Origin of the sequence: Streptomyces sp. NPDC048504 (assembly GCF_043200035.1) — a bacterium.
Lineage (GTDB): Bacteria > Actinomycetota > Actinomycetes > Streptomycetales > Streptomycetaceae > Streptomyces.
This window is the reverse complement of record NZ_JBICXA010000005.1, coordinates 1-108,824: the sequence shown is the minus strand read 5'-3', so window position 1 is coordinate 108,824 and position 108,824 is coordinate 1. Positions and strand designations below refer to the sequence as shown.

The following is a 108,824-nucleotide window of genomic DNA, read 5'->3' as shown; positions in this document are numbered from 1 at the left end:
TGATGAACGTGATCGTGGCGATCGCCGCGAAGAAGTTCAGCGAGTTGGGCACGACGATCCGCCAGTACGCGCCCCAGTAGCCGAGCCCGTCCACGCGTGCCGCCTCCTCCAACTCCTTGGGGAACCCCAGGAAGTACTGCCGGAAGAGGAAGCACGTGAAACCACTGAAGAGGCCCGGGATGATGAGCCCCCGGTAGGTGTCGACCCAGCCGAGCGACGAGACGAGCACGAAACTCGGCACGAAGGTCACGGCTGTGGGGACCATCAGGGTCGCCAGAACGGCGTAGAAGACCTTGTTGGAGTGCTTGTAGGGGATGCGGGCCAGGCCGTAGCCGGCCAGCGAGCAGACCAGGAGCGTGCCCACGGTCATCAGGACGGCGACGACCGTGGAGTTCCACAAGGAGCGGCCGAACTGGACGGTGGGGTCGTCGAACAGCTCGGAGATGTTGCCCCATTGGAAGGAGGGGAGCAGCTTCCAGTTCTCGCCGGTGATCTCCGGGTCCGTGGAGAGGGCGTTGCGGACGATCAGGTAGAAGGGGAGCAGGAAGAGCAGGGCGGCGACACCGACGGCGAGATACAGGCCGGTGTTGCCGAGGATGCCGCCGCGCTTCTTGCGGTTCTTGCCCAAGTGCGGTGCGGTGGTGGTCACTTGGCCTCCTCCCCTCGTCCGAAGCCCATGATCTTGCCCTGGGCGAGGGTGACGATGCAGATCAGCAGGGACAGGATGACCGCGCCCGCGCTGCCGGCGCCGTAGTCCTGGCTGGTGCCGAGGGCCGTCTTGTACAGCTCCATGAGCGGGGTCTGGGCCCAAGTCGCCTTGGTTCCGATGATGTTGAAGAACTCGTCGAACGCCTGGTAGGCGGCGATGAGCAGCAGCAGGATCACCGCTGTTGACGTGGCCCGGAGTTGGGGCAGGGTGATGTGCCGGAAGGTCTGCCAGCCCGGCTTGGCTCCGTCGATGGCGGCGGCCTCGTACAGTTCGGCCGGGATGTTCTGCAGCGCGGCCAGGAACAGGATCATGTAGAAGCCGGCCTGGATCCACAGGCGCAGGGTCACGATGACCAGCCAGTACCAGGGCGGGCTCGGGTTCGCCAGATAGGCGATGTTGTCGACGCCGAACCAGCCGAGGACGGTGTTCATCAGGCCGAAGCGGACGCCGCTGAAGATGGACATCTTCCAGATCAGCGCGGCGGCGACGTACGAGACGGCGGTCGGCAGGAAGAACACCGACCGGAAGAACGCCCGCATGAACCGGAGTTGGTTCACCAGCAGGGCCAGACCCAGCGACAGCGCCCATGTGGTCGGCACGATGAACGCGGCGAACACCGTGAACGTCAGCAGTGATTCAGGGAAGTTGCTGTTGGTCAGGATCTGTTTGTAGTTGTCGAAGCCGATGAAATGGCTCGGTGTGACGGTGTAGCGGGCGTCGAAGAAGCTGAGCCAGATGCTCCATCCGATGGGGACGAAGACGAAGATCACCAGGCCGATGAGGAACGGGCCGGTGAAGAGCCAGAAGTTCAGGGTGGCGTTGCCACGCAGGCCCCGCCGCGGCCGGGCCTGGGAGGCCTTGGCCGTGGCGGGCTGCGCGACCCCGCGCGTGGTGGTGGTCGACATCTCGGGTTCCGTCCGCCGGCCTATCCGAACAGCTTCTTGAGCTCGACGTTGACCTTTTTGTCGCAGGCGTCGAGCGCGGCTTCCGGATTGCCGTTCTTGCGCACGGAGTTGGCGATCACGTCGCCGAACGCGGTGAGCATGGTCTGGTCGAAGCCGATGTTGTCGAAGTGGCCGTAGTCGGTGAAGAGCTTGACGCCCTCGGCGGGCAGACCGGACTTGAGCTTGGTGGCCTCGGCGGCGATCGAGGAGCGCGGCGGGATGTGGAAGCCGTAGGACAGCGCCCAGTCCTCCTGGTACTTCTTCTGGTCGATCCACAGCCACTTGACGTAGGCCTTGGCCGCCTCGACGTTCTCGCCCTTGGCGTTGACGAACATCGACCAACCGCCGTTGTACACCGACTGCTTGCCGCTGCTGCCGATGCTCGGGAAGGGGAAGATGCCCAGGTCGTCGCCGAGCGCCTTCTGCATCGCAGGCATGGACCACATGCCGCCCCACTGGATGGCGCACAGGCCCTGGTTGAGCGAGGACGGGTCCCAGAAGTCGGTCGGTGCGTCGAGCAGCACATGGCCGCTGGTGAACAACTGGCGGAGCTTCTTGAGGCCTTCGACGACCCCGTCCGTGTGGTAGGCGATCTGGTTGTTGGCGTCGAGTGTGTCGGCGCCGGCCGACCAGATGATCGGGTTCTGGACCGCGGTGAAGTCGTTGCCGAGGTAGGCGCCCTTGACCTTGCTCGTGGTCAGCTTGGCGGCGGCCTCCAGCAACTCGTCGAGCGTGGTGGGGACTTCGACCTTGGCCTTCTCCAGCATCGACTTGCGGTAGTAGAAGAACTGCGGGTCGTCGATCATCCGGATCCCGTAGATCTTCCCGTCGACCGTGTGCGACTTGATGTCGGCCGGGTTGAAGTCGTCCTTGACCGGATCGATGATGTCGCTCAGGTCGGCCACCTGTCCGCTCTTGACCAGCTGCAGCTGCGGGTGGAACTCGAAGACGTCGGGCGCCTGCTTGGTGAGCAGGGACGAGAAGAGCTTGGCCTCGAAGTTGTTGCCGGTGATCCAGTTCGTGGTCACGTCGGCCTTGGAGTACGCCTTCGCGTACCGCTTGATCGCCTGCTCGGTCCCGGCCTCGCCGTACGCGTGGAAGTACTGGACGAGCTGCTTGCCCGAACCGGAGCCCCCGCCCCGCCCGTTGTTGCTGCCGCAGGCAGCCAGGGTGCCGGCTGCGGCCATCCCCGCGGCCGCCCGGAATATAGATCGGCGGGACCAGTTGCTGTTGCTCATTGCCGACATGGTGACGTCCTTGTCTCTCGCGCGGCTGCGGCTCCACGGCTCAGCGGCACGTGGCCCAAATCGAGGTGCGGTGCGGGACGTTAACCTTCGCCTAAGCCTTCGGCAAGGGGTTGGACGAAGTCTGTTCGAAGCGTTGCGTGATGTTCGGGATACCGGACGTGACGAAGGCGCGGGCCGCCGCGGAGGCGACCCGCACCCTGCACTCAGGTGGTCATTACACCTTTGACCAGGCCTCGTTGGCCCCGCCGTTGCAGCTGTAGAGGATCACCTTGCTGCCGTCCGTGGTCGCCTGCCCGCTCACGTCGAGGCACTTCCCGGACGCCTCGCTGAGAATCTGGCCGTTGGCGTTCAGGAGCCATCGCTGGCCGGGATCACCCGTGAAGCCGGCGGCGGTCGTCAGCCCCGAACTCCCCACCGTCAGATACCCGTTGGCACTTTTCAGGCCGCCCTTCGCGTCGTACGACCACGCCTGCTCGGCCCCGCCCGTGCAGGTGCCGATCGCGGCTCCGGAAGTGTCCGCCGTCAGGCACTTGCCGGACTGCTTGCCCTGGAGAGCGCCCGTGACGGCGGTCGAACTCCCATGTCCCTTACCGCCTTTGCGGTCCCTTTGGTCGAAGACGTACGTCGTGATCGAGCGGGCAGCGAGGCTCGTGGACACCGTGGAGCCGCTCGCATCGGGCTTCGCGACCTTCGCCCAGTTCTCCGTTGCCGAGGTGCGGACCGCCTGCGTCGCCCGCACCGGAACCTTGCTGTTGAAGTGCAGATTCAGCGAAGTGTCCGTCGTGTTCTGGTTGTTGACCACGACGACCCACTTGCCGTCCCGGTCGTACGAGCTCACCTCGACACCGCTCGGCGCACCCGTCACGTTGTGCGCGACCGAGCCCGGGGTGACGAACTTGCTGTACTGGCCGAGCGCGTAGTACCGCTTGGTGAAGTACAGGGTCTGGTTGCCGTTCGTCGCGTAGTCGGGGTCGTAGTAGATCAGACCGTCGTTCCAGCCGACGTCGTTGCGCGCGGCCGGGTCCGTGCCGTAGCCGCTCGCGAGGGCCACCCACCACTGGAACGCCGAGTCGTGCGAGCTCGCGAAGTCCTTGTAGATGATCCGGGACATCAGGAGGGCGTTGTCGATGGTCGGGTCGTACTCCTGGTTCCAGCCCGTGCTGCCCTTGCCGAAGCAGCAGATCTCGGTGGCCCAGGAGTCCTTGCCGACAGTCTTCGCGGTCTCGTAGACGTTGCCCAACTGGCCGTCGTTCGGGTTGTTGTACGTGTGGTGCGCCAGCTTCGATACGTACTGCGCGGTGTCCGGCTGCGAGATCCACTGCGGGACCTCGGTCGAGAAGCTGACCGTGCTGCTCGACTCGTCGGCGATGATCGACGTCTTCTGGTGCCGGGCCTTCTGCTCGGCGCCCAACGCCCGCACGATGTCGTCGCGTTGGTCGACGGTGACCTGCATACCCTCCTGGCCGCAGTCGCCGAAATTGTTGTTCGGCTCGTTGAAGGGGCTGATGTAGTCGAACTTCGCGCCCTGTTTCGCGAAGTGGGCGGTGACGTCGGCGACGTACGTCGCGTAGTCGCGCTCGTTCTCCGGCTTCAACTGACCGCCACAGCTCTGCCCGTTGGTCGTCCACTGCGCGGGCGCGCTGTTGACGAAGCCGATCAGGTCCTGCACGCCGTACTGCGCGGCGTACTTGAGGAACGTCCGACCGCCCTTGTCCTTGCTCCAGTCGTAGGTGCCGTCGGCGTTGAGGAAGTCCTGCGCGGCGCGGGCCGGGGTGGTGACCGCGGTTCCGCCACCGCCGATGTTGTACCGGTAGGAGGACAGGTCCAACCCCTGCTTGGAGAACAGGAGTTGGGCCACCCTGGCCTGGACCGCGGGCGTGAAGTTCTGCAGGTCGTTGACCCACCAGGCGCCGGACGCGCCGATGTTGTCGATGGTCTGGGCCGCGTGGGGGGAGACTTCGGCCGGTGCGACGCCGTCGGCGGTCGCGGGCGGCGCGGAAAGCAGGGCCCCGGTGACAGCCAGCGCGGCTGCCGCTGTCGCGAGGATCGTTCTCCTGGGGTGGGGGTGAGTCACGTGCATCCCTTCCGTCGTCATGAAGGTGGTGCGATACGGCTCCTTGCGATCTTCTTGCCTGCCCTCTGCCCCACCGACTGAAGTGCCCCTTCGAGTGCGAACGTCGCCGCGCCCAGGCACGCCGGGTCGGTGAGAATGGGGGAGAGGACGATCTGGGTGGCGGCGAACGGCCGCCTGAGCGCGTGCCGTTGGACGGCCTCGCGCACCTCGTGCAGCAGGGGATCGCCGAGCCTGCGGGCGACCCAGCTGCTGAGCACGACGACTTCGGGGTTGAGGATGTTGACCAGGTTGGCGATGCCCGCACCGATGTAACGGGCCGTCTCCCGCACGACTTTGAGCGCCACGGGGTCGTTCGTGGTCACGGCGCGGGCCAGGGCGTCGATGGTGGCCGTCTGGTCGTCGGGGTGCAGCAGCGGGCTCTGCGGGCTCAACTCCCGTAGGTTCAGCATGATTCCGGGCGCGCCGACGTACGCCTCCACGCAGCCGTGGTTGCCGCAGCGGCACAACCGCCCGTCCAGCACGAGCGTCGTATGGCCCCACTCGCCCGCGCTGTTGCTCACCCCCCGGTACAGCGCCCCGCCGAGCGCGAGCCCCGCGCCGACCCCGGTCCCGAGGTTGACCACCACCGCGTCCCCGCGCCCGCGCGCCGCCCCGAACCACATCTCGGCGACCGCACAGGCGCGCAGCGGATTGTCCAGGTACAGGGGATAGGCGATCACTTCGGACAACAGGTCGAGCAACGGCACGTCGTGCCAGTCCCAGTTGGGCGCGTACTCCGAGACACCGGTGTCGCGGTCCACCTGTCCCGGCACGCTCACCCCGACGCCGAGCACCCGCGCGCCCTCGATGCCGGCCTGCGCGACCACCGAGCCGACGGCGGCGGCCACATGGCTGACCACCTGCTCGGGCAGGCTCTCGCCGGGGCGCATGTCCTCGTCGGCGCGGGCCAGCACGTTCAGTGCCAGGTCGAAGAGTTCGACATGGACGTACGTCTCCGCGATGTCGACGCCGATCAGCGCGGCCCCCGACGCGTTGACCGCCACGAGACCGCGCGGGCGGCCCCCCGCCGAGTCCTCGAAACCGACCTCGGTGATCATCCGGAGGTCGAGCAGCTCACCGACGAGCGTGGCCACCGTGGCCAGGCTCAGCCCGGTCGCGGCGGCCAACTCCTGCCGGGAGGTGGGCGATTCGGCGATGATCTGGCGCAGCACCTCGTAGCGGTTCGCGGTACGGATGTCGCGTGACGTGCGCTTGGCCGGAGCGGTCGCCATCCCTTCCCCCTTGCGTCATGCCGAGGCACGACGGCACCGGCGCGGCGCAAGGCTATGGGCAGCGGGCGACGTTCGACAAGGGGTTAGGAAAGGGGCCATACAAAGTCGCCGCCCAGCCGGTCACGCGATCAGTCGCCGAGGACGTCCCGGACGAAGGAGTTGGCGAACTTGCCCTCCGGGTCGAGGTCCCGCGCCAGCGCCGCGAAGTCGCCGAGCCGCGGATAGCGCCCGCGCAGCACCTCCGCCGGAGTGGTGAACACCTTGCCCCAGTGCGGCCGCGCGTCGAAGGCATCCAGTGCCTCCTCCAGTCGTCGCACCACGGGCAGCACCGTCTCCGTGTCCTCGATCCAGGTGAAGTGCAGGGCGACCGTGTCCCGCCCGTACGAGGGGCTCAGCCACTGCGCGTCGGCGGCGACCGTGCGCACCTCGCAGGTCTGCAGGACACCGGCGACCGTCTCCCGGATGCCGTCGACCGCGTGCAGCGCGTCGAGTGCGGCCGACCGCGGCAGCAGGTACTCCGACTGCAGCTCCGCCCCGCTGCTCGGCGTGAACTCCGCCCGGAAGTGCGGCAGTCGCTCGTGCCACGGCCCCGCCACCCCGAGCTGCTCGGTGGTGTTGACCGCGGGCATCCCCGGCACCGGGTGCAGTGCCACCGTCGCGGGCGCCGCCCACGGGAAGTCGGTCAGCGGCTGGTCGGTGCGCCGCTTCAGCCACACCTGCCGGAAGCCCGGCTCGCGCCAGTCGGTGAACAGACTCACGCTGTACGCCGATGCCGCCACCGTCTCGAAGTCCAGCCCGGCGAGCGGCAGTTCGGTGAAGACGTGCTGCTCGACCTCGAAGGCCGGCTCCAGGTCGAGGGTGAGCGAGGTGACGACGCCGAGCGCGCCGAGGGAGGTCACGGCACCGTCGAAGCGGTCGTCGCCGCGCGCGATCGTGACCGTGGAGCCGTCCGCCGTCACGATCTCGACCTCGCGGACGGCCGACGCGAGCGAGCCGTTGCGGACCCCCGAGCCATGTGTGCCGGTCGCCACCGAACCGGCCACCGAGATGTGCGGCAGGGACGCCATGTTGGGCAGCGCGAGCCCGTGCCCGGCCACCCGGCGGGCCAGCTCCGCGTACCGGACGCCGCCCGACACCCGTACCGTCCGGGCCGTCGTGTCCACGTCGAACTCGGGCGGCAGCACGGCGGTCGACAGCAGGGTGCCGTCGGGGCCCGGCTCGGCGATCTCGTTGAAGGAGTGGCCGCTGCCCAGCACCCGTACCCGCGCGCTCTCGGCCACGAGGGTCCTGAGCGCGTCGAGTGTGTGCGGGCGGTGGAGTTCCTTCGCCGCGTAGGTGATGTTGCCGGCCCAGTTGGTGACCGTCTCCGTCATGCCTGTCGTCCCTCCGGGAGCGTGCGTTCGCGTGTCCTGCCCCAGGGGTCGGTGCGCCACAGCCGGGCGTGGATCAGCCCGACGAGGAGGACTCCTGCTGCTGCCGCAGCATAAGTCGGCAGCGGATGTGCCTGCGTATCGGTGTAGTGCCAGCAGACGGCCGCGGCGACGATCAGCACCCAGCCGGAGAGGACGTTGGCGGTGGCGGAGGGACGGAACGGGCCGGGGCTGATCCCTTCACCCGTGCTGCCCATCACGTAGTACGGGAGGCCGTTCCCCGCGCAGAAGCCGGCGGCGAGACCGAGGACGAGCGTACCGATCATGGTGCTCAACTCCTTTGAGGCGATGGGGTGTTCCTCCGGGCCGGCCCGCTGCCTAGGCCGCTCATGACGAGGTCGACGAGTCGGCGCAGCCGGCCGCGGAGCAGCTCCGGGGTGCCGTCGGACTGGCCGATGCCGACGGTCGCGGCGAGCAGGAGTGCGGCGGTCTCGCGTGGTTCGGGAGCGTCGGCGAGCAGATCCACCAGCGCGTCGAGCAGTCCTTCCTCGGCCGAGGTCAGACCCATCGCGGCGGCCTCCGCGACCAGCTCCTGCCGGAATCGGGCCTCAGTGACACCGATCGCGGTCTCCAGCTTCACCGCGAGCACGCCGTAGACCTGGTCGGCCGGAGTGCCCTCGGCGTCGCGGGCGCGGTGGGCGGCGGCCGTCATGAGGTCGGTGACCCGGGCGGCGACGGCGGCGAAGACGTCCTGCTTGTTCGCGAAGTGCTGGTACAGCGCGGGCCGGGACACACCCGCGGCGCGCGCGAGGAGTTCCATCGAGGTCTGCCGGAACCCGTACCGGCTGAAGACGTCGACGGCCGCCGTGACGATGTCGTCCCGCTTGCTCACGCTGACAAGTCTGACGAGAAATGTCAGCCACGTCAATGCTTCGGATTTCGTTGCGATGTTGGCGCATGGGTGCGGTATTCGATGGAGGTATGGCCATCGACATACGGCATCGGTAGTCTCCGACGGTATGACCGACCGCCTCCCGCAGACCGACCTCACCCGACACCGCCGCCTCGCCGAACAGGGCAGCCTCGACCGTGCCGACCTGGAAGCGATCCTCGACGCCGGTTTCGTCTGTCACTTGGGGGTCGTGATCGAGGGGCGGCCCGTCGTAGTCCCCACGGTGTACGGGAGGTACGGGAGGGAGCTGTACGTCCACGGGTCCGTCGCGAGTCGTAGTCTCGCGGGTGGAGCCCCCGTGTGCGTCACCGTCACGCATGTCGACGGGCTGGTGCTGGCCCGCTCGGTGTTCGAGCACGGGGTGAACTACCGCAGCGCGATGATCCACGGGGTGCCCCGCAAGGTCACCGACCCGGAGGAGAAACTGGCCGGCCTGCGCCGCCTCACCGAACACGCCACGCCCGGGCAGTGGTCGTACGCCAGGCAGCCCAACCGCAAGGAACTCGCGGCCACCACCCTGCTCGCCCTCTCCTTGGAGGAGGCGTCGGTCAAGATCCGCACCGGCGGCCCCGACGACGGCGACGGCCCGGACGCGGACCTGGCGGTATGGGCGGGAACGCTCCCCCTGACCTCCACCTGGGGCACGCCCGTCCCGGACCCCGCACTGCCCCCGGGCATCCCGGTACCGCACCACATCACCCACCGCGAGGGAGCGGAACAGGGCTGACCTGATCGCCCCAACCCCGCCCACCCCCATGCCCTAGGGGCGCGGGGCTGTGTCGATATGCGGCTCCGCCGTGAGGGCGCGCCCAGCCGCAAAGCCCCCGCCCCGCCCGCGGCCGGCCCGACCTGCCCCACCCCGGCCCACCCCCATCCCCTAAGGGGCGCGGGGAACTGCGCACCCAGCCACGACGCACCCGCACCCCGCAAACAACCCGAGCCCCCACCCCCGTCCCGTCCGCCCAAGCCACGACGCCCCCGCACCCCGCAATCAACCCGAGCCCCCACCCCCGTCCCGTCCGCCCAAGCCACGACGCACCCGCACCCCGCAAACAACCCGCCCCCCCACCCTCGTCCCGTCCACCCCAGCCAAACCCACCCGAACCGCACCACACCGACCCCCCACTCCCCCCGCCCAACCGCCGGAGGCATACCGTGAGGAGTCGTACGCCTGAGCAGGGCCCCTGAGCCGGGAGGAGATACGGGATGGGCAGCCGCACCGCGCTGGTCGAGGATCTGATGGAGCGCTTTCCGCATGTGCCGCGGGAGGCCGTCTTCAAGGAGGACCTGCTGCGCGGGGGAGTCGCCTTCGACCCGTCCGCGCTCAGCGACAACGAGGGCGGTGAGGTGAAGCCGAAGTCGTACTTCATCTTCTCCTTCGACCACGGCACCCTGCCCGAGCTGGGCGAGGCCGCGTTGAGGCGTCCGCCCGAGGAGATCATCCTCACCGGTGGGCCGTACGACCTGCGGCGGACCGTCGTGTCCGTGCGGGTGAACCCGGCCTCGCCGTACCGCGTGGCCTCCGACGAGGACGGTGTCCTCGGGCTGTACCTCGACGGGAAGCGGATCGCGGACGTCGGGGTGCCGCCGATGCCGGAGTACTACCGGCACAAGCTCGCCAACGGGAAGTCCGTCATGGAGGTGGCCCCCACCATCCAGTGGGGCTATCTGATCTACCTGACCGTCTTCCGGGTCTGCCAGTACTTCGGCGCCAAGGAGGAGTGCCAGTACTGCGACATCAACCACAACTGGCGCCAGCACAAGGCCGCCGGCCGCCCGTACACGGGGGTCAAGGACGTCGAAGAGGTCCTCGAAGCCCTGGAGATCATCGACCGGTACGACACCGCGAAGGTGTCCACCGCCTACACCCTCACCGGCGGCGCGATCACCAAGACCGTCGCCGGGCGCGACGAGGCCGACTTCTACGGCCACTACGCCAAGGCCATCGAGGAGCGTTTCCCGGGGCGGTGGATCGGCAAGGTCGTAGCCCAGGCGCTGCCTAAGGACGACGTACAGCGGTTCAAGGACTACGGCGTGCAGATCTACCACCCCAACTACGAGGTGTGGGACGAGTATCTCTTCAAGCTGCACTGCCCGGGCAAGGAGCGTTACGTCGGCCGCGCCGAGTGGCACAAGCGGATCCTCGACTCCGCGGAGATCTTCGGCGCGCGCAATGTCATCCCCAACTTCGTTGCGGGCGTGGAGATGGCGGAGCCGTTCGGCTTCAAGACCGTCGACGAGGCGATCGCGTCGACCACCGAGGGCCTGCGTTTCTTCATGTCGCAGGGCATCACGCCCCGCTTCACGACATGGTGCCCGGAGCCAACTACCCCGCTGGGCAAGGCCAATCCGCAGGGCGCTCCGCTGGAGTACCACATCCGGCTGCTGGAGGCCTACCGCGCGACGATGGAGGACTTCGGCCTCAAGTCCCCGCCCGGATACGGCGAACCGGGTCCCGGCCGCGCGGTCTTCTCCGTCAGCTCCTTCATGGACAGTCTCCCCGCCCAGCCCGCAGAGGAGCCCGCGCCTTTGTAAGGTAACGGTGTGGCCAACTCCTGCGACGGGTGAGCCTGGAGGGGCTCGGACACGTACAACTGCACAGAGGCGACTGACAGTCACCGTAATTGAATACGTGGCTTGTCAGTTGTGTGGGATGCGTGAAAGGCTCTGGCCCTGTCACGAGGCAGCCCCCCTCCAACTCGCTTACTGTCAGAGCTAGTTGGCCGTCATTCGTGGATGCAGGAGACCCATGCCCGACCTGCCGACTCCTCAGGACGCCGCTGAGGCAGCGCTCTTCACCGAGAGCTGGGACGCCGTGCTGTCCTACGCCGACCTGTGCACGTCCGGCGCCGCCTCGGCCACCGAACTGGCCAGCGAGGCCTTCGCACTTGGCATCCAGGAGGCCCGCTCCGCCGGGTCCGGTCCGATGCGTGGTCCGGCCCGCCGGGTGCTGCCGGTGATACCGCTGCTGCTGACCGCCGTTCGGACTACGGCGGCCACCTGGGAGCTCGCCGGGCGGGGGCACCGGCTCGATCCGGACCTGCGGCTGTGGCTCAACTCCGAGAAGGCGGCGCGCTATCACGGCATGCCGTTGCAGCGCCCGATCGCGCTGCGCGGTCTGCGGGACCTGCAGGAGGCGGACGCGGCGCTGCTGTGGCTGGCCGAGGTGGAGGCGCTGCCGCTGCCCGTCGTGGCCCGCCGGCTCAGCCTCGACCCCGCCGTCGTCTCCAGTGAACTCGCCCAGGTACGGGCCCTGTTCAGGGACCGCTGCCACCGCAACCACCTCGACACCCCGATGGACGCGGAGTGCCGCAGCTACGCCCGGCTGCTGGACGCGGTGACCCGGTCACCGGCCGCCGACACCCCCGAGGACCTCTCCCGGCACCTCGCCACCTGTGTGCAGTGCGCGGAAGCGGCCGCATGTCTGCGGCTCGCGGGCGGCGGACTGCCCGCGGCCCTCGCCGGCGGGGTGATCGGCTGGGGCGGGCTCGCCTATCTGGAGCGCCGCCGCCGGGCCGCCGAGGTGCGGCTGGGCGCGGGGCGCCCCGCGGTCGAACTGGAGGCCGGGGAACCGAAGGAGGGCGCGAGCAAGGCGCGCCTCGTCCGCAACAGCCTGCTCGCCGCGGCCGTCCTGCTGTCGCTGGTGGCGCTCGGGGTGTCGATGATGCCGATGGGCGGCACCGGGCACGACAACGCGGCCAGCGACGACGCCGACAGCCGGCCGGTGGGGGATCCCGCGCCCACCCTGTCGTCCGTCGGCAACCACCCGTCGGGCAAGGCCTCGCCGACCGCCCGGCCCGCGACGAGCGGCACGGCGACCGACACCGGGGACAAGAACCCCGACACGGAACCGCAGGGCACCGCCTCGGCCACGGCGGGCAACTCGCCCGACCCGACGAGCAGTTCGGGCTCCGGTTCAGATTCCGGATCGGGTACGACCACGCCGGCGAGCTGCGACGTCACGTACGACCTCGTCAACCAGTGGCCCGACGGCTTCCAGGCCGCCATCACCGTCACCACCACCAAGGCCCTCGACACCTGGCGCGTCGCCTGGTCCTACCGCGACGGCCAGCAGGTCACCCAGATGTGGGACGCGAGCGTCGCCCAGGACGGCGCCCGGGTCACCGCCACCGCCGCCGACTACAACAAGAACGTCGCCGCGGACGGCAGCTTCACCTTCGGCTTCCTCGGGACGTGGAACAACAGCAAGAACTCGGCGCCGTACGGCTTCACGCTCAACGGCGCGGCCTGCGAGTAGTCCGGTCCGTCTTCGTCCCCGTCCCCGTCCTTCCGGAGGGGCTGTCACCCGCCCCGGCACGTTCTCCGGACGGGTGACGACCACAGTCGGCGAACTACGCGCTCACGAACCGGTGTTACCGCGCTTGCCGATCAAGTCCCGGTACAGGGCCGCGCGTTCCTTATCCGTCTTGGGCTTGGCGAATCCGGCCTTCCAGCCTTCTCCAGGTCCTTCAGCTGCTGCACCCAGTCGCCGAACTCCTTGAGGTCGACGTGCCGTTGGCTCGCGCCGAGCGGGGCATTGCCGCCGGGCCCGGCGGTCTCCAGACCGATCTGAAGTCCACCGTCGCGCTTGTCGGTCGGGGGCTTGTACCCCATGAACATGTGCCCGTACGACTCGTTCGGGAGGATGGTGTCGCCGTGGTAGTCGGTGTTGCCCATGCCCCCGGTGGCCACGGGAAGGCCGTAGAGGTGACTGTGGGGATCGAACCAGTTCTGCACGGTGGCCCCGATCTCGCCCTTCTCCACGAAGCCGCCGCGCGTTCCGTCCGCCTGGTTGTCGCCGATCTCCATGTGATGTGTGCCGAACCCGCGCCGGTACACCGGCTTCTCGGGCGCCGACCTGAGCTCCCAGGGCTTCCGGTTCTCCTTGGTGATGTGGAGCCACGGGGGCAGCTCGTATCCGTGCTGGCCGTCGGACAGTTGAGGGATACGGATGTTCACACGTCCGCCGTAGGCCAGCGCGTGGGCGACGTCGTCCTTGAAGTCGTCGTGGATGCCGGTCTCCGGGTTGAAGACCTTCAGCCCCTCCTTCAGGGCCGCGTCCGGTACCGCGTCACTGATGCCGGGCGGGAGCATGGTCGCGACGAAGGTCTGGAAGATCTGGTCGTTCCGTTCCCCCGGTAGCTGGTCCTTCTCGGACTGCGGGGTCCCCTCGGCGTGCATGGCCATGTGGCGGCCGAGCTGGTGGTCCGAGCGGCCGGGCTTGTCCGGTGACTTCCCCTGGCCGCGCTCCTCGATGTTCTGATGCCAGCGGAGGGTGGCCACGAGGAGACGTTTGCCCTCGGGCTGTTCGAGCCAGTTGTGGAAATTGCCCGCCTTGATGTAGGCCTCGGCTTCGGTGGCGGTGCACATCCCCACGGTCTTCAGCCGCTTGGGGTCCTCGGCCCCCACGGCCTTGATCGCTTCGAGTTCCGCGTCTGTGAAGCTCGGGCCACCGCGCACCCGCTGGTGGATGACCGCCCCACGTCCTTGTTCCTGATCGCCTCCTCACCGCCGACGAGCAGCCGCGCGAGCCGGGCGATGGCCGGGGGCGAGGCCGCGATCGGGGGTGACGGCGAGGCCTGGGGCGGAGTCGTGGTCGACGGTCCGGGCCGGTCCGCCCGCTGGACGGGGAGGCCGCCGTCCACGCTGCGCTGCACCGCTCCGCCAGGTAAGTCGGCCCCGGGGAGCGACAGTTCGGGGGCGGCACCCCGCGCCAGCTTCCGGCCGTTGGCGCCGGCGCTCCGCTCGAACGGGTCGTCCGGGTGGGAGACCTTCTCGCCTCGGCCGTTGTCGGTACCGGGCACGGGTCCCAGGGCCTGCTGGCGTACGTGGTCGACCTCTTCGTACATCACCTCGTCCTCGACACGATCGCCGCCGAGCACGATGTGCGAACCGGTGGTGTAGGCCAGGGCGCCGAGCTCGTCGGCGGAGCGCTGAGCGACGGGGTTGTCGTGCACGCGCACGTGGCCGAAGTCCATGCTGTACGCCTGCTCGGCGCGCTGGAGGATGCGGGGTTCCAGGGGGAGTCCCGGGGAGCCGACGGCGTCGACCACGGATGCCCGCTGCTGCACGGGAACGGCTCCCTCGGCGGTATGTGCCTCGGGCCCGCTGTGCTGCTCGTCGGCGCGCTGCTCGTCCCGGGCCCGCTGGATCGCGCGGGTCACCGCGGCGTTTCCGGCGGTCTGCTGGAGTGCTGTGAGTGGGGGAAGGGCGGCGGCGGGCCGGCCGCTGTCCGAGACGCGGGGCGTCCGCCGGTGCGGTCACCGTTCGGGCGGTTCTCTCCCTGGATGCGCATATGCGGTTCCCCTTTGGTCGGCGGGCGCCCTTGCCTGTTGCGGGTGCTCTTCCCTCTTACCTGATGGGTGGTCGGGGGTGGGGAGTCCGTAGGGGCAGAGTCGGGGCAGACTTGGCCGCCGGCTGACCAGGCCCTGGCCGTCGCGGTGAGTGCGGCCAGGGCCCCGGTGTCAGGCCCGGGTGCGGCGGCGCAGGGCGATGAAGCTCAGGGTGCCCGCTCCGCCCGTGATGAGGGCCGAGGCGGTCATGGTGGTCGCCGAGATTCCGTTGCTCCCGGTCTTGGCCAGTTGCGTGGTCGATCCGGAGGTTGTCCCGGAGATCGTTCCGGAGGATGTCGTGGTGGTGGCCGTGGGCGAGGTGGAGGGCGTGGACGAGGTGGTCGGGGTGGCCGAGGTGGAAGGCGTGGCCGAGGTCGTCGGGGTGGTGGTGCCGGAGGTGGCCGCCTTCACCGTGATCGACCCCGATGCTCCGCAGAACGTGGTGCCGGTGAAGGGCGTCGATCCCTCGTTGACGAACGCGCAGGGGTGCACGGTGGTCTTTCCGGCCGGGGTGTTCTTGAGGTAGGTCACGCGGAACTTGGCGGCCGTGTCGCCGTGGGCGGCCAGGGCGGAGTCCTTGCCGGTGATGGCGAAGCCGTACACGTCCGGTTCGGCGGGGGCGGTGATCGGCTTGAGGGTCGTCCAGGTGCCGGAGTGCAGCACCTGCACGGTGGCGTAGCGGCTGGTGAACAGCACGCCCGTCACGTTCTCGTACGCCGAGGCCGTGGGGTTGGACACCGTGGCGCCGAAGGTCACCCCGGGTCCGCCCGCGGTGGCGGTGGTGGGTACGCCGGACAGTCCGGCGGTGAGTCCGTCGACCTTGACGGTGTCCTCGTCGGTGTCGTTGGCGGCGCCCGAAGCGCCGTAGGAGATCAGGGTGTTGAGCTTCAGGTGGTCGGCGCCGCCGTTGCTGTCGCCGTGGTGCGGGGTGCCCATGGGGAGGCCGAGGCGCAGGTGTACGGTCCGCGACTGGGCGGCGGCCAGGGCGAAGGACTCGGGCAGTTCGCCGGAGAACCGCGTACCGGTCAGCGTCAGCGGCACGGTCTTCCATGTCGTTCCGCTGAGCCGGTACTGCAGGCTGACGGCGTTCGGCGGCAGGCCGGCGCCGCCGTCGATGTGGTAGATCAACCGCGCCGAACTGGTGTCGTCCGTACCGACGTTGGACGCCGTGGTGGTGAACTCGACCGGCTGGCCCCCCAGTCCGATCTCCTCCGGTGCCGCGGTCGAGACGGCCAGGGCGGGCGGCTGCGAGTCCGTCGTCGCGGCCGTGGCCGCCGGCGCCAGGACGGCTCCGGCTCCGGCCAGCAGCAGGCCGGCCCCCGCGACCGTCACGGACGAACGCAGTGTGCGTGCAGTGCTGTTCAACGTTTCCCCCAGGATGCGTGTACGGCGCGGTGGACTGCCCCGCCGGAGACGGCGAGCTGAACCGCCCTCCGTTCACGCCCAGTTGGACCTGCTGCCCCCGCATTCCGTTGTGGCGTCCTGTGCGACGGTTCTGTCACCGGAGGGTTGTGGTTTCGTGCGGCCGTGGTGCCGGGGGCCGTCCTGTCGGCCGGGTGCGGGGGCTGTCATGATCGGGTCGAGGAGACCGCCGTCGAGGTCGTGGCGGAGGACGCGCTTGGCTCCATGAGGGGAGCAGAAGGCCTCGCCCCAGTTCATCAGGACGTGCACGGCCGGCCACAGGGCGAGGCCCTTGTTCGTCAGCCGGTACTCGACACGGCCGGCCCCGTCGTCCTCGCGGGTGAGCACGCCCTCCCGCGTCAGCGACTTCAGCCGGTTGGTCAACACGGCTCGTGGGACGCCGAGTTGGGTCGCGAAGTCACCGAACCTCCGTACGCCACTGAACTGAACATGTCGACCTTGAGGAGAGTAACCGGCCCTTCTTGCCGGCCGAGATCAATGGGTAGGGGACACGTACAGCGGGCGCTTCATGGGCTCGCGTTAATTCGGTGGCGTCGCACCCCGCGCACCTTTTAAGCTCGGTCCCGTTGGAGCGGCGACCCCGGGTCGTCGTAGGTGACGCGAGCGTGTGGTGTGGGAGGTGTGACCGATGGCTGTCTCTGTGATGGGCTCTGCCCGCCCTCAGAAGTGCATCAAGTCCACCTCCGTGGCCACCGGCTGACCTTCCTCTTCCACCGCGCCCGAGTGCGCGCGCCGGGGCCGCCCTTGTGAAGGGTCTCCCTTGACTTCCAGCTCTGCTTTTCTCGCGCTCGCCCGCTACGGCTGGGACGACGCGTGGGCGGACGAGTTCGCCCGTTACGACGCCGAAGGACTGCTGGCCGGCCGGGTCGTCCGGGTCGACCGGGGGCAGTGCGACGTCGTCACCGCCGACGGCACGCTGCGCGCCGACACCGCGTTCGTTACCCCGAACGACCCGCTGCGCGTCGTGTGCACGGGCGACTGGGTCGCCGTCGAACCCGCCGGCAATCCGCGGTACGTACGGACGTATCTGCCGCGCCGTACCGCCTTCGTGCGCTCCACCTCCTCCAAGCGGTCCGAGGGGCAGATCCTCGCGGCCAACGTCGACCACGCGATCGTGGCCGTACCGCTGACCGGGGATCTCGACCTCGGCCGGATCGAACGGTTCCTCGCGCTCGCGTGGGAGTCCGGTGCCCGGCCCGTGGTCGTGCTGACCAAGGCCGATCTGGTGCCGGACGCGGTGACGTTGTCGTATCTCGTCCAGGACGTCGAGACGACGGCGCCGGGCGTGCCGGTGCTGGCTGTCAGCGCTGCCACCGGGGACGGGATCGATGTCCTCGCCGCGGTCGCCGCCGGCGGTACGTCCGTACTGCTCGGGCAGTCCGGCGCGGGCAAGTCGACGCTCGCGAACGCGCTGATCGGCGAGGACGTGATGGACGTCCAGGCGACCCGTGACGTCGACGGCAAGGGCCGTCATACGACCACCACGCGCAACCTGCTCGCCCTGCCGGGTGGTGGGGTGCTGATCGACACGCCGGGGCTGCGTGGTGTCGGGCTGTGGGACGCGCAGACCGGGGTCGGGCAGGTGTTCGCCGAGATCGAGGAACTGGCCGGGCGGTGCCGCTTCCACGACTGCGCCCACACCGCCGAACCTGGTTGCGCGGTGCTCGCCGCCCTCGACTCCGGTGACCTTCCCGAACGCCGGCTCGACAGTTACCGCAAGCTCATGCGCGAGAACCAGTGGATCGTCGCCAAGACCGACGCCCACGCCCGCGCCGAACTGCGCCGCGACTGGAAGCGGAAGGGGGCGGAGGGGAAGGCGGCGATGGAGGCGAAGCGCGGCCGCTGGGCCTAGCCACGCCGCCGGCCGGTGCTCCACCCAGCCCGGTGCCGCGTCAACACCCCGTCCGATTTCCGCCAGCCCCACCCCCGGGGATGGCGGAGACTGGACAGCGTGATGGACGAAGACACCAGGTACGAAGCCGTGCGGAGCCGGGATGCCCGGTTCGACGGGGAGTTCTTCTTCGGGGTCGCCACGACCGGGATCTACTGCCGGCCCAGTTGTCCGGCCGTGACGCCGAAGCGGCGCAACGTGCGGTTCTTCGCAACCGCCGCCGCCGCGCAGGGCTCGGGGTTCCGGGCCTGCCGGCGGTGCCGTCCGGACGCCGTGCCGGGGTCGGCCGAGTGGAACGCGCGCGCCGACGTCGTGGGCCGGGCCATGCGGCTGATCGGCGACGGCGTCGTGGACCGCGAGGGCGTCGCCGGGCTCGCCGTGCGGCTCGGCTACAGCGCACGGCAGGTCCAGCGGCAGCTCACCGCCGAACTCGGCGCCGGGCCGGTCGCCCTCGCCCGGGCCCAACGGGCGCACACCGCACGGGTGTTGGTGCAGACCACCGATCTGCCGATCACGGAGATCGCGTTCGCCGCCGGGTTCGCCAGTGTCCGCCAGTTCAACGACACGATCCGCGCCGTGTACGCGTCGACCCCGAGCGAGCTGCGGACGGCCAGGACGCCCCACGCGGCCAAGGCGCCGGCGAAGGGGACCGGACCGTCCGCGGGAATTCCGCTGCGGCTCGCCCATCGCGGCCCGTACCAGTCCGCCGCCGTCTTCGACCTGCTCGCACGCGAGGCCGTCCCCGGCATCGAGGAGATCACCGGTATCCCCGGCCGCCGCACCTACCGGCGCACCCTCCGCCTTCCCTACGGCACCGGAATCGTCGCCGTCGACGAACGACCCGGCGCCCTCAGGACCGCGCCCCCCGCCCACCCCGGCGGCTGGCTCGACGCCCGTCTGCACCTCACCGACCACCGCGACCTGACCACCGCCGTCCAGCGCCTACGGCGGCTCTTCGACCTCGACGCCGACCCGTACGCCGTCGACGAACGGCTCGGCGCCGATCCCCGGCTCGCCCCACTCGTCGCCGCCCGGCCCGGCCTGCGCTCACCGGGCACCGCGGACCCTGAGGAACTCGCCGTACGGGCCCTGGCCGGGCGGTCGGAGGCCGAGCGGCTGGTGCGGCGCCACGGCAAGACACTGGACGCCCCGTCCGGCGGCCTCACCCATCTCTTCCCCGAGCCGTCCGCGCTGGTGGACGCCGCCCCCGGCGAACCCCTGACCGCCCTCGCCACCGCCCTGGCCGACGGCACCGTAATACTCGACGCCGGCGTCGACCGGGACGACGCGGAGGAGGCCCTGCTCGCGCTGCCCGGCATGGACGCCGCGACCGTCGCCGTCATCCGCGCCCGCGCCCTCGGCGACCCCGACGTGGCACCGCCCGGCATCGAGATTCCGGATGCCTGGCGCCCCTGGCGTTCGTACGCCGTACAGCACCTACAACACCTGCGCACGGCAGGGGAGTTGGAGTCACGATGACCGTCCCGACGACCGGTCGGACGGTCACCCGCTGGACGAGTTTCGACAGCCCCCTGGGCCAACTCCTCCTCACCGCCGATGAGTTCGGCGCACTCACCTCCCTCTCCGTACCCGGCCAGAAGGGCGGCCGTACCGTCCAGCCGGAGTGGCGTCAGGACCCCGGCCCCTTCCGCGCCGCAGGCGAACAGCTCGCCGCCTACTTCGCCGGTGAACTCAAGGAATTCCAGCTGGAGTTCCGCACCTCCGGCACCGACTTCCGCGAGCGAGTCTGGACCGCCCTCGACTCCGTCCCGTACGGCGCGACGACGACGTACGGCGAGATCGCCGCACGGATCGGCGCGTCCCGGGCGGCTGTTCGGGCCGTGGGAGGGGCGATCGGCGCCAATCCGTTGCTGGTTGTCCGGCCCTGCCATCGGGTGATCGGCGCGGACGGGTCGATGACGGGGTATGCGGGCGGGCTCGAACGCAAGGTCCAACTCCTCACCCTGGAGGACGCGTTGGGGCTGAGCTAGTCCGTTCCCGGTTCCGTCTCCAGGCCCCAGCTGTGGATCCGCCGGGGATGGATACGGATCACTTCCTCGCTCATGTGCGGGCCCAACTCGTGCGGCCCGACCAGGAGTTCCGCCTCGCCGCGGATGTCGATGCCCCTTACCTTCCAGGGCCGGACGCTGACGATGTCGTCCACGACCAGCGCGACCTTCGGGTTCTTCCGCAGGTTGCGCCATTTCTTGGTCGTCCCGAAGAATGTTTTAGGACACCATTAAGCCCGCAGGTCAGAGGCCTGCGGGCTTTGGTGGTCTGTGGTTCGGCCTACCTGGCGGGCCAGTTCTGTACCCACCAGCCCTCGTTCACGATCCGCGAGAGCTGCTCCGTGAACTCGTCGACGGCCTGTTGGGTGAGGTGCTTCTTGGAGGCGAGCCACATGAACTCGCCCTCCTGTTCCACCCCGATGACCGCGCGGTCGCCTGGCAGGGTGTCGCGCAGTTCCATCTTGAATTCTGCTCGGTGCTCGGGCTCCGTGTTCCGCTCGTCCGCCATCGCATTGCCTCCCCAGGTACAACCACGCGGGCGCTCGATCTGACGTTCGAGCGCAGGTGTGGAGTGATCCGTTTGCGCCCCCCAGGCGGATCACCGACCCTGCCATACCGATCAGGGTGTGACCAGAGTGAATCGCAGGGTTATGGAAAGTCGTACTATTCGCCCGACTTGCCCTCTCCATCCTCGCTACGCAGCGCACGCCTCCGGGCAAAGGTCTCCGCGATCTCGGCCAGTTGCCGGCGCTCCTCGGCGGTCATCTCCTCGATGCGCGCCGCGAGAATCCGCGTCGACCGGTCGTGACTCCACACCGGCGCGGTCATCCCGAGGAACTGTGAGGCGACCGCCTCCTGAAGGACCGGCAGAGGCAGACGCAGGCCGATGCTGAGGGCTCGCAGCAGCGGCAGGGGTGGAGTGTCGATGGGCTTGCCGCGCTCGACCTTGCTGAGCCAGCCGAACTTCGCCTGAGTTGGCGGCGGTCCGGGGTCGATGGAGCGTTCTTCGAGGTCGCGGAGGCTGATGCCCAACTCAGCGCGCCGATCCCGCACAAGGTCGGTGAAGTCGCTCCGCTGCGTCTGGTCGGTCATGGCGTGCATTCTGCCCTCTCCGGTCCCCTATGTGGCGCCTGATGTCTACGTTACGCCTATTGATCATTGCGTAAATAGCAGGTCAGGCAACGCAACCGTTCACGCGCCCGCACGAAGTGTCTACGCGAACACCCGGTGCGCGCCATCCCCACGGGGTGTGATGACCGAATTTTGATGCACTGTGCGTCTGCGTAGACAAGATGTCTACGGGTGTGTACTGTCGGTCTTGTTCACGGAAACGCACAAAGCGTCTACGGAGGTGAATAAGTGCGCCCCCAGCAAAACCCCATGGTCCTCGTCAGCCCTGACCTCCTGCGTCAGCTCATGGAGAGGACCGGAGACGGCCGCGAAGTCAGCGTCCGCGACCTCGCCGACGCCGCCGGATGCCACCCCAGCAAGATCGGTCACCTGCGTACCGGAGAGCGCGAAACCGCCGGCGAAGACGAGGCCAAGGCAATTGCCAAACGGCTTGGAGTCGACCTCCTCGTCCTCTGGATTCCCACCGGCCGCGCTAACCCGGCCCCCGCCGAGCCTGAGCACCTCGCGGTTGCCGTATGAGCGCGGGCCCGCTGTTCGACCGCGCGGAGGTCGAGCGTCGTCTCGGTCCTGCTGCTGTCGCGGCGTCTCGTCGGAACGCGGCTGCGGCTCCTCCGCTTCGGCCGGAGCAGATCGAGTTTCTCCGGGGGCTGTTCGCGTCGGTCCGGTTCGCGAAGGACATCCCGCCGGCTGCTGAAGCTGCCTGACCCATCAACGCCGAAGGACCGCCCCCTAGCCCGGATGACGGTCCCTGATCGGCGACCCCACTCAATCCAGAAAGAGAGGCCTCGATGGCCACATCATTCCAGACCCCCGCTCCGGAGCTGACGTTCCGCGAGCAGCAGGACGCCCGTGAGCGGAACGAGCTCGACTACGAGGTCACCGTCAACGTCCTTGGCCTTCCGTCGGCCGAGCACCAGGCCGATGCGGACGCGGTGCGTGTCACCTCTGCGGACATCGGTGTGCTGGCCGCATGGCTGGACGAGAAGGGCGGCACCGTCAGCAGGCTCGCCACGACGCACGGCGTGACGGTGTGGACGCTGTCCACCGTGGCTGGCGCGGACGAGGGCTACGTGGGCTGCCGAGTGTTGGTGACGGTGCCGGTGCCTGAGTCGGGCTGGGTGCCGTGCGAGGTTGTCTCGGCGGTGGCGGCATGAGCGCCCCGACGACTCACGACCCGCTGGTCGTGAACACGAAGGATGGTGCTGTCTGGCAGCGGCGTGCGGTGACGGCTGATGGTCGTGGGCTGTACGCGGTGACCGGGTCGTGCAGCTGCCCGGAGTATCTGATGGCGACGTTGGCGGAGTTGGCGGCGCATGGGATTGCTGGGTCGGCGGATGTGCTGCCGATGCCGGTGGGCGTGCACGTGCCTCCGTGGCCGCCTGCGCCTCGGGACTTCGAGGAGAAGCTGCGGCAGGACGTTGCGCGTCTTCAGGGGCTGCACGCTGACGCGGTCCGTGACGTCCATCGGGCCAACCGCGAGCGGGACTTGATGCGGGAGCGGGTGTCGGAGCCGTTCGGCTGTGCGCACTGCGGCGAGGTGAAGCGTTCGCACGGTCGCCGGTACATCGGCGATGTGGGGATGCACTCGTGGGAGCGGCCGACCGACGAGCAGGTGAAGGCGCGGATGTTGGCGCGCCGTGCCGCTCGGCTGGCCGTCGACGTGATGCACGACGCGGGTCGTCGGGACCGGTATGCGAAGGCGCTGTACGAGTTCGTGAACGGCGCGTTTGTGTGGGAGGCGTGCGACGACGGGGCCTCGTGGCTGGAGGAGGCGGACGCGGCGATCGTCGTCGCGGATGCCGAGCAGGCCGAGTGGCGGGACCGGGTTGACGAGGTCGAGCGGAAGTACATCGTCGACACCGCCGAGCTGAAGCGTCGTATCGCCGAGTTGGAGTCGGAGCGGCACACCACGAACGAGGCCCTCGACGACGCCGTGCAGGCACTGCGGGCCCGAAGCGCCATGGTCTGCCGCACGTGCGGAGAGCCCGTGCGCTGGGTGGAAGCAAAGCTGAGCAATCAGGGCTGGTGGAACCACGCGTCTCCGGTCGCTGACGGACACAGCATCGTGCCCATGCCCGCGTCGCTGGCCAAGTCGGGCGGTGCCTGATGCCGCCCGAGATCGTCGACCTCCTCGCCGGGCTGACCCCTGCGTCCGCTGTGTGTCTCGCGGTGGCCTTGTTCTCGGGCTCCCTGGTGCCGTTCTTCCTGCTGCTGGACGCGGACTTCACCGCGCTGTGGCAGTGGCTGCGGGCTGGTGCTGGCACCGCGTTCGCCGTGCCGCGTGACGCGCTCCTCGACGCTGTCGCTCTCTTCCTCCTCCTCACGACCACCCCGAAGGGGGCCATGGCATGACCAGCTTCTTCGAGACCCACCACGTATATGCGGGCCGCGCTGGCTTGCCCGGCGGTCGCGAGCAGTTCCGCTTCTACTGCACCGAGGTCACCACCGACCCGGAGACGGGGAAGCCTCGCGCCTACGGCTGGCACGGGCGCCGTCGCGCCGCTGATGGCACGTGGCTCTGGGCGCCGAACCCCCGGACGCACGGCGAGTGGAGCGGCGGCGCCTGGACGGACGTCACCGACGAGCCGGGCTGCGACGAGGGCGTCTACCTGAACTCCAAGGGCCACATCCTCGACGACGACGAGGAGCTGCTGGACAACGGCGAGTACCTCGACCGGCACGGCGACACGTGGCGGTTCCTCGGCGGGATCAAGGAGTTCCAGCACGTCAAGCGGGGTGACGAGGAGACCCCGGAGACGGGCCCGAACATCGTCCGCCACTGCGAGTGCGCGGCGCTCATCATCCGCGACTTCGGCCCCATGACCAAGGTGACGGAGGTTGCCCGATGAACCGCATCCGCCTGGCCATCCACCGCCTGTTCTGCCGTCCCGTCATCACCGACCCGATGCCGATCTACACCCGGCGCCTTCCCGACGGCCTGCTGCTGGACTTCGAGGACTACTTCACGTACGTGGTCACCACGATCGCGGACGACGAGGAACTCCTCGCCCTGTTCCTGGAGTTGGCCGCCGACCGGGCCACGGCCCGTGAGCACGACGGGTGGGAGCCGGAGAAGCTGCTGATGGAGCAGCTCGCCGAGCGCGTCGGGCACGAGGTCCCGTTCCGGGGCAAGGCGTTGGCGGCTCTGGCTGCTCGTCTTGCGGCTGGGGTTCCGGCTCCGGCTGTGGTGATCCCGGCACAGCGCCAGGCAGGTGCCTGATGCCGGAGTTCACCACCCGCCGCCGTCTCCTCCTCGCCGCCATACACGACCACGGACGACCCCTCACCACCCAGCTCGCCGCGCAGATGCTCGCCGGTACCTGGGAGTCGTACGGCCGGAACACGGCACGCAAAGACCTCCGAGGCCTGACCCGAGCCGGGCTCCTCACCGCCGTCGACATCGACGGCCGCCGCGTGTACCACCCCACGATCCGAGAGGACTCCCGCCCGTGAGTACCACGACGGAGGCCGGGGCGAGCGCCCCGGCCGCCGGCCGCCGGGTCACACCGACCGGCCGCCTCATCCTCCCCGCCGACGCCGACCGCGCCAACTGGCTCACCGCTCGCCGCGACGGACTCGGCTCCAGCGACGTCGCCGCGATCCTCGGCATCAGCCGCTACGGCAACGCGTTGTCCGTCTGGCACGACAAGACCGGCGGCCTCCCTCTCGAGTCCGACGACTCCGAACCGGCCCTGTGGGGGCGCGCGTTCGAGGAGACGGTCGCCCGCGAGTGGGCCCGCCGCAACCGCTCCGTCGTACGACGGGTCGGCCTCGTCGCCAACACCGAACGCCCCTGGCAGATGTGCACCCTCGACCGCCGCGTCCTGAAGTGCCCGCTCGCCGACGCCGACGAACGCTGCGCCGTCGAGATCAAATGCCGCGACAAGATGAAGGCCTCCCAGTTCCGGGCCGGTGTCGCGGACGACGTCCTCGTGCAAACGCTGTGGCAGGCCGACGTGTGCGGCTTCGACCACGTCCACGCCGCCGTGCTGATCGGCGGGAACGACTACCGGCAGTACGTGATCCGCACCCGGGACCACGCTCAGTTGATCGACGACCTGCGGGCGGCGGGCGAGCGGGCGTGGGAGCAGATCCAGACCCGCCGGGCGCCGGTCCTCGCGCACGACGCAGACCCTGATGTCCTCCTCGACCTGTACGGCCGGCTCCACCCGGACCGTGCCGGGGTCGTCGACATCACCCGGGACATCGACACGCAGGAGGCGGTCGAGGAGTACCTCGACGCGCACGAGGTCTACGCCGCCGCAGAGAAGCGGAAGAAGGCGGCGAAGGCCCGCATCCTCGCCGGGCTCGCCGGAGCCGAGGCGGCCACCGTCCTGGACCGCGTGCATGTGTCCCTCGACGAGCGCACCAAGCGGGCCGCCGACCTGTCCCGGCTGGCCGAGCGCTGGCCGGACGCGTACGCGGACTGCGTCGAGGACCGCACCCACTACCAGCTGAACATTCCCCGCTCAGTCCGTGAGGAGCACAACGCATGAGCACGATCGCTGAGCGGGCCGCCGCCGCAGCTGGCCGCACCTACACCACCGCCGCAGGCCGCACCGTAGCCGAGGTCGAACCGGGCACCTTCGCCGAAGTCTCCGAGACATCGGGCGCCGAGGACCTCACCCCGGCGCCGGACCCGATGGCCGACTACGAGCCCGGCGACGACGACCCGGACATGGTGCCCGTCCACATCGCGTGGCTGCGGGTCCGCCGCGAGATCCGCGCCATCGGCAAGGGCGAGGAGTACAACGAGCGCGGCACCCGCTACAACTTCCGCGGCACGGACACCGTCGTCCAGTACTTCGGCCCGGTCACCCTCAAGCACGGCGTGAACGTCCTCCCGGTCAGGACCGAGACGACCTACGGCACGAAACCCACCAAGTCCGGCGGCACAATGCGCGAGTGCTCGGTCACCGTGACCTGGCACATCATGGGCCCGACCGGCGACGTGCTCGTGCTCCAGACCGCAGGCGAGGCCCTCGACACCTCCGACAAGGCGACGACGAAGGCACAGACAGTCGCCCTGCGGAACCTGCTCCTGAACAGCGGGCTCATCCCGACCGGCGACCGCGACCCGGACGCGGACCGGATCGAGCGCGGTATCGAGGCGCCGCCGCGGTCGGCGGAGTCGTACCGCGACGAGATCCTCGACAAGAAGACGTCGCAGGGGCGACTCCAGCAGATCGGCTACGAGCTGGGCAACCTGCGGATGCTCAACACGAAGGTCGCCAACGAGAACGACGAGCAGGAGACGCTCGACTCTCTCGGCCGCCGCATCTACGGCGAGCGCACGGGCGGTGGCGCGTGAGCTGGCACCTGGAGCACATGGCCGCCCTCGACTTCGAGGCCTCCGACAAGGACCCCGAGACCGCACGCATCGTCACCTGCGCCCTCATCCTCGGCGGCGTCGGCCGCAGCGTCGACGCCCGCACCTGGCTGCTCTCGCCCGGCATCCCGATGGAGCCCGAAGCCATCAAGGTGCACGGCATCACCGACGAGTACGCCGCCGAACACGGCATGCCCGCAGAGCAGGGCGTCGGCGAGATCGCGAAGGCCATCGCCGAAGTCGTCGCCGCGGGCGTCCCGCTGGTCGGGCACAACATCGGCGGCTACGACCTCAACCTGTTGGACCGCGAGTGCCGCCGCCACCTCGGCGACAGCCTCGAAGGGATCTGCCGCCAGCCCCTCACCCGGGTTGTGGACACCCTCGTCCTCGACAAGCACGCCGCCCCGTACCGGCGGCGCGTGTCGGAGAAGCAGGGCCCGTACCAGATGCGGACCAGCGCGGAAACGTACGGCCTGCCATGGGATGAGGAGGCTGCGCACGGCGCGGAGTACGACGCGTTGCAGTCGGCGCGGGTGGCGTACCGGATCGGCGCGATCGCGCACACGCGGCCGGAGGATCGGCCCGATTGGGTGCAGCAGTTGCGGAACCGGCGCGGCCCGTACGACCGATTTAACGACCTGGCGTTCGTGGACGTCGAGGAGTTGCACCGGCGCCAGATCGGATGGGCTGCGGCGTCCGCTGCCTCCTATCAGTCGTGGCTGCGGAACGCGGCGAAGTCGGGAGACAAGCACGACCCGAACGCGGTGATTGACGGTTCGTGGCCGCTGCGTCTGGTCGAGGCGGGTGACTCCGCATGAGGCCTTCCCGGAAGGAACTCGCCGCCCGTATCGAGCAGCTGGTCGGGGAGCGCAACGAGTACAAGGCGCAGGCCCTCGCCAACATCGGCGCGCTACGTCGGGCTATGCGAGAGCTGTCCGACCTGAAGGACGAGGTCGCAGCGCACATCGTCGCCTGCGGCCACCCCGACACCGCCCTCACCGACGCACACTCCGCCGCCATCGCGCTGCGCGAACACCTCGAAGCCCGCGGCATCAACCTCCGCGTGGAGCTGGCCCGGCTCGAAGGGAGCCACCTGTGATCCACCACTACGAGGCCGCGCTCGCCGGCGCGGTGATGGTGATGGCGGTCGGTATGACGTACATCGCCCGCGCGCTCACCCGGATCGAGCCGGTGGAGACACCGCACGGCCGGCACCGCGGGAAGCCGAAGCCGTTCGGCGAGTTGCTGCGGCCGGTGGAGGCCCTCGACCAGTTCGAGGACCACTGCCCGGCCGAAGACCGGGACACCCTCCACATCCGTCTGCACACGGGTGGCGAGCTGTGCACGGAGTGCCGGAACCCGGATCTCCTCGGGGGTGCGGCGTGAGCGGAACAACCGCAGGCGCCATCGTCGCCGCACTCCTCGCGTTCAGCCTGGCTGCCGCGTGCTGGCAGATCCGGCGCGCCAACAACATCTGCGAGGAGGAGCGCGCCCGGGTCCTCGAAGAGGGCCGGATCAGCGGCAGCTTCGCCCCGGCCGCCCGGGCCGCCTCCGAGACGCGTCCCGGCACCGACCTTGCGGAGCAGGACGACCTCGAACTCCTCTACTCGATCCCGTCGTACGGCCTGGGTTTCGAGGTCGGGCGGGCGCGGCTTCAGCAGGCCATCAACGACGACCGCACCAACCAGGGGGACCAGTGACCACCACCCTCTTCGACCTCACCCCGCAGGCTCCGGCCGCCACCACGGCGGCCGGGCCGCGGCCCCTCGTCATCGGCATCGATGCCAGCCTCAACAGCCTCGGCATCGCCGGCGCAGACTGGGCCGACTCCATCCGCCACCCCGGACTCGCCGGCCACGCCCGCATCGACTACCTCCGCCGCGAGGTGGCCGACCGGGCAAAGGCCGCAGACCTCGTCGTCATCGAAGACGTCGCCCGCGGCGCAAAGGGATCGTCCGTCCACCAGATGGCTGGCCTGTGGTGGGTCCTCACGACCGAGCTCTACCGCCGCGGCATCCCCTTCGCCGTCGCCAACCCGCATCACCGGGCGATCTACGCGACAGGGGTCGCGAACCCGGCGAAGGATCATCCGCAGGAGAAGCGGTCCCGGATCGCGAAGGGCATGGTCCACACGTTCGTGGTGGAGCAGCTCGGCATCTGGTGTGAGGGTGCTGGCCGGTACGACATGGCGGATGCTGCCGTGTTCGCGGCTATGGGCCTGGACTGGCTGGGCTACCCGCTCATCGAGGTCCCGCCACAGCAGCGGCGTGCGCTCGATGGCGTGCAGTGGCCGACGCAGACCGTGGCGGTGGCCCGATGATCGTCTCTGGATTCCACGGCCCCGGCGGCGGAGACGAAGGCCGGCGCATCCTCGGCCTCACCGCCCCCGCAATCGGCCTCGAACGGAACGAACACGCCTACGCCACCGCCAAGGCGGCCGGGCACACCGTCATCCTCTGCGACATCTCCCAGTACCCGACCGTGCCGTTCAAGGGCCGCACCACCGGTGGCATCTGGACGCCACCGTGCCAGGCCTGGTCACAGTCCGGGAAGCGCCTCGGCCTCGTCGACCAGCCCCTCGTCCACCAGGCCGTCCAGGACCTCGCCCACGGCCGCGACACCCGCGACCGTTTGAAGGCCGCATGCAAGGACCCGCGGTCGATCCTCGCCGCGGAACCGATGCGGTGGATGTACGACCTGCGCCCGGAGTGGGCCGTCTTCGAGGAAGTCCCCGCTGTGCTCCCGCTGTGGCGCCAGTACGCGCAGATCCTCCGCAGCTGGGGCTACAGCGTGTGGACTGGTGTCCTCAACGCGGCGGACTACGGGCTCGGCCAGGCACGCCGCCGCGCTGTCCTGATCGTCTCCCGCGTCCGCAGCGTCACCGCGCCGGAGCCCACTCACTGCGAGCATCCCGGTGATGGCCTGTTCGGTCTGCGCCTGAAGCCGTGGCGCACCATGGCGGACACCCTCGGCTGGGGCTACACCCAGCGGCCGGCGCCCACGGTGACGGGCGGCGGCACGGAGACGGGCGGCGCCGAACCCTGGTCGTCGACCTCCCGGGCAGCGATGCGCGCGGCGATGGACGATCCCGGGCACTGGGCCTGGCGCAAGCCTGCGCCGACCGTGACCGGCACGGTCGGGCACGTCGGAGGGAAGCAGGCCGGCGGCCACCTCAACCTCAGCCTTGCGGAAGCCGCGCGCCTCCAGTCCTTCCCCGACGGTCATCCGTTCCAGGGCAACAAGGGGCAGCAGGCTCTCCAGGTGGGGGATGCGTTTCCGCCTCTGCTGGCCGCGCACGTCCTGTCCGCGGCAACGGGCGTCCCGATGCCCGCCGAGCACTTGGCGGTGGCGGCGTGAGCTACACCGGCCAAGTCCCCGGCGCCGAGCGCGCACCCGACTGGCGGGCCCGCGCAGCCTGCGCCCCCCGGGACGTTGATCCCGACCTGTTCCACGCCGGCGAACGCGACCCCAACGCCGTGAAGGAAGCCCGCGACATCTGCAACCGCTGCCCGTCCCGCACGGCCTGCCTTGTCAACGCCTACGTCGAGGAAGACGAGTGGGGTATCCGTGCCGGGTTCACGCCGCGGCAGCGTGGTGCGTATCTCCGCAAGGCGGGCGGGAACGTGGCGCGTGCGGTGGCGGATGCGCTGGAGTCCACGGCGGTGCTGCTGCGGGAGATCTACCAGCATCACGCCGTACCGCAGGCGGACGGGCACGTCCTGTGGACCGACCGGCGGGCGTGGGTCAACGTCCGCGGCACCCCGTACACGATCCACCGGCTCGCGTGGGTGGCGCACTACGGCGTCGAGTCGATCGGCCACGTCCGGCGGGTCTGTGATGTCGAGGGCTGTGTGGCGAAGGCCTGTCTGACGGATCAGCGGATGCGGGAGCGGGCTGTTGTCGGGCGGAAGCAGGTGTCGGCGTGAGCGCCCGCTGTGCGCACTGGATCGGTGCCGAGGGCCGGGTCTGCGGGTCCGACAAGGACGTCCACCGGCATGTGAACAGCGTCGTCTGTCCGCTGCATACCCCGTCCGCGCTGGCGGGTCGTCCGGAGCCTGGCACGAAACCCCACCTGACCGGCCAGTAACAAGCGCCCGGGCCACACGAATTGGCCCGGGCACCCAACCCAGGAGAACACGATGACCGACCAGCCGTACACCGACGAAGACCTCCGAGTCGAAGCCGCCTACCAACGCGCCCTCTCCGTCGAAGACCCCGACTTCATGGGCATCGGCGAACGCATGGACGGCCGCTTCATCGACTCCACCGTCGTCGACCCCGACCCCGCCACGGGGACCGAGCCCGTCACCGGAAAGACGTGGGAGCAGCTCGACCCCGACGACTTCGACGCAGCACAGCGCGGCATCGACGACCTCCTCGGCAAGGCCGCCGACCTGTCCGCGTGGGCCGTCGAGATGGGCGCCGACCGGCTGGAGCCCACCGACGACTGCCTGTCCCTGAAGGGCGACGACAAGGCCATCGTCCGCGTCCACTTCGCGTTCGATCCCGGCATGCCGAACGACGTGCGGCAGTCCTTCATCAACGGCGTCGCCGAGGTCATCGCCGAGGGCCTCTGAGCCAACTGACGGGCGGTCGACGTGACCAGCGCCCCCCAGCGCTGCGACCGCCACCCGGGTGCACCCCCACTTCCCCCAAGCAGGGGTGCACCCGGCCCACCAAAACCACACCAGCACCACCAACCAGAAAGGCACCACCGCACATGACCCTTCACATCGACGCCGACGTCAAGTTCGACAGCAAGGTGCTGACCGACGTCGCCGAAGCCCTCGAACCCCACGCCACCGAAATGTTCAAGCAGCGCCGCGGCCGGTGGATGGCCGTCGTCGAGCTGTCCCACGTCGAGCGCAGCGAGCCCGGCCCCGACGAGGAGAAGAACCCGACCGTCAAGGTGCGGGTGACGAGCGTCGAGGTTGCCGGAGACGAGGTCTCCGCGGGCCGACTCCGGGCTGTGCAGCGGGAGATGTACGACCGGCGCACCTCCGAGGGCACCCTCTTCCAGCACGAGGGCGAGGTCGCCTGATGGCCTACATCGGACACCGCTGCGACTGCGGACACAGCGACCTCAACCACCGCCAGGACGGCGGAGGCGAAAGCCTCGGAGGTTGCGTCGCCACCTGCCAGCGGCCGTGCGGGCCGATGCCGGAGCCGGAGGTCATCCCGACCTTCGACCTGAAGGCCAAGCCCGTCGAGCGGATCATCATCCCCGGCGAGGGCCTGCCGTCCGAGGGCGGCGGGTTCGTCGTCCGAACGTGCACGTGTGACGCCTGCGTGGCGCTGCACGAGCAGCTGGTCGCGGCCTGATGGCCGCCCGGCCGCGGGGAGGCGCCGACTCCCGCCGCTCCACGGCCGGGCCTCGCCCGTGCGCGCACTGCAACACCCCGGTCATCACCCAACTCGTGGGCCAGCGCGCCGCGTTGAAGGTGACCGCCGACGCCGAACCCATCCCGCGGGCCGACGCGGTCGCACTGGCCGAGCCGAACCGGCTGGTGTGGTGCCTCGCGGTTCTGGCCGGCGGAAGCACGGAGCTGCGGTGGGCGTGCCGAAGCGCGTGCAAGCACGGGGCTGTGATCGAACACCGCTGTCCGGCGGGGACGCCAGCCGGGGGCAGGGCGGAGGAAACGCTGTGGTGATGTCAGCCGTCGCCGAGCGCGGCCTTCGCGCGCTCGTACCAGTCGGGCGAGACCAGGACTGCAGCGTGCTTCCTGCTCTTGGTGCGGTCCACGATGAACAGAGGGTCGCCGATCTGGGCACCGAGCTCAACGCCTCGCAGCACCTCTTTGGCCTGCCCGCTGCTCAGTTCGTCAGCTTCCAGTTCGCGGGCGCCAGGAGCCCATGGCGAACCGGCCACGTTGTATCGGGGCGCCTCCGACCGAATGGCCTCCAGCTCGGCAGACAGGGCCGACGACCGGTCGGCGTGCCACTTCACAGTCTTCTCCGCTACGTCCGGCCACCACGCCTTGTTGCTCTGATGACCGGACCAGCGCTTCTCGAGGTCGGCGGTAATGCCGACATAGAGCAGCGCCCCGTCCGCGTCGAAGAAGCGGTACAGGGCGGTCGGCTGGTCATTGAGCCACATGGGCGAACTCCTCGATCAGGCCGGGGAGTTGCCCCCCTCCGGCTGCTTCTTCGCCTCGATGGCTTCGGCCTCTGGCACGGGGACGATCGCGGCTACCCGACGGCCCCGGCTGGTCACGTAGGTGATCCGGCCGTAAACAGCGGTCTCGTTCACGACGTCGGACAGTGCGGCCCGCAGTTCGCGGATGCCGATCTCAGCGCTTGTGTTCGCAGGCATACACCCAGGGTAGCTGAGGTACGCAAGCGTACCCAAGTGTACACTAGGGCATGCATCGAACCACCCTGACCTGGAGGGCAACACCTATGCCCTGACCTGCATATACAGCGCCCACGCCGAAGTCTTGACCCGTACCAAGGAGCTAGCCCGTGGAGAACGTCCGCCACAAGCCGCGCGACCAGGCGGACCAGGACGGCCTCAACCGCACGCCCCCGCCCCACGACAACGAGGCCGAAGAGTTCGTCGTCGGCGTCGTCATGCACTCCAAGCAGGCATACGACGAGTGCACCCTCCTCATCAACCGCGACGACCTGTACAAGCCCGCCCACCAGCTCATCTGGGACACCGCCGCAGGCCTCCACGCCACCGGCCAGCAGTCCCACCCCGCGCTCATCCGCGCAGAGTTGGAGAAGCAGGGCCAGCTCCACCGCGTCGAGGGCGGCGCGCTCCTCTACAAGCTCGGCAGCAGCACCATCACGCCGGGCATGGCCGCAGCGTTCGCCGTGCGCGTCGCCGACACCGCGCGCACCCGCCGCTACGACTCCCACCAAATCGCGCTGAAGGCCGCGATCGACCGGGGCGCCACCGGCGACGAACTCGCCGAGATGGTCGCCGAGTTCCAACAAGGCGAAGCCCTCCGCGAGAACACCGGACGCGGACCCGCCCACCTCGTCGCCAGTCTCCTCAACTGGGACGACTTCTTCACCACCGACTTCGGCGCCATCCAGCTCCTGCCCGGCAAACTCATGGGCCCCGGCCAGCAGATCACCCTCGTCGGCGACGGCAAGGCCGGCAAGTCCCTCTTCTGCCAGGAGTGGATGTGGCGCATGGCCACCGGGCAGAGCTTCCTCGGCGACGCCCCGCAGGACCCCGTGCGCATCCTCTACCTCGACGCGGAGAACGGGCAGGAGCAAGTCCAGGAACGATTCCTCTCCTTCGGCGCCGGGCCGCGCGCCATGGGCGAACTGCGATACGCCAGCTTCCCGCCCGTCCGACCCCTCGACACTGCGGGCGGCGGCGCCGACCTGATCGCCCTCGTCAAGGCCACTGGCGCCGAACTCGTCGTCATCGACACCGTGTCCCGGTTCATCGGCGGCCCCGAGAACGACGCCGACACCTGGCTCAGCCTGTACCGGCACACGCTGCTGCCGTTGAAGCGCGACCGCATCGCGTCCGTACGCCTCGACCACTTCGGCAAGGACAAGGACCGCGGCGGCCGAGGCTCCTCCGCCAAGACCCAGGACGTCGACCACGTATGGGAACTCGGGTATCAGGGCGGCGGCACCCTCACCCTCAAGCGCACCCACACCCGCACCGGCATCGGCCCCGACGACTTCGTCCTGCTGCGCCAGTCCCGCCGCGACGGCGACCACTGGGCCCTCGGCGGCACCCGCCACGTCCTGATGACGTACGAGACCGAACCCGTCTCCGGCATGGCCGCCATCCCCGGCACGGACGAGTACATCGCCGCCGCCCTGGACCGCGCCGGCGTACCCCTCGACGCCGGGAACAGGGTCGTGAAGGCGAAGCTCGCTGACCTCCAGATCGCGGCCGGTTCCGACAAGGTCAGCCGCGTCGTCAAGATGCGCCAGAACCGGGCCAAAACGGACCCCGTAGACGTTCCCCCGCAGCGTTCCCCCGACCCGTTCCCGGAGACGTTCCCCGGTAACGTTCCCCGGAACGGGTCACAGGAGCATAACGGTGCAGGTCAGACGTTCCCCGGTAACACCGGGGGAACGCCAGGAACGCCCCCCGTTCCCCCCGTCCCTCCCTCCAAGGGAGGGACGGGGGCGGGAACGCAGGAACACCACGGATCCCAAGAACCCCTCTGCACCATCTGCACACAACCCCTCAGCGCCTACCGAGCCGACCACGGACACACCACCTGCTCCGGCTGCGCCCCCGCCATCGAGAGCCACCCCGACAGGCCCGCGCACCCCCAGCACGAAACCCACCACAACGCCGCATGACCACCAAGGAACCCCACATGACGATCACCGCCATCGAAACCCGCTACGCCGGCCACCGCTTCCGGTCCCGCCTCGAAGCCCGTTGGGCCGTCTTCCTCAACACCCTCGGCATCGCCTGGGAGTACGAGCCACAGGGATACGAGAACCGAACCTTCTGCGACTGCGACCAGCCCCTGTTCGAAGGCCGACGGAACTGCTCGGGAAAGCACGAGCACTACCTCCCGGACTTCTGGCTGCCAGACACCCAGACCTGGGTCGAAGTCAAAGGCAGCGAAGCCGCGCTGATGGAGAAAGCCTCTCTCTACGCCGAGGCCATCGACTTCGGAGGCTTCCTCCCGCACGTCACCGACTCCGGTTACGGCAGCAGCCGCGGACTCCTCGTCCTCGGCCCCATCCCCCGCGACTACAGGCCGCACACCGATCACCCCGTGCACTCGATCCTCCAGCACCGCAAGGGCGTCGTACGCAACTGGGCCACATTCACAGCCGGAGCCGGCGCCGACGTCTGGGCCGAAGGGGACAGAGCCTCCTCCGCGCCGGACCTTCCAGACCCCGGCGAATTCCCCTTCACGGGCATCGCAGCCATGGACAGCCGCACCACGGACTACCGACTGCACAGGGCCTACACCGCCGCCCGTACGGCCCGCTTCGAGCACGGCGAGACACCCAACACCTGACCGCGTCGCGTCCATCCGCCGGCCGTCGTGCGCGGCCCACACCAACGCGGCCCACGATTCGCCCCGTCCACGAAAGGCATCGCCCATGAAGATCAACCGCACCGCCGACGCCATCCACGTCACCCTCACCGCCGAGGAAGCCGAAGCCGTCCGTGACGACCTCGGCCAGATCCGGGCCGACAAGGTCAGCGCGGGCGGGGACCAGCTGCACAGCCTGCTGGAGTCCGTCACGGTCTCCGACGAGGAGCAGCCGGCCGCCGGGGTGTGCGGGAAGTGCAAGAAGCCCTTCGACCCGGCCGACACCGCCTTCGACGGCCGCGCGCAGTACGCCGCCACCCCGTACTGCCGCGGCTGCGTCGACCGCTGCCGTGACACCGAGATCGCCGACCACCGCTGCGTCATCTGCGGCTGATCCACTTCCGTCCGCCAACTGGCCAGTCGGTCAGCAAGGAGAACCCGATGCCCTGCGAAGACTGCGGCAGCTCGTACTGCGACTACTGCCGCGAGCACTACTGCGCCGAGCCCTGCCCCTGCGACATGTCCCACCGCTGCGCCTGTGACTGCCGCGCCTTCGAGCGCCGCGTCATGGCCGACTGACCGCCCGCCACTCCGAGAGGACACCCAATGCCCGATCGCCTCGACCCCAACCCGCACAGCCCCTACGCCACCGCAGCCCCCGACGTCCGGCACCTCCTACCCGGGTTCTGCGGAAAGCCGTCCCCCGGCCAGCTCGCCCCGACCGGCTGCAACCGGCTCGCCGTCGTCCCCGCCGAGGGACTGCGCACCGTCGGAGACGACGGCGACACCTTCCCGGCCGGGATCTGCGACACCTGCATCGCAGCCTGGTACGCGTCGCACCGCGGCAAGGAGCTGCCCGACGGGCGAGTGGCAACCGACTGCACTGAGTGCGGCTCGGCCACGTTGCACGGCGAGTGGTGCGCGCTGTGCCGGCAGGAGAAGCACGAGGCGTGGTGGCCGCTTGCCCCGCTGGTGGCCGCGGGCTGCACGACGTGGGAGGTGACCGAGCGCAGCATCAGCCGCGTCGACCACGACATCGACCAGCTCGGCGTGTACGCCAAGGGCTACTGGGAGTGGGACGACACCGGCAAGAAGACCATCGTCGTCGGCCTGCGCGTCGGCGCCGGAGAGGACCGCGTCGTCGCCCGCTTCGGGGACTGGCTGATCCGGCACCCCGACGGCACCTTCACCGTCCACGCCGCCCCGGCCGCCGCGGCGGGTGAGTGACCGTCATGGCACCCACCCGCTGCCCCGCCTGCCCCGACGGCATGAAAGGCCCCGGCAAATACCTGTGCATCACCTGCTGGTACGCCCTTTCGGACGTCACCAGGCGCGCGCTGAACCGGCGCGACAGCCTCGCGTTCGGGCGGCTCCGCCAGCTGCACCGGCAGATCGCTGACGGTGTGCTGCTCGCCGAGATCCGCATCGCCACGTGACCACGGACACGGCCGCCCCTGCAGCAATCAGGGGCGGCCGGCCCGGTCCGATCCCATCACGAAGGAGCCACACCATGACCACCAACCCGCATCGCTACCGCCACCGCTCCGAAGAGATCGAAGCCATCCAGTGGACCGGCACCAACGCCGACGAGTTGCGCGCCTTCTGCGGGCCCGACTTCGAGGAGATCGATCCCGAGGACCGCACCGAGAACCCGGACGCTTCCGCCGCCGTGCGGGAGTCGAAGCACGGCACATGGCGCGGCCTGGAGCCGGGCTACTGGGTGGTGAAGATCGGCGAGGAGTTCTACGAAGAGAGTCCGGCGGACTTCGCCGCGCAGTTCGAGCCCGTCCCCGCCGTCGAGCCCGACGACACGGAGCTCACCGAGTCGGCGATCGACCGCATGATGGCGGCCGGTGTCCCCGTGCAGATCGTGACCGCACCGCCAGACACCTACGGCGCCGTGCCTGCCGTCCGCCCCGAACTACGCGACCAGATCGCCGAGGCGCTCGAACAGGCCGACTACCGGCCCGACATGCGCCGTGGCGACCTCGCCGACGCGATCATGCCCGTGCTGCGGCGCCTCACGCTGCGGGAGCTGGAACTGCTGCACCGGCCGAACACAACGCCGTCCAGGCCGGTGCCAAGCCGCACGCCTGCCGAGGAGGCGTACCGGCTCGCCCTGTCGCAGGCGCTCCGTCTCGGCACGGGAGCAACCTGGGAGGCGATCCGCGACCGGGCCGAAGACCTGGTCGCCGAGGTCGGGCAGCTCACCGAGGCGAGCCGTCGACTCCTGGAGCAGCGGCAGGAGATGGCCGAGGAGCGGTTCGCGTGGCAGGAACGCGGCGACAAGGCCGAGACCCGCGTCCGGCAGATGGAGGCCGACGTGCCCGCCAACCGGGCCGCCGTACTGCGCGAGGAGGCCGCCAGGATCCGCGCCCACTGCCCGGACCACCCCGACAGCGAGAGCGCCGAGGGTTCGTGGATGGCTTGCCACTGTGCGGTCGCTGACGACATGGAGCGTCGCGTGGCCGTCGAGGCGCAACAGCAGGCCGCGCCGTCGCAGCAAGGGCCGGAGTACACGCCCTGCCTGTGCGGGCACATCGAACCCGAGCACGAAGCCAACATGGGCGCCTGCTGGACGTGCGACTGCGAGACATACCGACCCTGCACGTGCGGTGCTGCTGGGGACGCGTTCGTTCCGCTCGGGCACTACGCAGACTGCCCGCAGTACCAGCCCGCCGTTGTCGCGGCCGTGGCTGGCGAGGAACCGACAGACGAGACGCAGTCCGTCCAGGAGTGCATCTGCACCCCCGACGCCTGCCCGCCGCTCTGCCCCTGCCACGCCGACGAGGCTCCCGTGTCCCAGCCCGGCAAGGAGAACTGACATGGCCGACAAGAAGCCCACCCTGTTCGACCTCATCCGCGACACCGACGTGAGTGGCGTCTCCGGCACCGGCAAGGTTGCCGAAGGCGTGATCTTCAGCGACGGGCATGCCGCCGTCCACTGGCTCGGCACCTGGCCCACCACCACCCCACACCCGAGCATCGCCTCTATCAAGGCCGTCCACGGGCACGGCGGCGCCACCCGCATCGTCCTCAACGACCCCGCCGACAGGCTGGCTCGCATCGCCGGGGCGCACGTCCCGGAGCGGTTCCCCGGCGGTCTGGTCAGCGGCCTCTGCGTCGAGTGCGAGCAGCGGTACCCGTGCCCGACCCGGGTGTGGGCCACCACCGACCGCGACGTACTGGCGACGTGGGACCCCACCGACGATGAACCCGAACCGGCCCCGTGTACGGCGTGCCTCCTACCGGAGGGGGACGCGCCCGTAGAGCGCTGCATCGTCGAGGGCCCGCACAAGCAGCACGTGACCGCGCAGGGGCGCCGCTGGGCCGACGACGTGGGCGAGGACGGGTCGCAGTGACCACCGCGCAGCTCTTCGCCGAGGCCGTCGACACCCTGTTCGTCGTCTGCCGCGCCATCCTCGCCTGGATCGCCGCCGGCGCGTTCGTCCTCACCGTCTGCCTGTTCACGGGGATCGCGGTCATCGCGCAGGGCGTGAAGACCACGCGGCGCGTGCTGGCCGGGCCGTCGTGGGCGCGTGGGCGGCTCAGGGCCCGGATGTTCGCCCGCACCCACGCCAGACGCCCCAACAGGCGCACAGAGCCTCAGACGTACCGGGAAGCAGCATGACCGGCCCGACACCCCACCCGCAGGAGACACACGTGATCAGCGAAACCGAAGCGAAGCCTCACGAGAACACCCACGCCTCGCTCACTCTCGTCGACGGCACCCAGGTCAACGGCTACATCTCCGGCGTCGGATACTCCGGACTCCGCGTCATGGTCAAGGGCACAGAGACCGAGTGGCGGTTCCGGGCCATCGCGAAAATCGAGGCGCAGCGATGACGCCGAGCCTGCGCACCGCCCGCACCTGCACCACCGCCACCATCCTCCTCACCGCCTTCGCCCTCTACTCCGCCACCATCAGCTACTGGCTCGCACTCCCCGGCCTCTACGCCGCCACCGTCCTCTGGTGCTGCGCCAACCGCGCCCGCGCCGACCACCGCCGCATCCTCGCCCGCCACGGCCAGGTACAGCGCGCGGCGGCAGGGCCGGCCGAACTCCCGCCCCCGTGCTGCCAGTTCTGGACCCACTCCAACGGCGTCGTCCACGGCCCTGACTGCACCCGGCCGCCCCTCGCCCGGCGTGACCGGTACCGGCTCAGCGCACACGACGAGGCCGTCTTCCAGCAGTTGGCCGCACGCATCGACCTATCCGGCCCCAACGACAGGAGCAGCGCAGCATGACCGACCAACCCACCGACGGCGGCGTGATCCGCACCGCCCGTCTCAACAGCCTCGGCGTGCTCCTCACCCGCATCACCAACGGCCTCACCCTCACGCAGGACGAGGCGCGGCTCCTCGTTGGGCACATTGACATCGAAGTCCGCGAGAGCACCACGGCCCGCGAACTGGCACGCGCCGCGCCGCTGCCCTCGATCCACGCGAACGACGTCGCGGGCTTCTGCCCCGCCTGCGGCCACGGTGTCCTCATGCTCGGCGACGGCGGCCACGTCGTATGCACGTTGATCGACTGCCCGGACCCAGACGCCGTCGACAAGCTACTGACGCGCACCGACGACGCTGGAGATGACGACGCCGTTGCCCCCACGTGCTGGCACACCGAGGCCGACAGCCCCTGCGACTGGGACGTCTGCCGCCAGCCCGAACGCCTCGCCGCTAGTGACCCCGGCACCGACCCGGCCATGACACCGCCCGTCGGTCCGGTCCTGCGGCAGTACCCAGACGAGCGGCGCGAGATGGCCGAGACCGACACGCAAGCCATCGCCCACGCCGAGGCCGTACGGCAGATGGACGCCGACCCCACCCAGCCGCACACCGGCCTCGTCATTCAGCCCTACCGCCACTTCGGTCAGGAGCTGTGGTTGTTCCGCTGCTGGGGCACCACCGACGGCACCTGCGATGGATGGCTCGGCCTCGGACACCACACCCGGCAGTCCGCCGAACGTGAGCGCGACCGGCACGTCGCCGAGGACCACTGCGAATGCGGCGGCACCCTCCCGCACCCCGACTGCCCAGTACACACACGCACCACCGAACCCACCACGGAGCAGCACTGATGCCCGACGCCCGCCTCATCTCCAGCAAGACCCTGTGGCACCTTCACCAAGTCGAGGGACGCGACGAAGCCATCGGCGCCTGGGCGCGCGCCAACGGCATCAAGACCCGCGACATCTCCGTCGACCACGACATCGTCATCGACGGGCCGCCGGACGCCCGGGTGATCCGCTACACCGCCTTCGCCCGCAATGACCGGGGCAGCAAGTACACGCTCGACGGCCGCAACCCGGTGGTGGAGGAGCGCACGGCGCCGCTCGTCGAGGACCCGCCGGAGGGCTGGCCGGTGTACGCCGTGCCTGGATCGCCCGAGGAGCCGACCGATGTCTGACGTCAGCCCCGCCGCCGAAGCACTCCTCGCCGCGTTCGACGAGACCCAACTCGCCGAAATGCTCGCCGCCGCCAGCGCCCGCATCAAGCGGGTACGGCAGCTGCACCGCAACGAGTACGAGTCCTGCGCCGAGTGCACCCACGAGTCCAGCGTGCCGTTCCCCTGCGCCACGATCCGCGCACTGAACGGGGAACCGTCGTGACGACCAGCCAGCTCATCGCGTCCGCCATCACCTGGATTGCCGCCATCGCAGCCGTGATCGGAGCCGCGCTCGCGTGGCGCGCGCAGCAGCAGGCCCGGAATTTCCTCGTCGCCATCCGCGCCGAGCGCCGCACCTTTGCCACCCCCGGCGGGGGCGAGGTCACCGTGACCGCGCCTATGTCGGATGCGGCGTACGAGGAGTTGAAGGCACGCTGGTTGGAGGCGTACGGCAAGCCGGGCGCTGTCGCCGAGCTGCTGAACGAGGACGGTGCTGTGTGCGCGGCGTACCGGCTACCGGCCACGTCCGAGAGCAGCGGCTTGTGCGCACGCTGCGGCATGTCCGACTACAAGCACCAGGAGCCGCCGACATGATGCGTGACCCTGACGCGCTCCGTACCGTCTGGCTGTTCGGCAAGCCGTACCAGTGGGACCGCGCCGACGGCCAGCTCGTCCTCACCCCCGAGGTGCAACCCGCGCCGGCGTCCGAGGAGTTCACCTACGAGACGATCACCCGCCTCCTCAGCGGACCGCTGCCCGGACCGGCCGGGTGACCGTGGCATCCTGAGTGTGGACAGCAGTGAGGGCCCCCATCGGACGGCGGTGGGGGCCCTCAACGTTGCACGGCTACCGGGTTGGCGCCCACTCGGGTCGGTAGCCGGGCCTGTCGGCATACGGCAAAGCGAGAAGCCGGACGATGGGGCACCACCTGAACATGATCGCGTCAGCGCAGCCGAGGCAGGCTTGGTCTGGCTCCGGAACGTACGGGCGGTGAATGGCGAGCATGCTCCGCTTGGCTGCGATCTCCCGCAGCACCCGTTCCGGCCCGGCGAACTCTCCAATGTGCAGGGCCACGGGTGCCGCCGCATACGACCTCGGGATGCCGGTCACCATCTCGGGGGATGTGTTCGCCTCACGCAAGATCCGTTCGTCTTCGTCGAGTTGGGCCCGCAGCCACTGCACGAGATCATCCATGCCGCTCACTCCTCAGGTTGTTTCGCCCGCGGCCGATCCCTGCCCGACCCGGTATAGCCCTTCTCGATGTCCTGCACCGTCGCAAGGCCGATCCCCAGCAGGTTCGCGATCTTCCGATACGACACCGCAGGCACCTGAGCACGTAGATCCAACACGACCTGCCGTCGCATCTTCCGCCACTCCGAACCGCGCTCGGTCTGATGAGCGAGCACCTCGCTGATCGCACGCGCACGCTTCTCCGGGTCGGCGATCGCCTCAACCGCATTCATGGCATCGATCACCCGTTGAGCCTCCTCGGTCACACCCGGCCTCATCTCATTCGGGCGGGCCGCTTGCCCCGAGTGTACGGGGCCCCGTACAGTCCAAGGAAGCAGTCCGCACTGCTAACGCAAGAAGCCCCCGGCCCGGAGCTGGAACTCCACATGGACCGGGGGCACCTACCCCGACTCTCACGAAAGGGCAGGCATGCCCGAGCCTACCGATCAGGCCCCTGAGCAGCACAGCCCCACGCAAGCCGAACGCGTCACCGCACTCCTCGCCGAAGCCAAGGCCGCCCGCTTCACCTACGAGGCCACCCGCAGCCGCGTCGCCACCGGCAACCTCACGCGCGGACACGGCGGCGGCCACTGATGGGCCTCTTCTCGCGCGGTTCACAGAGCAGCCGCAGCTACCCCGCAGCCGGAACTTCTGTCACCGGCAGCGCCGGACGCTTCCGCCGCTCCAAGACCACCGGCGCCAGAAGGGCCGGGGCAGCCGCCGAAGCCTGGGAAACCAGCGACCGCCGCCGCGACAAACAAGGCACCAGCTTCTGGTCCTGGAAGTAACCCACCCACAAGCGCCGCGCCCTGGTATCCGTCCCCCACGGCCAGGGCGCGGCCCTCTTCACGCAGCAGGGAGCCACCGTGAAGACCCGCCGCACCGAGACCATCGAGCGGAAGCGCCTCGTACCCCACACCGTCGACGGCGAGACCGAACTCGTCCTCGACACCGAGTACATCGAGGTCCCCGCACCACCCCGCGACTGGGACCAACTGGTCCGCATCGGCGTCACCATCGGCGCCTGCATCCTCGTCACCGTCGCCCTCGTCTGGAGCACCAGCGCGATCGGCGGACTCCTCGCCCTGTCCGTCGTCGCTGTCGTCGCCTACGCGGCAGCCGTCGCCTTCGACATGACATGGATCATGTGCATGGCCGTCGAGTGGCTGCTGCGCTACGACCCCGCCCGGGCCAAGACCGCCCGCCGCGCCGGCCGCTGGTCCCTCGTCGTGTCCATGGCCGCCGTGTTCGCGCACGGCTACGTCTTCGAGCAGCCGGTCATCGGCATCGTCGGGGCAGCCGTGTCCGCGCTCGCCAAGGGCGGGTGGGGCATCGCGATGCGCGTGCACGCCCGACCGCTCGACGACCGCACCCAGCAGTGGGTCACGAAGCGGCGCGCCGCGGTTGACGGCCAGCTCGCGATGATCCCGATCCGCCGCGAACTCCAGCGCGGTCAGGCCACTGTCGAGGCCGAACAGCGGACCCTCACGGAATCCGGATCCACGGATCCGGACCAGTCCGGACCGTCCGCGAACGGATCCGGACCGTCCGCGCCTCCGATCGACCGCAAGTCGCTGACCACGAAGGATGCGGTCCGGATCGCGTGGGAGGACGGAATCCGGGACCGGGACGGCGTGATCCACGACGCAGCGCAGCGCCTCGGACGACCGGTCTCTCCGGACAGCGTCGACCGCTACCTCCGCGACCTGAAGCGCGGCGCCTGATCCCTTTCCCGACCTCACCTCTTAGGACCGTCATGCTGCTCGTACTCCTCACCCTGGCCGCCCTCGCCCCCGGCATCGCCACCAGCTGGCTCCTGCGCCGCCACGGCCCCCTGATCGCCGTGCTCGCTGGCGCCGGTGTCGCGTTCGCGCTGCCGTTCCTCCTCGTCGTCTCGCTGGTCCTCTGCCCGCCGCTCGGCATCGTTCTCGCTGCGGGCGCCGGCATCGCCGCCCTGGAGGCGTACGACCGCGGCAAGGTCTGGATGGCCACGGCGTGGGCTGGCGTCATGGTCGTCGCGTCCGCGTGCGCCGGGTGGCCGCGATGACCAGCCGTAAGCCGATCACGCCCAGCCGGATCATCCCGGCCGGGCAGCCGCTGCCGCAGCAGCTTCCCGCCCCGGCCAGTCCGCCGCCCCCGCCTCCCGCTCCTCCGGCCCCTCCCGCGCTTCCGCCATGGTGGGCTGCCGGTCCTCCGCCTCCTCCGCCACCCCAGCCCGTCGACGTGTACGTCCACGTCGACATCGCCGTGGCCAGCACGGAACCCGATCCGGAACCAGCGGACCGCTGGTGGCACCGAATCCGGATCGCCTACAACGCCGCCTGCGCCGCCGCGGGCTTCGCGATCTGCGGGCCCTGGGCGTGGGTTCTCAACGACGTCCACAAGGACGGCCCGAACGGGCTAGCCGGCGCCTGGGTGATGGCCGTCATCCCGCTGACTGTCCTCGGGTTCCTCGACAACGCCCGCCAGGTCGAAGCGCGCTGCGCCAACCCGGATCTGTGGGCCCCGAAGTGGCGGGCCGCCCTCACCCGCACCCTGCTGTGGGCCGCCATCGAAGCGACCGCGCTCACCCTGCCCGTCGCCACGCTCGTCTACGTCCTGACCGGAGTACAGCCCGCGTGAACACCACCACTCTGGCCGCCGGCCAGTACACGACCACCGCGATCAGCACCGCCGGATTCGCCTTCGGACTCGCCCTGCTCGGCTCCGAACTGTGGCGCTGGCACAAGGGCGGCGCCAAAGCGGCCGGCCCCGGAGGACCGCCCGGCGCAGGAGGCGGCGCCAAGGACCCGAAGGCGCTGATCCCGCTCGGTAGCGGCATTGTCTGCGGCGTCCTGATGATCGCCTGCCCGGCCGGGCTGCTCGGGACTCTCGCCGGGTTCCTGCGCTGGGGCGGCAACAGCGTCGGGGACGTGGCCATGAAGTGGCTGACCGGCACCCCGTCTCAGCAGCTCGGCACCGCCGCCACGCCCCACATTGACGGGTACGGGGCCATCGTTGTTACCGCGATGACCGTCGCCCTGTGGTTCCTGCGGAAGGGGATCGCCAAGACCGTCAAGGGCAAGTGGTGGAAGGGCGTCCTGGTGGGCGTGCTGCTGTGCGTGTCCACCGGTACCGCCGCGCTGCTCGCCGACCAGATCGTGCAGGGTGCGAACGGGCTCGGCGCGTGGGCGATCAACGGGCTCGCGAAGGGGACGCTGTCGTGAGCGCCCCGTCGACTGTGCAGTGGCTGCGTACGGCCGTCCACCGGGTCGCGGTCGGCTCCCAGCGCCTCTCACTTCACCTCACCTCGCGGGCCCTTCACCGGGCCCGCGCGGTGTGGGACCGGGCCCGGGGGTGGCTGACCGCAGGGGAGGGGCTGGGACGGCTGCTGCGCGCGGCGGTGCTGGTGGGCGCGGCGGTGCTGCTCCGGAAGATCGGTACGGCCGTCGCGGTCGGCGTGTATCACCGTGTTGAGCACGGCGGAGCACCCTGGCTGCTGTGGGGTGGCGCGGCCTGCTGGGCGATCGCCGCCTACCGCGCGGGCGCCGAGGGGTGGGCTCCGAAGCGGCGACCCGCGCCCGAGCCCGACGATCCGCAGGAGGATGCCGCGCCCGAGACGGGGCCGGAGACCCCGGCCCCCACCGTGTGGCCCGTCTCGCCCATCGAACTGATCGCGGCAGTCCGTGACATCGGCACCCCACACGCACAGCTGAAGCCGCTCGCCGAGCACCTCCGCACGACCACCGACGCGGTGCGCGCGGCAGCGGCCGGGATGGGGTGGCGGGTGAAGGACGTGCGCATGGACGGCCGGTCGTCGTCCGCCGGGCTCCACTGGGACGAGTGCCCCTCCCCGGAGCAGGTCTACCCCCTATCCGGTGACGTCGGCGCAGGTCAGCCTGCCGACGACAACGACGACGACACGAGCGGGGAGGGGGTCCGAGAGGGGCTCGATGTACGGCGCACCGCTACCGGGCAGACGATGTACGACCTTGCCGAGCAGCACCGGATCACCGCCGTTCTCCGCCCCAAGAGGTGACCGGCCTGCCACACTGGAGTCTCGCGTCGGGTAGCGCCCGGCACCCTGAGGAACGGCCCCACCGCGCACCCCCGTCGCGGTGGGGCTTCCGCGTTCCCGGGGCGGACTGTCGGTGCCGGCCGCTACGATCCGGGCCACACACGCCACCGGGGGAAACCATGCATCGTCGCATCGCCGCACTCGCTACCGCCGCACTCGCGCTGGTCGGCTGCTCCAGCGGACACCACGATCCCGACCCGGCCGCTTGCCGGAAGGCAATCAAGGCTCAGTACGTGCCGGGTACGGCGACGTTGAAGGGGAAGCCGGGTAGGCCGAAGGCGTGTGACGGGTTGAGCGCTGATGAGGTGTCGGAGATCGCGTTGAGTGTGATCCAGGAGAACACGCAGTAGCCCGGTCGTGCAGTGGCCCCGCTCCGGTTGGTCCGGGGCGGGGCCGTCGTCATGCGGTGGGCGCCAAGGTTGGCAGCGCTGGGATCGTGCGGGCCAGCCATGAGCCCGGCTCGGTGGTGAAGTGTGGTGCCGCACTCGTCTCCCACCAGGTGCGCATGGCCATCGTGGCGTTGCGCTGGTTGGTGCGCTTGTCGGTGTACTCGACGAGGCGCTCCCCGGTGTTCCGCACGACGGTCCGGCCGCGCTTGCAGCCATCGGGGTAGTCGTTCCAGTTGATCCCAGCCTCGGCGAACAGCAGCTCCTGCATACCGCCGCTGCTCACTCCGTGGAGCCTCTTATGGGAGAACCGGGCTTGGGCCGCCATCGAGATCGAGTTGCGAACGGCATCCCGCTGCCGCCACAGGAAGTAGTTCGCCACCTCCACTGGGTCGGAGAGGGTGAAGACCCGCGAGTCGAAAAGGGCGCGGGCGCCGGGCCGACGCTCATTGAGGACAGCCGTGGCGAGCGCGGCCGAGATGCTGAGCTGCTTGGCGACGACCCCGCCGAACCACGGCTCGGTCTGCTCGCTGGCGAAGTCGGTGACGAGGATGCTGATCTCGTCGGACTGCGTGTAGGCGAACACGCTGCCCGTGATCTCGGCGCAGAGGGATTCGGCGACGGCGTCCATGTCGGCCATGAACCCCTCGTCGAACGGGCGCTCGCAGCCACGCAAGTAGGAGTGGAAGGCGCGGCCGTCGAGGCGCAGCAGGGTGTAGGTGCGGCGCGGCAGCAGGGCGCGGTAGGTGGTCTCGTACGCCTTCATGCGGTCGCCGAGGGCGGTGGTGTCGCTCATCGGTTGGTCTCCTCGCCGCCCGCCGGGCGCTCCGGCAACTGGGCACGCAACTCGTCGAGCGCCTCCAGCGCAGGGACCAGCTTCGGCTCACCAAGCGGCGTGGTCGTAGCCTCGCTCGTCCAGCTTCCGGCGTCGGGGCGCTTCGGCATGGTCGCGCCCGGGCGGCGCAGGTACCAGGCGATCAGGTCGTTGATGGCGCCCGCGCGGTCTGTGCCCTGCACCTTGGCGGCGGCGAGGAGGTCGCTCCAGTCGTCGTCTCCGATGCGGACTGATCGGTGCTGGGTCTTGGGCTTGTTCGGCATGGGGTTCAGCCTAGCGGGTGTACGTACAGAAAGGTAGGGCGAGAGGGTTGCGGTGTACGTACACCAAGCGCTACGGTGTACGTACACCAAGAACGAGGGAGCCCAAGATGATCGCCACCAGCCGCACCCGCCGCGCCACCCTCAAGACCCGCACCCGCACCCAGCGCGCCGCCGCGAAGATCCGCCGCGCCGGACAGGGCACCCTCGCCACCCACTGCATCGCCGCTGGGCTCGGCGTCCGCGAGGCGCGCACGGTGGCCAGCTCGCTGCGGAAGAACGCGGCCAAGGCCAACGTCACCGGAACCCCCGGCACCAGCTACACCCACGGCCGCGCCCGCCAGTGCACCCGCTACACCCCCGCCGAGGTCGCCGCCATCGCCGTCATCTACCGCCCCCGCAAAGCCGCCTACAAGACGGCCGCCGCCAAGCTCGCACTCGCCGCCTGACTGGAAGAGACGCACGTGACCAACCCCAAGTCGGCTCTGCCGCAACGCTTCTGGGACAAGACCCGCTCCGAGGACACGGGTTATGCCACCCCGTGCCTGTCTTGGACAGCCAGGAAGGAGTTCGGGTACGGCCGATTCTTCTGGGAGGGCAAGACCCGGCGAGCCCACCGCGTCGCCTATCAGGTGCTCATCGGCCCCATTCCGGATGGCCTCATTCCCGATCACCTGTGCCGCAACCGCGCCTGCGTGAACGTGGAACACCTCGAACTGGTCACACATCGCGAGAACACGCGGCGGGGCGAGAGCCTCGCCGCGCAACGGGCCCGGGCCACCCACTGCCCGGCCGACCACGAGTACACGCCAGGGAACACCTACGTTCAGCCGGGCAGCGGGCAACGGAGGTGCCGGACTTGCAAGCGCCGCCGCGACCGCGAGAGTAGGCGCCGCACCTGACCCGTCGCACGGCAGAGGGCCCGATCCCGGGAACACCACACGGGAACGGGCCCTCACACGTGCGCCCGCCTCCCAGCCCGCACGCGCCGTTACCATCACACCATGACAACCGGTAACGAGCCACCCGTACCGGCCGAGCCCGACCCCACACCGCCCGGCCCCACCAACGACGGCGAACACCCCAACTGGGAACGCCCCCGCAACGGCATGGGCCGCTTCCAACGCACCCTCAAATCCGTCCGCCGCGACGCCGCCACCGCCGAATACCTCGCCGACCACCCCGGCACCACCTACGACCAACTCGCCGAACGCTTCGGCTACTGCCACCGCAAAGACGCCTACAACGCCGTCCTCCGCGCGAAAGCCGACATCGCCCGGCCGGCCATCACCAAGCTGATCGGCGACGAATCCGTTGAGCTGGACGCCCTATACGCGGAGGCCTGCGCCATCCTTCAGCGCCGCCACATCACCGTCTCCCACGGCAAGGTCATCACGTGGCTCAACCCGGAGACTCAACAGGAGGAGACGCTCCTCGACGACGGACCCAAGCTCGCCGCGATCCAGGCCGCGCTCCGCATCCGTGAGTCGTATCGCAAGCTCCACGGCCTCGACCAACCCGCGCAGGTCGCCGTGTCCGGCAGCGTCAAGTACGAGGTCGTCGGCGTAGCAGAGGAGGATCTGACGTGAGCAAGCACGGACCCTGCGCCCTCCGCGTGCACCCCGGCATCCACGTACCAGCCACGGCCTGGTGGCACGGGCCGAACGGTCACCACACCACGCTGTGCACGTCCTGCCTGAACTTCTGGTTCGACAACGCCGACGACGACCCCGACCTCGAACCCGCCGCGTGGGGCTGGCTCATCCCGCCCGAACCGCCGGCCGCCGACATCGCCGCGTGGGCCCGCGACCCGCGCAACCATGGCGCGGTCGCCGAGGTACTGCGGCGTGAAGCCCGCATCCGGCCGGACTGGCTGCGCCACTTCCTCAACCGCGAAGACCGGGCGCGCGGTGGCGGCCGCCTGGTACTGCGGTGACGACCGCGCTCGACCAGGACGTCATCGTCCGGTACGAACCCCGCGGCGCCGCGCGCCAGCTGTTCAAGTCCCGCGACGACGAGCTGGTCATCGCTGGACCCGCCGGCACCGGCAAGAGCCTGGCGGCCCTCTTCCGCCTGCACCTCACCGCCCTGCACAACCCGAACATCCGCTGCCTCATCGTCCGCAAGACCGCGGTGTCGCTGACCTCGACGACGCTCGTCACCTTCGACAAGAAGGTCGCCGCCGACGCGCTCAGCCGGCGCATCGTCTCCTGGTTCGGCGGCAACGCGCATGAGGCCGCCTGCTACCGGTATTCCAACGGGAGCCGCATCGTCGTTGGGGGGATGGACAAACCCGAGAAGATCATGTCCGCCGAGTACGACCTCGTCTTCGCCGACGAAGCCACCGAACTGACCATCGCCGACTGGGAAGCCATCTCCACCCGCCTCCGCAACGGCGTCCTGTCCTGGCAACAGCAGATCGCCGCCTGCAACCCGGGCCACCCCACGCACTGGATCAAACTCCGCTGCGACGCCGGCGAGGCAACCATGCTCGTCTCCCGGCATCGCGACAACCCCGCCTACATGCACGCCGACGGCACACCCACCGAGAAGGGCGTCGCCTACTTCAAGAAACTCGACCGGCTCACCGGCGTCCGCAAGGCCCGCCTCCGCGACGGCGCCTGGGCTGCGGCCGAAGGCCAGATCTTCGAGGGCTGGGACGACGCCGTCCACCTCGTCGACCCGTTCCCCATCCCCGAGGCGTGGACGCGCTGGTGGACCGTCGACTTCGGGTTCACCAATCCGTTCGTTCTCCAGTGCTGGGCCGAGGACAGCGACGGCCGCCTGTTCCTGTACCGGGAGATCTACCGTACGAAAAGGCTGGTCGAGGACCACGCCCGCGACATCCTCCGCGCGGTCCGCCGCTGCGTGACGTGCTGCAAGTCGAAGGCCGCCGACCACGACTGCCACACCTGCAAGACGTGCGTACTGGAGTGGACCGAGCCCCGGCCGCGCGCGCTGATCTGCGACCACGACGCCGAGGACCGAGCCACCCTCGAACGGCACCTGGGTATGGGCACGCAGGCCGCGCACAAGTCCGTGTCCGACGGCATCCAGGCAGTGCAGTCCCGCCTCAACCCGGCGGGCGACGGCCGGCCCCGCCTGTTCATCGTGCGGGGCGCGCTCGTCGAGCGGGATCCGCTGCTGGAGGAGGCGTCACTGCCGATGTGCGCGACGGACGAGGTCGGCGGCTACGTGTGGGCGGTGAAGCCGGGCAACGCCGGCGGGCTGAAGGAGGAGCCGGTGAAGAAGGACGACCACGCGATGGATGCGCTCAGGTACATGGTCGCGGAGCGGGATCTGGGTGGGCGACCACGGATGCGCTGGCTGAACTAGCTTGTGGGATACCTACAACAGTCCGCGACAGCGAAAGGACGGCCGTGACTCGACGGAAGATGCCAGTGCGCAGGTGGATGCAGGGATTGAATAGGGCTATGCCGGTTGTGCTTGACACGTCTGGCGTTATGCTGTTGTCGGGTTCCGCCAGTCTGTTCTTTGGGATGGCTGCCGGAGTGGCCGCACTCGGCGTCGGCTGCGTCGTCCTGAACTGGCGGTTCTACAACACGTAGAGGGGAGGGGCAGGTGGCCAGAACCCTCCTCGGCGCGATCCTCAACCGCACCGCCACGGCCACCACGAACACCCCGGTTCCCTTCACCAGCCGCGCACAGTCCTATGCGGGCGGCCTCTTCGGCAACCGCACCGCCGAAGGCCAGATGCGGGCCATGTCGAGCGTGGGCACCCTCTTCGCGATCGTCGACCGCACCTCCAACGCGACCGCCCTGGTCGACTGGAAGTTGTGGCGCAAGGCCAAGTCCGGCCGTGTAGAAGACCGTGTCGAGGTCACCTCCCACGCCGCGTTGGAGCTGTGGAATCGGCCCAACAAGTTCATGCCGCGGCAGGAGTTCGTCGAGTCGTCCACGCAGCACTACGACCTCACGGGCGAGACCGAGTGGGTCATCGCACGCGCGCCCGGCGTGAAGATCCCGCTGGAGATGTGGCCCGTCCGCCCCGACCGCATGACCCCGGTCCCGGACCGTGAGACGTTCCTCAAGGGCTGGGTGTACACGTCGCCGGACGGCGAGCAGGTTCCGTTGGAACTGGACGAGGTCATCCAACTGCGCCGGCCCAACCCGCTGGACCCGTACCGCGGCCTGTCGCCGGTGCTGTCGATCCTCCCCGACCTCGACACGTCGAGGTATGCGGCGGAGTGGTCGCGGGCGTTCTTCCTCAACTCGGCACAGCCCGGCGGAATCATCGAGGTTCCGGTGCACTTGCAGGACCACGAGTTCGACGAGATGCGCGACCGGTGGGCCGAGCAGCACAAGGGTGTCGGCAACGCGCACAAGGTCGCCATCGTCGAGTACGGCGCGAAATGGGCGGACAGGACGATCTCACAGAGGGACATGCAGTTCGTCGAGCTGCGGGGCGCGACGAGCACCGCGATCCGTGAGGCGTACGGCATCCCGAAGTTCGCGATCGGTGACCTCGACGACGTGAACCGGGCGACCGCCGAGGCGGCGAAGGCCTGGTTCGCGGAGCAGCTCACGATTCCCCGTCTGGAGCGGATCAAGGGCGCGCTCAACAACGAACTGCTGCCCATGTACGGGCCGATGGGCGACGGCCTGGAGTTCGACTACTGCGACCCGGTACCGCCGGACACCACGGTGGAGGCGGAGCAGCTGACGGCCCGCTCGAACGCGGCCGCCGCGCTTGTGAACGCCGGCTATGACCCGAAGGGCACGCTGTCCGCGGTCGGCCTGCCGGACATCCCCTTCTCCGGAACTCCCGCCACGCGCGCCATCGCGCCGGCGCCGCAAGCCGCGTGGGACGACGCGGTCGCCGGGCTCCTCGGCAAGCAGAAGAAGACGAGGGACGACGAATGATCAAGCTGCCTTCCACGGTCGCCTCCTTCGCCGCCAAGCAGCGCGCCAAGGCCGACAAGGTGCGCGCACAGCACGGCATCGAGGCACAGCCCTGGTACCGCATCACCAACGCCGCCGACCCCGACGAAGCCGAGCTGCTGCTGTACGACGAGATCGGCGGCTGGTGGGGTGCGAACGCCGAGGACTTCATCGCCGAACTCGCGCAGGTGACGGCACCGAACCTGCGGGTGCGCATCAACAGCCCCGGCGGCAGTGTCTTCGAGGGCATCGCCATCGCCAACGCGCTCCGCTCGTTCGCGGGCACCGTGACCTGCCAGGTCGACGGCATCGCCGCCTCGATCGCCTCGGTCATCGCGATGGCTGCGGACCGGGTCGAGATGGCCCCGCAGACGATGCTGATGATCCACGACGCGTCGGGGCTCTGCTACGGCACCGCTGCCGAGATGGAGGAGATGGGCGAACTCCTCGACCTGCTCAGCGACAACATCGCCGACGCCTACGCGGCGCGCGCCGGCGGGACCCGCGAGCAGTGGCGCGACCTCATGCGGGCCGAGTCCTGGTACCTGCCGGACGACGCCGTCGAGGCTGGCCTGGCGGACGAGGCGATCCTGACGCCGAAGTCCGGTGAGCCCGTACCCGAGCCTGTCGAGCCGAACGATGACGAGGCCGAGCCGGAGATGCGGCGCGAGTTCGACTTCGCCGCGTATGGCTACAAGGGCCCCCGCCGCGAGGACCCGACTGCGGAGGCCGGGCTGACGGAGGACATCCGCGGCCTGATCGGCGAGGAAGTCGCCACGCAACTTGCGGCTGTGGTCGCCCCGCCAGCCAGCGAGCCCGCCGCCGAGCCGGAGCCGGTCGAGCCCGAACCAGTGGCAGAGCCGGGGCAAGCCAACACCCCGTGGGGCGCCGCCATCGCCCGGCTCGCGCAGCCCCAAGACCCGTGGGCCGCATCCGTGGCCCATCTGTCCACCCCCAAGGCGTCGTCCAGCGCGGCGACGGAAGCAGCCTGAAGGAGGCACCTGTGGCAAAGACCCTGACCACGCCGCGCAACGGCACCGAGCTGAAGGAAATGCTCGGCGACGACGCGACCCGCGCTGAGATCCTGGCCAGCCAGGACTCGCTCACCGACTTCATCGAGACGTACGCGAACAAGCAGCAGGGCGACGGCACCGACATCCAGCGCCTCGTCGACGAGGGCATCCAGAAGGGCTGGGCCGAGTTCCTCAAGGCCAACGGCGAGGACGTCAAGCGGCCCGACCTGAGCAACTCGCGCCTCGACCCGTACGCCACCGCCAATACCACCCTTCAGGGCCGTGGCCTGTACAACAAGGCCGCCGAGGGCGCCAAGGTCGACGGCCTGTTCAACAGCTCCGGTGAGCTGTTCCGGGCGATCGCTCGGACCGGCGGCGACGCCAACACCGCCGAGATGTCGGGGAAGCTCGCGCAGCTGAAGAACTTCAGCTCCGACATCCCGTCCGACGGCGGCTATCTCATCCCGGAGACGCTGCGCTCCGAGCTGCTGCGCGTCTCCTTGGAATCCGGCGTCGTCCGGCAGCGGGCCCGCGTCATCCCGATGGAGACGCTGCGGGTGCCGTTCCCGGCGATCGACTCCACCACCAACGTCAACAGCGTGTACGGCGGCATCGTCGGCTACTGGACCGAAGAGGGCGGCCAGCTCACCGAATCCCAGGCCCGCTTCGGCAGGGTCATCCTGGAGGCCCGCAAGCTCACCGGCTTCGCGAAGGTCCCGAGCGAGCTGATGAACGACAGCCTCGTTTCCTTCAGCGCGTTCATCGACCAGATGTTCCCCGAGGCCATGTCGTTCTTCGAGGACATCGCGTTCCTCACCGGTGACGGAGTAGGCAAGCCCCTCGGCGTCCTCAACGGCAACGCCGCAGTCACCGTCACCCGCAACACCGCCTCGCACGTCAAGTTCGAGGACATCATCGCCATGTACGCGCGGATGCTCCCGCAGTCCCTGTCGCGTGCCGTCTGGGTCATCTCGAACAACGTCCTCCCCGAGCTGCTGAACCTGCGCATGGTGCAGCAGAACGTCGCAGGGACCGAGAACGTCGGCGTGGCGTCGCCGGGCCTGCTTCTCCCGGGCGGCCAGGCCATCGGTGCCCCGCAGATGACGATGCTGGGTCTGCCCATCGTCATCAGCGAGAAGGTTCCCGCGCTCGGCACGTCGGGCGACATCAGCCTGATCGACTTCGGTTTCTACTTGCTCGGCGACAGGCAGGTCATGCAGGCCCGCCAGTCCGAGGAGCGGTACTTCGAGACCGACGAGATCGCCTTCCGCATCATCGAGCGCGTCGACGGCCGCCCGTGGCTGCAGTCCGCGATCACCCCCGCCAACGGCGGCTCCAGCCTGTCCCCGATCGTCAAGCTCTCCTGACCGAGCGCACCAGAACCAGGAAGGAACACCAGCATGGCCATGGAAGCTCTGGGGCGCCTCGTCGACGTTTGCATCGGCGCAGCCCCCGTCGACCTCTCTGCCGCTGCTGTCACCGGCAAGCGCGTTGCGCTGAAGGGCTGCGGTGGTCTCACCATCGTCGTCTTCAAGGGCGCTGGTACGGCTGCTGACGACCCGACGTTCACCCTGCAGCAGCACACCGCCGCATCGGCCGGCACCAGCTCATCTCTGCCGATCATCGATCACTACTACCTCAAGGACGCCGCGACTCTGGCGGGTACCGAGGCGTGGACCAAGGTGACCCAGACTGCCGCGGCGACGATCGTCGACCCGGGCGGAGTGGGCACCAGCGCGGAGCACCAGCAGATCCTCGCGATCGAGGTCGACGCGGCGCAGCTGTCGGACGGATACACGCACGTGTCGCTGAACTGCGCGGACGTCGGTACGAACGCGCAGCTTGGCGCGATCCTCTACCTCCGGCGTGACCTGTTCGTGGCGCGGGCGCCGCAGGCTCTGGCGGCGTCGCTGTGAGCTTGTGGGTCTGCCTGGACTGCACGGCGGCGTATTCGGTCGGTGCGCCGCTGTGCCCCGAGTGCGGGTCGGAGCGCCACGCCGAGGAGGGAACGGCGGCGGCGTTTGGTATCCAGCACGGCGTTCCGATCGACATCGAGGAGGACGACATGCCGAAGATCACCCGCCACGGCGGGGCGAGCGTCGCGGGCGAAGAGCCTGCGGCGGACGAGGCAGAGGGCGGTGAGGACGTATCAGCTGGCGCGGATACCTCGACATCATCCGAGACGCCATCGGAGAAGCCCGAGCTGAACGAGAAGCAGGACCCATCGCCTGCCCGAACGACGGCGAGCCGCTCCGCGAAGGGCCGCACGGGCAAGGGCTCTACTGCCCCTTCGACGGATGGCGGCCAGACGGAAGCTACATCGGAGACCGCCTCCGCTGACGAGTAACCCACCACGCGCGACGACGAGTTCGGAGAGGAGGACGGCATGACGGCAGTCGGCTACACCAGCACCACCGGCGGAATCCGCGAGACGCGGCTGCCGTCCCCCTCTCCTGCGGGGGGTGTGCGCCGTGGGTAGCTCCCTCGACACGAACACATCCCCGGACGGCATCTTCTACGCCACCCGCGAAGACGTCATGGGCGCCTTCGACATCAAGCAGACGACCCGCAACCGCCGGTACATCGACCAAGCCCTGGAGTCCGCTTCCCGCAGCGTTGAGGGCCTGTGCCACCGCCGCTTCTACCCGGTGCTGGCCACCCGCTACTTCGACTGGCCGCCCCGCGCGGGGATGACGCCGTGGATCCTGCGCCTCAACGATCAGGAACTGGCCTCGGTCACCTCGATCATGTCGGGCGGCCGGACCATCACGGCGGACGAGTACAACCTCGAACCCAACACCAGCGGGCCGCCGTTCAACCGCGTCGAGATCAAGCTGTCCTCGGACGGCTCGTTCGGCGGCGGCGACACCTACCAGCGCGACATCCAGATCGCTGGCGTGTGGGCCGGCGCACCCGTCACCGAGACGAGCGTGGGCGCGGTCGCCGAGGCCCTCGACGCCACGGAGACCGCGGTGGACGTCACCGGCCCCGTGTCGGCGGCCGTCGGTGTCGGATCAATCCTGCGAGTCGACGACGAGCGCATGATCGTCACCGAACGAAGCCAGCTCAACACCGGCCAGACCGGCACCCTCGGCGGCAGCAAGAGCGACGTCACGCTGCCCGTCGTCAACGGTGGCGCGTACGCCGTGGACGAGGTTCTCCTCCTCGACGCCGAACGCATCCGCATCGACGACATCGCAGGCAACACCCTCGCCGTGGAACGCGCCTACGACGGCACAGTCATCGCCGCACACACCGGGGCGGCGATCTACGCCCCGCGCACGCTCACCGTCACCCGCGGCGTACTCGGAACCACCGCCGGCACCCACGCCTCCGACGCAGCGATCTACGAGTGGCGGTCGCCCGGCCTGGTGCGGCAGCTGACGAAGGCGGAGGCGATCACGCAGCTCACGCAGGAGCGGTCGGGCTGGTTCCTGAAGGCGTCCACCTCGGGGAACTCGGCGGGGAAGGTCTCCGCCGACGCCCTCGCCACCCTCCGGGACCAGACGTACACCACGTACGGCCGCAAGGCCCGATTGAGGGCGGTGTAGTCGTGGCGACGTTCGGCATGAACCTCAAGCTGAAGGGCCCCGTCGTCGAGGGCCGCGGTCCCGCGCTCGTGAAGGTGATGACGCGGGTCGCGCTGGAGGAACTCGCGGACTACACCCGCTACGAGGTCCTCTCCCAACTCGATGCGGTGCTGGTCAACCCGACGGGCTACTACGAGTCGCAGGTGAAGGCGGAGCCCAAGGGGCCCGGCATCTACAGCGTCAACGACTCCGGTGTCATCTACGGGCCGTGGCTCGAAGGCATCGGCTCCCGCAACGCCCCCGTCACCAAGTTCGAGGGCTACCACACGTTCCGGATCGTCCGGGGCCGCATGGCGCAGAAGGCCCACGCCGTCGCAGAGGCGGCCATCGCGCGGCAGATGGGGATGCTGCGATGACCCTCGACATCCGCACGATCCTCGACGCCGTCGAAACCCACGCGCTCGCCTCCGGGTTCTTCCAGGCGGTCAACGGCCACGAACCCAAGTCGGCGCCGCAGAGCGGCATCACGGCGGCCGTCTGGGTCGAGCAGATCGGCCCGGCGCGCGGCGGCTCCGGCCTCGACGCGACGTCGGTACGGCTGGCTCTGTTCGTACGCCTGTACACGCCGATGACGCAGCAGCCCGAGGACGGCATCGACCCCGACCTGATGACCGCCCTCGACGCGCTGATGGCCGCCTACAGCGGCGACTTCACCCTCGACGACCTGGTCCGCGAGGTCGATCTCCTCGGCAACTACGGCGATCCGCTGTCGGCGCGCGCCGGCTACCTGACGACGTCGGGAGCCGAATACCGGGTGTTCACGATCACCCTCCCCCTCATCGTCAACGACCTCTGGGAGCAGGTGGCATAGGTGGCAAAAACCTCGGGCCTCGGTGACGCCCTCTACATTTCCGGCAACGACCTCTCCGGCGACATCACCGCCGTCGGCAACGTCGGCGGCGGCCCCGCCGCACTGGAGAACACCGGCATCAACAAGAGCGCCTACGAACGCATCGGCGGCGAACGGGACGGCCGCCTGGAAGCCACCAGCTGGTGGAACCCGACCGGCGCGCACCCGGTACTGGCCGCGCTGCCCACCACGGACGCCCACGAAATGTTCACCTGCGGCACCGCGCTCGGCAGCCCGGCCGCGTGCATCGTTGCCAAACAGGCCAACTACGACGGCACGAGGGCGAACGACGGCAGCTTCACCTTCGCCACGTCCTCGCAGGCCAACGGGTACGGCGTGGAGTGGGGGAACCTCCTGACGGCCGGGCAGCGCGTCGACACCGCAGCGACGCTCGGTACAGGCGTCGACTTCGGGGTGGGCTCGTTTCCGCTGTTCAACGGGCAGGCCCTGTTCGGGGCGCAGGCGTATTTGCAGGTGTTCGCGTTCACCGGCACCGACGTCACGGTCAAGGTCCAGGACTCGGCCGACAACATCACGTTCGCGGACGTCGCGGGGATGACGTTCACCGCCGTCACCGCAGCCCCCGGGGTGCAGCGCATCGCGACCGCCTCCAACCAGACCGTGCGCCGCTACCTGCGCGCCGTGACCACCACCAGCGGCGGCTTCACCTCGGCGACGTTTGCAGTCGCGGTGGCCCGCAACGACGTCTCGACGGTCTTCTGAGGAGGCGCGTGATGCAGAGCGTGAACCGTATCGAGCCCGAGCTGGGGGCCGGCGCCTTCCAGACGTACGAGATCCGCGCCCCGCGCGACGTACGGCTGCGGTCGGCGTGTGAGCAGACCGGCTGTCCGGCGTGGCGGCAGGGGTGGGAGTCCGTCATCGACGAGTCCACGCCGCTCGGCCAGGGCCAGGCCGCGTACATCCGCACCCGGTCGGGGCGGACGTTCCGGGAGCAGAAGAACGGCGCCGGGCTGACGGTGTTCCGCTTCGAGTCGGGGCAGCGCTGCTTTGCCGAGCACCGTACGCGGCCGGACATCTACCTCGTCCGCGACGGCGACTGGCGGGGCAACCCGACCGGGCGGCAGCGGCAGCACACGCGCCCGGAGGACTGGGTGGAGGACATGGCCGGGTCCTTGGACGCGGTCAGGACGGGCAGAGAGCGCGGATGACCGACATCCACCGCGATCCAGCTAATTCAGACAGAAAGGTGTAAGTCATGGCAAAGCAGTCAGGATTGGGCTGGACCACGCTGTCGGTGGACGACGCCGCGGGCACCCCGCGCGACATCCGCAACGACATCACCAACCTCCAGTGGGCCATGCCCCGAGGCGTCCAGGACATCACCGGTATCGACAAGAGTGCGATCGAGCGACTGCTGCTCCTCGCCGACTTCTCGATCACCCTCAACGTCGTGGCGAACTTCGCGACGAACCAGGAGCACGACGTCTTCAAGACGGTGTCGTCCACCTCGGTCGCCCGTACGACGTCCATCGGGATCGGCGGCAAGACCCTCGCCAACGAGGTCCTGTACACCGACTACCCGCTCCAGCGGTCCAACAGCGGTGAACTCACGGCATCGGTGCCGGGCGTTTTGGCTGATGGCGCAGTGCCTACCTGGGCTTAGGGAAAACTTAGGTGGCAGCCCAGGTAGAATTCAGCTATGCGAATGGCTGACTGCCACCCAGACCGCCCATATATGGCAAAGGGACTCTGCAACCTCTGCTATCAGCAGCAATATGACAAGACGCGCAGCACCGATCGCAGGAGAAAGGACCCGAGTGAGTACGCAGCGAACTACCGAAAGCCACCTGTCAAACCCGCTCGGATTCCCGACTGCCACCCGGACAGCAAGCATGCGGCGATGGGAATGTGTAGGGCTTGCTACCAGAAAGCGCGGAGGAAGGCTGGCCCTGGCAATGCAACATGCCATCCAGACCGCCCCATGCTCGCTCGTGGGCTCTGCCACCAGTGCTACGCGAAGGACCGCTACTGGGACGATCCGGAGAAGTACCGCCAGGAAGCCCGCAAGTACGGGGCTGAGAAGCGCAAGCAACTCCGTGACGAAATGGTCCAGGCGTACGGCGGCCGATGCGCTTGCGCGAACTGCCCGGAAACCAACCCGGCTTTCCTCACCCTCGATCACATCAATGGCGACGGGAAGGCGCACCGTATGAAACTCGGCAGCCATACATATGCAGACCTGCGCCGCAGGGGATGGCCCAAGGAGGCCTACCGCCTCCTTTGCTGGAACTGCAACGCCATGACGCGCGGTGGGCGTACCTGCCCGCACGAGAAAGGAGCCTGATCGTGGGCTACGAGCGCAACCCGAAGATCTACCACCTGAAGTTCGTGGACGGGGAGTACGAGGGCCTTGAAGTCCGCGTGCGGTCCCTGAGCATGAAGCAGCTCCTCACCCTGCGCACCGGGAAGGGCGAGGAGGGCCGCGACGGCACCGAGACCGCCGTCCGGTTCCTCGCCCAGCGGATCGTCGACTGGAACCTCACCAGCGACGGCACCCCGGTGCCGCCGACGCTCGACGCGATCCTCGACGAGGACGACGACTTCGTCCTCGCGATCATCAACAAGTGGACCAACGCGGTCAGCGGGGTGAGTGACCCTTTGCCCGACAGCTCGCCCTCTGGCGAGCCGTCGCAGGAGGCGTCGATTCCGATGGCACCCCTGTCAGAGAGCCTCGCGAGCTGACCTACGCGAAGTTGATCCTCGGCCTCGCCGACCGCTGGCACCGCCTGCCGTCCGAGATCGAGAACGAACCCGCCGAGACGTGGCGCCTGCTGGAGATCGAGCGATTGGGGGTGAACCCGGATGAACGTAGTGGAGATCCTGATCACGGCTAAGGACCTCTCGGGTCCCGCCATGACTCAGTTCAACCGCAAGGTGGAGACCACTAGCGCGGGAATGAAGACGTTCCACAAGACGGCGCTCGTCGCCGGTGCCGGGCTCGCCGTCATCGGTGTTGAGGCCGTCAAGATGGCGTCGAAGTTCGACTCCAGCATGACGCTGCTGCACACGCAGGCCGGTGTGGCGCAGAGCAAGATGGCCGGGCTGAAGTCGGGTGTTCTCGCGCTGGCGGGGAAGGTCGGGCAGGACCCCGACAGCCTGTCGGAGGCTCTGTTTCACGTCGAGTCGAACTTCGAGTCGATGGGCATCAGCAGCAGCAAGGCCCTGAAGCTGACGGAGACCGCGGCGAAGGGCGCCACCACCGGCCACGCCAAGCTCGTCGACGTCACCAACGCGCTGACCGCCGCTGTCGCCTCCGGGATCCCTGGCGTGCAGAACATGGACCAGGCGATGGGCGTGCTGAACGCCACGGTCGGCGTCGGCGACATGAAGATGCAGGACCTCGCCTCCGCGTTCGGTAGCGGAATGGTTGCCACGGTGAAGGGCTTCGGCCTGTCCATCACCGACGTCGGCGCCGCGCTCGCCGTGTTCGGCGACAACAACATTCGCGGCGCGCTCGCGGGCAACCAGCTGCGCATGTCGGTGATGGCGCTCGCCAAGCCGGTAGCGGGCGGTGCGGACGCGCTGAAGAGCATCGGCCTCCAGACGAACACCCTCGCCACAGACATGCAGAAAGGCGGCCTCAAACTCGCGCTGGAAGACCTCGTCGCGCACATGCACGCGGCGGGCATCTCCTCGAAGCAGCAGGGCCAGATCATCACGGACGCGTTCGGCCGGAAGGCCGGCGCCGGTCTGAACATCCTGGTCGGGCAGATGGACCGGCTGGAGTCGAAGTACCCGGCGTTGGAGAAGGGCGCGAAGGGCTTCGGGCAGGCGTGGGCGGATACGCAGAAGACGTTCGCGTTCCAGATGAAGGCGTTGCAGGCGTCGTTCGACGCTCTGATGATCAGCATCGGGGAGAAGATCATCCCCCCGCTGAGTTCGTTCGTGTCGCTGATGCTGGAGCACAAGAGCGCGACGATCGCGGTCGTCGGAGCCCTGGGGGGACTGCTGGCGGCGACGGTGGCCGTGTCGGCGGCGATGAAGGTTGCGGCGGCGGCGTCGATGCTGTGGGCTGCGGGTGGGAAGGCCGTCGCCGTGCTGTCGGGTGTCTTCGAGAGTGTCGCGCTGAAGGCCATGTACATGCGGTCAGCGTTCGTCGCGGCCGGTGGCGGTGTGGCCGGGCTGAAGCTTGCGTTCGCCGAACTCGGGGCGGTCGGGAAGGCTTCCATCGTTATTGCCGGTCTCGCCCTGGTGGCTGTGGCCGTCGCAAAAATCGCCGACCTGGGGAAGAGCGCACCGCCCGACATCGACAAGTTGACCACATCGCTGGAAGGCCTCGCGTCGTCGGGGAAGTTCTCCGGCGAATTGCAGAAGACATTCGGCAGCATGGACGGCCTGATCGACAAGGTCAAGCTGCTGAACACGGAGACCGAGAAAGCGAAAAACCCGGGCGTTTTCGGATTCCGCATTCCCGGCCTCGATGATGCGGCCGACTCCGTCACCAACACGATCAACAACATGGCCAAGGGCAAGAACTCGCTCGACTCATTGAAGGGCGATTTCAAGAGCCTCGACCAGTCCCTTGCCGGGATGGCGTCCGGAGGGCATGCCGCAGCTGCGGCCCACGACTTCGACATGATGCGCACCGCCCTGAAGGGTGCCGGCGTGTCCACGAAGGACATCAACGCGCTCTTCCCGAAGTACACGAGCGCGCTGTCCGGGCTGAAGGCTGACCAGGAGGCCACTGCCGCGTCGATGGGCCTGTTCGGGCAGAAGGCCGTGCAGACGCAGGCGGCGCTGGACGCGGAGTCGCAGGCGGCGGAGGGCCTGCGGCAGTCGATCGAGGCCCTCAACACGGTTCACCGAGGCGCGTACGACGCGGAGACAGCGTTCTACCAGGCTATGTCTGACGCCAAGAAGGCTGTGAAGGACAACGGCCACACGCTCGATATCAACTCGGATGCGGGCCGTAAGAACCGCGATGTCCTTTCCCAGCTGGCGGCGAAGACAGAGGACTTCGTCGACAAGAAGCTGAAGGAGAAGGTGTCGTGGGAGCAGGTCGACAAGACGTATAAGCAGGGCCGCCAGTCGTTGATTGACACCGCTATTGCGATGGGCGATACGAAGAAAGAAGCGACGGCTCTCGCGGACGAGCTTTTGAAGGCCCCGGATGCCAAGAAGTTCAAGGTCTCGGTGGACAAGAAGGGCGCCGAGTCTGATCTGAATGCGTTCAACGCGGCGGTGAAGAAGTCGCCGGGCAAGAAGTCGGTGACGTTGTCGGCGTTGTCGGGCGGCGCGGAAACGGTGCTGAAGTCGCTGGGTTTCAAGGTTCAGCACTTGAAGGGCGGCTCCGTCAAGATCACGGCGAAGAACGGGCAGGCCCTGTCCGGGATCTCCAACGTCGCGAACGCCCTGAACGCTCTCGACGGCAAGACGGCAACCACGTACACGATCATGAAGACGGTGACGTCGAACGCGGGGACCGCCTTCCACGAGGGCGGTAAGTACGCCGCCGGCGGCCCGGTAACCGGTGGCTCCGGCACGCAGGACGACGTGCCGATCCTCGCCATGGGCGGCGAGTTCATGGTGAGCAAGGGCCCTGCGCAGAAGCACCGTCAGTTGCTGGAGGCCATCAACGAGGACCGGCTTCCGCGCTTCGCGAAGGGCGGCACGGTCAAGCTCACGGCGGCGCAGCAGGCGGAGAAGGACGCGCGCGGCCAGCTGCGGAGCGAGTTCGGGATCTCCTACTTCGGGCGGGCCGCCGGGTATCAGCGCACACCGTTCGAGCACGGGCTCGCCGCCCCGTCCGACGTGGGCGGCCTCGTGGAAGCGCTGAACAAGGCGGCCTCGGAGATCAAGGCGGCGACGCACGGCCGGACCGAGACGCACCTGCTGAAGGAACTCGACTCCGTCGGCAAGTCCCTGATCAAGCACGAGCAGGCCCTCAACAAGGTCACCCACTCGCTGGACGCCGCGAAATCCAAGCTCGACAACCTCAAGTCCAGCGCGTCCCAGCTGGCTGACGGCGTGAAGTCGGGGGTGCTGTCGTCGGCGAACATCACGCAGGGCGCGTCGGGGCAGACCGTGTCGGTCGCCTCGATCATGGGCGGCCTCACCCAGTCCCGGGACCAGGACACGGCGTTCGCGGACGCGCTGAAGGGCCTGAAGGCGAAGGGCCTCAACTCGGGCCTGTTGCAGCAGATCGCGGAGGCCGGCGTCAATGGCGGCGGCATGGAGACGGCGGGCGCCCTGCTGGGGGCGTCGTCGTCGGAGATCGGCTCCCTGAACAGCCTTCAGTCGCAGATCAACAAGGCGGCATCGTCTGCCGGGCAGACCACGTCGGATGCGGTGTACGGGGCGCAGATCCGGGCGCAGGACAAGCTGGTGAAGTCGCTGGGGAAGCAGCAGGCCAGCCTGGAAAAGACGATGAACCACCTCGCGTCGGTGATGGAGAAGTCCATCTCGAAGGCGGTCGGGCGGAAGGCGTCGGGCGGCATCGTCGGGATGGCGGCATCGGGCGGTGTGCGTGGCGGTCTGACGTGGGTGGGTGAGCACGAGCCGGAGCTGCTGGAGCTGCCGGTGGGCTCGCGGGTGCATTCGGGCCCCGACTCGCGGCGGATGGCGGCCGGCGGGGGCGGCCGCTCGGATCGGCCGATCGTCATCCAACTCGCGATCGGTAAGCAGCAGTTCGGTGAGGTGTGGGTCGACGTCGGCCGCGAACAGGTGCGGTCGCGGGGCTCGATCGAAGCGACGTTGAAGCCGCCACGCGGCAGGTAACAGGAGAGGAGCAGGGCTGATGCCCTTCATCACATGGAACGGGCCCGCGCCGACAACGGCGGCTCAGGCGAGCGTCACGACCGGCACGGCCATCAAGACGATGCTGCAGCTGGCGACTCCGGCGTCGCGGCAGATTCAGCTGCTGGAGTGGGGATGGTCGTCGGACGACCCGCCCGGCGCGGATGGCGTCATCGAACTGCTCCAGACCGATGTTGCTGCGACGGTGACCGCGCACGCGGCGTCCGGGGTACAGAACCTGGACCCGAACGGGGTGGCGTCGCTGCTCACGCTGGGCACCTCGGCGACCGGCTACACGGGGACGGTGGAGGGCTCGACGACGGCGACCCGCACGTTCGATGCGATCTCCTTGTCGTCGGTGTCGGGCGAGTCGGGCCTGTCGTACGTGCGGCAGTGGATGCCGGACGCCCGCCCCATCATCCCCATCAGCAAGTTTCTGCGGGTGAGGGCGACGACTCCGACCACGGCGATCGACCTGCGCTGCTACATCGTCTTCAACGAGGTCGGCTGACCTATGCCCGCCATCGCCCCGCTCGTTGCCGCGTGGAAGCGCCGCGCCCGCAACCTGCCTGGCCCGCTCGCCGGGACGGGGGAGGTGTCGAACGGGCGGCCCGTACAGGTGGAGCTGCTCGTGGCCGGCGTGTGGGTCGACATCACCGACCCCTACGTCATGGTCCGGGATGACGGCGGCCAGATCTCCATCACGTACGGCATTCAGGGCGGGGAGGGCTCGCAGACCGACCGGGCGCAGGCCCAGTTGCAGCTGAAGAACGGCGACGGCCGGTTCACCCCACGCAACCCGTCTGGTGCGTACTACGGCCTCATCGGGCGCAACACGCAGATGCGGATCAGCGTGCCGGACGGCAACGGCGGCAAGGACTACCAGATTTGGGGCGAGGTCACTTCGTGGGCCCCGAACTGGGACGCCTCGGGCAACGACGTGTGGTGCGACGTCACCGTCAACGGCATCATGCAGCGCCTGGCGCAGGGCCCGGCACCGGAACGGTCGGTGATCTACACCGCGATCACGAACCCCACCAGCACGAACCTGATGGCGTACTGGCCGATGGAGGACGCCACCGGCGCAACATCGCTGGCGGCGGCGCTCACGTCGGGCTCGCCCATGACGTGGACGGGGACACCTACCCTCGCGTCGTACGCCGACCTCGCCGCGTCGGACCCGCTGCCCGACATCAGCGGCGCCGTCCTGTCTGGGGGCGTCCCCAAGTACGCCGACCCCACCGCCACCCAGGTCAGGTTCCTGGCCCACATCCCAGCGGCCGGGCTGTCGGACGGCAAGGTGCTGTGCTCGATCGACCAGGTCGACTACAGCGCGGGCTCAGCGCAGTTCTGGGAGGTGTACTACAGCACGACGGACGCCACGAACTCGCTGGTCCTGCGCACCTGCGCGTCGGACGGAACGTTCCTGGGCATCCAACTACCGTCGACCGTTGACGTCCGTGGCCGCCTCCTCTATGTGTCCGTGGAGCTCCAGGAGTCCGGGACTGCCATCACCCGCCAGTTGCAGCTGAAGGACGTCCTCACCGGCCACGTCTACAGCGTGTCCGACAGCCAGGCCCTCACTCAGCTCACCCGCGTCACGAAGGTGCAGTTCGGTCCTGCTGCTCGCGCTACGTCGGGGCCTGCGTCTACGCAGTTCCTGCCGGGGGTGGCGGTCGGGCACTGCACGGTCGAAAACCGGATTACGGCGATCGACGCGCTCGGCGTGCGGCTGAATCCGGTCGGCGAGGTAGCCGGCCGCCGTATCCAGCGCCTGTGCGGGGAGCAGGCGATCGCCTTCGACTGGGTGGGCGACCTGGACGACACGGTGGCGCTCGGCGCGCAGAGCAAGCAGAACTTGCTGACGTTGGCGCAGGAGTCGACGCTCGCGGACGGCGGCCTGCTGTACGAGACGACCAACGTGTTGGGCCTCGGCTACCGCACCCGCGCGTCCCTGTACAGCCAGGACCCGGCGATCGTCCTCGACTACACGGGCTTCAACCTCGCCGCCGTGCCGGTGCCGGTGGAGGACGACCGCAACGTCCAGAACCGGGTCACGGTCACCGTCGCCGGGGTCTCCCAAACCTATGAGGCGACGACCGGCACCTTGTCGACGGCCGCGGTGGGCGTGTACGGCGACACTGGCGGCGTCACCCTGAATCTGGCCAGCACGGACGACAACACACTGTTGGACCAGGCGGCTTGGCGCGTCCATCTCGGCACGGTCGATGAGGCCCGCTACCCGCAGATCTCGGTGAACCTCGCCCACTCCTCCATCACCCCGGCGATGCGCCGCGCGATCCTGGCCCTGCGGCTCGGGGACCGCCTTCAGATCATCAATCCGCCGGCGGCGTGGCTGCCGCCGGACACGATCGACCAGCTCATCCTCGGCACATCGGCGACCATCACCCACTTCGAGCACCGCATCACCTTCGTGTGCGCGCCCGCCAGCCCGTACACGGTCGGCTACCTCGACAGCACGGCCGCCCGCATCGACATCGACTCCCAACTGCTGACCGCGATCGGCACCGGCGACACATCCATCGACGTCATCCCCGCCGCAGGGCAGGCGGACCTGTGGACCACCGACACCGCAGAGTTTCCGTTCGACCTGCGCACGGGTGGCGAGGTCATGCGGGCCACCGCCTGCACGCCGAAGGTCACCGACACGTTCACCCGCTCCGTCTCCAGCAACTGGGGCACACCCGACTCCGGAAGCACCTGGACCACCACCGGCGGCAGCGCCTCCGACTACGCGGTCGACGGAGCTTCCGGCGTAGCCACCTTGTCGACGACCGACGTATCCCGCCGCACCTCCATCACCGCGGCAGGCCCGGACTTCGACCTCTACTGCGACATCACCACCAGCGCACTCGCCACCGGAGACAGCCTGTACGGGGCGGTCACCGCCCGCATGCAGGACTCCAGCACCATGTACATGGCCCGCCTGGAGTTCACCACCTCCAACACGGTGGTTCTTCTCCTGCGGCGTCTCCTCGCTGACGCCACCACCGACCTTGGCACGTACACGGTCCCCGTCACCCACGTCGCCGGCACCTATGTGCGGGTGCGGTTTCAGGGGGCGGGCAGCGCGTTGAAAGCGAAGGCGTGGGCGGCCACAGACGCGCTGGAGCCCCCGGAGTGGCACATCGCCGGCACCGATGCGGGGATCAGCCCCGCCTATTCGATCGGTACCCGGTCGATCAGGGTCACCGGGAACACGAACGCCGCTTCAGTGGCGATCCAGTACGACAACTACCGGCTGATCAACCCGCAGACGATGACCGTCACCCGCAGCATCAACGGCGTCGTCAAAGCCCACACCGCGGGCGAGGCCCTCTCGCTCGTCCACCCCACCCCCCTCGCCCTGTAAGGAGGCACCCGTGGCTGAGGCCTATCCCACGTTCCTCGGCGGCCAGCGCATCACCGCCGCCCTGCTGCGCTCCGCACAGGAGCAGGTGGCCCGTAAAACCTCGGACACCAGCCGGGCCGCGACGACCGTCACGGCCGCGGACCCGCACCTTCAGTTCGAGGTGGCCGCGAACGCGGTCTACGTGTGCGAGGGCTGGCTCAAATACGACTCGCCCACCGCCGCGGACCTGAACCTGGACTGGTCGGGGCCCGCCGGAGCGCTCGGCGAGTGGACGGCGATCGGCGCCGGCCACTCGCCGGTCATCGGCTCGAACAACACGCCAGCCTTGATCACGGACACGCCGGATGCGCGTGGCTATCTGATGCGCGTGGAGACCAACGACGTGTTCTCGGCCCGTTCGTTCGGTGGCCTCGGTATCGGCGGGGTGCCGATCACCCTGCACATCAAGACGACGCTGCGGGTCGGCTCGACGGCGGGAACGTACTCGCTGGACTGGGCCCAGCTGACCAGCAACGCCTCCGCGACCACTCTGTACACCGACTCGTGGCTGCGCCTGCTGCGCATCGCCTAGGAGACCTCATGGCTACATCACTCATCCGAGTCCAGGTCGACGGATTCGACACCAGCCGGCCGGGCGATCCGGTGGCGAGCGTGACGCTCAGCGGGCTCGTCCTGCAGGCGGGCGAGACGGCGCTGTGGGCGTTTGTCGACGACGTGGCGGCGCTGGTAGCGGCGGCGCAGAACGTGGACACCGTGAAGACCACCAAGTTCGAGACCGTCTCGACAGTCCTGTGAGCAGGAGCACCATGACCATTCAGCATCTTCCTGAAGCAGGCGGACCGTTTCGCCTGGGCCGGCATGTCGAGCATGACCCGCGGTCGCTGGCGTTCGCGCACGGTGTGCTGCCCAAGTCTGCGATCAAGTCTGTGGAGTGGGCGCGGCGGATCCCGATCCTGGATCAGGGCTCGTTGGGCTCGTGCACGGGCAACGCGGGTACGGGCGTGCTGGGTACGGACTCGGCCGGCCGTACGGCGTCGACGACGGTCACCATCAGCGCGGGCGGGGCTGCGGCCTCTCACGGCGTGTTCGTGGCTGGGACGTACATCCTGGACGAGGCGTTCGCGGTGTCGCTGTACAAGCTGGCGACGATCCTCGACGGCGTCTCCGGGACGTACCCGCCGACCGACACGGGGTCGACGGGGCTGGGTGTCGCGAAGGCGCTGAAGGCGCTCGGGCTCGCCGGGTCGTACACGCACGCGTTCTCGATCGCGGCGCTGAACTCCGCCGTCCAGTCCGGAGCGGTGCTGCTCGGCATCGTGTGGCCGCAGAGCGCGTTCGACACGGCCAACGACGGTCGGATCCTCATCGACAAGACCTCGCCCATCGCGGGCGGCCACGAGCTGGAGCTGTGCAAGTACGACGCCAGCTCGGGCGAGTACTGGGTGCCGAACTCGTGGAACAGCGCGTGGGGCGATAAGGGGTGGGGCTACTTCACCACGGCGGATCTGACGTGGCTGCTGTCGCAGCAGGGCGACGTCACGGTGCCCGCACTCACTGCTGCCCCTGCTCCGGCGCCAGTGCCTGCTGACCCGGACGTGGCGATGGCACTCGCCACCCGCGACTGGCTCACCGCGAAGGGACTCTGACCATGACCAACCTGTGGATGCCCGGCGCGACCAGACACGCCATCGAGGACACCGGCGCCATGAACGGCGGCCCGGCCCGCGCGGTCTGGCACATCACCTCGAACGCGAAGGACTGGACGTTTGCGGCCGAGCTGGGCTGGTTCACCGGCGGCGGCGCCAGCGTGGCCCCGCACCTGCTGTGGGACCCGTTCACCGGGCAGATCGCGCAGTTCTTCCCCGCGGACTCCCGGTCGCTGTCTCTCCAGAACGACGGATCGGTGAAGACCAACCGGACCGGGAAGTACTGCGTCCAGGTCGAGACCGTGTTCACCGCGGGCGAGACCGTGAACGGCAAGAAGTACGCCACGGTGAAGGACACCCCGTGCAAGGGCCTCGACGCCATCGTGGCGTGGCTGCGATCGCTCGGGATTCCGGACCTGTGGCCGGGCGGCGCGCCGACCGCGTTCGCTCGGGACACCGTCTCGCTCGACACGTGGACCGGCAACGGCGGCCACTACGGGCACCACCAGATTCCCGGCAACACGCACGTGGATCCGGGGCCGATGCCGAACCTGTTCGCGACGACGCCCACCCCGGTGACGCCGTCGACGAAGCCGAAGGTGTCTCTCGCGCACGTCGTCGCCGCGGCGAAGAAGGACCCGGCGGCAGCGCAAGGCCACACCACGTACAAGGCAGACGTCCTCGTCGTGGAGAAGGCGCTGAAGGCGGAGGGCTACCTCGCCGCGGCCTACGTGGATGGCTCGTACGGGTCGCTCACGAAGGACGCGTACGCGAAGTGGCAGCGCCACCTCGGCTACTCGGGGACGGCCGCCGACGGCATCCCCGGCATGACCAGCCTCAAGCAACTCGGCGCGAAGCACGGCTTCGACGTCGTCGCCTGACAGGAGCCCCATCGTGGCGGACCGCCATCCCGGCATCACCCACCTGCTGCGCTACTTCGAGTACGCGCACCTCCCCGAACCCCTCCAGGCCGTCAGCAAGCCGTGCGGCGACCTGGCGCAGCAGCTCGTCGACGCTCTGCCCGATGGGCCTGAGCTGACGGCCGGGCTGCGGAAGTTGCTGGAGGCGAAGGACTGCTTCGTCCGCGCCGCACTCGACACCCTCAAGGAGACCTGACCATGCGCATCTTCGGCAGAGAACCCGTCGCGATCCTCGCGTTCATCGCCATCGCACTCAAGCTCGGCGCCGCCTACGGACTCCACGTGTCCGCCGACCTCCAGACCGCCATCATGGTCACTCTGTCCTGCATCGTCGCCGTCGCCAACGCGTTCATCCTGAAGAACGGCGCCGCGTTCGCCGCGCTCGTCAACCTCGCCCACGCGGGCATCGCGTTGCTCCTCGGCCTCGGCCTGCACATGACGGCCGATCAGCAGGCCCTATGGATGACGCTCATCGAGGGCGGACTCGCCCTCATCGTCGTCCGCCCCCAGGTGACAGCACCGATCACGTCCTTGAAGATCGAGCAGTCCAGCCTCGTCACCGCCGCGTAGGAGGCCCGCTTGGACGCCACCACCCTCGGCGCAGTTCTCGCCTGTGTGGGCGTGCTGTCCGGGAGCGCGGTGGCGTACATCGGGAAGCGGGGAGAGACCCGCAACTCGCTCACGGACCAGCTCCAGGAGGAGCTGACCGCCAAGCGGACAGAACTGGCAGCCCTGACGACAGAGCTCGCAGACCTGCAACAGCTGCGCCGTGACTACCTGATCAGGATCACCGAGCTAGAGATTCAGATCATCCGACTCGGAGGAACTCCCACCCCATGACCCGGACCGAGCGCACGATCGTCCAGCACTGGCGCGGCATCGCCACAGCGTGCGCGATCCTCGCCCTGTTCGGGATCGCCTGGGCCACATGGCACCGCGTCGACGCCTCCGACCAGCGGTACGCGGCCGCCGCCGCAGAGGCGAACAAGCGCGGCGACGCCGTCAGCACGCTGGCGGGGGACGTGCGGGCGCTTCGACAGCAGGTGCGGGCAGCGGGGCAGACACCGGTCGCCCCTGACCCGAGCAAGGCCGTGCCGTCGCTGTCGGCGCGCGCCGAAGTGCCGGTACCGATCCCGGGGCCGTCGGGGGCGCCCGGTTCTCCGGGCCCGACCGGGGCGACGGGAAGCACGGGCGCGAGCGGCCAGCCCGGCACAGCCGGATCGCCCGGAGCGGTCGGTCCGACGGGACCGGCCGGAGCGCAGGGTCCCCCCGGCCCGGCGGGTCCGGCCGGGCAGGATGGGAAGGACGGCGCCGACGGCCAGAATGGGCAGACGTGCCCCGACGGCTATCAGCTGCAAGCCCCGTCGTACGACCCTGATGCGTTGGTGTGCCGGAAGGACGGGGCGCCGCAGCCGTCGAACTCGCCGTCCCCGTCGGCGTCCACGCTGGCGCTGGCGTGGGCCCTGAGCCGCCGCCAGACTTTCTAGGCCGCGCGCACGACGTCGGCCTGCACTGTGGCCGCCCACTCGACGAGCAGCTGCTCGTACCCGCGCCGCTCGGCCTCCGACAGGGTGCCGCCCGTGCGCGACCACAGGGCCCGGATCTCCTCGTTCACCTCGGCAGCAGACCGCACGGAACCAGGCTGACGGTCGGGAGTGGGGGGCATGCGGCAAGTCTACGGACCCCGAACGCAGGCGCGCCCCCTGCGAGTACAGGGGGCGCAACCACCAACTCCACAGCGGGACCGAGGAGTAGCGTTCTGAGTGTCGAGGTCAGAACGAGGAGTCCCAGTATGCCCGAGCACACCGACACCGCATCCCCTCATCCCGGCGACCAGCTCAAAGAACTCCGTCTCGCGAGCGGTCTCACCCAGGAACGCCTCGCCGAACGATCGGGCCTCAGCATCGGAGTGGTGAAAAAGCTCGAGGGCGGCGGCACCGCCCGGGTCGACACCTACCATGCTCTCGCCCGCGCCCTCGGCGTCCGCACGAGCGCCCTCTTCGAATCAGGCGGCCCGCACGCCACGACGCGAGGAGACGACGACAACATCGACCTCATGCCGCTCAGGCAGGCCATCGCTCCCGCCGTCACCTATTCCGGGCGCCTCACCGACACCGTCGCAGTCGATCCGGACCTCGACCGGCTCCGTTCGACTGCCGCCGAGGTCGGTACCGCCTACCACCGTGACCAGTACGGCTATGTCAGCGAGTTCCTCCCCGCCCTCGTCCACGCCTCCCACGCCGCCGTCGCGTACTTCGACAACGGCGCCGAGCACACTGCGGCGGTCCGGATCCGGTCCGACGTGTTGCAGATGGCCGGCCGCTACCTGACTCAGGTCCGCGCCTACGACCTCGCGCACACCGCGCTGCGGGACGCGATCGGCGACGCAGTACGGGCCGACGACATGGGCGGCGTCGCCGCGGCCGTGTACCAGCAGGGCTGGCTGCTGATGCGTCAGGGACGCCTGGACGAGGCCGAGCAGGTGAGCGTCGCGACGGCGGATGCGGTAGAGCCGAGGATCTCCCGGGCGACGAAGACGACGCTCGGCGCCTGGGGGAAGCTCCTCGTCCACGGGAGCGCGGCGGCGGCACGCAACAACAGGCCGTCGGAGGCCCGGGAAATCCTCCGACTGGGACGGACTGCGGGCGTCGCCCTGGGAGGCGGCCAGGCGGTCGCCGTGTCGTCGTGGGGGCGTTTCGACTGGCGCACGGTCGCGTTCCAGGGCATCGAGAACCAGCTCGTCGCGGAAAAACCAGACCGGGTGTTGCGGTTGTCGGAGCGGATGCCGACCCCCACCGACAAGAAGGGCAGGTTGTTCATGCGCAGGCACCTGCTCGATGTGGCGCAGGCGCACGTGATGATGCGGACCCCGGACGAGGCGACCAACATCTTGTGGTCGCTGATGGGCGAGACGCCGGAGTGGCTGCGGCACCAGCGGATGGCCGCCGACACGTTCCATGACGTGATGGGGAAGAGCAAGCGGCGTCGGATGACGTTGAAGGAGCGGGAGCTGACGCAGTTCTTCGGGAGGCGCTGAGAAGGTCCACGGAACGTGTCCGTTACCGCGCGGTCAGGTCTACGAGGTCCACGGAACGTGTCTGTTGTGCTCGGGGAGCGGCTCCTACGGTCGGGTGTGTGAGACGGATCACCGTGATCGGGGAGGCGTGAGCGATGGACACCAGCGCGCACAGACTCACCTTCAAAGGCCACCCAGCAGAGGCTTTCAGGGTCCGCGCCTGGACAGCCGCACACACCGACCACCCAGACGCCCCGACCGTGGCGAATGAACTCTTCATCGCCACCCTCAGCGCAGGCGCGGAGGCCATCGAGGTCACCCTCGCCGCGACCGGCGACGACCTGAAGATCACCGCCGCAACGTCCGAGCGGCTCTTCCTGCGCCACAGCCACGGCCCCGGCTGGCGCATCATCAACGGCCTGTCCCGCATCACCGGAATCACCGCCGACGAGCACGCCGTGTGGGCCCGGCTCTCCGCCGGAGCGGACACATGACGGGCCAGGACGGGACGCCGACCGGGGAGCGGCTGGCTCCCGTGTTCCAGTACTGCCACTGGTGCCGCGGCTTCGCGTCTGACGTCCGCCCCGTCGCCGCGTCCGATGCAGGGAGCGGGCCCCGGCAGCAGAGCTACAGCGCCTGCCCGAGCCACCGTGCACAGCACGGCCTGACCCCGCTCGGGGAGCAGTAGTGCACTCCGACTTCGCAGACCCCATCCCGCTTCTGCACATGCCCCGACCCGAAGAGCTTTCCTCCCAGCGGGTGGAGGGCAGGCGGTGCGTGTGGTGCGGATACGGCAAGCCGGTGGTGAATCTCGGACGCCGAGTCAACGTCGTCGACGCCGCCCTGTACGTCTGGAACCCGCAGGCCTGCCTCGAATGCGTGCGGGAGCAGGCCGCGAAGACGTACGGGGCGCATACCGCCACCTGCGCGTATTGCGAGCCCACCCTGCACTGCGTGGAAGCCCGCGCCCTGCATGCGCTGGGCCATCCGACTCCCGCCGCCCGCGTCGATGCCTCGCGCGGATGGCGGGATGACGGCCGCATATCCCTTGGAGGGGAGGAGCGGCCGTCGAGGTGACCCGCTGCCGCTTTTCTACCCCGAGGGCGGCTGGCGGGTCACCTCACCAGCTCGGCGAGCGGCACGTTCAGGGCGTCGGCGATGAGCAGCAAGTGGTCGAGGAGCGTGGAGTAGGAGCCCTGCTCGATCCGGTTGACCGTCTTGCGGTCGAGGCCGGTGAGTTCGCCGAGTTTCTCCTGGGAGATCTTCGGGTGTTGACGCTCGCGGGCGGCGCGGATGTTGTCTCCGATGGCCTGTCGGCGGGTGAGTACCCAGGCGGGCAGGGGTTCGGATGGCACGCATACACGCTGGTGGGCGCCGTGATCGTTGTCTGTACCATCGTTGGTACATTCGTGAGTGAGCTATCCAGCCACCGCGCAAGGGCCGGAAGAATAAAACGCTCGTTCGAGTGATAGCCCGTATTGACGGTTGTTCAATACTGGCTCCTGGCGAAAAACTGCATTCGCCCCCACGGGACCGGCCGGCCGTCGCTTAGCCCCCCAGGCTGTGGCGGCCGGCCCTGGCGCCCTCTGTCCCCAGACCCCGGACCGAGGGCGCTGTCACTTCCAGTCGATCTGGACCGTGTCCGCATCGAAGTAACCGCCGCCCGGCATCCGCCCCCGCCGCGCGGGATGAACGGTCACCGTCATCAGGTAGTCGATGCTCGCTCGCTTCCTCGACAGATCGAAGTCCGGGCTGTTCCAGAACGTCACCGGGTCCTCGGCGCTGATCAGATCGGCCGCCGGGTTCTTCTTCACCGCCGCGTTCATCTTGTCCTCGGCGGCCTGGAGCCGCGTTCGCGCCGGGCCGGAAGCCGCACGCCACTCCTGCCGGTCCATCTCGCCTTCACCGAACGCCTCAGCCAGATCGTCAAGACGTCGGCGAGCAGCCCGCATCTCGGTCTGCAACGCGCGCACGTCGACGGGCTCCTCGCGCGGACTCAGCAGATCGTGAGCGTTCGGCTGGGACAGCCGGTCCATGAGCTGCATGATGACGTAGCCGTCCAGGTCAGGGAGATCCCGCGTGACGCAGTCCTTGACCCGGCACCGGTACACCGGGCGCGTCCCGCCACCGCGCCGATTCGGCTTCGACGACGCCTTCAGCGTGGCCTCACACACTCCGCACCGATAGATGTTCGACCCGAGGTGCTTACGCGTATTCGGCACCGCCGGGATACGTGCGGGATCTTCGAGCACGGCAACCAAGCTCCGCCACGTCGGCTCATCCAGGAGCGGCATCCAGTCCGCACGGCCGACCACATCACCGCGGTGCTTCATCAGCCCAGCATTCCGGGGCCGCAGCAGGACAGCCCGCAGATTCGGGCCGCGCTGCCTGTTGCCGTGACTCGTGCCCTGGCCGGCCTTTGCGAGCGACTCAGCCAGAGAATTCAAGGAGGTCCCGGACAGAACAGCCTCGGCTGCGTCACGGACTACTGCCGCCTCCGATCCTCCCGCGAGCCGGGCCTCAGTCCCGCAGTCGTCGCATACGCGGGTAACGGTCAGGGTGTCTGTGGCCTCACACGCCTGGCAGATGAGGTTCCGGTTGAACTCGTCGACAGCCCCGCACCCGTCGCACTGCCGACGCGCAGTGAACCCGTCGGGCCCCGTGCGGGCGCAGCCAGGGCACTGGAGCGTGCGGGGGGTGACGCCGTCCGGCTCGTAGCCGAAGGGGCGAGGGCCGCCGGAGTACTCGCCGCGGCCGACCTTCTGATCGCGGGCGCGCCTCGATCGCTCGATCATCCGCTCAACTTCGTAGCGGGCCTGGACGCCGAGCTGCCGGGCGATCATGCGGCCAGTGGCGGTGGACAGGTCAAGCTGCCCGGCCTTGACGGTACGAGTGTCGATGCCGGCGGGCCCGCAGATGTCGATGTACTCCTCGAGCTCCACGGGGGAGCGGTGGAGGCGGTCGGTGTGCCAAGCGAGGACGCATTCGGCTTCGCCGTTGCGGAGGGCGTCGAGCATGGCTTTGTAGTCGGGGCGGGGTTTGCCGGTGTAGGCGGAGAGGTCGTTGTCTTCGAAGACGCGGACGATCTGGTACTCGATCTGTGGGGTGGAGAGCTGCTGTGTGAGGGCGCGGCAGTCGTCTGTTTGGCGTTCGGTGGCGAGGTGGGCGCCTTCGCGGTCTTCGCTGATGCGTGCGTAGATGAAGCAGCGCACGACTTGGCGGACGACTCGGATGGCACTCTCGGCGTGGGTGGGCACGGGCCGAGTCTCCCACGTTAGAGGTGTCTTCGGGGAGAGTTGGGGGTGCCCATCGCATAGCCGCCGACCAGGATCGTCCCGTCGGCCTGGGGGAAGAAGCCGACGGGGTTGGCCTGGGGCTGGCCCTGGGGGTCGACGGTGGCGAGACGCCCCAGTCGCTGTGAGGTGAGGTACGCGCGTTCGGCCTCGGTGAATTCGGTCATGACCGCAGCCAAACACGCCTGCCCGCCGTGCGCATCGGCCTCCGGTCCCAGGCCGCCCTCCGCTCCGCGTCCTACGCCGGACAGGGGACGGGGGGCCCGGCACCGGTGATGCTCCGCCGTCCGCCCGTTCCGGCGTGCCACGGTCGCCTTCCTTGTGGCTGGCGGGGAGAGGCGGAGCGCTCATGGTCGGGGCCGGACGAGTCGTCGTAGGACTGCTGGTGTTCGTGCTGGGCGCGGGAGTTGGAACGGCGGGGATGGCGGGTGCGGCGACAGCCGACGCCTCCGCTCCCAAGGCCTCGGCCCCCGACCCGTTCGGCACCTGGACCGGCACCTGGGAAGCCGCCCCCTCCGGAACCGCCCCGGCCCAGCCCGGCGCCTCGCTCCGCAACGTCGTCCACCTCAGCGTCGGCGGCAGCGCCACCCGTGTCCGGCTCACCAACCGGCTCGGTACCGCGCCCCTCCGCCTCGACGCGGTGACCGTCGCCCTGCGGGAAGCGGGTCCGGACGCCGTGCCCGGTTCGATGCGGGTCGCCACCTTCGGCGGTGCCCGGACGGTCACCATTCCGGCGGGCGCGGATCTGGTCAGTGATCCCGTTCCGCTCGCCGTGCCCGACGCGGCGGACCTGCTCGTCACCGTGCACACGCCCGACGACTCCGGTCCGGCGACCTACCACCGTGCGGCCGGGCAGACCAACTACCGTGCGCCGCAAGGGAATCGGGCCGCCGATGTCGACGGTTCCGGGTACACGGCGACCACCACCTCCTGGTACTACGTCACCGGTGTCGACGTCCTTGACGCCCCGGCGGCCGGCAGTGTCGTCACCTTCGGCGACTCCCTCACCGACGGCAACGGTTCCACCCGTGACGCCAACCACCGCTGGCCCGACCGGCTCGCCGAACGTCTCGGCACCCTGCCTGCGTATCGCCGCCTCGGTGTCCTCAACGCCGGTGTCTCCGGCAACCGGCTGCTGCGCGACGACGTAGGACCGAGTGCCTTGTCCCGTCTCGACGCCGATGCCCTGTCGCGGTCGGGGGTGCGGGTGCTGATCGTCCTCGAAGGCATCAACGACATCAAAGGCACCCCGGCGGCCACCGACCCCGGCGCCTTCGAGAGCGCCTACCGCACCCTCGTGAGCCGCGCCCACGCGCACGGCATCCGCGTCATCGGCGCGACCCTCACGCCGTACGGCGGCAACAGCGGATACACGGCGGCCCGCGAAGCCGTACGGCAGAAGGTCAATGTCTTCATTCGCGGCGGTGGGCCCTTCGACGGGGTGGTCGACTTCGACGCGGCCGTCCGTGATCCGGCGCAGCCGCAGCGGATCCTGCCCGGTTACGACTGCGGCGACCATCTCCACTTCAACGACGCGGGCATGCGGGCGCTCGCCGACACGGTCGACCTGACCGTGCTCAGCTGAGGGTCAGCTCCAGATCACCGCGCCCACCCACGCGCCCATGATCAGCAGGCAGGTGAACAGTTCGGTCAGCACGCTGGAGCCGCCCGAGCGCATCGCCGTACGGAGGGAGGCCATGGCGTCGCCGTGGCGGCCCAGGCGCAGGCGTTCGTGGAGGTAGATGCCGGCCATGAAGCCGGGGATCGCGCCGAGCACGGGGATCAGGACGAAGCCGAGGAACGCGCCGGCACCGGCGTACACGCCCATTCGGGGGGTCGCGCCGCTCGCACGCAGGCGGCGGGGCGGGAGGGCCCAGCGGATCACCTGGGAGAGGAAGAGGACGACCGTGGCGCCCACGAGGACGCCCCAGGACACCGGCTGCGGGTCCTTCAGCGCCCACCACAGGACCGCGGCCCACACCAGCCACGACCCCGGCACTCCGGGCACCAAGACTCCGCACAGGCCGAGCAGGATGACGACGCCGACCAGGAGGAGTTCACCCACTCCCATCTGTCCAGCCTGCGGGATCCCGGGTGAAACCGCAGGTCAGGTACGGGCCACCCAGCCTCGTTCGTAGGCGTGCCAGCCCAGTTGCAGCCGGGTCGTGACGCCGGTCAGCTCCATCAGGCGCTTCACCCGGCGCTGGACCGTCCTGAGGCCCAGGTCGAGCTGTTTCGCGACGCTGGCGTCGGTCAGCCCGGCCAGCAGCAGGGACAGCACCTCCAGGTCGGTGGCGTCGGGGCCGTCGGGGTTCTGCTCGATGGGGCCGGACGTGCCGAGGCGCAGGGGGAGGGCGTCCCGCCAGACCGACTCGAAGAGTCCGGAGAGCAGTTCCAGCAGGCCGCTCGCGTGCACGACGAGTGCGGCGGGTTCCGCGGTGTGCGAGGTCAGCGGCACCATCGCGAGGGTCCGGTCGGCGACCACCAGTTTGGTCGGCACCTTGTCGACCACCCGCACCTGTTCGTCGCGGTTGAGCGCGGCGGTGAGTTCGGTGATGCCGTCCGGCTGGTCGAGTACGGCGCGTTCGAGGACGACCCGGTAGCGGACCCCGCGGTCGGCGGCCTGTTCCTCCGCGTCGTTCTCCATGCCGGTGACGGCGACCGGGGTCCCGGTGACCAGCGCGCAGACCTCTTCGGTGGCGCCGAGCTGGAGCTGGAGGAAGCGCTGGGTGACGGCCGCGGCGCCGATCACCACCTCCACCAGGTCGTGTACGGCGGGTTCGGCGGCGGTGGCGCGGTACTCCTCGGCGAGCAGCGCGGCGGCGAGTTCCGCCTTCTCCAGTTCGTGGCGCTGCTGGGTGAGCAGCGCGCCGAGGGCGACCCCGGGCGGGGCGGCGACCCAGCGGCCGGGGCGGGCCGAGGACTGGGCCGCGAGTCCGTGCCGTTCCAGGCGGCGCAGGGCGCGCTCGGTGTCGTACTCGCCGATGGTCAGCCGTCGGGCGAGATCGGGCACGTCCGCGGCGCCGACGGACACCAGTGCCCGGTACGCCGACTCGTGTGCCTCGTCCAGGCCTATCGCTCCCAGCACCAGGTGCCGCCTCTCCCCGAAGACCCCGTCGCGTCCCGCGGGCCGTGGCGGAAAACAGCCACGGCGCAAAACCGCCTCGGCACATCATCGCCGTACCACCCGTCACTCTGCCAAGGTTGCGCCACTGGGGCATCAACTGTCGCCCGTAATGCCGGTATTGGTCCTTCTTGGCCTGCGGGTTCGCGCGCGGTGGGTCATGGGGGAGTCAGGCGCGAATCACAGGGGGGCTTCAGGAAAGCCGGTCACACTCGGGACCGGGTGGGCCGAACCCGCGACGGGATTCGGTCACTTGGAACGTGACCCGGGCCCATGACGTGCGCCGGCACGCAGGGGAGTTGGGGCCGGGTCACTCAGTTGTCGCCGGGCGGTCCTCCCGTGGGGGGTGGGACCGCCCGGCGGCCTGTTTCATCCTGTGGCGGACGGGTGTTCGGCAGGTCATCCGACACGCCGTTCGAGGAGGGGTTCGCGCCCGTTTTTCCGGACGCCCCGTTTCCAACTGGCCCGCGCGGTGGACAATTAGGGGCATGAGCCAGCAGGGGGGATCGCCGACCGGTCACGAGGACGACTGGTGGAGCCAGCTGTACGACGACACCGCGGAGGACACGGGGCCCACGGCCGCGGGCGACTCCGTCGACGACCGGTTCGCTTCGGCGGCGGGGACAGTGGGGGTGCCTCCGTCGGACGATCGGGAGCGTCCAGTGGGCCCGGGTGTCCCGGGGCCCCGCGCGACAGCCCGGCCCAACTCCGGGCCGCCTGCCCCTCGGGGTGACGCGGCGGGTGCTGGTGCGCCGGGTGACCGCCCAACCGTAGCCACTGGCGATGGCGCCTCGTCGTCATCAGTTCCGGGGGGTGGCGGCTCGGATCGGTACGGCGAGCCTCCGAAGTTCACACCTGTGGCGCCGACCGCTCCCGGCGCGGACCCGAGCGTTGAGCCTCCGGTGATCACGCCGTTTCCCGCGACCGCTCCCCGCGCGGACCCGCATGACGAGCCTCCGCTGTTCACGCCCGTGGCCCCCGAAGCCCCCGACGACAAGGCCCCTCCCGCGCCGCCCCGGCAGGTCCCGCACGAGGACACACAGCCCGACCTCCCGCAGGCCGACACTCAGCGGCCCGCCGGTGCGGAGCTTCGGCCCGCGCATCCGCAGCGACCGGCGGCGCCCGTACCTCCTGCCGACAACCCCGTCGTCGGTCCGGGGGACCTGCGTCCGGATGGGCTTTCCGCTCCGTCGTCGGCGGCGGTTCCCGCGCGCCCTGCCGAGGATCCCACCGGGGCTCCGCAGCCTCTCCGTCCGGATGATCCGTCTTCCCCGCGCCCCTATGCGCAGTCATCGGCTGTTCCCGCGCCCCCTGCCGACAACCCCGCCGGCGCTCCGGAGAACCTCCGCCCGGACGGGCCGTCCGCCTCGCAGCCGTCGGCGGCTCCCGCCCGCCCTGCTGGCGATCCCAGCGGCCTCCGTCCGGAGGGCCCGGCCTCAGCGCGCCCTTACGCGCAGCCATCGTCCGTTCCCGCACCTCCTGCCGACAGCCCGGTCGTCGCGCCGAGGGACCCGCGGCCAGACGGCCCGTCCAGCCCGCGCTCCTATCCGCAGGCATCGGCCGCGCCCGTACCCCCTGCCGACAGTCCCACCGCAGCTCCGGAGGACCTCCGTCCCGACGGGCAGGCCGCTCCGAACCCCACCCCCTATCCGCAACCCCCGGCCACCCCCGCACCCCCCACCACCGCCCCGCAATCCCCGCACCCGGAGCGCCCGTTCGACCCGCGCCCCTACCCGCAGCCGCCGGCCGCGCCCGCGCCCTTCGGCGACAACCCCGCCCCTGCTTCGGAGGCCCCCCGTCCGTATCCCTCAGCCGCCCCCCAACCCCTCCCGCTCGCCCCGCCCCCCAACCTCCCCGCTCTCGCACCGCCGCCCACCTCCCTCACCGTCGACTACGTAGGCTCCGGACCCCCCACCTACGACGCCGAGCCCACCGCTCTCCCGCTCGCTGATCCGGATGAGCTCGACGATCTGGTCGCGGACACCGTGTTGGACGGGGCGCGGTACGGGGCGAGCACGATCAGGGCTGTTTCTGTGCGGGGGGACTCCGCGCGGTTCAGGGGGGAGCCGCGGCGGGACTCGTTGCTGACCGCGCGGTTCGGGGTCGGGGAGCAGGCGTTGGTGCTGGTGGCGATGGCCACCGGGGCCCGGGCCACGCCGGGGGCGCATCGGGCCGCCGCCGAGGCCTGCGACTGGATCGCGCGGGCCGTGGGGCGGAGCCATGCGCGGCTCTCCGAGGACATAAGGGCTGCCCGGCGCGGGGATCTGAAGTCGGGGCTGCATCGGCTCACCGACCGCAGCCTCGGCAAGCTCCGCGCCAGCGCCGCCGAACAGGGCATCGACCCCGAGGAGTACTCGGCCGGCCTGCGGTGTCTTCTGCTGCCCGCCCACCCGGAGTGCCGTACCCGGGTCTTCTTCGGGGTCGGGCCCGGCGGGCTGTTCCGGTTGCGGAACGGTGAGTGGCAGGACATCGAGCCCACCGTCGGCGACCTGAGCGGCGAGGCCGTCGTCGGGTTCGGGTCGCAGCCCGCCGAGACGCCCGAGGGCGACCGGCTCACCATGGATCTTGGGATTCCGACGCCTCCGAGCCCGTACGAACCCGCCCCCGAGCCGCCCCGCGAACCCTTCCGCTTCCGGGCCTCCGTGGCCCGCCCGGGCGACACGCTGTTGATGTGCACCGGCGGGCTCGCGGAACCATTGCGCGGCGAGCCCGAGCTGTCCGCGCATCTGGCGGGGCGGTGGTCCGGGTCCACCCCGCCGGGCCTCGCCGCGTTCCTCGCCGACACCCAAGTGCGGGTCAAGGGTTATGCCGACGACCGCACGGCCGCCGCCGTTTGGGAGGCGTGAGCGCCGAGGCTGTGAATTCATGGAACCCAGAGGGATCCGTAGGACACAGGAAACCGAAGGGCACGCGAGAACCATGGCCAAGCAGAACGTTGCCGAACAGTTCGTCGACATCCTCGTCCGCGCCGGAGTCAAGCGCCTCTACGGCGTCGTCGGCGACAGCCTCAACCCGGTCGTCGACGCGATCCGCCGCAACTCCGCCATCGACTGGATCCACGTACGGCACGAGGAGACCGCCGCCTTCGCCGCCGGCGCCGAAGCACAGATAACGGGGAAGCTCACGGCCTGCGCCGGCTCCTGCGGCCCCGGAAACCTGCACCTCATCAACGGCCTCTACGACGCCCACCGTTCCATGGCCCCGGTCCTCGCCCTCGCCTCGCAGATCCCGTCCAGCGAGATCGGCCTCGGGTATTTCCAGGAGACCCACCCCGACCGGCTCTTCCAGGAGTGCAGTCACTACAGCGAACTCATCTCCAACCCGAAGCAGATGCCCCGGCTGCTGCAGACCGCCATCCAGCATGCTGTCGGGCAGTCCGGTGTCAGCGTCGTCTCCCTCCCTGGCGACATCGCCTCCGAGCCCGCCCCGGACAGGGCCGCCGAGACCGCTCTCGTCACCTCCCGCCCCTCCGTCCGCCCCGGCGACGCCGAGATCGAGAAGCTCGTCGAGATGATCGACGCGGCGGAGAAGGTCACCCTGTTCTGCGGCAGCGGCACCGCCGGCGCGCACGCCGAGGTCATGGAGTTCGCCGGGAAGATCAAGTCCCCGGTCGGACACGCCTTGCGGGGCAAGGAGTGGATTCAGTATGACAACCCCTTCGATGTGGGGATGAGTGGTCTGCTCGGCTACGGCGCCGCCTACGAAGCCACCCACGAGTGCGACCTGCTCATCCTCATCGGCACCGACTTCCCGTACAACGCGTTCCTCCCCGACGACGTGAAGATCGCCCAGATCGACGTACGGCCCGAACACCTCGGCCGGCGTTCGAAGTTGGACCTCGCGGTGTGGGGCGACGCGAAGGAGACGCTGCGCTGTCTCACCCCGCGGGTGAAGCCGAAGGGGGACCGGAAGTTCCTCGACCGGATGCTCAAGAAGCACGCCGACGCGCTGGAAGGCGTCGTCAAGGCGTACACGCGGAAGGTCGAGAAGCACGTACCGATCCATCCCGAGTACGTGGCCGCCGTGGTCGACGAACTCGCCGACGAGGACGCCGTGTTCACCGTCGACACGGGGATGTGCAATGTCTGGGCCGCGCGCTACATCACGCCCAACGGCCGCCGCCGCATCATCGGTTCGTTCTCCCACGGCTCGATGGCGAACGCGCTGCCGATGGCGATCGGCGCCCAGTTCACCGACACCGGGCGGCAGGTCGTGTCGATGTCGGGCGACGGCGGATTCTCCATGCTGATGGGCGACTTCCTCACCCTCGTCCAGTACGACCTGCCGGTGAAGGTCGTCCTGTTCAACAACTCCTCCCTGGGCATGGTCGAGTTGGAGATGCTGGTCGCCGGTCTCCCGTCGTACGGCACCACCAACAAGAACCCCGACTTCGCCGCCGTGGCACGCGCCTGCGGTGCCTACGGTGTGCGGGTCGAGAAGCCCAAGGACCTCGAAGGCGCCCTGAAGGCAGCGTTCAAGCACAACGGCCCGGCCCTCGTCGACGTCGTCACCGATCCCAACGCCCTGTCCATCCCGCCGAAGATCAGCGCCGAGATGGTCACCGGGTTCGCGCTGTCGGCCTCAAAGATCGTGCTGGACGGGGGAGTCGGCCGGATGCTGCAGATGGCCCGCTCCAACATCCGCAACGTGCCCCGGCCTTAGACCCGTCGGGTCCTAACCGTCGTACGGCGCCCACCCGTTCGACGAGTACCAGAGGTGCCGCAGGCCCTTGATGCCGCTTGTGCGGAACGGCCTGCCGTGGTCGTCGACGCGGAGCGTGCCGGTGCGGCCCTGGGAGGACCAGTCGAGTTCGAGGTACCAGCGGCAGTCGCAGGTCTGGGTCTGCGCCTTGACGAGCAGCACCTCGGGGTCCTGTGCGGAGACCCGGTACGGCAGGTGCACCGCCGGGGCCGGTGTGCCCAGGGTGCTCCCGGCGAACGGGCGGGCCAGCGGGCGGCGGGCGTCCAGGTCCACGCCGAAGTAGCGGGGGCTGACCTCGCCGCCGCAGCCCTGGTCCATGGCGTACGCGGTGCCGTGGGCCGGGGAGGCCCGGCCCACGACCCGAACGCGCAGCGCCTCCAGGACGACCGCCGTGGACGTCCGCCCCTGCACCGAGATCTCGACGTTCGTCTCCCGCCCGTGCACCGCGTGCTGTTGCGCCGCCCAGGCCCCGGCGTCCTCGGGAGCCGGGGGCGGCGGAACCTGCCCGGGTGACTTGTCGACGACGTAGTCGTGACTGCAATTGAGGGCCCACACCTGGGAGTTGGCGGTCCAGGTGAGGGGAGCGGGAAGGGCGGAAGGCGAGGACTTGGCTGTGGCGCCGGGCTTGGACCTGGGCGTGTCGTGCGTGGACACCGCCGACAGGCTGCCCCACACCGCGAGCACCGCGCACACGGCGGCGGCCGTCAGCGTGAGCCGCCGCCGGTACCAGGGCGCTCGGGCCGCGGGGTCAGGAGCCGCGTCCGGTGTTGGAACCGGACTCTCCACCGGAGGCTCCGCATCCCGTCGCCGCTGTCGCGCCGCCACCGCCAGGATCCAGTACCGGTGCAGCTCCAGCCGTTCCTCCGGGGTCGCCCCGCACAGCGCCGCGAACCGTTCGACGGGCGCGAAGTCCAGGGGGACCGCCTCGCCGACGCAGTAGCGGTGCAGGGTCGACGCGTTCATGTTCAGGCGGCGGGCCAGCTGGCTGTAGCTGCGGTCCGTGCGTGCCTTCAGGCGCCGTAGCAGCGCCGCGAACTCCTCGACATCCTTGTCGTTGGCCTCGCCCGACACCGTTCCCCCCGTGCGTGTCGCGTCCCAGGACGGCATCCCAGGGACTCCTCATATCAGGAGGTCAGACGGGGTGGGACGGTTCCACCGTCGCGGGGTCGGTGTCGGTCATTGCGGTCGCCGCCGCCGTACGGCGAAGCTCGGTCCGACCACAGCACGGCACCGAACCGAACGGGGAAACACACGTGAACAGCAAGAAGGCCACGCGCCGCACCGCCCTCGCCGCCGGCCTCGCCCTCGCCCTCGGGCTGGGTGTGGCGGCCCAGGCCTCCGCCGGCGCCCCGCGCACCGTGAGCGGCTCGCCGGACGACAACATCACCCGCATCGCCGACTTCTACGGCGCCTACATCGACGCCGAGAGCGACCTGGACAACGGCGGCGGCAAGCTCGCCACGGAGCTGCGCACCTACTACCTCACCCCCGCCTACCTGAAGAAGCTGAAGGCCTGGGAGGCGAAGAACCACGCGGACGGCGTTCTCCTGGCGCAGAACACGCCGATGAGTTGGAAGGTCACCGACAAAGGCACCGCCGACTACACCGAGGCCGCGATCACTCTGACGTGGGGTGGCGGGGACACCAGCAAGCTGGTCGTCGACATGACCCGCACGACCCACAAGATCATCCACATCGGCACGAAGGGCATCGGCGGCAAGTAGGCCCCGTAGAGGGGGCGTTCGCGGTTCTTGAACGGCTGATTCCGGCCAGTTTCACGGAGCGTGGGACTCGGGGGAGGTCCGGGGGGACCAACCGCCCCACGCCTTCGCGGACTACGGCCGGATCGGCAGCCGCGCATCGGCAGTCGGTTCGATCGCCGGTGGTCAGGACGTCACGGGGTGTCTGGTTCCGGCGCCGGGAGCCACGGCACCCCGGAGGGGAACGCCCCGACCGCCCCACCCGGGCCGCATGCTCCGTACCGTGGCCGTTCGACCGGACGGACGGCAGCGCCCCCGAATCCTCCGCCCCGCACGACCCGGCGCAACTGTGGCCGAACACCCGGTCGTTGACCATTCGACATGACTGCCCTGTTCCCGACGAGGGCATGGATCCCCGTGAACGTGTTCGAGCAGGAAGGAACCGGAAACCGGCGTGCAGGCGGGGGTCATGAAGAGGCAAGCACGAGGGGGCGGTCCCATGGCGATCGGGGCCTCCTCGGCGAAAGCGGCGGAGGACAAGGCCGACAGCGCCACGGAACCGGCGCAGCCGCCTCAACTGAGGCGCAGACTCGGACGCGCGGACCTGCGGGCGGTGCCCGAGGCGCGCAGAGCGTTGCGTGAACTGCTACGGCACTGGGGGAGGCCGGGACGATCGGAGATAGCGGAGCTGCTCACGAGTGAACTCGTCACCAACGCGCTGATCCACACCGACCACGACGCCGTGCTCACGGCCACCGTCGGACCCCGTGGACTGCGCGTGGAGGTACGGGACTTCGTGGCGCGCAGGCCCCGGCTGCACGTACCGGACGCCGACGACGGTACGCACGGCCGGGGCCTGTTCCTGGTGCAGTCCCTCGCGGACGCCTGGGGAGTGTCCGGCCACGGGGTGGGCAAGTCCGTCTGGTTCGAGCTGGATTCGGACGCGGCATGAGCAACGGGACGGGGGCGGCGTCCAGTTGGACTCCGCCCCCGTCCCGATTGTCGCCCGGTCCCGGCTCCAGGTTCTCAGCCCTCGGGTCAGCCGAACTGCTGCTCCAGGTCCTTGAGCTTGCGCTCCAGGGAGTCGAGCCGCGGCAGGGCCATCGTGTCGTCCTCAGCGGTGAGGTCGACGGTTATCGGGTCAGATGCCCCGCGGACTGGCTGGAGTGAGGGACGCGTGCGAACCGGCAGTTGTTCCGGCGTCGATAGAGCAGGCTCCGCGGATGCTTGACCGGAGCCGCGCTCCAGGGCCTGCGGTTCCGGCGACCGGCCACCGCCCCGTCCCATGAGGCCGCGCTGGCCCCGGCTTATGGCCTTGAGCTGGGCCCGCTCGATCCGCTGCTGGTCGCGCCGGCGCAGTCGGGTCTCTTCCTTCTTCGCCTTGTCCTCGCGCACCTCGTCGACCGCCTCGTCCAGGCTGCGCACGTTCTCCAGGAGCATCAGCGACCAGGCGCTGTAGGTCTCCCGGGGGGCCCGCAGCCAGCGGACGATACGGATCTGGGGCAGCGGACGCGGCACGAGACCCTGCTCGCGCAGCGCGGCACGACGGGTCTGCTTCAGCGCGCGGTCGAAGAGGACCGCGGCCGACAGCGACATGCCGGAGAAGAACTGCGGAGCGCCCGCGTGGTCGACACCCCTGGGCGCGTGCACCCAGTTGAACCAGGCGGCCGCGGCCGCGAACGTCCACACGAGTATCCGGGAGCCGAGGGCCGCGTCACCGTGGCTGGCCTCGCGGACCGCGAGGACGGAGCAGAACATGGCCGCACCGTCGAGGCCGAACGGGACGAGGTACTCCCAGCCGTCGGTGAGGCCGAGGTTCTCCTGGCCGAAGCCGACCAGTCCGTGGAAGGAGAGTGCCGCGGCGACCGCCGCACAGCAGAACAGGAGGACGTAGGAGGCGATGCCGTATATGGCCTCCTTGCGCCTGCGGCGCTCCTCCGTGCGCTCCCACGAGTCGTCTTTCGCGTGCTCCCCGCCGGACCGCTTGCTCCGCGCGAGCACCGCAACCGCCGCCAGCATGCCCAGGAGCAGTACGGCGCCGGGAAGCAGCCAGTTCAGCGATATGTCGGTCAGTCTCATCTGGGGTCCCTTGCATTGGGATAGGGCGTAACGCCCGCCATAGTGGCCCAATCCCAACGGCCCTCAGGCGTTTTCGGGGCAAGAGGCCGCCAAGGAGGTGCAAGGGGATGCCCAGGACGGCTTTCTGCTCGAACTGCCGCTTGAGGGGCGGGAGTTGAGTTCGAATAAGACTACCCGTACGGGTGGTTCCACGGAAAGTTCCTGCGGCAAGTGAGGAAGTTGTGAAACACCTGTGACCGGACGGACGCCTTGTTCGCGGCTGATCCTAGCTGGCCCCGAGTGGAGCGTGTGACTGAGGGTCCCTCAACTCGCGGCGGCAGCCAGCAGCTTGGTGACCCGCTCCGTCTCGCAGGTGCGCGGGCAGGTCGCGCACGCGTCCTCGGCTTCCAGCGTGTAGTACATACAGCAACTGGCCCGGTCCCGGGTGGACAGCGGCTCGCCATGAGGCCCCGTCACCTCACGGAACGCGGCCGATCCGACGTAGGGCTTGGTCGCGCCCGGCAGCAGCCGCTCCAACTCCCGTACGGCCCGCGGCTGTTCGCCGAAGAGATCGGCGACGTACCAGATGCCCTCGACGACCTCGTCGGTCGCCATGCCCCACAGCGCGCGGCCCCGGCGGCGCATCCGCGGGCCGAAGCCGGCCAGGACGGGTTCCATGTGCTCGGCGACCGCGGCCCGCACCTCGGCCCGCAGCGCCTCCTCGTCCGGGACCACCCGGGCGCCGGGCAGCGCTGCCGCCGGGTCGCCGGGCAGGCAGGCGAAGGAGTCGGTGCGGACGGCCAGCCGGCCCATGTCGAAGCCCTCGGTCGTGCGGTCGTAGGAGACGTGGGTCACTGGGAGGCGGGGGACGCGGCGGTGCAGGAACCACGGGACGGTGAACAGGAGGACGACCGGCCAGGCGTAGCGGTGCAGGCCGAAGGTGGCTATCACGTCCGGGCGGCCCCGGCGGCCGTGGTCGCGCAGGACCTGGGCGTCGTCCCGGGCGAGGAACGCCTCCAGGCCTTCGCCGCCCTCCGCGAGCGCGGCCGCGGAGATCCAGCCGCCGCCGGTGGGGGTCGGCTGGTCCGGGGTGAGTTCGGTGATCGCGAGCCCGGGGATGACCTCGGTGAGGCGGGCGTACGAGTCCGCTACGGCCGAAGAAGGCAGGGGCATGCCGGGACCACCGATTCGCCGTTGGTTTATAGGCAAGGCTTACCTTACCCAACCGCCTTGGGATTTGAACTAGTCCGATCTGCGCCTAAGGTGCTTGACGGACGAGTAACAAGACGCCGTAATGACCCCAAGTACCGACACGTCCGGAGGAGGACCCGTGAAGCAGGGCACGCAGAGCTCCGCCGGGACCGGCATTCCGGATGTGCCTGCCCGAGGCTCCCGGGTGCCGCCGCAGCAGCGCGCCGCCGACGTGGACCGGGACCGGGATCTCGCGGACGGCGCCGGTGCGGTACGCGGTGAGCACGCGCACAGCGAGACGCCGATCCCGCGCCCCCGGCAGGTTCTTCAGCGGCCCTCCGTGCGCGGCCAGATACTGGACGCGCTGCGCACCGCGCTCGTCGGCGGCGAGCTGACCCCGGGCGAGGTCTACTCCGCGCCCGCGCTCGGCGACCGGTTCGGCGTCTCCGCCACGCCCGTGCGCGAGGCCATGCAGCAGCTCGCCACCGAGGGCGCCGTCGAGGTCGTACCGAACCGGGGCTTCCGGGTGATCGAGCGGGGTGCCCGCGAGCTAGCCGAACTGGCCGAGATCCGCGCCCTGATCGAGGTGCCGGTGATGCTCCGGCTCGCCCGTACCGTGCCCACCGCCCGCTGGGCCGACCTGCGTCCGCTGGCCGAGGGGACCGTCCGTGCCGCGGCCTCCGGGTGCCGGGCGACGTACGCCGAGTCCGACCGGGCCTTCCACCGCGCGGTGCTAGCCCTCGCCGGCAACGAACAGCTCGTCCAGATCGCCGAGGACCTGCACCGGCGCGCCCAGTGGCCGCTGGTCGGCGGTCCGGTCACGCGCGGGCGGGCGGACCTGGTCGCGGACGCGGCCGAACACCTCGCGCTCCTCGACGCCTTGGCCGCGGGGGAGTGGGACGTGGTGCGGTCCCTGGTGCAGGAGCACTTCGCGGGATCGGCGTGACGTCGAATATGTGACTCCGGTCACGAGCGGGTCCGGGTCCGGCGACCGACGGCCGCACCGGGAACCCGCCCGGCCGGCGCTGACGTGCCCCACGGTGAGAACCGACCGATCCGCGGGGGAGAACGCCGATGTTTCCGAATCCGGGCCAGCAGGCCGCGCAACAGGCCGCGCAGCGCGGCGCCGAGCAGTCGGCACGACAGGCGGCACAGGACGGGATGCGCGCCGCGCAGATGGGCGCCCGCCGCAGCCACTCGGGTCGCGGCGGCAGCCTCCTGTCCTTCCTTCTGCTCGTAGCCGTCGGGGTGTTGGTCGCCCGCGACCCCGAACTCCGGGCATCCGTCCTGCAGTTCGTCCACCACGTCGTGAACGTCGTGCAGAACCGGACCGAAGGCTCCTGACCTACGCGGTGGCCGCCCCCGGCGCCGGTACCGCCAACTGCCGTGCCAGCCACGTCGGTACGCCCCCGAGCAGCCGGAACAGGCGCCGCGCCTCCTCGCGCAACCGGGACGCCTCCGGCTCGACCTCCGCGTCCGCGAGCGACACGAGAGCCGGTGCCGTACCGACGAGGTAGCCCAACTCCTCCCGGATGCGCAGGGATTCGGCGAAGCCGTGCCGAGCCTCCGCCAACTCGCCGTCCCGCAGGGCCAGTCCGGCCAGGTGGCGGTGGGTAAAGGAGAGGAGCAGGGGGTCGGCCTGGTCGGCGGCGCCCGCGTGGGCGCGCCGGTACGCGGCCCGCGCGGCCTGCGGCGAACGCGCCAGGTTCTCCGCGACCAGCCCCCGCCGGAAGTCCAGCAGCGCCCGCCCCGCGCCGCCCGGCGGGATCAGTGCCGCCGCCCGCCCGAGCGCGGCCCGCGCCTCGTCGGCCCGGTCGCGCACCGAGTGCAGCGTGGCCGCGTAGGCGAGGTAGCCGCGCTCACAGGCCGCCGCGCCCCGCTCGTCGTCGCTGTGGGCCAGCGCCTCCGCCGTGCGCAGCGCGTCGTCGGCGTCCTCCCAGCCCTGCTCGGTGTAGAGACACCGCTCCACGAGCAGCGCGGTCCGCTGGAGGGCCGGTGCCGCGGTGTCGGGCCGCAGCAGCGCCGCCGCGTCGACCCAGCAGGCGCGCGAGCGCAGCCGCCACACCGCGGTCTGGAGGGGATCGTCACCTTCGGTCGTTCCGTGTCCAGACATGGCGGAATGCGCCACGTTGCCCTCCCCGAGCACACCATTGAGCTGTTGAGTGGTGGCATCTCAGCACGGATCGTAGGGCCCGGCCAAGAGGGTGGGTGAAAGAATTCACAAAGTCGTGGGATCTTCGGGTCAGCTCATCCGCAGTGCCAGGAAGAAATCCAGCTTGTCCTCAAGGCGCGAGAGGTCCCGACTCGTCAACTGCTCGATCCTGCCGACCCGGTAGCGCAACGTGTTGACGTGCAGGTGCAGCCGGGTCGCACAGCGCGTCCAGGAACCGTCGCACTCCAGGAACGCCTCCAGCGTCGGAATCAGCTCCGCGCGGTGCCGGCGGTCGTAGTCGCGCAGCGGGTCGAGCAGCCGCGCGGTGAAGGCCCGCCGCACGTCGTCCGGCACGAAGGGGAGGAGGAGGACGTGCGAGGCCAGCTCCTGATGACCCGCCGCGCACACCCGGCCGGGGCGTGCCGCCGCCACCCGCCGCGCGTGCCGCGCCTCCTCCAGCGCCCCGCGCAGCCCCTCCGCCGAGTGCACCGCCGCGCTCACCCCGAGCGTGACCCGCCCGTCGTCGTCGAGCCCGGCCGACAGCGGATCCCGTACGGCCTCCAGGAGCACGTCCGCGTGGAGCCCGGACTCGGAGCCGTCGTGCTCCGTCGACACCGCGGGCAGCGGTACGAGCGCGATCGCCTCGTCGCCCGAGTGGGCCACGGCGATCCGGTCGGAGGGCTCGGGGCCCGTCGTCAGCGGGTCGACCAGGATCTCCTCCAGGAGCGACTGGGCGACCGGGCCGGCCTCGATGTCGGCGCCGTCCCACTCGACCCGGGCCACCACGACCTGCCAGTGCGGGGCCGCACCCAGCCCGGGCAGCAGGACGGGAGCGGCGACCCGCAGGCGCGCGGCGATCTCGGCCGGTGCGGCACCCGTCTGGACCAGTTCCAGGACCTCCTGCGCGAGCCGTCTGCGGACCGTGCGCGCCGCGTCCCGCCGGTCCCGCTCGACCGCGATCAGCTGCGTGACCCCCTGCAACAGGTCGAGCCGCTCGTCCGGCCAGTCCCCGGCGTCCGCCTCGACCGCGAGCAGCCAGTCCGACAGCACCGTCTCGCGCACGTCCCGCGAGCCCTGCGCGGACCGCCCGCCGCCGCGGATCGGGAAGAGGGAGTACGTCGAGGAGCCCAGCGCCAGCCGGTGCGGCCCCCGGCGGCCCGTGCGGGCGGCGGTCAGGTGCTCGGCGGCCAGCTTGGCGCACACGTCGACGGGCAGCGCGGGCCCCGACACCTTCGAACCCGCGATCAGCCGCCCGGTCGGCGACAGCACCCACGCCCGCAGATCCAGGTCCGAGCCGAGCAGATCCAGGACCACGTCCGGGCCGCCCCCCGCAGGGCCCGAGGTCATCATCCGGCGGTGCCGGTCCACCACGGCCGCGAGATCACCGGCCCGCTCGCCCGACACCTGTCGTACGACGTGCTCGGTGATCGTCGCGAACGCCACCGACTCGTTGACCGCGAACAGCGGCAGCCGGTGCCGGGTGCAGGCGGCTATGAGGTCGTCCGGGACGGCGCCCAGCTCGGCCTCGCCGGCGGCCAGCGCGGCCACCCCGGCGGCCACCAGGAGCCGTACGAACGGCTCGGTGTCGGAGGCGGTGCGGCGCCAGGCCAGACCGGTCAGGACCAGCTCGCCGCCCGAGAGGTAGCGGCTGGGGTCGCGCAGGTCGGTGGTCATCACCCCGCGGACCGTGCGGTCCAGCTCGTCCTCGCCGCCGAGCAGCCGCAGCCCCAGCGCATCGGTGTCCAGAAGTGCGCGCAGCCGCATCGCCGTCGCCGCCGTTCTTTGTCTAGAAAACTACGATGAACCAAGAGGTGCTGTGGGTGCGGGGCCGTGCGGGGCTGTTTCCCACGTTTCCACAGGGAATCGGAGGGGTTACTGATGACCTCCGTTCATATGAATCTACAAGATGCCCGCCCTGGCCAGCCAACTCCTTCATGGTTTCCGTGACTGACCCGCTCCGCGCACGGCGCTGTGTACTGACCTCACGCTGCATTAACAGCACATGAACGAGCCGGACCCGCCGCACACGAACTGGCTTGATCCGTACGACCCACGAGACGAAGAAGAGAGCCGGTCATGGACTTCCTTCGCCCCGCCAGCTGGGAGGAGGCGCTCGCCGCCAAGGCAGAGCACCCCACCGCAGTACCGATCGCGGGCGGCACCGATGTGATGGTCGAGATCAACTTCGACCACCGTCGGCCCGAGTACCTGCTCGACCTGAACCGCGTCGGCGACCTCTACGAGTGGGAGGTCGGCGCGGACAGCGTGCGGCTCGGGGCCTCGGTCCCGTACGCCCGGATCATGGAGAACCTGCGCGGCGAGCTGCCGGGCCTCTCCCTCGCCTCGCACACGGTCGCCTCCCCGCAGATCCGCAACCGCGGCGGCGTCGGCGGCAACCTCGGCACCGCCTCCCCGGCCGGTGACGCCCACCCCGCGCTCCTCGCGGCCGGCGCCGAGGTCGAGGCCGAGTCGGTGCGCGGCACGCGGCTCATCCCGATCGACGAGTTCTACACCGGCGTGAAGCGCAACGCGCTCGCGCCCGACGAACTGATCCGGGCCGTGCACATCAAGAAGGCCGACGGCCCGCAGCAGTACTCCAAGGTCGGCACCCGCAACGCGATGGTCATCGCGGTCTGCGCCTTCGGCCTGGCCCTGCACCCGTCCACCCGCACGGTCCGCACCGGCATCGGTTCGGCCGCGCCGACCCCCGTCCGGGCGAAGGCGGCCGAGGAATTCCTGAACGCGGCGCTCGACGAGGGCGGCTTCTGGGAGAACGGCAAGATCATCACCCCGTCGGTCGCCAAGCAGTTCGCGGACCTGTGCTCCGCCGCCTGCAACCCGATCGACGACGTCCGGGGCACCGCGAGCTACCGCCGCCACGCGGTCGGCATCATGGCCCGCCGCACCCTGACCTGGACCTGGGAGTCGTACCGCGGCACTGACGGCCGCTCCATCGAGAAGGGGAGTGTCGCCTGATGCGCGTCAATTTCACGGTCAACGGCCGCCCGCAGGAAGCGGACGACGTGTGGGAGGGTGAGAGCCTCCTGTACGTCCTGCGCGAGCGCATGGGGCTGCCCGGCTCCAAGAACGCCTGCGAACAAGGCGAATGCGGTTCCTGCACCGTCCGCCTCGACGGCATCCCCGTGTGTTCCTGTCTGGTCGCGGCCGGCCAGGTCGAGGGCCGCGAGGTCGTCACCGTCGAAGGGCTCGCGGACTACGCCAAGCAGCGCGCGGAGCACGGGAGTTGCGGAACGGGCGCCTGCGGTACGTCAGTTGACGAGGCCAAGGGCTGGGCGGCGAAACCGCTCGACTCGCAGACCGGTGAGGGCACCCGACTCGCCCCCATCCAGCAGGCGTTCATCGACGCCGGCGCCGTCCAGTGCGGCTTCTGCACCCCCGGACTCCTCGTCGCCGCCGACGAGATGCTGGAGCACAACCCGAACCCGACCGACGCGGACATCCGCGAGGCGCTCTCGGGCAACCTGTGCCGCTGCACCGGCTACGAGAAGATCATGGACGCGGTGCGCCTGGCGGCCGCCCGGCAGGGAGAGGCGGTCTGACATGTCTGACATCTCTGCAAAGGGCGCCCCCATCGGCACTCCCACCAAGGTCACCCAGGGTTCGAAGACCAAGGGCGGCATCGGCGAGTCCACGCTCCGCCCGGACGGCACCCTCAAGGTCACCGGCGAGTTCGCGTACTCGTCCGACATGTGGCACGAGGACATGCTCTGGGGCCAGATCCTGCGCTCCACGGTCGCGCACGCCGAGATCGTCTCCATCGACACCGTCGAGGCGCTGAAGACCCCGGGCGTCTACGCCGTCATGACGTACGACGACCTGCCGACCGACGTGAAGAACTACGGCCTGGAGATCCAGGACACCCCGGTCCTCGCGCACGGCAAGGTCCGCCACCACGGCGAGCCGGTCGCGATCGTCGCCGCCGACCACCCGGAGACCGCGCGCCGCGCGGCTGCGAAGATCAAGGTCGAGTACCGCGAACTCCCGGTCATCACCGACGAGTTGTCCGCGACCGCGCCGGACGCGATCCTCATCCACGAGGACCGCGACGACCACCACATCGGCCACGTCCCGCACCCGAACATCGTGCACCGTCAGCCGATCGTGCGCGGCGATGTGGCAGCCGCTCGCGAGCGCGCCGACTTCATCGTCGAGGGCGAGTACACCTTCGGCATGCAGGACCAGGCCTTCCTCGGCCCGGAGTCCGGGCTCGCGGTCCCGGCCGAGGACGGCGGTGTCGACCTCTATATCGCCACCCAGTGGCTGCACTCCGACCTGCGCCAGATCGCGCCCGTGCTCGGCCTGCCCGAGGACAAGGTCCGCATGACGCTCTCCGGCGTCGGCGGCGCGTTCGGCGGCCGCGAGGACCTGTCGATGCAGATCCACGCCTGCCTGCTGGCCCTGCGCACCGGCAAACCCGTGAAGATCGTCTACAACCGCTTCGAGTCCTTCTTCGGTCACGTCCACCGCCACCCCGCGAAGCTCTACTACGAGCACGGCGCGACGAAGGACGGCAAGCTCACCCACCTCAAGGCCAGGATCGTCCTGGACGGCGGCGCCTATGCGTCGGCTTCCCCGGCGGTCGTAGGAAACGCCTCGTCGCTCGGTGCCGGCCCGTACGTCGTCGACGACGTCGACATCGAGGCCATCGCCCTCTACACCAACAACCCGCCCTGCGGCGCGATGCGTGGTTTCGGCGCGGTCCAGGCGTGCTTCGCCTACGAGGCCCAGATGGACAAGCTCGCCGACAAGGTGGGCATGGACCGGGTCGCGTTCCGTCAGCTCAACGCGATGGAGCAGGGGACGATCATGCCGACCGGGCAGCGGGTCGACTCCCCGGCCCCCGTCGCGGAACTCCTGCGCCGCGTCAAGGCGATGCCCATGCCGCCCGAGCAGCAGTGGCTCGCGGCCGGAGAGGCCGCCGACGTACGGCAGTTGCCGGGCGGTCTGTCCAACACCACGCACGGCGAGGGTGTCGTACGAGGCGTCGGCTACGCGGTCGGCATCAAGAACGTCGGCTTCTCCGAGGGCTTCGACGACTACTCGACGGCCAAGGTCCGCCTGGAAGTTGTCGGCGGCGAGCCCGTCGCCGTCGTGCACACCGCGATGGCGGAGGTCGGCCAGGGCGGTGTCACCGTCCACGCGCAGATCGCCCGCACCGAGCTGGGCGTCACGCAGGTGACGATCCACCCGGCGGACACGCAGGTGGGCTCGGCTGGTTCGACCTCGGCCTCCCGGCAGACCTACGTCACTGGTGGCGCCGTCAAGAACTCCTGCGAGCTGGTCCGCGAGAAGGTCCTGGAGATGGGCCGCCGCAAGCTCGGCACCTACCACCCGGCCTGGGCCACCGCCGAACTCCTCCTGGAGGGCGGCAAGGTGGTCACCGACGGCGGTGAGGTGCTGGCCGATCTGGTCGACGTCCTCGAAGGCGAGGCCGTCGAGATCGAGGCCGAGTGGCGGCACCGCGCGACCGAGCCCTTCGACCTGCGCACCGGACAGGGCTTCGGTCACGTCCAGTACACGTTCGCCGCGCACCGTGCCGTCGTCGAGGTCGACACCGAACTCGGACTGGTCAAGGTGATCGAGCTGGCCTGCGCGCAGGATGTCGGCAAGGCGCTCAACCCGCTGTCGGTCATCGGCCAGATCCAGGGCGGTACGACCCAGGGTCTCGGCGTGGCGGTCATGGAGGAGATCATCGTCGACCCCAAGACCGCGAAGGTCAGGAACCCCTCCTTCACGGACTACCTCATCCCCACGATCCTCGACACCCCGACCATTCCGGTCGATGTGCTCGAACTCGCCGACGAGCACGCCCCGTACGGGCTGCGCGGCATCGGCGAGGCACCCACCCTGTCGTCAACTCCGGCCGTGCTAGCGGCCATTCGGAACGCGACCGGGCTGGAACTGAACAGGACACCGGTACGCCCGGAGCACCTCACGGGCACGTGACCCTGCGGGGTCCCAACCGGTGACGTCCCGAGGGGAGTTGATCCCCCAGGACCCCCATTGTTCGTCTCGGGCCGTCCCCCGGGTCGTCCATCCCAAATCCCGCGCGCCGCCGAGTCGGCCGACGGGTGCCCCTGTGAACCTTGGGAGATGGCCCCATGACCCAGCAGTCAGTGGAACCCAGGACCGCCGCCGAAGACGCGGGCGAAGGAACCCGCGTCCCGGCCGGCCGGTCCTGGCCCGACCGGTACTTCCACATATCCCGGCGGGGATCGACCGTCGCGCGCGAGGTGCGCGGCGGAGTCACCACCTTCATGGCGATGGCGTACATCCTGCTGCTCAATCCCCTGATCCTGTCCGGCAAGGACGTCGCGGGGGACACGCTCGGCCAGAAAGGGCTGATCACCGCGACCGCGTTCGCGGCGGCCTTCACCACGCTCCTGATGGGCTTCGTCGGCAAGGTGCCCCTGGCCCTCGCCGCCGGACTCTCCGTCTCCGGAGTCCTCTCCTCGCAGGTCGCCCCGCAGATGACCTGGCCGCAGGCGATGGGCATGTGCGTGCTGTACGGCGTGGTGATCATGCTGCTGGTCGTCACCGGCCTGCGCGAGATGATCATGAACGCGATCCCGCTCGCGCTGAAACACGGCATCACGATGGGCATCGGCCTGTTCATCGCGCTCATCGGCTTCTACAAATCCGGCTTCGTGCACCAGGGCAGGGCGACCCCGCTCACCCTCGGCCCGGCGGGTGAACTCGCGGGCTGGCCCGTCCTGTTGTTCGCCGGAACCCTGCTCCTGATCTTCATGCTCCAGGCCCGCAACATGCCCGGCGCCATCCTCATCGGCATCATCACTGGCACCATCGTCGCCTCGGTCCTGAACGCCGCCGGGGTCATCGACCCCAAGCAGTGGGCCAGCGGCGCCGCCCCCGAACTGCACGGCAGCGCGGTGTCCATGCCGGACTTCTCGCTCTTCGGCCATGTGGAGTTCGGGGGGTGGGGCAAGGTCGGCGCGATGACGGTCGGCATGATCGTGTTCACGCTCGTCCTGGCCGGCTTCTTCGACGCGATGGCCACCATCATCGGCGTCGGCACCGAGGCCGAACTCGCCGACGACAAGGGCCGGATGCCGGGCCTGTCGAAGGCGCTGTTCATCGACGGCGCCGGCGGCGCGATCGGCGGCGTGGCGGGCGGCTCCGGCCAGACCGTCTTCATCGAGTCGGCGACGGGCGTCGGCGAGGGCGCCCGAACGGGCCTCGCCTCGGTGGTCACCGGCCTGTTCTTCGCGGCCTGTCTCTTCTTCACCCCGGTCACCGCGATCGTCCCTCAGGAGGTCGCGTCCGCCGCCCTGGTCGTCATCGGCTCGATGATGCTGATGAACGCCCGCCACGTGGACTGGGCCGACCGGGCCACCGCAATCCCTGTATTCCTGACGGTAGTTGTGATGCCGTTCACCTACAGCATCACCGCGGGCGTCTCCGCGGGAGTCATCTCGTACGCCGCCATCAAGGCCGCCCAGGGCAAGGCGCGGGAGATCGGCCCCTTCATGTGGGGGCTGACGGTCATCTTCCTCGTCTACTTTGCCCTCAACCCTGTCGAGAGCTGGCTGGGCGTGCACTAGCCCGCCCCAACTGCCCTTCCCCGCAACCCCGTTAGGAGACCGAGATGCTGGACATCGCCGAAGAGCTGCACCGGTGGGTCGAGCAGGGCCGCGACTTCGCCGTCGCCACCGTGGTGGCCGTCGGCGGCAGCGCGCCCCGCCAGCCCGGCGCCGCCCTCGCGGTGGACACCGACGGCACGGCGATCGGCTCGGTCTCCGGGGGCTGTGTGGAAGGCGCGGTCTATGAACTGTGCCAACAGGCGCTGGCGGACGGCGAAACCGTCCTGGAGCGCTTCGGCTACAGCGACGAGGACGCCTTCGCCGTCGGCCTGACCTGCGGCGGAATCATCGACATCCTCGTCACACCGGTCCGGGTCGGGGACCCCGCCCGACCGGTGATCACCACCGCCCTCTCGACCGCGACGAGCGGCGGGGCGGCGGCCCTGGCCCGGATCGTCTCGGGCCCAACTCACCTGCGGGGCCGCGCGCTTGTCGTCCACCCCGACGGTTCCTACGACGGCGGGTTCGGCGCCCATCCCGAACTGGACCGTACGGTCGCCGCCGAGGCCGGTGCCTACCTGGACGCGGGCCGCACCGGCACCGTCGAGATCGGCGAGCAGGGCTCCCGCTGCGGGGCCCCGCTCACGGTCCTGGTCGAGTCGTCGGTCCCGCCGCCCCGGATGATCGTGTTCGGCGCGATCGACTTCGCCTCCGCGCTGGTCCGCATCGGCAAGTTCCTCGGCTACCACGTGACGGTGTGCGACGCCCGCCCCGTCTTCGCCACCCGGACCCGCTTCCCCGACGCCGACGAGATCGTCGTCGAGTGGCCCCACAACTACCTGGAGCGCACGGACGTCGACGCGCGCACGGTCCTGTGCGTCCTGACCCACGACGCCAAGTTCGACGTACCCCTGCTCCAACTCGCGCTGCGCCTCCCGGTGGCGTACGTCGGCGCGATGGGCTCCCGCCGCACCCACCTCGACCGCAACGAGCGGCTGCGCGAAGTCGGCGTCACGGAACTGGAGTTGGCCCGCCTGAGGTCACCGATCGGGCTCGACCTCGGCGCCCGCACGCCCGAGGAGACGGCCCTGTCGATCGCCGCCGAGATCGTCGCCAACAGGCGTGGCGGCAGCGGCATTTCACTCACCGGGGCGCACACGCCGATCCACCACGACGCGAGTTCGTCGACGGCGGTGGGGCGGATCGGGTCGGTGGCCTGAGCGGTTCAACGGGGACGGGCTGAAAAGGCCGTGTCGCCCGCCACAGCCACGATCGCGTCCTTGACGAGGACGACGTACGGCGTGGTGTCGTCCGTCGAGTCGCCGGCGTTCGCCAGTGCGGACGTACGCCACCTGACGGCTCCGGTGCTCCGGTCCAGAGCCAGCAGACGGCCGAACTGGTTCGAGAAGTAAAGGGTGTTGAACCTCGCCGAGAGCACCGGCGTCGACAGGTTCTCGGTGTCCGTCTCCCGCTGCCAGAGCCGCTTGCCGTCGGTCGCGCGGACGGCGGTGACCGTGCCGTTCGGGCGGACGAGGTAGATCACGTCCTTGACCAGGGTGGCGGTACCGCGAGTGCCGGCCGGCAGGGCTATCCGCTCGATCGTGCCGGTGCTCGGGTTCACCCGGTCCAGGGCGGTGTACAGCTGGTCCGGGCCGCTGCCGAAGACCTCCGGCGCCAGCTTCGGCGCAAGGAACAGCAGCCGGCCCTTGTCGACGCCCAACGGCCAAGCCCCCGTGGGGAGTTCGGCGATCTTCCGCTGTGCGCCGGTGGCGGGGTCGAGGCGTACCAGGACGAAGTCGCCCTGGGAGGGATCGTCCTCGACCGTGCAGAGGGCGTACGGGGCGCCGCCCAGGACCGTCGGAGTGCAGGAGTTCCCGAGGTTCGACCAGATGGGTGCGCTCCACAGCCGGCGGCCCGACGCGTCGTAGGCCACGAACTTCGTCGCGTCCACGTCCATCGCCAGGATCCCGCCGTCGAACAGGACGGGGTCCGTGTCGTCCCGGATCGGGTGGAGCCACAGCCGGGTGCCGGTCTTCGCGTCCAGGGCGACCAGGCGCCGGGTGATGAAGGTGTCGTTCGAGTCGGGCTTGACGTAGGTGTAGACGCGCCCGTCCCGGACGCCGACGGGGCGCGCGGTCTCGGGGCTGGTGCCCGACCGCCAGCGGACCCGGCCCGAGGCGGCGTCCAGCGCGGTGACCGTGGCGCCCGTACCAGCGCAATACACGGTGGTGCTGTCGCCTGCCAGGCAGCCGGACTGGGCGTAGTCGAGGGGATCGCCGGTCTGGGAGGTGAGCAGGCTCGCCCGCCATGGCTTCCAGCCGGTGGGCAGCGCTACGGCGGCGGGGGACGAGGAGGACGTGGACGCGGCGGGCGTGCCCGGGTCCGTGCCGTCGTCCGCCAGCCAGTGCAGAGTGGTGAGGCCGAGGGTGGTGACGGCGAGTGCGGTGGCGAGGGCGATGACGAGTCGCCGGGACCGGCGCGGGCGTTGCCCGTTGCCGGGGACGGTCGCGGGAGCGGCCGGGCGGGGGAGTGCGGATCTCGGGAGATCCGCCGCCGTGGCGGACCCGGCCCGGGACTCGGTCTCGCCCTCGGGCAGGGTCAGCAACATGCCGTGTAGTTCGGGCAGTTGGGGCCGGGCCGCCGCGTCCTTGTCCAGGCAGCGTTCCGCGATGCTCCGCAGCGGTTCGGACACTCCGTCCAACCGGGGCTGCTCATGCATGACTTGATAGCCCGTCAGGTACGGACTGGCGCCGTCGAAGGGACGGTTGCCGGTGTCCGCGTAGACGAGGAGTGAGCCGAGGGAGAAGACGTCGGAGGCGGCGGTGACGTCCCGGGGAGCGGCGAACTGCTCCGGCGACATGAAGGGCGGGGTGCCGATCAGCCGGCCGGTCACGGTGAGGGTCTGGTTGTCGGCGGCGCGGGAGATGCCGAAGTCGATGACGCGGGGGCCGTCCTCGGCGAGCAGGACGTTGCTCGGCTTCAAGTCCCGGTGGACCACGCCTGCTTGGTGGATGTCCCGCAGGGCCTCGACCAGACCCAGCGCGAGTGTGCGCAGGGCCCGGCCGCTCAACGGGCCGTCCTTCTCGATGGCCTCGGCCAGGGTGCGGCCGGGCACGTAGAGCGTGGCCATCCAGGGGAGTTCGGCGTCAGGGTCGGCGTCCACGACCGGGGCGGTGAACGCTCCGCTCACCCGGCGGGCCGCGGCGATCTCCTGCCGGAACCGCGCGCGGAACTCCTCATCCAGCGCGTACTGCGCGTGCACGACCTTGACGGCGACCTGTCGTCCCGACGCCGAGCGCCCGAGATACACGACGCCCATCCCGCCGCTGCCGAGCCGGTCGACCAGCGCGTAACCGCCGATCGACTCCGTGTCCCCGGGGCGAAGCGACATGTCGCTGGTCACCTTCCCTGATTCCCGTGCCCCGAAGGGCCGTTCAGAGCCATCACACTAGAGCGTTTGTTCCTTTCACCGGACATCGACCTCGTGGGACCGGGAAATGGGGTTGCGGGTCAGGGGAGCCCCCGCCTTCCATGGCCTCATGATGTCCACCGACCGACTGCTCGCCTTCGCGGCCCTGTCCTTCCTGCTCATCGTGGTCCCCGGCCCCAGCGTTCTGTTCGTGATCGGACGGGCGCTGGCCCACGGCCGCCGGGCCGCGCTGACCACCGTGGTGGGCAACACGCTCGGCGCCTATCTGCTCGTCGTGGCGGTCGCGCTCGGCGTCGGTTCGCTGGTGGAACGCTCGGTGCTCGTCTTCACGGCACTGAAGCTCGCCGGTGCCGCGTACCTGGTGTACCTCGGGGTGAAGGCGTGGCGCGAACGCGGGTCGCTGCGGGCCGCGTTCGCGGGTGAGGAGGGGGTACCGCACAGCGGGCTGCGCACGCTGTGGGAGGGGTTCGCCGTCGGGGTGGCCAACCCCAAGACGATCGTGTTCTTCGCCGCCGTACTGCCCCAGTTCGTGGACCGCGAACAGGGCCACGTGACCAGCCAGATGCTGCTGCTCGGCCTGGTCTTCAACCTCATCGCCGTGGCCTCCGACAGCGTGTGGGGGCTGGTCGCGTCCACGGCCAGGGACTGGTTCGCACGGTCACCGCGCCGACTGTCCGCGGTGGGCGGGGTCGGCGGGCTCACGATGATCGGCCTGGGCGTGACGGTCGCGGTGACCGGCCGGAAGGACTGAGGCCGTCGGCCGGGTGGAGGGCGTAGGACTGAGGCCGCCCGTCGGGTGAAAGGGCGTAGGGAGTAGGTCTGAGACCGCCCGACCAGCCGCACGGACAGAGACCCTCACGACCGTCTCAACAGACCGTTCACCGCCCGCCCGAACATCGACCGCGCCGCCCACCGCAGGGGCCCGTCGAAGAGACGCGGCAAGAAGCGGACCCGCAACTCCTCCTCCCACACCACGCGGCTACGGCCCCCCGGACCCGGCCGGACCTGGATCTCCGCCCAGCCGGTGACGACCCGCCCCCGCTTCTCCAGGCGGACCAGACCCGGTTCGTCGTCCGCCGGCGGGCGCCACACGGTGACCTCCATCCGGTCGTCGAAACCGAGCGGGCCGAGCCCGGTGCGGGCCACGAAGACCGTGCCCTCGCGGGTCGGCGGAGGAGTGACCACGGTGACCCGGGTCAGCGGGACCACGTCGGCGTGGCGCGGCCACTCCGTCAACCGGCGCCACGCCTCCTCAAGGGGAAGCGGAGCCGTACGTTCGAGACGGAAGTTGACCATGTGTGGATCGTAGAGAACGCTTCTTGATCGACGGTACTTTCACCGGCGGCTCACACCCATGGCCTAGCGGTTCACAGGTACGGAGACGTACACCGGACGGCCGCCCCGAGTTTCCCCGCGTCCCGGCCGGAGCGGGCGCCTCCCCCCTAGGCTCTGTCGTCACATTCCCGTCTGCCTCGCGACGCCATGCACGCACGCTCGCCGCACCGGGCGCAGACCCAAGTACATCCAGTACGAGGGTCAACGCCCGGCACGCCGAGCGCACGCACCTGACGCCGCGAGGCCGCCCTCCGGGCGACGACGGGAATGTGACGACAGGGCCTACGCTTTGTCCCATGGGTGGGCATCCCGCCCGCCCGCAGGGGGAGTTGGTCGTCATGCCACTGAAGGCCTACGGCGTACTGATCACGCGCGCGGTGGACACGAGGCGCGAGGGCGCCGCCGGTACACCGCACTACCAGATCCATCTCACGGACGACTCGGGCACACATTTCCGGGCCGCCGTGAACGTCCTGTCCGCGGAGCAGCCCTCCGAGCTGCTCTACCTCGTCAGCGAGGACTTCCAACACCCGGTCACCGCACGCCTGGAGGGCCTCCCGAGCGGCTGGAACACCCTGCTGCCCGGACCCGGCGGCCCGAACCTCGACTTCGTGCGCGGCAACCTCTTCGACCCGGCGCAGCTGCGCACCCTGCCGCCGGACGCGAGCGGCCCCGACAACGACCTCGCCGACCTCCTGGACCACTACGTACGACGCGCGGTGGACGACCCGGACGCCCGGCTGTACGTCTTCGGTGAGCGCTTCGGCCCCGAACCGACCGTCAAGGACAAGGTGTTCGGCTTCCTGCCGGGCAACGGAGTCCACGACATCCACATGAACCAGGGCAACAGCCGCCGCTTCAGCGGCGACGACGGGGTCTGGCAGGACGGCGGCCTCCTCATCCACTTCCCGGCGCAGTCCCGCTGGGTCGGCATCTTCCTCGCCTTCCAGAGCCAGTCCTGGCACACCGACGACACCACCGGCCACACCCTGGAGGGCACCGACGGTTCGCGCCCCGACCCCGGCAGCCGGCCCGTCCGCGTCGTGGCGGCCCTCGTCAACCCGCGCGGCCCGGCGCCCGAGGCGGAGAGCGTCACACTCCTCAACGCCTCACCCGATCCGCTCGACCCGACCGGCTGGCGCGTCCGGGACCGGCTCGGCCACTCCTGCGCGGTACCGCCCGGCCCTCTCGCCCCGGGCGCCACCCTCCTCGTCCCGCTCACCGACGGCGTCCAACTCGGCAACCAGGGAGGCGAGATCACCCTCCTCGACGCCAACGGCCTCAAGGCCCACGGCGTTTCGTACACCGCCGACCAGGCCGCACGCGAGGGCTGGACGGTCGTGTTCTGACCAACTGGGCTGCTCTGCCCGGACGTTCCCTGCCGCACCCGCATCCTCCTACGGCACGATGAGCCCGACCCGCACTGCACCGCACCGCATCACGCCATCGGCCGGAGGGTGTCCCGTGGACCGCGAACTGCACGCCAGGCTCGACGACTTGCAGCGCGACCCGTACCCGGTCTACACCCGGGCACGGCAGACCGAGGGCCTCACCCGCCTCGCCGAACTCGACGCCTGGCTCGTCTCCCGGGACGCCGACGTACGCGAAGTCCTGCGCAGCCCCGAGGACTTCTCCTCAGCGGTGGCCCTACGGCCCGACGTGCTGCCGGCGCCCGCCGCGCTCGCCGTCCTCGGCGGCGGATTCGGCGGGCGGCCCGTCGTCGTCACCGCGGACGGCGCGCAGCACCAGCAACTGCGCGCACCCATCGTCCGAGGCCTCTCGCCGTCCCGGGTCGCGGCCGCCCTGCCGTACGCCGCCGAGCGCGCCGCGGCCCTTGTCGACGCGTTTGCCAAGGACAGGCACGTCGAGTTGATGGCGGCGTACGCCAGGCGCCTGCCCGGTGAGGTCATCGGCAGGATCATCGGCCTCGACCCCGCCGACGTACCCGGAGTCGTCCATGGCGGCCACCGCGCCGAGGAGTTGCTCTTCCGCCCGCTGGAGGAGGACGAGCAAATTGCCGCGGCCGAGGACGTCGTCGCGATGCAGCGCACCCTCGACCGCTACGTACAGGAGCGGCACGCACACCCCCGCCAGGACCTCGGTAAGGAACTGATCGCCTCGGTGACCGAGGAGGAGGACGGCGACCTGACCCTGGAGCACCGGCACCAACTCGTCGCCCATCTCCAGAACTTGCTCATCGCCGGACATCTCACCACCACCGCGCTCATCGGTACGACCGTCCTGCATCTCCTCCGGCACCCGGACCAGTGGGAGCTGCTGTGTGCCGAACCCGATCGCATCCCGGCGGCGATCGAGGAGGCCGCCCGCTACGACACCGCGCTGCAGGGATTCCGCAGGGTCACCACCCGGCCGGTCGTCCTCGCCGGTACCGAACTCCCCGCCGGGGCAACGCTGTTCGTCGCCTTCGGCGCGGCCAACCGGGACGAGAATCGCCATGCGCGCGCCGACACGTTCGACATCACCCGCACCCCGAGCCGGCACCTCGCCTTCGGCTTCGGCGTGCACAGCTGCCCCGGCTCCCAACTCGCCCGCGAGCAACTCCGCCTCACCCTGGAGGAGTTGACGACCCGCCTGCCCGGACTACGGCTGGCGGAGGACCACCCGGTCACCATGCGGCCCACGATGATCCACCGTTCCCCGTACGCCCTGCACCTGGCCTGGTGACTCAGGGGCGGTACACCTTCCCCGGCTCCGCCTTCCCGGGCGCGAGGAGCTGCGGCACGGTCACGAACACGTACCCGCGCTCCTTCAGCGCGTCGATGATGCCGGGCACGGCGGGCACGGTGCCGTCGTACAGGTCGTGCAGCAGGATGATCCCGTCCCGGGAGGCCTGGGCGAGGACGCGCTTGGTGATGAGCGCGGAGTCGGTGGTCGCGTAGTCCTTGGCGGTGACGCTCCACAGCACCTCCGAGAGGCCCAACTCCCGGCAGATCTTGTGCACTTCGTCGTCGGTGCGGCCCTGCGGCGGACGCATCAGCGTGGGCCGCTTGCCGGTGATCCGCTCTATCGCGTCGTCCGTGCGGACCAGTTCGTCGCGTATCTGCGCGGGGGTTATTCGGGTCAGGATCTTGTGGTCCCAGGTGTGGCTCGCCACCTCGTGCCCCTCGGCGGCCATGCGCTCGACCAGTTCCGGGTACTTCTCGATGTGCCGCTTGCCGAGCAGGAAGAAGGTCGCCGGGACCTGCTTCTCCTTCAGGATGTCGAGCAACCGCGCCGAGTTCTCACTGGGCCCGGCGTCAAAGGTCAGCGCGATGCACTTCGCCTCCCGACAGTCGACCGCCCCGAAACCGGCCCGCACGGCGACCGACGCGGCCTCGGCCCGCGCTGCGGCCGGCGCGGTCGTATCGAGCCTGGTGCACCCACTCGACGCCAGCACCAGCACGACACCCGCCACAAACACGCCGACAGCACGCAACCCGGCCCGGGGTCTTTCCCTCTTCTTACACAGAGCACTCAGTGATGGCATGGCGAGACTATACACAGCGAGTATATACGCTGTGCATAGTTAGGGGTGGGGCAGCGCCCCGTTAGGGGTGCGGGGCTGTTTCGATTTGCGGCTCCGCCGCGTGGGCGCGACCAGCCCCCACCGGCCCGCCGCCAAGGAACCGCAGATCCGCGGAGCGCTTAGCCTCCCAGCTCCCGCCCAAGCCGCAGATTCCACCGCCCGTCCCGCCCACTGAGCTCGGTCGCAGTCAACGGCGCCACATCAAGCCGCCAGAACGCAGCCCCAGCCGCACCAAGGACCGTGACCGCAACGGCCCGCACGAACTCCTGCTCAACCACCGCAAGAGTCCTCCCCTCAAACCCGGCCGCACCCTCCAGCCACCCCGCAGCCCGCTCGCAGAGCCCCCGCACAGACTCCCCACCATGAGGCACCGCATCCGGATCCGTCAGCCAGGCCATCACCGCATCCGGCTCCCGAGCCATCACCTCATCGAGAGTCAGCCCCCGCCAACGCCCCATGTCCAGCCCCGCCAACTCCGCCTCCGCCACGCCCGGGAGGCCCAGCGCGGACGCCGTCTCCCGGCACCGCACGCTGGGCGAAACCAGCACCCGGTCAGCCGAGCGGAGCGACCCCGCGACGGACGAGGCGCGAGCCGCACCGCTCGGGTCGAGCGGGCTGCCGTCGTCGAACCGGGTCTCCCGCAGGGACCGGTTCATCGCCGGCGAGATCAAGGTGATGCGGCTGGTCACTTCGGCGCTCCAGTTCTCCGGGCGGGGGTGGACATCGTCTCGCGTGCACCTCGGGGCCGGGGGGGGCCGGGGGGGGGTGCGCCCCGCCCCCCCCCCCCCCCCCCCGGCCCGGCGCCCCCCCCCCCCCCCCCCGCGGGGGGGCCCCGCCCCCCCGGTGACACACGCGCCCGCCCGGGGGGGCC

At 69.8% G+C, this 108,824-nt stretch carries 130 protein-coding genes and 3 pseudogenes (1 of these 133 running past the window's edge); 97 read left to right on the top strand and 36 right to left on the bottom strand.

The genetic code is table 11. From position 1 onward, the window contains the following. The 8 genes from ACGFY9_RS14305 to ACGFY9_RS14270 all read right to left on the bottom strand — a co-directional run. Window positions 1–649, bottom strand: partial view of a carbohydrate ABC transporter permease gene (locus ACGFY9_RS14305; protein ID WP_393754020.1) — the 5' portion only. Its footprint begins 218 nt before the window's first position; 649 of the gene's 867 nt are visible here — the first part of the coding sequence; its start codon is at window positions 647–649; its stop codon lies beyond the left edge, outside the window. Then, window positions 646–1,614 (bottom strand): carbohydrate ABC transporter permease, encoded by a 969-nt coding sequence (locus ACGFY9_RS14300; RefSeq protein ID WP_393754019.1) that lies wholly within the window; start codon window positions 1,612–1,614, stop codon window positions 646–648. The genes ACGFY9_RS14305 and ACGFY9_RS14300 overlap by 4 nt, the downstream gene beginning before the upstream one ends. Before the next feature lie 20 nt (window positions 1,615–1,634). Then, window positions 1,635–2,900, bottom strand: coding sequence for an ABC transporter substrate-binding protein (locus ACGFY9_RS14295; RefSeq protein ID WP_393754018.1), 1,266 nt, complete (start codon window positions 2,898–2,900; stop codon window positions 1,635–1,637). Window positions 2,901–3,114: 214 nt separating this feature from the next. Beyond that, window positions 3,115–4,980 carry a glycoside hydrolase gene (locus ACGFY9_RS14290; RefSeq protein ID WP_393754488.1) on the bottom strand — a complete coding sequence of 622 codons (1,866 nt, stop codon included), beginning with the start codon at window positions 4,978–4,980 and terminating at the stop codon, window positions 3,115–3,117. 11 nt (window positions 4,981–4,991) lie between these two features. Beyond that, a complete protein-coding gene (locus ACGFY9_RS14285; protein WP_393754017.1) occupies window positions 4,992–6,245 on the bottom strand; it encodes an ROK family transcriptional regulator in 1,254 nt (417 codons plus the stop codon). 128 nt (window positions 6,246–6,373) lie between these two features. Then, complete coding sequence (locus tag ACGFY9_RS14280; protein WP_393754016.1) at window positions 6,374–7,618, bottom strand: D-arabinono-1,4-lactone oxidase; 1,245 nt, start codon at window positions 7,616–7,618, stop codon at window positions 6,374–6,376. Continuing rightward, window positions 7,615–7,941, bottom strand: coding sequence for a hypothetical protein (locus ACGFY9_RS14275; RefSeq protein ID WP_393754015.1), 327 nt, complete (start codon window positions 7,939–7,941; stop codon window positions 7,615–7,617). Before ACGFY9_RS14275 ends, ACGFY9_RS14280 begins: the two co-directional genes overlap by 4 nt. Before the next feature lie 5 nt (window positions 7,942–7,946). Further along, a complete protein-coding gene (locus ACGFY9_RS14270) occupies window positions 7,947–8,507 on the bottom strand; it encodes a TetR/AcrR family transcriptional regulator (protein WP_393754014.1) in 561 nt (186 codons plus the stop codon). Between the two features lie 127 nt (window positions 8,508–8,634). Between ACGFY9_RS14270 and ACGFY9_RS14265 the strand changes: the two genes are divergently transcribed. From ACGFY9_RS14265 to ACGFY9_RS14255, 3 genes are all read left to right on the top strand, one after another. Further along, complete coding sequence (locus tag ACGFY9_RS14265) at window positions 8,635–9,294, top strand: pyridoxamine 5'-phosphate oxidase family protein (RefSeq protein ID WP_393754013.1); 660 nt, start codon at window positions 8,635–8,637, stop codon at window positions 9,292–9,294. A 479-nt stretch (window positions 9,295–9,773) separates the two neighbouring features. Then, window positions 9,774–11,102 (top strand): radical SAM protein, encoded by a 1,329-nt coding sequence (locus ACGFY9_RS14260; protein WP_393754012.1) that lies wholly within the window; start codon window positions 9,774–9,776, stop codon window positions 11,100–11,102. A 214-nt stretch (window positions 11,103–11,316) separates the two neighbouring features. After that, window positions 11,317–12,825: a cellulose-binding domain-containing protein gene (locus ACGFY9_RS14255; RefSeq protein ID WP_393754011.1), complete on the top strand. Its 1,509-nt coding sequence runs from the start codon at window positions 11,317–11,319 to the stop codon at window positions 12,823–12,825. Window positions 12,826–12,956: 131 nt separating this feature from the next. Here the strand turns inward: ACGFY9_RS14255 and ACGFY9_RS14250 are convergent, their stop codons facing one another. From ACGFY9_RS14250 to ACGFY9_RS14235, 4 genes and pseudogenes are all read right to left on the bottom strand, one after another. Next, complete coding sequence (locus ACGFY9_RS14250; RefSeq protein ID WP_393754010.1) at window positions 12,957–14,027, bottom strand: hypothetical protein; 1,071 nt, start codon at window positions 14,025–14,027, stop codon at window positions 12,957–12,959. Further along, window positions 13,949–14,731, bottom strand: a complete 783-nt coding sequence (locus ACGFY9_RS14245; protein WP_393754009.1) for a DUF4157 domain-containing protein — start codon at window positions 14,729–14,731, stop codon at window positions 13,949–13,951. The genes ACGFY9_RS14250 and ACGFY9_RS14245 overlap by 79 nt, the downstream gene beginning before the upstream one ends. A 300-nt stretch (window positions 14,732–15,031) precedes the next feature. Beyond that, complete coding sequence (locus tag ACGFY9_RS14240; RefSeq protein WP_393754008.1) at window positions 15,032–16,264, bottom strand: hypothetical protein; 1,233 nt, start codon at window positions 16,262–16,264, stop codon at window positions 15,032–15,034. A 72-nt stretch (window positions 16,265–16,336) separates the two neighbouring features. Further along, window positions 16,337–16,732, bottom strand: a pseudogene (locus ACGFY9_RS14235) (winged helix-turn-helix transcriptional regulator); the annotation flags it as partial. A 349-nt stretch (window positions 16,733–17,081) separates the two neighbouring features. On the opposite strand from ACGFY9_RS14235, the gene rsgA reads away from it, so the two are divergent. The 3 genes from rsgA to ACGFY9_RS14220 all read left to right on the top strand — a co-directional run bounded on the left by rsgA (window position 17,082) and on the right by ACGFY9_RS14220 (window position 20,203). After that, window positions 17,082–18,173 carry a ribosome small subunit-dependent GTPase A gene (gene rsgA, locus ACGFY9_RS14230; RefSeq protein WP_393754007.1) on the top strand — a complete coding sequence of 364 codons (1,092 nt, stop codon included), beginning with the start codon at window positions 17,082–17,084 and terminating at the stop codon, window positions 18,171–18,173. 102 nt (window positions 18,174–18,275) lie between these two features. After that, on the top strand, window positions 18,276–19,691 hold the full coding sequence (locus ACGFY9_RS14225; protein ID WP_393754487.1) for a DNA-3-methyladenine glycosylase 2 family protein: 1,416 nt from the start codon (window positions 18,276–18,278) through the stop codon (window positions 19,689–19,691). Then, window positions 19,688–20,203, top strand: coding sequence for a methylated-DNA--[protein]-cysteine S-methyltransferase (locus ACGFY9_RS14220; RefSeq protein ID WP_393754006.1), 516 nt, complete (start codon window positions 19,688–19,690; stop codon window positions 20,201–20,203). The genes ACGFY9_RS14225 and ACGFY9_RS14220 overlap by 4 nt, the downstream gene beginning before the upstream one ends. Here ACGFY9_RS14220 and ACGFY9_RS14215 read toward each other — a convergent pair. The 3 genes and pseudogenes from ACGFY9_RS14215 to ACGFY9_RS14205 form a co-directional block, all read right to left on the bottom strand. After that, a pseudogene (locus ACGFY9_RS14215) lies at window positions 20,200–20,430 on the bottom strand (pyridoxamine 5'-phosphate oxidase family protein); the annotation flags it as partial. The gene ACGFY9_RS14220 and the pseudogene ACGFY9_RS14215 overlap by 4 nt on opposite strands. 71 nt (window positions 20,431–20,501) lie before the next feature. Continuing rightward, window positions 20,502–20,729 carry a hypothetical protein gene (locus tag ACGFY9_RS14210; RefSeq protein ID WP_393754005.1) on the bottom strand — a complete coding sequence of 76 codons (228 nt, stop codon included), beginning with the start codon at window positions 20,727–20,729 and terminating at the stop codon, window positions 20,502–20,504. A 155-nt stretch (window positions 20,730–20,884) separates the two neighbouring features. Then, complete coding sequence (locus tag ACGFY9_RS14205) at window positions 20,885–21,313, bottom strand: XRE family transcriptional regulator (RefSeq protein ID WP_393754004.1); 429 nt, start codon at window positions 21,311–21,313, stop codon at window positions 20,885–20,887. Window positions 21,314–21,601: 288 nt separating this feature from the next. On the opposite strand from ACGFY9_RS14205, the gene ACGFY9_RS14200 reads away from it, so the two are divergent. The 21 genes from ACGFY9_RS14200 to ACGFY9_RS14100 all read left to right on the top strand — a co-directional run bounded on the left by ACGFY9_RS14200 (window position 21,602) and on the right by ACGFY9_RS14100 (window position 32,332). Further along, a complete protein-coding gene (locus ACGFY9_RS14200; RefSeq protein ID WP_393754003.1) occupies window positions 21,602–21,871 on the top strand; it encodes a helix-turn-helix domain-containing protein in 270 nt (89 codons plus the stop codon). Window positions 21,872–22,140: 269 nt separating this feature from the next. After that, on the top strand, window positions 22,141–22,506 hold the full coding sequence (locus ACGFY9_RS14195; protein WP_393754002.1) for a hypothetical protein: 366 nt from the start codon (window positions 22,141–22,143) through the stop codon (window positions 22,504–22,506). Further along, window positions 22,503–23,459 (top strand): hypothetical protein, encoded by a 957-nt coding sequence (locus ACGFY9_RS14190; RefSeq protein WP_393754001.1) that lies wholly within the window; start codon window positions 22,503–22,505, stop codon window positions 23,457–23,459. Before ACGFY9_RS14195 ends, ACGFY9_RS14190 begins: the two co-directional genes overlap by 4 nt. After that, a complete protein-coding gene (locus ACGFY9_RS14185) occupies window positions 23,459–23,704 on the top strand; it encodes a hypothetical protein (RefSeq protein WP_393754000.1) in 246 nt (81 codons plus the stop codon). Before ACGFY9_RS14190 ends, ACGFY9_RS14185 begins: the two co-directional genes overlap by 1 nt. Further along, a complete protein-coding gene (locus ACGFY9_RS14180) occupies window positions 23,701–24,201 on the top strand; it encodes a hypothetical protein (RefSeq protein ID WP_393753999.1) in 501 nt (166 codons plus the stop codon). The genes ACGFY9_RS14185 and ACGFY9_RS14180 overlap by 4 nt, the downstream gene beginning before the upstream one ends. Beyond that, window positions 24,198–24,572 carry a hypothetical protein gene (locus tag ACGFY9_RS14175; protein WP_393753998.1) on the top strand — a complete coding sequence of 125 codons (375 nt, stop codon included), beginning with the start codon at window positions 24,198–24,200 and terminating at the stop codon, window positions 24,570–24,572. The genes ACGFY9_RS14180 and ACGFY9_RS14175 overlap by 4 nt, the downstream gene beginning before the upstream one ends. Then, on the top strand, window positions 24,572–24,805 hold the full coding sequence (locus ACGFY9_RS14170; protein ID WP_393753997.1) for a hypothetical protein: 234 nt from the start codon (window positions 24,572–24,574) through the stop codon (window positions 24,803–24,805). Before ACGFY9_RS14175 ends, ACGFY9_RS14170 begins: the two co-directional genes overlap by 1 nt. After that, window positions 24,802–25,848, top strand: coding sequence for a YqaJ viral recombinase family protein (locus ACGFY9_RS14165; RefSeq protein ID WP_393753996.1), 1,047 nt, complete (start codon window positions 24,802–24,804; stop codon window positions 25,846–25,848). The genes ACGFY9_RS14170 and ACGFY9_RS14165 overlap by 4 nt, the downstream gene beginning before the upstream one ends. After that, a complete protein-coding gene (locus tag ACGFY9_RS14160; RefSeq protein WP_393753995.1) occupies window positions 25,845–26,663 on the top strand; it encodes an ERF family protein in 819 nt (272 codons plus the stop codon). The genes ACGFY9_RS14165 and ACGFY9_RS14160 overlap by 4 nt, the downstream gene beginning before the upstream one ends. After that, entirely contained in the window at window positions 26,660–27,499 is an 840-nt protein-coding gene (locus ACGFY9_RS14155) for an exonuclease domain-containing protein (protein WP_393753994.1), read from the top strand. The genes ACGFY9_RS14160 and ACGFY9_RS14155 overlap by 4 nt, the downstream gene beginning before the upstream one ends. Continuing rightward, window positions 27,496–27,780, top strand: coding sequence for a hypothetical protein (locus ACGFY9_RS14150; RefSeq protein WP_393753993.1), 285 nt, complete (start codon window positions 27,496–27,498; stop codon window positions 27,778–27,780). Before ACGFY9_RS14155 ends, ACGFY9_RS14150 begins: the two co-directional genes overlap by 4 nt. Further along, a complete protein-coding gene (locus ACGFY9_RS14145) occupies window positions 27,777–28,067 on the top strand; it encodes a hypothetical protein (RefSeq protein WP_393753992.1) in 291 nt (96 codons plus the stop codon). The genes ACGFY9_RS14150 and ACGFY9_RS14145 overlap by 4 nt, the downstream gene beginning before the upstream one ends. Beyond that, window positions 28,064–28,381 (top strand): hypothetical protein, encoded by a 318-nt coding sequence (locus ACGFY9_RS14140; protein WP_393753991.1) that lies wholly within the window; start codon window positions 28,064–28,066, stop codon window positions 28,379–28,381. The genes ACGFY9_RS14145 and ACGFY9_RS14140 overlap by 4 nt, the downstream gene beginning before the upstream one ends. Next, entirely contained in the window at window positions 28,378–29,001 is a 624-nt protein-coding gene (locus ACGFY9_RS14135) for a hypothetical protein (RefSeq protein ID WP_393753990.1), read from the top strand. The genes ACGFY9_RS14140 and ACGFY9_RS14135 overlap by 4 nt, the downstream gene beginning before the upstream one ends. Next, the gene (locus tag ACGFY9_RS14130; protein ID WP_393753989.1) at window positions 28,998–30,038 is read left to right on the top strand and encodes a DNA cytosine methyltransferase; all 1,041 of its coding nucleotides are present in this window, start codon (window positions 28,998–29,000) and stop codon (window positions 30,036–30,038) included. The genes ACGFY9_RS14135 and ACGFY9_RS14130 overlap by 4 nt, the downstream gene beginning before the upstream one ends. Further along, entirely contained in the window at window positions 30,035–30,607 is a 573-nt protein-coding gene (locus ACGFY9_RS14125) for a WhiB family transcriptional regulator (RefSeq protein ID WP_393753988.1), read from the top strand. The genes ACGFY9_RS14130 and ACGFY9_RS14125 overlap by 4 nt, the downstream gene beginning before the upstream one ends. After that, the gene (locus ACGFY9_RS14120; RefSeq protein WP_393753987.1) at window positions 30,604–30,768 is read left to right on the top strand and encodes a hypothetical protein; all 165 of its coding nucleotides are present in this window, start codon (window positions 30,604–30,606) and stop codon (window positions 30,766–30,768) included. Before ACGFY9_RS14125 ends, ACGFY9_RS14120 begins: the two co-directional genes overlap by 4 nt. Window positions 30,769–30,820: 52 nt before the next feature. Beyond that, a complete protein-coding gene (locus ACGFY9_RS14115) occupies window positions 30,821–31,258 on the top strand; it encodes a hypothetical protein (RefSeq protein ID WP_393753986.1) in 438 nt (145 codons plus the stop codon). 143 nt (window positions 31,259–31,401) lie between these two features. Beyond that, on the top strand, window positions 31,402–31,722 hold the full coding sequence (locus ACGFY9_RS14110) for a hypothetical protein (protein WP_393753985.1): 321 nt from the start codon (window positions 31,402–31,404) through the stop codon (window positions 31,720–31,722). After that, the gene (locus ACGFY9_RS14105) at window positions 31,722–32,003 is read left to right on the top strand and encodes a hypothetical protein (RefSeq protein ID WP_393753984.1); all 282 of its coding nucleotides are present in this window, start codon (window positions 31,722–31,724) and stop codon (window positions 32,001–32,003) included. Before ACGFY9_RS14110 ends, ACGFY9_RS14105 begins: the two co-directional genes overlap by 1 nt. Then, window positions 32,003–32,332, top strand: a complete 330-nt coding sequence (locus ACGFY9_RS14100; protein WP_393753983.1) for a hypothetical protein — start codon at window positions 32,003–32,005, stop codon at window positions 32,330–32,332. The genes ACGFY9_RS14105 and ACGFY9_RS14100 overlap by 1 nt, the downstream gene beginning before the upstream one ends. Window positions 32,333–32,334: 2 nt before the next feature. Here ACGFY9_RS14100 and ACGFY9_RS14095 read toward each other — a convergent pair whose 3' ends face one another. Next, window positions 32,335–32,778, bottom strand: coding sequence for a GIY-YIG nuclease family protein (locus ACGFY9_RS14095; RefSeq protein ID WP_393753982.1), 444 nt, complete (start codon window positions 32,776–32,778; stop codon window positions 32,335–32,337). A 15-nt stretch (window positions 32,779–32,793) separates the two neighbouring features. Then, complete coding sequence (locus ACGFY9_RS14090; RefSeq protein WP_393753981.1) at window positions 32,794–32,994, bottom strand: type II toxin-antitoxin system prevent-host-death family antitoxin; 201 nt, start codon at window positions 32,992–32,994, stop codon at window positions 32,794–32,796. Window positions 32,995–33,143: 149 nt separating this feature from the next. Between ACGFY9_RS14090 and ACGFY9_RS14085 the strand changes: the two genes are divergently transcribed. The 16 genes from ACGFY9_RS14085 (at window position 33,144) to ACGFY9_RS14010 (ending at window position 41,820) form a co-directional block, all read left to right on the top strand. Next, window positions 33,144–34,964 carry an AAA family ATPase gene (locus ACGFY9_RS14085; RefSeq protein WP_393753980.1) on the top strand — a complete coding sequence of 607 codons (1,821 nt, stop codon included), beginning with the start codon at window positions 33,144–33,146 and terminating at the stop codon, window positions 34,962–34,964. A 17-nt stretch (window positions 34,965–34,981) separates the two neighbouring features. Continuing rightward, entirely contained in the window at window positions 34,982–35,641 is a 660-nt protein-coding gene (locus ACGFY9_RS14080) for a hypothetical protein (protein WP_393753979.1), read from the top strand. An 85-nt stretch (window positions 35,642–35,726) separates the two neighbouring features. Then, window positions 35,727–36,053: a hypothetical protein gene (locus ACGFY9_RS14075; protein WP_393753978.1), complete on the top strand. Its 327-nt coding sequence runs from the start codon at window positions 35,727–35,729 to the stop codon at window positions 36,051–36,053. Window positions 36,054–36,100: 47 nt separating this feature from the next. After that, window positions 36,101–36,238 (top strand): hypothetical protein, encoded by a 138-nt coding sequence (locus ACGFY9_RS14070; RefSeq protein WP_393753977.1) that lies wholly within the window; start codon window positions 36,101–36,103, stop codon window positions 36,236–36,238. A gap of 27 nt (window positions 36,239–36,265) precedes the next feature. Beyond that, on the top strand, window positions 36,266–36,886 hold the full coding sequence (locus ACGFY9_RS14065; RefSeq protein WP_393753976.1) for a hypothetical protein: 621 nt from the start codon (window positions 36,266–36,268) through the stop codon (window positions 36,884–36,886). 5 nt (window positions 36,887–36,891) lie between these two features. Further along, the gene (locus ACGFY9_RS14060) at window positions 36,892–37,095 is read left to right on the top strand and encodes a hypothetical protein (RefSeq protein ID WP_393753975.1); all 204 of its coding nucleotides are present in this window, start codon (window positions 36,892–36,894) and stop codon (window positions 37,093–37,095) included. A 74-nt stretch (window positions 37,096–37,169) separates the two neighbouring features. Next, complete coding sequence (locus ACGFY9_RS14055; protein WP_393753974.1) at window positions 37,170–38,483, top strand: hypothetical protein; 1,314 nt, start codon at window positions 37,170–37,172, stop codon at window positions 38,481–38,483. Window position 38,484: 1 nt separating this feature from the next. Continuing rightward, on the top strand, window positions 38,485–39,021 hold the full coding sequence (locus tag ACGFY9_RS14050; RefSeq protein ID WP_393753973.1) for a hypothetical protein: 537 nt from the start codon (window positions 38,485–38,487) through the stop codon (window positions 39,019–39,021). After that, a complete protein-coding gene (locus ACGFY9_RS14045; RefSeq protein WP_393753972.1) occupies window positions 39,018–39,290 on the top strand; it encodes a hypothetical protein in 273 nt (90 codons plus the stop codon). The genes ACGFY9_RS14050 and ACGFY9_RS14045 overlap by 4 nt, the downstream gene beginning before the upstream one ends. 32 nt (window positions 39,291–39,322) lie before the next feature. Further along, window positions 39,323–39,505 carry a hypothetical protein gene (locus ACGFY9_RS14040; protein ID WP_393753971.1) on the top strand — a complete coding sequence of 61 codons (183 nt, stop codon included), beginning with the start codon at window positions 39,323–39,325 and terminating at the stop codon, window positions 39,503–39,505. Further along, window positions 39,502–39,906, top strand: a complete 405-nt coding sequence (locus ACGFY9_RS14035) for a hypothetical protein (RefSeq protein WP_393753970.1) — start codon at window positions 39,502–39,504, stop codon at window positions 39,904–39,906. Before ACGFY9_RS14040 ends, ACGFY9_RS14035 begins: the two co-directional genes overlap by 4 nt. Further along, window positions 39,903–40,739 carry a DUF6085 family protein gene (locus ACGFY9_RS14030; protein WP_393753969.1) on the top strand — a complete coding sequence of 279 codons (837 nt, stop codon included), beginning with the start codon at window positions 39,903–39,905 and terminating at the stop codon, window positions 40,737–40,739. Before ACGFY9_RS14035 ends, ACGFY9_RS14030 begins: the two co-directional genes overlap by 4 nt. Further along, window positions 40,739–41,068: a hypothetical protein gene (locus ACGFY9_RS14025; RefSeq protein ID WP_393753968.1), complete on the top strand. Its 330-nt coding sequence runs from the start codon at window positions 40,739–40,741 to the stop codon at window positions 41,066–41,068. Before ACGFY9_RS14030 ends, ACGFY9_RS14025 begins: the two co-directional genes overlap by 1 nt. After that, window positions 41,061–41,270 carry a hypothetical protein gene (locus tag ACGFY9_RS14020; RefSeq protein WP_393753967.1) on the top strand — a complete coding sequence of 70 codons (210 nt, stop codon included), beginning with the start codon at window positions 41,061–41,063 and terminating at the stop codon, window positions 41,268–41,270. Before ACGFY9_RS14025 ends, ACGFY9_RS14020 begins: the two co-directional genes overlap by 8 nt. After that, entirely contained in the window at window positions 41,267–41,641 is a 375-nt protein-coding gene (locus ACGFY9_RS14015; protein WP_393753966.1) for a hypothetical protein, read from the top strand. Before ACGFY9_RS14020 ends, ACGFY9_RS14015 begins: the two co-directional genes overlap by 4 nt. Next, window positions 41,638–41,820, top strand: coding sequence for a hypothetical protein (locus ACGFY9_RS14010; protein WP_393753965.1), 183 nt, complete (start codon window positions 41,638–41,640; stop codon window positions 41,818–41,820). The genes ACGFY9_RS14015 and ACGFY9_RS14010 overlap by 4 nt, the downstream gene beginning before the upstream one ends. 73 nt (window positions 41,821–41,893) lie before the next feature. Here ACGFY9_RS14010 and ACGFY9_RS14005 read toward each other — a convergent pair whose 3' ends face one another. After that, window positions 41,894–42,241 (bottom strand): DUF6221 family protein, encoded by a 348-nt coding sequence (locus ACGFY9_RS14005; RefSeq protein ID WP_393753964.1) that lies wholly within the window; start codon window positions 42,239–42,241, stop codon window positions 41,894–41,896. A gap of 5 nt (window positions 42,242–42,246) precedes the next feature. Next, the gene (locus ACGFY9_RS14000; protein ID WP_393753963.1) at window positions 42,247–42,543 is read right to left on the bottom strand and encodes a hypothetical protein; all 297 of its coding nucleotides are present in this window, start codon (window positions 42,541–42,543) and stop codon (window positions 42,247–42,249) included. 163 nt (window positions 42,544–42,706) lie between these two features. Here ACGFY9_RS14000 and ACGFY9_RS13995 point away from each other — a divergent pair, with 163 nt between their 5' ends. From ACGFY9_RS13995 to ACGFY9_RS13970, 6 genes are all read left to right on the top strand, one after another. Then, window positions 42,707–42,871, top strand: a complete 165-nt coding sequence (locus ACGFY9_RS13995; protein WP_393753962.1) for a hypothetical protein — start codon at window positions 42,707–42,709, stop codon at window positions 42,869–42,871. A gap of 272 nt (window positions 42,872–43,143) precedes the next feature. Continuing rightward, a complete protein-coding gene (locus ACGFY9_RS13990) occupies window positions 43,144–44,001 on the top strand; it encodes a protein transporter Sec31 (protein ID WP_393753961.1) in 858 nt (285 codons plus the stop codon). A 32-nt stretch (window positions 44,002–44,033) separates the two neighbouring features. After that, complete coding sequence (locus tag ACGFY9_RS13985) at window positions 44,034–44,324, top strand: hypothetical protein (protein ID WP_393753960.1); 291 nt, start codon at window positions 44,034–44,036, stop codon at window positions 44,322–44,324. After that, window positions 44,321–44,899, top strand: coding sequence for a hypothetical protein (locus tag ACGFY9_RS13980; protein WP_393753959.1), 579 nt, complete (start codon window positions 44,321–44,323; stop codon window positions 44,897–44,899). Before ACGFY9_RS13985 ends, ACGFY9_RS13980 begins: the two co-directional genes overlap by 4 nt. Beyond that, a complete protein-coding gene (locus tag ACGFY9_RS13975; RefSeq protein ID WP_393753958.1) occupies window positions 44,896–45,483 on the top strand; it encodes a hypothetical protein in 588 nt (195 codons plus the stop codon). The genes ACGFY9_RS13980 and ACGFY9_RS13975 overlap by 4 nt, the downstream gene beginning before the upstream one ends. Next, complete coding sequence (locus ACGFY9_RS13970; protein ID WP_393753957.1) at window positions 45,480–46,295, top strand: hypothetical protein; 816 nt, start codon at window positions 45,480–45,482, stop codon at window positions 46,293–46,295. The genes ACGFY9_RS13975 and ACGFY9_RS13970 overlap by 4 nt, the downstream gene beginning before the upstream one ends. A gap of 438 nt (window positions 46,296–46,733) precedes the next feature. Here ACGFY9_RS13970 and ACGFY9_RS13965 read toward each other — a convergent pair whose 3' ends face one another. Both ACGFY9_RS13965 and ACGFY9_RS13960 read right to left on the bottom strand, forming a co-directional pair. Beyond that, entirely contained in the window at window positions 46,734–47,516 is a 783-nt protein-coding gene (locus ACGFY9_RS13965) for a tRNA(His) guanylyltransferase Thg1 family protein (RefSeq protein ID WP_393753956.1), read from the bottom strand. Beyond that, window positions 47,513–47,818, bottom strand: coding sequence for a hypothetical protein (locus ACGFY9_RS13960; RefSeq protein WP_393753955.1), 306 nt, complete (start codon window positions 47,816–47,818; stop codon window positions 47,513–47,515). Before ACGFY9_RS13960 ends, ACGFY9_RS13965 begins: the two co-directional genes overlap by 4 nt. 107 nt (window positions 47,819–47,925) lie before the next feature. Here ACGFY9_RS13960 and ACGFY9_RS13955 point away from each other — a divergent pair, with 107 nt between their 5' ends. The 29 genes from ACGFY9_RS13955 (at window position 47,926) to ACGFY9_RS13815 (ending at window position 72,352) form a co-directional block, all read left to right on the top strand. After that, a complete protein-coding gene (locus ACGFY9_RS13955; RefSeq protein WP_393753954.1) occupies window positions 47,926–48,264 on the top strand; it encodes a hypothetical protein in 339 nt (112 codons plus the stop codon). A gap of 15 nt (window positions 48,265–48,279) precedes the next feature. Further along, complete coding sequence (locus tag ACGFY9_RS13950; RefSeq protein ID WP_393753953.1) at window positions 48,280–48,717, top strand: HNH endonuclease signature motif containing protein; 438 nt, start codon at window positions 48,280–48,282, stop codon at window positions 48,715–48,717. A gap of 102 nt (window positions 48,718–48,819) precedes the next feature. Beyond that, a complete protein-coding gene (locus ACGFY9_RS13945; protein ID WP_393753952.1) occupies window positions 48,820–49,404 on the top strand; it encodes a hypothetical protein in 585 nt (194 codons plus the stop codon). Next, window positions 49,401–49,751 carry a hypothetical protein gene (locus ACGFY9_RS13940; RefSeq protein WP_393753951.1) on the top strand — a complete coding sequence of 117 codons (351 nt, stop codon included), beginning with the start codon at window positions 49,401–49,403 and terminating at the stop codon, window positions 49,749–49,751. The genes ACGFY9_RS13945 and ACGFY9_RS13940 overlap by 4 nt, the downstream gene beginning before the upstream one ends. Then, a complete protein-coding gene (locus ACGFY9_RS13935; protein WP_393753950.1) occupies window positions 49,748–51,151 on the top strand; it encodes a phage terminase large subunit in 1,404 nt (467 codons plus the stop codon). The genes ACGFY9_RS13940 and ACGFY9_RS13935 overlap by 4 nt, the downstream gene beginning before the upstream one ends. A gap of 246 nt (window positions 51,152–51,397) precedes the next feature. After that, window positions 51,398–52,699 carry a phage portal protein gene (locus ACGFY9_RS13930; protein WP_393753949.1) on the top strand — a complete coding sequence of 434 codons (1,302 nt, stop codon included), beginning with the start codon at window positions 51,398–51,400 and terminating at the stop codon, window positions 52,697–52,699. Further along, window positions 52,696–53,709 carry a head maturation protease, ClpP-related gene (locus ACGFY9_RS13925; RefSeq protein WP_393753948.1) on the top strand — a complete coding sequence of 338 codons (1,014 nt, stop codon included), beginning with the start codon at window positions 52,696–52,698 and terminating at the stop codon, window positions 53,707–53,709. The genes ACGFY9_RS13930 and ACGFY9_RS13925 overlap by 4 nt, the downstream gene beginning before the upstream one ends. 11 nt (window positions 53,710–53,720) lie before the next feature. Then, window positions 53,721–55,097: a phage major capsid protein gene (locus ACGFY9_RS13920; RefSeq protein ID WP_393753947.1), complete on the top strand. Its 1,377-nt coding sequence runs from the start codon at window positions 53,721–53,723 to the stop codon at window positions 55,095–55,097. Window positions 55,098–55,130: 33 nt separating this feature from the next. Next, window positions 55,131–55,646: a hypothetical protein gene (locus ACGFY9_RS13915; protein ID WP_393753946.1), complete on the top strand. Its 516-nt coding sequence runs from the start codon at window positions 55,131–55,133 to the stop codon at window positions 55,644–55,646. Then, on the top strand, window positions 55,643–56,077 hold the full coding sequence (locus ACGFY9_RS13910; protein WP_393753945.1) for a hypothetical protein: 435 nt from the start codon (window positions 55,643–55,645) through the stop codon (window positions 56,075–56,077). The genes ACGFY9_RS13915 and ACGFY9_RS13910 overlap by 4 nt, the downstream gene beginning before the upstream one ends. Window positions 56,078–56,201: 124 nt before the next feature. Next, window positions 56,202–57,281: a hypothetical protein gene (locus ACGFY9_RS13905; protein ID WP_393753944.1), complete on the top strand. Its 1,080-nt coding sequence runs from the start codon at window positions 56,202–56,204 to the stop codon at window positions 57,279–57,281. A gap of 2 nt (window positions 57,282–57,283) precedes the next feature. After that, window positions 57,284–57,676, top strand: a complete 393-nt coding sequence (locus ACGFY9_RS13900) for a hypothetical protein (protein WP_393753943.1) — start codon at window positions 57,284–57,286, stop codon at window positions 57,674–57,676. Beyond that, window positions 57,673–58,131: a hypothetical protein gene (locus tag ACGFY9_RS13895; RefSeq protein WP_393753942.1), complete on the top strand. Its 459-nt coding sequence runs from the start codon at window positions 57,673–57,675 to the stop codon at window positions 58,129–58,131. Before ACGFY9_RS13900 ends, ACGFY9_RS13895 begins: the two co-directional genes overlap by 4 nt. Next, the gene (locus ACGFY9_RS13890; protein WP_393753941.1) at window positions 58,132–58,893 is read left to right on the top strand and encodes a hypothetical protein; all 762 of its coding nucleotides are present in this window, start codon (window positions 58,132–58,134) and stop codon (window positions 58,891–58,893) included. A gap of 11 nt (window positions 58,894–58,904) precedes the next feature. Continuing rightward, entirely contained in the window at window positions 58,905–59,339 is a 435-nt protein-coding gene (locus ACGFY9_RS13885; RefSeq protein WP_393753940.1) for a hypothetical protein, read from the top strand. Window positions 59,340–59,386: 47 nt separating this feature from the next. Next, the gene (locus ACGFY9_RS13880) at window positions 59,387–59,794 is read left to right on the top strand and encodes a hypothetical protein (RefSeq protein WP_393753939.1); all 408 of its coding nucleotides are present in this window, start codon (window positions 59,387–59,389) and stop codon (window positions 59,792–59,794) included. Between the two features lie 318 nt (window positions 59,795–60,112). Beyond that, complete coding sequence (locus tag ACGFY9_RS13875; RefSeq protein WP_393753938.1) at window positions 60,113–60,475, top strand: hypothetical protein; 363 nt, start codon at window positions 60,113–60,115, stop codon at window positions 60,473–60,475. 2 nt (window positions 60,476–60,477) lie between these two features. Beyond that, window positions 60,478–60,873 carry a hypothetical protein gene (locus ACGFY9_RS13870; protein ID WP_393753937.1) on the top strand — a complete coding sequence of 132 codons (396 nt, stop codon included), beginning with the start codon at window positions 60,478–60,480 and terminating at the stop codon, window positions 60,871–60,873. A gap of 129 nt (window positions 60,874–61,002) precedes the next feature. Then, entirely contained in the window at window positions 61,003–64,908 is a 3,906-nt protein-coding gene (locus ACGFY9_RS13865) for a phage tail tape measure protein (protein ID WP_393753936.1), read from the top strand. Window positions 64,909–64,927: 19 nt separating this feature from the next. Next, entirely contained in the window at window positions 64,928–65,437 is a 510-nt protein-coding gene (locus ACGFY9_RS13860) for a hypothetical protein (protein WP_393753935.1), read from the top strand. Between the two features lie 3 nt (window positions 65,438–65,440). After that, on the top strand, window positions 65,441–68,299 hold the full coding sequence (locus ACGFY9_RS13855) for a hypothetical protein (protein WP_393753934.1): 2,859 nt from the start codon (window positions 65,441–65,443) through the stop codon (window positions 68,297–68,299). 10 nt (window positions 68,300–68,309) lie between these two features. Further along, window positions 68,310–68,870 carry a hypothetical protein gene (locus tag ACGFY9_RS13850; RefSeq protein ID WP_393753933.1) on the top strand — a complete coding sequence of 187 codons (561 nt, stop codon included), beginning with the start codon at window positions 68,310–68,312 and terminating at the stop codon, window positions 68,868–68,870. An 8-nt stretch (window positions 68,871–68,878) separates the two neighbouring features. Then, window positions 68,879–69,094: a hypothetical protein gene (locus ACGFY9_RS13845; RefSeq protein WP_393753932.1), complete on the top strand. Its 216-nt coding sequence runs from the start codon at window positions 68,879–68,881 to the stop codon at window positions 69,092–69,094. Window positions 69,095–69,105: 11 nt separating this feature from the next. Continuing rightward, window positions 69,106–69,945 carry a C1 family peptidase gene (locus tag ACGFY9_RS13840; RefSeq protein WP_393753931.1) on the top strand — a complete coding sequence of 280 codons (840 nt, stop codon included), beginning with the start codon at window positions 69,106–69,108 and terminating at the stop codon, window positions 69,943–69,945. Between the two features lie 2 nt (window positions 69,946–69,947). Then, a complete protein-coding gene (locus ACGFY9_RS13835) occupies window positions 69,948–70,826 on the top strand; it encodes an endolysin (RefSeq protein WP_393753930.1) in 879 nt (292 codons plus the stop codon). 13 nt (window positions 70,827–70,839) lie between these two features. After that, entirely contained in the window at window positions 70,840–71,061 is a 222-nt protein-coding gene (locus ACGFY9_RS13830; RefSeq protein WP_393753929.1) for a hypothetical protein, read from the top strand. 2 nt (window positions 71,062–71,063) lie between these two features. Then, window positions 71,064–71,435, top strand: coding sequence for a hypothetical protein (locus tag ACGFY9_RS13825; protein WP_393753928.1), 372 nt, complete (start codon window positions 71,064–71,066; stop codon window positions 71,433–71,435). A gap of 9 nt (window positions 71,436–71,444) precedes the next feature. Further along, the gene (locus tag ACGFY9_RS13820; RefSeq protein WP_393753927.1) at window positions 71,445–71,705 is read left to right on the top strand and encodes a hypothetical protein; all 261 of its coding nucleotides are present in this window, start codon (window positions 71,445–71,447) and stop codon (window positions 71,703–71,705) included. After that, the gene (locus ACGFY9_RS13815) at window positions 71,702–72,352 is read left to right on the top strand and encodes a collagen-like protein (RefSeq protein WP_393753926.1); all 651 of its coding nucleotides are present in this window, start codon (window positions 71,702–71,704) and stop codon (window positions 72,350–72,352) included. Before ACGFY9_RS13820 ends, ACGFY9_RS13815 begins: the two co-directional genes overlap by 4 nt. On the opposite strand, the gene ACGFY9_RS13810 is transcribed toward ACGFY9_RS13815, so the two are convergent. Further along, window positions 72,349–72,531, bottom strand: coding sequence for a hypothetical protein (locus ACGFY9_RS13810; protein WP_393753925.1), 183 nt, complete (start codon window positions 72,529–72,531; stop codon window positions 72,349–72,351). The genes ACGFY9_RS13815 and ACGFY9_RS13810 overlap by 4 nt on opposite strands. Before the next feature lie 126 nt (window positions 72,532–72,657). On the opposite strand from ACGFY9_RS13810, the gene ACGFY9_RS13805 reads away from it, so the two are divergent. The 4 genes from ACGFY9_RS13805 (at window position 72,658) to ACGFY9_RS13790 (ending at window position 74,958) form a co-directional block, all read left to right on the top strand. Then, window positions 72,658–73,902 carry a helix-turn-helix domain-containing protein gene (locus tag ACGFY9_RS13805; RefSeq protein ID WP_393753924.1) on the top strand — a complete coding sequence of 415 codons (1,245 nt, stop codon included), beginning with the start codon at window positions 72,658–72,660 and terminating at the stop codon, window positions 73,900–73,902. Between the two features lie 239 nt (window positions 73,903–74,141). Then, window positions 74,142–74,375: a hypothetical protein gene (locus ACGFY9_RS13800; protein WP_393753923.1), complete on the top strand. Its 234-nt coding sequence runs from the start codon at window positions 74,142–74,144 to the stop codon at window positions 74,373–74,375. Beyond that, window positions 74,372–74,569, top strand: a complete 198-nt coding sequence (locus tag ACGFY9_RS13795) for a hypothetical protein (RefSeq protein WP_393753922.1) — start codon at window positions 74,372–74,374, stop codon at window positions 74,567–74,569. Before ACGFY9_RS13800 ends, ACGFY9_RS13795 begins: the two co-directional genes overlap by 4 nt. A 38-nt stretch (window positions 74,570–74,607) precedes the next feature. Further along, on the top strand, window positions 74,608–74,958 hold the full coding sequence (locus ACGFY9_RS13790) for a hypothetical protein (protein WP_393753921.1): 351 nt from the start codon (window positions 74,608–74,610) through the stop codon (window positions 74,956–74,958). 38 nt (window positions 74,959–74,996) lie between these two features. Here the strand turns inward: ACGFY9_RS13790 and ACGFY9_RS13785 are convergent, their stop codons facing one another. The 3 genes and pseudogenes from ACGFY9_RS13785 to ACGFY9_RS13775 form a co-directional block, all read right to left on the bottom strand. Then, a complete protein-coding gene (locus ACGFY9_RS13785) occupies window positions 74,997–75,236 on the bottom strand; it encodes a helix-turn-helix domain-containing protein (protein ID WP_393753920.1) in 240 nt (79 codons plus the stop codon). Window positions 75,237–75,497: 261 nt separating this feature from the next. Continuing rightward, window positions 75,498–77,138: a recombinase family protein gene (locus ACGFY9_RS13780; RefSeq protein ID WP_393753919.1), complete on the bottom strand. Its 1,641-nt coding sequence runs from the start codon at window positions 77,136–77,138 to the stop codon at window positions 75,498–75,500. Window positions 77,139–77,185: 47 nt separating this feature from the next. Beyond that, window positions 77,186–77,341, bottom strand: a pseudogene (locus tag ACGFY9_RS13775) (pyridoxamine 5'-phosphate oxidase family protein); the annotation flags it as partial. A 182-nt stretch (window positions 77,342–77,523) separates the two neighbouring features. On the opposite strand from ACGFY9_RS13775, the gene ACGFY9_RS13770 reads away from it, so the two are divergent. After that, window positions 77,524–78,759 (top strand): SGNH/GDSL hydrolase family protein, encoded by a 1,236-nt coding sequence (locus ACGFY9_RS13770; protein ID WP_393753918.1) that lies wholly within the window; start codon window positions 77,524–77,526, stop codon window positions 78,757–78,759. A gap of 3 nt (window positions 78,760–78,762) precedes the next feature. Here ACGFY9_RS13770 and ACGFY9_RS13765 read toward each other — a convergent pair whose 3' ends face one another. Together ACGFY9_RS13765 and ACGFY9_RS13760 are read right to left on the bottom strand one after the other, a co-directional pair. Continuing rightward, entirely contained in the window at window positions 78,763–79,245 is a 483-nt protein-coding gene (locus ACGFY9_RS13765; RefSeq protein ID WP_393753917.1) for a DUF456 domain-containing protein, read from the bottom strand. A gap of 36 nt (window positions 79,246–79,281) precedes the next feature. After that, the gene (locus ACGFY9_RS13760; RefSeq protein ID WP_393753916.1) at window positions 79,282–80,262 is read right to left on the bottom strand and encodes a helix-turn-helix domain-containing protein; all 981 of its coding nucleotides are present in this window, start codon (window positions 80,260–80,262) and stop codon (window positions 79,282–79,284) included. A gap of 2,117 nt (window positions 80,263–82,379) precedes the next feature. Between ACGFY9_RS13760 and ACGFY9_RS13755 the strand changes: the two genes are divergently transcribed. Together ACGFY9_RS13755 and ACGFY9_RS13750 are read left to right on the top strand one after the other, a co-directional pair. Then, window positions 82,380–83,144 carry a protein phosphatase 2C domain-containing protein gene (locus ACGFY9_RS13755; RefSeq protein ID WP_393753915.1) on the top strand — a complete coding sequence of 255 codons (765 nt, stop codon included), beginning with the start codon at window positions 82,380–82,382 and terminating at the stop codon, window positions 83,142–83,144. A gap of 73 nt (window positions 83,145–83,217) precedes the next feature. Beyond that, window positions 83,218–84,960 (top strand): pyruvate dehydrogenase, encoded by a 1,743-nt coding sequence (locus tag ACGFY9_RS13750; protein WP_393753914.1) that lies wholly within the window; start codon window positions 83,218–83,220, stop codon window positions 84,958–84,960. Window positions 84,961–84,972: 12 nt separating this feature from the next. Here ACGFY9_RS13750 and ACGFY9_RS13745 read toward each other — a convergent pair whose 3' ends face one another. Further along, window positions 84,973–86,106 carry a helix-turn-helix domain-containing protein gene (locus tag ACGFY9_RS13745; RefSeq protein ID WP_393753913.1) on the bottom strand — a complete coding sequence of 378 codons (1,134 nt, stop codon included), beginning with the start codon at window positions 86,104–86,106 and terminating at the stop codon, window positions 84,973–84,975. Window positions 86,107–86,252: 146 nt separating this feature from the next. Between ACGFY9_RS13745 and ACGFY9_RS13740 the strand changes: the two genes are divergently transcribed. Beyond that, complete coding sequence (locus ACGFY9_RS13740) at window positions 86,253–86,723, top strand: hypothetical protein (RefSeq protein WP_393753912.1); 471 nt, start codon at window positions 86,253–86,255, stop codon at window positions 86,721–86,723. A gap of 475 nt (window positions 86,724–87,198) precedes the next feature. Continuing rightward, entirely contained in the window at window positions 87,199–87,651 is a 453-nt protein-coding gene (locus tag ACGFY9_RS13735; RefSeq protein WP_393753911.1) for an ATP-binding protein, read from the top strand. Window positions 87,652–87,737: 86 nt separating this feature from the next. On the opposite strand, the gene ACGFY9_RS13730 is transcribed toward ACGFY9_RS13735, so the two are convergent. Continuing rightward, window positions 87,738–88,778 carry a DUF2637 domain-containing protein gene (locus ACGFY9_RS13730; RefSeq protein WP_329260319.1) on the bottom strand — a complete coding sequence of 347 codons (1,041 nt, stop codon included), beginning with the start codon at window positions 88,776–88,778 and terminating at the stop codon, window positions 87,738–87,740. A 303-nt stretch (window positions 88,779–89,081) separates the two neighbouring features. After that, a complete protein-coding gene (locus tag ACGFY9_RS13725; RefSeq protein WP_393753910.1) occupies window positions 89,082–89,930 on the bottom strand; it encodes a (2Fe-2S)-binding protein in 849 nt (282 codons plus the stop codon). A gap of 157 nt (window positions 89,931–90,087) precedes the next feature. Here ACGFY9_RS13725 and ACGFY9_RS13720 point away from each other — a divergent pair, with 157 nt between their 5' ends. Next, the gene (locus tag ACGFY9_RS13720) at window positions 90,088–90,894 is read left to right on the top strand and encodes a GntR family transcriptional regulator (protein WP_393753909.1); all 807 of its coding nucleotides are present in this window, start codon (window positions 90,088–90,090) and stop codon (window positions 90,892–90,894) included. A 128-nt stretch (window positions 90,895–91,022) separates the two neighbouring features. Next, a complete protein-coding gene (locus ACGFY9_RS13715; RefSeq protein ID WP_393753908.1) occupies window positions 91,023–91,292 on the top strand; it encodes a hypothetical protein in 270 nt (89 codons plus the stop codon). Window position 91,293: 1 nt separating this feature from the next. Here ACGFY9_RS13715 and ACGFY9_RS13710 read toward each other — a convergent pair whose 3' ends face one another. After that, window positions 91,294–92,076 (bottom strand): hypothetical protein, encoded by a 783-nt coding sequence (locus ACGFY9_RS13710; protein WP_393753907.1) that lies wholly within the window; start codon window positions 92,074–92,076, stop codon window positions 91,294–91,296. A gap of 114 nt (window positions 92,077–92,190) precedes the next feature. Continuing rightward, window positions 92,191–93,864: a PucR family transcriptional regulator gene (locus ACGFY9_RS13705; RefSeq protein ID WP_393753906.1), complete on the bottom strand. Its 1,674-nt coding sequence runs from the start codon at window positions 93,862–93,864 to the stop codon at window positions 92,191–92,193. A 312-nt stretch (window positions 93,865–94,176) separates the two neighbouring features. On the opposite strand from ACGFY9_RS13705, the gene ACGFY9_RS13700 reads away from it, so the two are divergent. The 5 genes from ACGFY9_RS13700 (at window position 94,177) to ACGFY9_RS13680 (ending at window position 100,882) form a co-directional block, all read left to right on the top strand. After that, on the top strand, window positions 94,177–95,076 hold the full coding sequence (locus ACGFY9_RS13700) for an FAD binding domain-containing protein (RefSeq protein WP_393753905.1): 900 nt from the start codon (window positions 94,177–94,179) through the stop codon (window positions 95,074–95,076). After that, entirely contained in the window at window positions 95,076–95,660 is a 585-nt protein-coding gene (locus ACGFY9_RS13695) for a (2Fe-2S)-binding protein (protein ID WP_393753904.1), read from the top strand. Before ACGFY9_RS13700 ends, ACGFY9_RS13695 begins: the two co-directional genes overlap by 1 nt. A gap of 1 nt (window position 95,661) precedes the next feature. After that, window positions 95,662–98,067: a xanthine dehydrogenase family protein molybdopterin-binding subunit gene (locus ACGFY9_RS13690; RefSeq protein WP_393753903.1), complete on the top strand. Its 2,406-nt coding sequence runs from the start codon at window positions 95,662–95,664 to the stop codon at window positions 98,065–98,067. 155 nt (window positions 98,068–98,222) lie between these two features. Beyond that, entirely contained in the window at window positions 98,223–99,683 is a 1,461-nt protein-coding gene (locus tag ACGFY9_RS13685; RefSeq protein ID WP_393753902.1) for an NCS2 family permease, read from the top strand. Between the two features lie 44 nt (window positions 99,684–99,727). Then, window positions 99,728–100,882, top strand: a complete 1,155-nt coding sequence (locus ACGFY9_RS13680) for an XdhC family protein (RefSeq protein ID WP_393753901.1) — start codon at window positions 99,728–99,730, stop codon at window positions 100,880–100,882. Window positions 100,883–100,887: 5 nt separating this feature from the next. Here ACGFY9_RS13680 and ACGFY9_RS13675 read toward each other — a convergent pair whose 3' ends face one another. After that, window positions 100,888–103,053, bottom strand: coding sequence for a PQQ-binding-like beta-propeller repeat protein (locus ACGFY9_RS13675; RefSeq protein WP_393753900.1), 2,166 nt, complete (start codon window positions 103,051–103,053; stop codon window positions 100,888–100,890). 148 nt (window positions 103,054–103,201) lie between these two features. On the opposite strand from ACGFY9_RS13675, the gene ACGFY9_RS13670 reads away from it, so the two are divergent. Further along, window positions 103,202–103,843, top strand: a complete 642-nt coding sequence (locus ACGFY9_RS13670) for a LysE family translocator (protein ID WP_393753899.1) — start codon at window positions 103,202–103,204, stop codon at window positions 103,841–103,843. 104 nt (window positions 103,844–103,947) lie between these two features. Here the strand turns inward: ACGFY9_RS13670 and ACGFY9_RS13665 are convergent, their stop codons facing one another. Then, on the bottom strand, window positions 103,948–104,388 hold the full coding sequence (locus tag ACGFY9_RS13665; RefSeq protein ID WP_393753898.1) for an SRPBCC family protein: 441 nt from the start codon (window positions 104,386–104,388) through the stop codon (window positions 103,948–103,950). 377 nt (window positions 104,389–104,765) lie between these two features. On the opposite strand from ACGFY9_RS13665, the gene ACGFY9_RS13660 reads away from it, so the two are divergent. Then, entirely contained in the window at window positions 104,766–105,776 is a 1,011-nt protein-coding gene (locus ACGFY9_RS13660) for a DUF2278 family protein (RefSeq protein WP_393754485.1), read from the top strand. 115 nt (window positions 105,777–105,891) lie between these two features. Beyond that, the gene (locus tag ACGFY9_RS13655; RefSeq protein WP_393753897.1) at window positions 105,892–107,112 is read left to right on the top strand and encodes a cytochrome P450; all 1,221 of its coding nucleotides are present in this window, start codon (window positions 105,892–105,894) and stop codon (window positions 107,110–107,112) included. Between the two features lies 1 nt (window position 107,113). Here the strand turns inward: ACGFY9_RS13655 and ACGFY9_RS13650 are convergent, their stop codons facing one another. Both ACGFY9_RS13650 and ACGFY9_RS13645 read right to left on the bottom strand, forming a co-directional pair. Next, a complete protein-coding gene (locus ACGFY9_RS13650; protein ID WP_393753896.1) occupies window positions 107,114–107,848 on the bottom strand; it encodes a polysaccharide deacetylase family protein in 735 nt (244 codons plus the stop codon). Window positions 107,849–108,072: 224 nt separating this feature from the next. Beyond that, window positions 108,073–108,642, bottom strand: a complete 570-nt coding sequence (locus tag ACGFY9_RS13645; protein ID WP_393753895.1) for a histidine phosphatase family protein — start codon at window positions 108,640–108,642, stop codon at window positions 108,073–108,075. Window positions 108,643–108,824: the final 182 nt, after the last annotated feature.

Coding starts and splice junctions, on each gene's coding strand:
- ACGFY9_RS14300 (WP_393754019.1), bottom strand. CDS start 1,614: ATGTCGACCACCACCACGCGCGGGGTCGCGCAGCCCGCCACGGCCAAG.
- ACGFY9_RS13880 (WP_393753939.1), top strand. CDS start 59,387: ATGGCAAAGCAGTCAGGATTGGGCTGGACCACGCTGTCGGTGGACGAC.
- ACGFY9_RS13680 (WP_393753901.1), top strand. CDS start 99,728: ATGCTGGACATCGCCGAAGAGCTGCACCGGTGGGTCGAGCAGGGCCGC.
- ACGFY9_RS13805 (WP_393753924.1), top strand. CDS start 72,658: ATGCCCGAGCACACCGACACCGCATCCCCTCATCCCGGCGACCAGCTC.
- ACGFY9_RS14150 (WP_393753993.1), top strand. CDS start 27,496: ATGAGGCCTTCCCGGAAGGAACTCGCCGCCCGTATCGAGCAGCTGGTC.
- ACGFY9_RS14200 (WP_393754003.1), top strand. CDS start 21,602: ATGGTCCTCGTCAGCCCTGACCTCCTGCGTCAGCTCATGGAGAGGACC.
- ACGFY9_RS13995 (WP_393753962.1), top strand. CDS start 42,707: ATGCCCGAGCCTACCGATCAGGCCCCTGAGCAGCACAGCCCCACGCAA.
- ACGFY9_RS14220 (WP_393754006.1), top strand. CDS start 19,688: ATGACCGTCCCGACGACCGGTCGGACGGTCACCCGCTGGACGAGTTTC.
- ACGFY9_RS14020 (WP_393753967.1), top strand. CDS start 41,061: ATGTCTGACGTCAGCCCCGCCGCCGAAGCACTCCTCGCCGCGTTCGAC.
- ACGFY9_RS13895 (WP_393753942.1), top strand. CDS start 57,673: ATGACCCTCGACATCCGCACGATCCTCGACGCCGTCGAAACCCACGCG.
- ACGFY9_RS13670 (WP_393753899.1), top strand. CDS start 103,202: ATGATGTCCACCGACCGACTGCTCGCCTTCGCGGCCCTGTCCTTCCTG.
- ACGFY9_RS14025 (WP_393753968.1), top strand. CDS start 40,739: ATGCCCGACGCCCGCCTCATCTCCAGCAAGACCCTGTGGCACCTTCAC.
- ACGFY9_RS13980 (WP_393753959.1), top strand. CDS start 44,321: ATGACCAGCCGTAAGCCGATCACGCCCAGCCGGATCATCCCGGCCGGG.
- ACGFY9_RS14285 (WP_393754017.1), bottom strand. CDS start 6,245: ATGGCGACCGCTCCGGCCAAGCGCACGTCACGCGACATCCGTACCGCG.
- ACGFY9_RS13675 (WP_393753900.1), bottom strand. CDS start 103,053: ATGTCGCTTCGCCCCGGGGACACGGAGTCGATCGGCGGTTACGCGCTG.
- ACGFY9_RS14080 (WP_393753979.1), top strand. CDS start 34,982: ATGACGATCACCGCCATCGAAACCCGCTACGCCGGCCACCGCTTCCGG.
- ACGFY9_RS14280 (WP_393754016.1), bottom strand. CDS start 7,618: ATGACGGAGACGGTCACCAACTGGGCCGGCAACATCACCTACGCGGCG.
- ACGFY9_RS14090 (WP_393753981.1), bottom strand. CDS start 32,994: ATGCCTGCGAACACAAGCGCTGAGATCGGCATCCGCGAACTGCGGGCC.
- ACGFY9_RS13985 (WP_393753960.1), top strand. CDS start 44,034: ATGCTGCTCGTACTCCTCACCCTGGCCGCCCTCGCCCCCGGCATCGCC.
- ACGFY9_RS14195 (WP_393754002.1), top strand. CDS start 22,141: ATGGCCACATCATTCCAGACCCCCGCTCCGGAGCTGACGTTCCGCGAG.
- ACGFY9_RS14060 (WP_393753975.1), top strand. CDS start 36,892: ATGGCACCCACCCGCTGCCCCGCCTGCCCCGACGGCATGAAAGGCCCC.
- ACGFY9_RS13660 (WP_393754485.1), top strand. CDS start 104,766: ATGCCACTGAAGGCCTACGGCGTACTGATCACGCGCGCGGTGGACACG.
- ACGFY9_RS13875 (WP_393753938.1), top strand. CDS start 60,113: ATGCTCGCTCGTGGGCTCTGCCACCAGTGCTACGCGAAGGACCGCTAC.
- ACGFY9_RS13700 (WP_393753905.1), top strand. CDS start 94,177: ATGGACTTCCTTCGCCCCGCCAGCTGGGAGGAGGCGCTCGCCGCCAAG.
- ACGFY9_RS14255 (WP_393754011.1), top strand. CDS start 11,317: ATGCCCGACCTGCCGACTCCTCAGGACGCCGCTGAGGCAGCGCTCTTC.
- ACGFY9_RS13665 (WP_393753898.1), bottom strand. CDS start 104,388: ATGGTCAACTTCCGTCTCGAACGTACGGCTCCGCTTCCCCTTGAGGAG.
- ACGFY9_RS14035 (WP_393753970.1), top strand. CDS start 39,502: ATGACGCCGAGCCTGCGCACCGCCCGCACCTGCACCACCGCCACCATC.
- ACGFY9_RS14170 (WP_393753997.1), top strand. CDS start 24,572: ATGCCGGAGTTCACCACCCGCCGCCGTCTCCTCCTCGCCGCCATACAC.
- ACGFY9_RS13810 (WP_393753925.1), bottom strand. CDS start 72,531: ATGCCCCCCACTCCCGACCGTCAGCCTGGTTCCGTGCGGTCTGCTGCC.
- ACGFY9_RS14095 (WP_393753982.1), bottom strand. CDS start 32,778: ATGTGGCTCAATGACCAGCCGACCGCCCTGTACCGCTTCTTCGACGCG.
- ACGFY9_RS14265 (WP_393754013.1), top strand. CDS start 8,635: ATGACCGACCGCCTCCCGCAGACCGACCTCACCCGACACCGCCGCCTC.
- ACGFY9_RS13770 (WP_393753918.1), top strand. CDS start 77,524: ATGGTCGGGGCCGGACGAGTCGTCGTAGGACTGCTGGTGTTCGTGCTG.
- ACGFY9_RS13735 (WP_393753911.1), top strand. CDS start 87,199: ATGGCGATCGGGGCCTCCTCGGCGAAAGCGGCGGAGGACAAGGCCGAC.
- ACGFY9_RS14190 (WP_393754001.1), top strand. CDS start 22,503: ATGAGCGCCCCGACGACTCACGACCCGCTGGTCGTGAACACGAAGGAT.
- ACGFY9_RS14275 (WP_393754015.1), bottom strand. CDS start 7,941: ATGATCGGTACGCTCGTCCTCGGTCTCGCCGCCGGCTTCTGCGCGGGG.
- ACGFY9_RS14065 (WP_393753976.1), top strand. CDS start 36,266: ATGCCCGATCGCCTCGACCCCAACCCGCACAGCCCCTACGCCACCGCA.
- ACGFY9_RS13795 (WP_393753922.1), top strand. CDS start 74,372: ATGACGGGCCAGGACGGGACGCCGACCGGGGAGCGGCTGGCTCCCGTG.
- ACGFY9_RS13695 (WP_393753904.1), top strand. CDS start 95,076: ATGCGCGTCAATTTCACGGTCAACGGCCGCCCGCAGGAAGCGGACGAC.
- ACGFY9_RS14005 (WP_393753964.1), bottom strand. CDS start 42,241: ATGGATGATCTCGTGCAGTGGCTGCGGGCCCAACTCGACGAAGACGAA.
- ACGFY9_RS14110 (WP_393753985.1), top strand. CDS start 31,402: ATGACCCTTCACATCGACGCCGACGTCAAGTTCGACAGCAAGGTGCTG.
- ACGFY9_RS14295 (WP_393754018.1), bottom strand. CDS start 2,900: ATGTCGGCAATGAGCAACAGCAACTGGTCCCGCCGATCTATATTCCGG.
- ACGFY9_RS14050 (WP_393753973.1), top strand. CDS start 38,485: ATGGCCGACAAGAAGCCCACCCTGTTCGACCTCATCCGCGACACCGAC.
- ACGFY9_RS14260 (WP_393754012.1), top strand. CDS start 9,774: ATGGGCAGCCGCACCGCGCTGGTCGAGGATCTGATGGAGCGCTTTCCG.
- ACGFY9_RS13845 (WP_393753932.1), top strand. CDS start 68,879: ATGGCTACATCACTCATCCGAGTCCAGGTCGACGGATTCGACACCAGC.
- ACGFY9_RS14225 (WP_393754487.1), top strand. CDS start 18,276: ATGGACGAAGACACCAGGTACGAAGCCGTGCGGAGCCGGGATGCCCGG.
- ACGFY9_RS13960 (WP_393753955.1), bottom strand. CDS start 47,818: ATGCCGAACAAGCCCAAGACCCAGCACCGATCAGTCCGCATCGGAGAC.
- ACGFY9_RS13690 (WP_393753903.1), top strand. CDS start 95,662: ATGTCTGACATCTCTGCAAAGGGCGCCCCCATCGGCACTCCCACCAAG.
- ACGFY9_RS14180 (WP_393753999.1), top strand. CDS start 23,701: ATGACCAGCTTCTTCGAGACCCACCACGTATATGCGGGCCGCGCTGGC.
- ACGFY9_RS13745 (WP_393753913.1), bottom strand. CDS start 86,106: ATGCCGTCCTGGGACGCGACACGCACGGGGGGAACGGTGTCGGGCGAG.
- ACGFY9_RS14210 (WP_393754005.1), bottom strand. CDS start 20,729: ATGGCGGACGAGCGGAACACGGAGCCCGAGCACCGAGCAGAATTCAAG.
- ACGFY9_RS13825 (WP_393753928.1), top strand. CDS start 71,064: ATGCGCATCTTCGGCAGAGAACCCGTCGCGATCCTCGCGTTCATCGCC.
- ACGFY9_RS13925 (WP_393753948.1), top strand. CDS start 52,696: ATGATCAAGCTGCCTTCCACGGTCGCCTCCTTCGCCGCCAAGCAGCGC.
- ACGFY9_RS14070 (WP_393753977.1), top strand. CDS start 36,101: ATGCCCTGCGAAGACTGCGGCAGCTCGTACTGCGACTACTGCCGCGAG.
- ACGFY9_RS13835 (WP_393753930.1), top strand. CDS start 69,948: ATGACCAACCTGTGGATGCCCGGCGCGACCAGACACGCCATCGAGGAC.
- ACGFY9_RS13885 (WP_393753940.1), top strand. CDS start 58,905: ATGCAGAGCGTGAACCGTATCGAGCCCGAGCTGGGGGCCGGCGCCTTC.
- ACGFY9_RS13725 (WP_393753910.1), bottom strand. CDS start 89,930: ATGCCCCTGCCTTCTTCGGCCGTAGCGGACTCGTACGCCCGCCTCACC.
- ACGFY9_RS13965 (WP_393753956.1), bottom strand. CDS start 47,516: ATGAGCGACACCACCGCCCTCGGCGACCGCATGAAGGCGTACGAGACC.
- ACGFY9_RS14075 (WP_393753978.1), top strand. CDS start 35,727: ATGAAGATCAACCGCACCGCCGACGCCATCCACGTCACCCTCACCGCC.
- ACGFY9_RS13750 (WP_393753914.1), top strand. CDS start 83,218: ATGGCCAAGCAGAACGTTGCCGAACAGTTCGTCGACATCCTCGTCCGC.
- ACGFY9_RS13715 (WP_393753908.1), top strand. CDS start 91,023: ATGTTTCCGAATCCGGGCCAGCAGGCCGCGCAACAGGCCGCGCAGCGC.
- ACGFY9_RS14030 (WP_393753969.1), top strand. CDS start 39,903: ATGACCGACCAACCCACCGACGGCGGCGTGATCCGCACCGCCCGTCTC.
- ACGFY9_RS14105 (WP_393753984.1), top strand. CDS start 31,722: ATGGCCTACATCGGACACCGCTGCGACTGCGGACACAGCGACCTCAAC.
- ACGFY9_RS14130 (WP_393753989.1), top strand. CDS start 28,998: ATGATCGTCTCTGGATTCCACGGCCCCGGCGGCGGAGACGAAGGCCGG.
- ACGFY9_RS14185 (WP_393754000.1), top strand. CDS start 23,459: ATGCCGCCCGAGATCGTCGACCTCCTCGCCGGGCTGACCCCTGCGTCC.
- ACGFY9_RS13945 (WP_393753952.1), top strand. CDS start 48,820: ATGACAACCGGTAACGAGCCACCCGTACCGGCCGAGCCCGACCCCACA.
- ACGFY9_RS14290 (WP_393754488.1), bottom strand. CDS start 4,980: ATGCACGTGACTCACCCCCACCCCAGGAGAACGATCCTCGCGACAGCG.
- ACGFY9_RS13915 (WP_393753946.1), top strand. CDS start 55,131: ATGGCCATGGAAGCTCTGGGGCGCCTCGTCGACGTTTGCATCGGCGCA.
- ACGFY9_RS13705 (WP_393753906.1), bottom strand. CDS start 93,864: ATGCGGCTGCGCGCACTTCTGGACACCGATGCGCTGGGGCTGCGGCTG.
- ACGFY9_RS13860 (WP_393753935.1), top strand. CDS start 64,928: ATGCCCTTCATCACATGGAACGGGCCCGCGCCGACAACGGCGGCTCAG.
- ACGFY9_RS13840 (WP_393753931.1), top strand. CDS start 69,106: ATGACCATTCAGCATCTTCCTGAAGCAGGCGGACCGTTTCGCCTGGGC.
- ACGFY9_RS14175 (WP_393753998.1), top strand. CDS start 24,198: ATGAACCGCATCCGCCTGGCCATCCACCGCCTGTTCTGCCGTCCCGTC.
- ACGFY9_RS13955 (WP_393753954.1), top strand. CDS start 47,926: ATGATCGCCACCAGCCGCACCCGCCGCGCCACCCTCAAGACCCGCACC.
- ACGFY9_RS13815 (WP_393753926.1), top strand. CDS start 71,702: ATGACCCGGACCGAGCGCACGATCGTCCAGCACTGGCGCGGCATCGCC.
- ACGFY9_RS14205 (WP_393754004.1), bottom strand. CDS start 21,313: ATGACCGACCAGACGCAGCGGAGCGACTTCACCGACCTTGTGCGGGAT.
- ACGFY9_RS14010 (WP_393753965.1), top strand. CDS start 41,638: ATGATGCGTGACCCTGACGCGCTCCGTACCGTCTGGCTGTTCGGCAAG.
- ACGFY9_RS13765 (WP_393753917.1), bottom strand. CDS start 79,245: ATGGGAGTGGGTGAACTCCTCCTGGTCGGCGTCGTCATCCTGCTCGGC.
- ACGFY9_RS14055 (WP_393753974.1), top strand. CDS start 37,170: ATGACCACCAACCCGCATCGCTACCGCCACCGCTCCGAAGAGATCGAA.
- ACGFY9_RS13730 (WP_329260319.1), bottom strand. CDS start 88,778: ATGAGACTGACCGACATATCGCTGAACTGGCTGCTTCCCGGCGCCGTA.
- ACGFY9_RS13685 (WP_393753902.1), top strand. CDS start 98,223: ATGACCCAGCAGTCAGTGGAACCCAGGACCGCCGCCGAAGACGCGGGC.
- ACGFY9_RS13855 (WP_393753934.1), top strand. CDS start 65,441: ATGCCCGCCATCGCCCCGCTCGTTGCCGCGTGGAAGCGCCGCGCCCGC.
- ACGFY9_RS14100 (WP_393753983.1), top strand. CDS start 32,003: ATGGCCGCCCGGCCGCGGGGAGGCGCCGACTCCCGCCGCTCCACGGCC.
- ACGFY9_RS13790 (WP_393753921.1), top strand. CDS start 74,608: ATGCCCCGACCCGAAGAGCTTTCCTCCCAGCGGGTGGAGGGCAGGCGG.
- ACGFY9_RS14115 (WP_393753986.1), top strand. CDS start 30,821: ATGACCGACCAGCCGTACACCGACGAAGACCTCCGAGTCGAAGCCGCC.
- ACGFY9_RS14160 (WP_393753995.1), top strand. CDS start 25,845: ATGAGCACGATCGCTGAGCGGGCCGCCGCCGCAGCTGGCCGCACCTAC.